Below are 115343 nucleotides of genomic sequence, written 5' to 3'. Positions count from 1 at the left end.
AACCAGTACCTGTCGGACGCGATCGTCAACCCGCTGACCGGCAAGATCGAGCTCTCCTCCAGCTTCACGGTGGTGGCCTCCTACCTCCACTACTGGGCCCCGGAGTGGCGTTCGGCCTTCTACGGCAGCTACGGCGAGATCTGGTTCCCGCAGGGCGCCCGTCAGGCTGTGAGCCTGGCCTCGAGCCTGATCGGTGCCAGCAGCGCCAATGCTCCGCCCTCCTTCGCCACCAACGCCACCGGCTACGCGCTCAGCCCCTCGCTGCGTGACACCAACCAGATCGTGACGGGCGCGAGCCTGATCTGGTCGCCGGTGAAGGACCTCGATATCGGCGTCGAGGGCCAGTACATCCGTACGGCCGTCAATGCCGGTCGCACCACCAACGCGGACAAGAGCCTCACCGTCGGCGGCCTCCCGGTCTACCCGAAGAGCAGCGAGGACGTGTACCAGGCCCGCTTCCGCGTTCAGCGCGACTTCTAAGAAGAGGATCCTCCCAGCGTGCTGGGAGGGCCCGGAACGGTTCGGGCCGCGTGTTCTGCACGCGGCCCCTCGAAAACCTCCAAGCCCGGCCATCGGCCGGGTTTTTTTGTTCGTGAAATCCCTCCGGCGTCCCGAGCCTTCAAGATGCCGGAATGGGCGTGTTTCCTTCGCCTCCCCGCGTGCGCCCGTCGCGCCGGAGTTCCGAGGTCCCGCCGGTGCCCGCAGACTCCGCCCTCACCGAGAAACTCCGCCGGGCCGGCTGGCTCGTCGGGCTGCCCGGTCTCGCCCTGATCGCCGCGGCGAGCGTGGGATTCGGACAGGCGCGCGTGGCCGCCGAACTGCGCGAGGCCGCCGCCGGACTCGTGCGCGAGACGGGGGAGGGGGCGCCGGAGCCCTGGCTCCGGGTGGAGCCGCAGGGGCGGGATCTCGTCGCCCTCGGAGAAGCCCCCGACGCGGCCCTGCGCGCCTCGGTCCTCGCGCGGCTCGCCGTCCTTCCGGGATTGCGGCGCCTGATCGACAGGACCGGGCTGATCGAGGAAGCCTCGCCCTTCGTCTGGTCGCTCACCCGCGAGGCCGACGGGCGCATCGCGGCGAGCGGCAGCCGGCCGGCCGAGATCGGCGGGCATCTGCTGGCCGACCGGGTGATCGCCGAACTGCCCAGGGGCACCGTGCTGCAGGATGCGGCCCATGCCGCCCGCGGCGCCCCGCCCGATTTCGTCGAGGCGGCCCTGTTCGCCGCCCGGCAGATCGTCAAGCTGGAGCCCGGCGGTCGCGTCCGCCTGGGCGACACGACCCTGTCCATCGAGGGCGCCGCCGTCGACGGCGCGGCCTACGAGGCCCTGCGCGCGACCGCGCTCACGCCGCCGAACGGCTTCGGCCTGGGCCCGCTCGCGATCCAGCCGCCGCGCACCGACGATTTCCGGCTCGCGGTCTCCCGCGGGGCCGAGGGAAGCCTGCGCCTCTCCGGCAATGTCGTCTCGGAGGCGGCGCGCACAGAGCTCCTAGCAACCGCCGCCCAGGTCGCGGAGGGCGCTCCGGTCACGGACGAGACCCGCGCCGCCCGCGGATTGCCGGAGGGCGTCGATTTCACGGCGCTGGCCCGGACCCTGTTCGACCTCGCCGCCCTCCTGCGACAGGGCGAAGCCAGCTTCGTCCAGGGACGCCTCTCGGTCGAAGGTGTCGCGATCGACGGTCAGGCCATCGGCGATGTGCAAAAGCGGCTGGGCGAGGGGCTCCCCGCCGGCCTGCAGGCGGGGAGCGTGCGGCTCTCGGCCCAGCCGGTCTCGCCCTACCGGATCCGGATCCGCCGGGAGGCCGAGCGCGTCCTCGTCAGCGGACATTTCCCGGACGGACAGACCCGGACCGCGCTGCTCGATGGGCTCGGCGCCCGTTTCTTCCGGGAAGCGATCGTGGATCGCAGCCGCATCGCCGAAGGGGCGCCGCCGAATCTGCTGCGCGCCCTGAAGAGCGCCATCGACCCCCTCTCGACCCTGGCCGAGGGCGAGCTCGCCCTCTCCGACACCGCCCTGCGCCTGTCCGGCCGCAGCCTCTACGCGCAGAGCGCCCGACGCATCGCCGAGACGCTGCCGCAGGCCCTGCCCGCCGGCTGGACGGCGAGCGTCGCCGTGGACGTCGCCGATGCGCCTCGGCGCTACGATGCCGCCACCTGCGCGCGCCTGTTCACGGAGCGCGTCTCCGGCCATGCCCTGCGCTTTGCCGCCGGCAGCGTCGCGCTGGAGCGGGATTTCTATCCGGTCCTTGATGCCCTGGCGGAGCTCGCCAAGGCCTGCCCGGAGGAGCGCGTCGAGGTCGCAGGTCACCCCGACGCCCCCGGCACGCCGCCGCCCAGCCCGCAGCCGCTTCCGGAAGCCAAGGCGGCGGAGACGAAGCCCGATCCCAAGAAGGCGGAAGCCGGCAAGACGACGCCGGGGAGCAAGGCCGCCAAGGGCGTCAAGGACAACAAGAAGGCGGCGGAGAAGAAGCCCGAGCCGGCCGAACCGCCGGTGGATCTGCCGCGCCAACGCGCCCTCGCCATCCTCGATTATCTGCAGAAAGCCGGGGTCCCGGCCGACCGGCTCGTCGCGGCCTCCGGCGCCGCACCGGACGGGCGCCAGAGCGTCAGCCTCGGCCTGCGCTCGTAACGAACACCGACATGGCCCTGACTGTTCTCGCGTCCGCGCTCTGGCCCGGACTTCTCGCGGCGCTGGCGCTCGGCGCCGTGGTCGGCGCCTGGACCGGCTGGCCGAGAACCCGGCTCGCCCGGATCGCCGGCGTGGCCCTGGCCGCCGGCGGAGCCGTGCTCGCCCTCGCCGCACTTTCGAGCCGGCTGCCCGGCCACGAGCAATTCGTGGTCGAGAGCTGCGCCCTGCTGCTCGGCCTCTATCTCGCAGGCTGCCTCGTCGGCGCCCTGGCCGGCACGTTGGCCCGGCGCGGCTAAGAGTCCAATCAGGGCTTCGTCGGCGCGGCCTCGGCGCTCACCGCGCTGCGCGCGCCGCGGTTCATGTCGCGCTCGATCAACAGGGCGCTGCGTCCGTCGAGGCGGTTGCGATAGACCTGCAGGTTCTCCATCACCCGCTGCACGTAGTTGCGCGTCTCGGTGAAGGGGATTCGCTCGACCCAGTCGACCGGATCGACATCGGGCTTGCGCGGATCGCCATAGGCGTCGATCCACTTCTTCACGTTGCCGCCGCCGGCATTGTAGGAGGCGAAGGCGAGGATGTAGGAGCCGCGCCAATCCTCCATCAGCTCGCCGAGATGGGCCTGGCCGAGCCGGGCATTGTAGGCCGGGTCGCTGGTCAGGCGGTCCGTGTCGTAGGCGGCGCTGACCCGCCGGGCCGTGCGCTGGGCGGTGGCCGGCATCATCTGCATCAGCCCCCGCGCCCCGACGCCGGACTGCGCCTTCGGGTCGAACTGGCTCTCCTGGCGGGCGATGGCAAAGACCATGGCCCGCTCCACCGGGGTCACCGCACCGAAGGCCTCGTAATCGGGAATGCCGATCGTCGGATAGGCATGGGTGTCGAGGGGGAGGCCCTTCTGGGTGGCGAGCTTGCCGACCGCCACCAGGGCCCGGGCATCGCGCACCTGCACGGCGACGTCGCCCAGCGCGTTCAGGGTCGCCTCGTCGGAGATCCTGGTCGCGGCGTCGATGTAGAGGGGAAGCGCCAATTCGCGCATGGAGGCGGCGGCGAGCAGCTTCAGGGCGCGCACGAACGGCCGATCCTCGAAGGCGGTCCGGGCCGCGCCTTCGAGCTGGGCGGCCTGCCGCAGGGGCAGGCTGTTCTGGCCGAGCCGGGCCCGGGCGAGCTGACCGTAATAGGCGATCGGCAGCAGGGCGGCCTTCTCGTAGAAGCCCTTGGCCGTCTCGCTCTGGCCGAGGGCCTCCGCGGCCCGTCCCTGCCAGTAGGTGGTGCGCGCCACCGAGATCGGCGTCTCCGCCACGGCGGCGGCCTTGGCGAAGTGGCGCTGTGCCGTCTCGGCATCGCCCGCGAAGCGCAGGGCGATCCAGCCGGCGGTGAACTCGGCCTCGATCGTCTTCTCCACCGAGCGGGCGCTGTGACCGGCGGCAACGGCGAGCGCCGTCTTCGGATCGCCCTCGTCGACGAGCTTGCGGGCCACGATGCGGCGCTCGACCCACCATTCGTCCCCGTCGACCAGGACCTCGCCGTTGGAGGGCGCGGAGATCAGGATCTTGGCGGCTTCCGCCGCCTTGTCGGCGCGGCGGTAATATTGCGCCCGCGACAGCAGGAACGAGGAATCGCCGCGCAGGGAAGGGGGCACGGCGTTGAGTGCGGCCGGGGCGGCGGAGCTCTTGGCCTCGACGGCGCGGCGTGCCCGCACGAGGCTCACATAGGAGCCGCCGGCATAATCCGCGGCGCGGCCGGCGGTGGCGAAATCCTCCTTCAGGAGGGCGCGCTCCATCCGGTAGCGATGGTCGACCTTGCCGAGCACGTTCGGGAAGGCGTCCAACACCTTCCCCTCGAGGACGCGGCCGAAGGTGTCCTCGCGCCAGAGGGCGCGCACGAGTTCGGCGGCATCCGCCTCAAGCCCGTCCGCCTTGAAGGCGAGGGCAAGGGCGAACTTGCCGGGCGCGCTCACGGGCCGGGCGCTGGCGAAATAGGCCCGCACCACGGCCGGGCTCTTCTTCTCGCTGAGCAGGGTCTCCTCGGCCCGGCGCCGCAGCAGGGGGCCGGCCGGCCAGTCCGGATGCGCCTTCAGGAAGCCGGTCACGCGCTCGAAGCCGATGCCGGCGCCCGCGCGGATCGCGACCCATTCGAGCAGGGTGCGCGCCGCCTCGTCCTTGAAGCCGTCCCGCATGCGGTCGCCCTCGGCGACCTTGCCCTTGCGGTAGAGATCGATCGCCTGGCGCAGCTGGGCGAGATCGGTGTCGCCGGCCATTACGGCGCGGGTCGGATCCGGCAGCTCGGGAACGGGTGCGGCAGGAGAGACCGCGGCATCGGGCAGGGGGAAGGCGACCGGCGCGTCGCCGTCGGTCGACGCGTAGGACGAGGCCGCGGCGGGAAGCGGGGCGTCGGAGGCTGCCTCGCCCTTGGTCGTCTCCACCTTCAGCGCATCGGCCGCGACGGGATCGGCGGGAGGCTGGCCATCCTTGACCAGCGCCGAGGGAGCGGCAGCATCCGAGGCCGGGACGGCGGGGGCGCCGGCGGGCTGAACCCCGCGCAGGCCCTCGGCCGGATCGGCCGCAGCGGCGCTCGCACCGAGCGCGACGGTGAGCAGCAGAGCAAGCGAGCGGGCGGGCAGCGCCATGGTCCGGTACACCCCGTGGAGGGCAGCCAAGCCTTAACTTGGCCGCGGCTGCGTTAAGAAGGCATTAACCGCCCGCGCGAAGCGTTTGCGCCGGGCCGGGCGAGGCCGTATGGATGCGCGGCCGAACGGCCGGCGGCGAAGCCCGGCTCCCGGCACATGAGAACAAGGAAGGCCGGGAACGCCGACATGACCGACATCCACGCGCGCCTCAGGGGCTCGATGACGGCGCTCGCGACGCCGTTTCGCGACGGCGAATTCGACGAGGAGGCCTTCCGCGCCTTCGTGGATTGGCAGATCGCGGAGGGCACCCACGCCCTCGTGCCGACCGGCACCACCGGCGAGAGCCCGACCCTCAGCCATGCGGAGCACGACCGGGTGGTCGAGACCTGCGTGAAGCAGGCCGCGGGCCGCGTGCCCGTGATCGCCGGCGCCGGCTCGAACTCGACCGCCGAGGCGGTGCAGCGGGCGCGTCATGCGGAGGCTGTCGGCGCGGATGCCGTGCTCATCGTGACGCCCTACTACAACAAGCCGACCCAGGAGGGGCTGTATGCCCACTTCAAGGCGGTGAACGACGCCGTCGGCATCCCGATCATCATCTACAACATTCCCGGACGTTCCATCGTCGACATGAGCGTCGAGACGATGGCGCGCCTGTTCGAACTCAAGAACATCGCCGGGGTGAAGGACGCCACGGCCAAGATCGACCGGGTCAGCCTCCAGCGGCAGGCCATGGGAGAAGATTTTATCCAGCTTTCGGGCGAAGATGCGACGGCGCTCGGCTTCAACGCCCAGGGCGGCGTCGGCTGCATCTCCGTGGTCTCGAACGTGGCGCCCCGGCTCTGCGCCGATCTGCAGGAAGCCACCCTGCGCGGCGACTTCGCCACGGCCCTGAAGGTGCAGGACCGGCTGATGCCGCTGCACACGGCGATGTTCTACGAGTCCAACCCGGTGCCGGTGAAGTATGCCCTGTCGCGCATCGGCCGGATGTCGGCCGAGGTGCGCCTGCCGCTGGTGCCGCCGACCGAAGGCTGCAAGGCCGCCGTCGACGCCGCACTCCGGCGCGCCGGGCTGATCGAGGGCTGACCGAAACAAGCGGCGCGGCTCGCCCCGGGGCCTCCCAGCCCCCATATCAGGCGATCCGCGCCGAACGCCCTACGCGAAAACTGAAAGCATGGCCCCGAAGAACGAACCCGGTCGGCGCGTCGTCGCCGACAATCGCTCCGCACGCTTCCACTACGCCATCGAGGACACCTTCGAGGCAGGCATCGCCCTGACCGGGACCGAGGTGAAGTCCTTGCGCGGCGGCAAGGCGACGATCGGCGAATCCTATGCCGGACCCTCGGGCAACGACCTGATGCTGTTCAACGCCTTCATCCCGGAATACCTGGAGGCGAACCGCTTCAACCACGACACCAAGCGGCCGCGCCGGCTGCTGCTGCACCGCCGCCAGATCAACAAGCTGATCGGCGCCACGCAGCGCCAGGGCTACACGGTCATCCCGCTGAAGATCTACTTCAACGACAAGGGCCGGGCGAAGGTCGAGCTGGGCCTCGGCAAGGGCAAGCAGCTCCACGACAAGCGCGAGAGCGTGAAGCAGCGCGACTGGCAGCGCGACAAGGCGCGGCTCATGCGCGACAAGGGCTGAGCCGGCGTCGCTCCCCTTCGAGCACCCATAAAAAATCCCGGCGGCGCGGCCTTCCGAAGGCTCGCGGCACCGGGATTGTCCGAGTGTCGCCTCGCGCCGGCGAGGCGGGATCGCCGTCAGCCTTCGCTGTCGCCGTCGCTGGCGGGACGGATGCCGTAGCGGCTCTCCAGGCCCGGATTGCTGCGGGGCGGCTGGTCGCGACGGGGAGTGTCGGAGGCGGCGCGCACCGGGCGCTCGCCGGGGTCACGGCCGATGCGGCCGATCAGCTGGGACAGGTCCAGGAACTCGTCCGCCTGCCGCCGCAGGTCGTCGGCGATCATCGCGGGCTGCGTCTGGATGGTCGAGACGACGGTGACGCGCACGCCCTTGCGCTGGACCGCCTCCACCAGGGAGCGGAAATCGCCGTCGCCGGAGAACAGGTAGATCTCGTCGAGATGCGGCGCCAGCTCCAGGGCGTCGATCGCGAGCTCGATCTCCATATTGCCCTTCTTGCGCCGGCCGGTGGAGTCGCTGAATTCCTTCACCGGCTTGGTGACCACGCGGTAGCCGTTGTAGTCGAGCCAGTCGATCAGCGGGCGGATCGAGGAATATTCCTGGTCCTCGATCATGGCGGTATAATAGAAGGCCCGGATCAGATTGTACCGGCTCTGAAAATCCTTGAGTAATCGCTTGTAATCGATGTCGAAGCCGAGCGCCTTGGTGGTGGCATAGAGATTGGCGCCGTCGATAAAGATCGCAGTACGCTGCTTGTCGCTCATCAAATAGTCCATTCTGGAATGAAGGAACCGCGCCTGTCTGGCGCCGAGTCGGCGCCGGTGGGTAGGGCTCGCGGGCGTTGCTGGGAAAGTTTTTGCTTCGTTGAAAATCGCAGTTACATTGACCGAAATCTTTTCCGAATGCCTTTGATGGTGTTCTCCAAGGCGATCGAGGGCGCGAGGACGTGCGAACGCGCCCGATCAATTTAAATTTGCATGATGAGAGATACCTCCCCTGTCAAGGGCGGCCCTCCCGCATTTCGAAGTCGTGATCGGGGAGAAGCAGCCCGGCCCCTTACTTGGTGGGGATCGCCCGGCTTCCCGGCTTCACGGGCGGGATCGCGGCGAGTTCGGGCGGGATCGCGTCGGGAGCGTAGTCCGGGATGTCGAGGGTGACGAGGGAGAGGAGCGGCAGGCCGATCTCCCCGCGCCCGCCGGAGCGGTCGATCAGGCAGGCGGCCCCCACGATCTCACCGCCCTGTCCCTTGAGGGAGGCCAAGCATTCCCGCGCGGAGAGGCCGGTGGTGACGATGTCCTCGACAATCACCGCCCGGGTGCCCTGCGGGATCGAGAAGCCCCGGCGCAACTCGAACGGGCCGCCGGGATCGCGCTCGACGAAGATCGCCTTCGCCCCGAGATGGCGCGCGGTCTCGTAACCCGGGACGATGCCGCCGATGGCCGGGGAGACCACGATGTCGATCTTGCCGAACCGCGCCGTGATCGTAGCGGCGAGAGCCTTGCACAGGCGCTCCGTGCGGGCGGGATCAGAGAAGATCGTCATCTTCTGCAGGAAGGTCGGCGAGCGCCGGCCCGAGCTGAGGATGAAGTGGCCCTGCAGCAGCGCGCCGGCGGAGCGGAATTCTTCGAGGACGGCTTCGGGGTTCATGCGCGGCTCCGGGCAGGAAAGGTCGCCCCGCTTCTGGCAAGCCGGATGCCCCGGGGCAAGGGCGCGCCATTTACAGCCCGGCCCCCGCCCGGTATCACCCCCGCCCACACCGACAGATCGAGTTTCACACCAGATGCGCGCCGAGATCGAGCAGAGCTCGGATGCCGCCAAGCAGTCTATAGGGCTGCTGAGGAGGCATCTTTGACTGGGATACCGTCGATAAACGCCTCGCGGAGCTGAACGCCCGCTCCGAGGACCCCGACCTCTGGAACGATCCGGAGGCCGCGCAGAAGGTGATGCGCGAGCGCCAGCAGCTCGACGAATCCGTCTCCGCGATCCGGAAACTGGAGCGGGACCTCGAGGATGCCGCCACCCTGATCGAGCTCGGCGAGATGGAGGGCGACGCAGCCTCCATCGCGGAGGGCGAGGCCGCCATCCGGGCCGTCGAGAAGGAGGCCGCGAGTCGCCAGGTCGAGACCCTGCTCTCGGGCGAGGCCGACGGCTTCGACACCTATCTCGAAGTCCATGCCGGCGCCGGCGGCACGGAGAGCCAGGACTGGGCCAACATGCTCCAGCGCATGTATGCGCGCTGGGCCGAGCGGCGGAAGTTCAAGGTCGAGATCGTCGAGATGACCGACGGCGAAGAGGCCGGGATCAAGGGCGCCACGCTCCTGATCAAGGGCCACAACGCCTATGGCTGGCTCAAGACCGAATCGGGCGTGCACCGCCTCGTGCGCATCTCGCCCTACGATTCCAACGCGCGCCGCCACACCAGCTTCGCCAGCGTCTGGGTCTATCCCGTCATCGACGACCGGATCGAGATCGAGATCAAGGAATCCGACTGCCGCATCGACACCTACCGGTCGTCGGGCGCGGGCGGCCAGCACGTCAACACGACCGACTCGGCGGTGCGCATCACGCACAACCCGACCGGCATCGTGGTGGCCTGTCAGCAGGAGCGCTCGCAGCACAAGAACCGGGCCACCGCCTGGAACATGCTGCGCGCCCGCCTCTACGAGCTGGAGCTGAAGAAGCGCGAGGAGAAGGCCAATGCCGAGGCCGCCGCCAAGACGGATATCGGCTGGGGTCACCAGATCCGAAGCTACGTGCTGCAGCCCTATCAGCTCGTGAAGGACCTGCGCACCGGCACGCAATCGACCGACCCGGACGAGGTGCTCGACGGCGACCTCGATCCCTTCATGGAAGCCTCCCTGGCGCAACGCGTCTATGGCGGCGGCGAGGCGGTCGAGGACATCGACTGATCGTCATGGAAACGCCCGCTGGGGTTGTCGCCCGCGGGCGTTTCCTTGTCACGGTCCCGACGTGCGGGGCCGTCTTCGCGCTCAATCCTCGGCCAGGAACCGGCGGATCCAGCCGCCGACGCGCTGCGAATCGTGCGGTGCCTCGAGGGAGATGAGGGCAAGGCGGACGAAATCCGGGTCCTGTTCGGCAGCCGGGTGGCCGTCCGTCAGCGCCCGGGCGTAGTCCGGCGCGAATTCCGGATGACACTGGAAGGAGAGGGCGGCGCGGTCGGAATAGGCGAGGGCGCCGTAGGGGGTGAAGGCCGAGCCGGCGATCACCCGGGCGGCCGGCGGCAGGCTCACCACCTGATCCTGATGGCTCACCGGCACGGCGATCCGCTCGGCCTCGTCCATGAAGGGCAGGCGCTCGGCGACCGTGTAGCTGTGCAGCCCGAGGCCCCAGCCCCGGTCGCTCTTCTCGACATGGCCGCCGAAGGCCTGGGCCAGCGCCTGATGCCCGAAGCAGATGCCGACGAGCTTCTGGCGCGGATCGAGACCGCGCAGGAAGCCGAGCAGGTCGGCGATCCAGGGATCGGGATCGTAGACCCCCGCCGGCGAGCCGGTGATCATGTAGCCGTCGAAGGCGGCGGGATCCTCCGGCAGCCCTTCCGCCTGCACATCGATCAGGCGGTAATCGTGCCCGCCGCCCACGAGATCCGCGGTCATGCGGCCGTAGCTCGGGAAACGGCCGGCAAGGCGCTTGGGCGGATGGCCCGTCTCCAGGATGGCGATCTTCATGGGTGGATCTCGGCGCGACGGGAGCAGGAGGCTCCGCGCCGGGATCTAGAGAGCGGGGTCGAACTGTGAAAGCGCCCCCGGGGTGGCCGGCCGTGCGAGCAGGCGATGGCCGATCAGCGCCAAGATCATGACGCCCGCGAAGAGCGCGAAGATGAGCAGGTTGTAGATCACGAGCGCCACGAAGCAGAGGCAGGCGAGCCCCAGCGCGAGGCCCGGCGCCAGGGGAAAGAGCGGCGCGCGGTAGGGCCGCGGCAGATCGGGCGCGCTCCTGCGCAGCTTGAACAGGGACGCCATGCTGACGATGTACATCGTCAGTGCCCCGAACACCGACATCGTGACGATGCTGGCGGTGAGCGACTGCCCGGCGATGCTGACGAGGTTGTCGCTGTAGATCGCAGCGATGCCCACGACCCCGCCCGCGAGCGTCGCCCAATGCGGCGTCTGAAAGCGCGGATGCAGCCGGGCGAAGAGGGCGGGCAGGAAACCGGCCCGGGCCAGGGCGAAGATCTGGCGCCCGTAGCCCATGATGATGCCGTGGAAGGAGGCGACGAGGCCGAACAGGCCGAGCCAGACCAGCATGTGCAGCCAGCCGCTCGATTCGCCTACCACCCGCTTCATGGCCTGGGGCAGCGGGTCGTTCAGGTCGGACAGGCTCTTCCAGTCGCCGGCGCTGCCCGCGAACAGCATCACCCCGAAGGCGAGCGCCGTCAGCGTGAGCACGCCGGAGATATAGGCGATGGGGATCGTGCGCTTGGGATCCTTGGCCTCCTCCGCCGCCATCGCCACCCCCTCGATGGCGAGGAAGAACCAGATGGCGAAGGGGATCGCCGCGAAGATGCCGCCCACCGCCGGCCAGCCGAAGGTGTCGGACCCAGCCCAGCCCCCGGCGGCGAAGTTCTGCAGGCTGAAGGCGGGGGCGACGACCCCCATGAAGACCAGCAATTCACCGACCGCCAGGAGGGTGACGAACAACTCGAAGGTCGCCGCGATCTGCACGCCGACGATGTTGAGCCCCATGAAGACGAGATAGGCGCCGAGCGCCGCATGCTTCGGGTCCAGAGCCGGGAACTGCACGTTCAGATAGGCGCCGATGGCGAGTGCAATGGCGGGCGGCGCGAACACGAACTCGATCAGCGTCGCGAAACCCGCGATGCAGCCGCCGACCGGGCCGAAGGCCTTCAGGGCGTAGGCGAAGGGGCCGCCCGCCTGCGGGATCGCAGTGGTGAGCTCGGTGAAGCTGAAGATGAAGGCCACGTACATCGCCGCGACGACGGCGGTGGTGATGAGGAAGCCGAGGGTGCCGGCCTGCGCCCAGCCGTAGCTCCAGCCGAAATACTCGCCGGAAATGACGAGGCCGACGGCGATGCCCCAGAGGTGGAAGGCGTTGAGGCTCTTGTCGAGCTTCGTTTCCGGACTGCCCATGCCAGATGCTCCGCGGCCCGCGTGCAGGAAGGCACGCGCGCTCCCCTCAGGCAAGAGCTTTGCCGATTTGGGACAGCCGGACACGCGCTGCCCCGAAAAATCATCCTCAGCCCGTCGGGCGCAGGCGGGGCGCGGCGTCCTTCGGGCGGATCTCCATGGCATTGCCGCGCCAGACCACGGCGCTCTGGAGCCAGGCGCTCGCCCAGATGCCCGGCAGCATCAGGTCGCGCACGAGGAAGGCGGCGATCAGGCGGGGCGAGCGGTGCCAGCCAGCGCGGCGGGCGAGCGCGTATTCCGCCCCGTACCAGAGGGCGCCGAGGGCGAAGCAGCCCGCGGCCGCCTCGAACGTGCCGGCCAGGGCCGCCCCGAGGGTGAGCGGCAGGGCCGCGCCGATGCCGATCTCGGGGGCAAAGAAGAGGGGGAAGGTGACCCGGCGCAGGCGCGCCCAGCGCACCTGCCGGCCCCAGACCTCGGCGAGGCTGCGCCGGCCGAGCGGCTGCTCAAAGGGCGCGGCGACGAGGTGGACCCGCTTGCCCGCGGCCCGCACCAGCTTGGTCGCGGCCGCATCCTCCGCGATCTCGGCGTTGAGCGCCCGGATGCCGCCGCGGGCCTCCAGGAACGGCTTGTGCCAGAGCATGCTCTTGCCCTGGGCGAAGCCGAGGCCCAGCGCCTCCCCGGCATATTGCCAGCGGGCCTGGAGCGTATTGAGAAAGGCGCACTCGATCTCGGCGGGAAAGCCGTCCGGCCGCGAGCCGACCGGCGTCGAGCAGACGAGGCCCGTATCCGGCCGCCAGGCCGCCTGGAGGCGCTGCAGGTAGTCGGGCGGCATCATCACGTTGGAGTCGGCCAGCACCACCCAGTCGTGCCGGGCCGCATCCCAGCCCCGCACGCAATTGTTGAGCTTCGGATTGTCGCCGAGGCATTCGTCGCCGACGATCAAGCGGGACGCGACATGCGGATGCGCCTGCATGAGGCGGTGCAGCAGCGGAACGATTGGGTCGCTCCCATCGGCCACGCAGAAGATGATCTCGTAATCGGGATAGTCGAGGGTGAAGCCGCGGCTCAGCATCTCCTCGCTGAAGGCTTCGATCCCCCGCACCGGCCTGACGAGGCTGACCGGGGCGCCCGCCGGAAAGGCGGAGACGCGGCGCTGCCGCCCGATGCGGCACGCCGCCACCGCGACGCTCGCGAGGTTGACGAGGACGAGGAGCGCGCACAGCGTGAGGGCGATGACGGTGCCGTCCCCGAACGTCTCCGCCATATCCCGTGCGCCTCCGTGCCGATGTCCGGCACCGCCTAGCCGACGCAGCATTTCAGGCGTGTGACACGCTGTCCGGCAGCCGTTTCTGCCCTTCGAGCCGAGCCTTGCCCCCGCCGATCGTCTTCCACGAGGCCTACGAGGCCACCCTGCCCGAGGGCCATCGCTTTCCCATGCGCAAATACGGGCGCCTGGCGCAGGTTCTCCGGGAGCGCGGGCTCGCGCCGAACGGCTTCGCGCGGCCGGAACCGGCGGACCGCGCGCTTCTCTGCGGCGCCCATGACGCGGCCTATGTCGATGCCGTTCTGGCTTTGGCCGTGCCGCGGGCGATCGAGAAGGAGATCGGCCTGCCGGTGACGGAGAGCGTCGCCGGCCGCTCCCGGGCCTCGTCCGGCGGCACCCTGCTCGCGGCCCGCCTCGCCCTGGGAGAAGGGCTCGCCGGGAGCACGGCGGGGGGCAGCCATCACGCGCGGCGAGAGAGCGGGGCGGGCTTCTGCATTTTCAACGACGTGGCCGTGGCCGCACGGGCGCTGCGCCGGGCCGGCACGATCCGACGCGCCCTGGTGATCGATCTCGACGTGCATCAGGGCGACGGCACCGCCGATTGCCTGCACGACGATCCCGACCTGTTCACCTTCTCCGTGCATTGCGAACGCAATTATCCGTCGCGCAAGATACCGGGCGATCTCGATGTCGGGCTGGCGGACGGGCTCGGGGACGACGCCTATCTCGCGGCGCTGTCCGCGCATCTGCCGCGTCTCGTCGATGCGCTCTCCCCCGACCTCGTCTTCTACAATGCCGGGGTCGACCCGCACGCGGCGGACCGCCTGGGGCGGCTGACGCTGACCGACGACGGCCTGCGCGCCCGCGACACGCTGGTCCTGCAGGCCGTTCGCAGCCGGGGCGTGCCCCTCGTCGCCGTCATCGGCGGGGGCTACGACAATGACGTGGACGCGCTCGCCGCCCGCCACGCCATCGTGTTCGAGACGATGGCCGGCTTCGCCTGATCCTCAGGACTTTCGCCGGGTCACTCGCCCTCGATCGGCCGAGCGCCCTTCGACCGCCGCTTGCTCTCCCGCGGCGGCATCTCCTTCGCCGGGTGGCCGGCCTCGCGAGGGCGGGATCGGCACCGGCTTGGAGAACGCGTCCACATTGCGCGCGAGCCGCCCGAGCAGCCCCACGAGCTGGGTGATCTCATGGGCGCTGAGCACTTCGAGGAAGTTGCGCTCGCGGGCCCGGGCGACGCGCGTCATCCGCGCGTGCAGCTCGGAACCCTCCCGCGACAGGGCCAGCAGCCGGACCCGGGCATCCCGCTCATCGCCGCGAACCAGGATCAGTCCGCTCTCCTCGAGCCAAGCGACGCTGCGGCTGACCACGCCCTTGTCGAGGCCCGTGGCCATGCAGACGCGCTGGGCACTGATCCAGGGCTCGGAGGCGAGGGTCCGCAATAGACGCCAGTCGGTGATGCCGATGCCGAAATTGCGACGATAGAAGCTCGATCCATCCGCCGTGAGCGTGTTGGACAGGCTCGTCAGCAAAGCAGGGATGTACGCGCCGTTGTCGAGGAGGTCCTCATTGTCGAGGAAACCCCCGATTCTCAAATCCTCGTCGCGATTCTTGCGGGTCATCTGCCTCATTAACTTGCCCCGTCAAGCTCCAGAACGGCGAATCACTTCCTCAACAAAAAGACTCAAGGTTAAGACCCTTCGAAAATGGCATCCGAGGACAAAGACGTCGCAGCCCCGAGGTTTCGCCTGACGATACCGAAGGTACTTCCTGTTATTCTGCATTAACGCACGTTAGTGCTTGGACCATTCTCCCCCGCGCCACATAGAAGGGGGGCGAGCGCGGCCTGCACAGGCCTAAAACGTGCAAGATGCAGTCCGTCGCGCAATGCACCTTTTAGTGCAAAGCCGCTGTCCCCATCCCGCAAGGCCGCGAACGGATCGGCGTAAAGGCAGCCGAGGCGCTCGCAGGCCTCGCGGATGACGCGCGAGTAAGGACCGACGGCGGAGGGATCGAGCCGATCGCCGACGGACCGGCCGATGGGCGGCACCGCCGTGACCACGACGCGGGGGGTCGCCTGCTGGAGCAGGAGCACGATCCTGGAGACCGCCTCCCCGAACGCCCGCGCACTCGCCTCCGAATTCGGCTTGTGCTTGCGGTTGAGATCGTTGCTGCCGATCGTGAGGATCGCCGCGCCGGGCTTGGGGTCGAGCTTCAGCTGCGGCAGCAGCCGGGCATAGGCCTCCGCGGTCGCGCCGCCGGTTCCCGCATTGACGATCTCCGCCCCGCAGAGCGGACCGGAGGGGTTGTGCATCTCGGCCTGGGAATCCCCGGCGATCAGGATGTAGCCGGGCTTGGCCTCGTCCAGCTGCGCCTGCACCGAGACGAGGCGCAATTGCCCGTAGAGCTGCGCGTTGAACTCCGGCTTGCGCAGCCACCAGCCGAGCGCCGCGCCGCCCGCGGCGAGACAGAGCGCGATCCCCGCGAGAACGAGGCGCCTCATGCCCGGGACGCCTTGCCCGAACGGTCGACCTGCGCCTGCGGGCGGCAATCGGTCGAGACGTAATAGGGCTTGATATCGAGGAGCGGGGTGCCGTCGAGGCAGTCGAGCCCGCGCACCCGCACCTCGCCCCCCTCGATGGAGAGGCGCTCGACCACGGCCATGGCGATGGGGTTGGGCCGGGTCGGCGAGCGCAGGGAGAAGGTGCCGCGGCCCGCCTCCGCGTGGCGCGGCTGCTGGATCACGAGGTCGCGCACCGCGCGATCCATCCAGTAGAGCACCACCAGATGGCTCGCGCCCTCGACGTTCTGGAGCGCGGGCACGAAAAGCGGATCGACCACCAGGGTGCAGACCGCGTCCGACTGGGTGCCGTTCTTCGGGCATTCCGCCCGCTGTGCCCAGGGCGTGCGGATGCGGCCGACGAAATAGACTCCCGCGTCGAAGCGATCGGGCAGCACGACGCTGACCTCGCCGGCACGCCTGCCGAAATCCTCGCTCATCGCTCGCTTCTCCCGGCCTCGCCCTTGCGTGTCGTGCCAACGCGGTCGGCCGGATGTCGTCGATCCGTGGCGGCGTCACAAGGGACGGTCTCTCGAAAGGATCGCCCGCCGGGATCGGTCGCCAGGCCCGCTGCGCCGGTGTAGAGCGCGGGAAACGAGGGCAGGGGTTTCGCGATGGGCATCGACGAGTTGCGGCCGATGGAGGCGATCGCCGACGCGGAGACGGCGGTGGATCGGCTCGAAACCCTGTTCGACGGCGCGACCCGCTCCCTCTGCGCGGCCTTGGAGCGCTATCTCCAGGGGGGGCCGCCGCCCGATGCCGCCGAGCGCCTGCGCTTCCGCTATCCCGAGTTGCGCCTGACCTATCATCCCGACAAGCCGATGCCCCGGCTGAACCGGGCCACGGCGAAGCTCCAGGCACCGGGCATCTATGCCACGACGGTGACGCAGCCCGCCCATTTCCGCGGCTATCTTCTGGAGCAGCTCAAGCCTCTGCTGCACGATTACGAAGCAAGCCTGGAGGTGGGGCTGAGCGCTCAGGAGATCCCGTATCCCTACGTGATCGAGCCGGGCGCCGACCTGACCCGGGGTGGCACCACGACGGCGGACCTCGCCGCCTTCTTCCCGACGCCGCGCCTCTCCGTGGTGGGCGACGAGATCGCCGACGGGCTTTGGCTGGAGCACCCGGACGAGCCGCGCCCGCTCGCCCTGTTCGACGGCGTGCGCACCGACTACTCCCTGCGCCGCCTCGTGCATTACACGGGCTCGGATTGGCGCGAGATCCAGCCCTGGATCCTGCTCACCAACTATCACCGCTACGTGGACGGCTTCGTGCGCCACGGCCTGGAACGGCTGGCCTCGGGCGAGGAAGGCTTCGAGCGGCTAGTCCTGCCCGGCGGGATCAGCGTGACCCGGGCGGAGGCCGCCTCCGCCGATCCGGCCGCGCTGATCGCGGCTTCGCCCTGGCACCGGTTCCAGATGCCGGCCTACCACCTCGTGGCGAAGGGACCGGACGGGGCGGCGCGGGGCACGACGCTGGTCAATATCGGCGTCGGCCCTTCCAACGCGAAGACCATCACCGACCATCTCGCGGTTCTGCGGCCGCATTGCTGGCTGATGGTCGGCCATTGCGGCGGCCTGCGCCAGTCGCAGACCATCGGCGACTACGTGCTCGCCCACGGCTATCTGCGCCGCGACCGCATCCTCGACGACCTCGTGCCCCCGGAAATCCCGGTGCCGGCCCTGGCCGAGGTGCAGATCGCCCTGCAGAACGCCGCCGCCTCCGTGACCGGCGAGCGGGCCGAGACCCTGAAGCGCCGCCTGCGCACGGGCACGGTCGTGACCTACGACGACCGCAATTGGGAGCTGCGCTTCAGCCAGGAGCGGCGGCGGATCAACCTGTCCCGCGCCATCGCCGTCGACATGGAGAGCGGCACCATCGCCGCGCAGGGCTACCGTCTGCGGGTCCCCTACGGCACGCTGCTCTGCGTCTCCGACAAGCCGCTGCACGGCGAGATCAAGCTGCCGGGGGCGGCCAACGCCTTCTACGAGCGGGCGGTGGCCGAGCACCTGCTGATCGGCCTCGCCGCCCTGGACAATCTGCGCGCCGACCGGGCCGGGCTGCATTCGAGGAAATTGCGGAGCTTCGACGAACCGCCGTTCCGGTAGGGCGCGTCATCGTGAGCCGGATCGGGCCAGCCCAGGCCGTACCCGGCTCATCAGAGTCAGCTTCACTCGCCCAGGAGGACGAAGCGACGGTTCGCGCTCTGAACCGGCCGCGCATTCATCGGGTAGAGAGATTTGAACCTGTCGATATCCGCCTGGGCGACCTGGATCGGATTGACGCAGACCATCCAGTCGACCACCTCGTTGCAGGGCGGCGTCGTCAACGATCCCTCATAAATCCAATGTGCGAGGGAATCGGGAAGGAAGGACTTCGGGTCGATCCCGTCTCCGGAAGCCTCGCCTGCGATCTGCCTGGGCATGGCTGCCGCGAGCTTCGCGAAGGCAGGATGGACCTTCCCGGCCTCCATGAAGACCCCCAGTGCGCCGAAACCACCGCTGGTCTTGTTCTTGTGCACGAAGTGCACCTCCATCGCGTAGCTCTTGTGCCCAACAAGATGCTCGCTTGGCGTATGGAAGTGATACTGGATCAATTCGTAGGTCTCGCCGCCAGCCATAAGCGTGCTGCCCGCGGGTAGGTTGACCTGGATCGTGTGGCCGTTGTTGACGATCGTCCCACCGGCGTTCTTCCAATCGACCGCGACCGGAGGCAGATCGGCTTTGGTCGCCGTCGTGATGTCGATCGGCGATTGCTGTGTTCCAACCGCGCAGACCTTGTTGTCGGGACTGAGAGATGCCCAATGATCTGCGGCCGCCTCGCCGTCATAGCCCCAATGCAGCGCTTCGGCCGTGAAGCCCGCCGTCGGGCAGAGCGGACAGGCCCCCAGCGCGGACAGGGCCTTGAGAAACGTACGCCGCTCCATCGCCGACAACTCCGCAAGTCTCTAGAAGCGGCTCCATCTCACCACGCTGATCTGATGACAAGAAAAATCCTTTAACAAAGCTCGATATACAACTAGATGAAATTATTGAGATATTTTATGCAACTCAACATCATCAATAAAAGCTCGAACCTTTCTTGGAAACAACGCCAAGGCTTGCCTCACGCCAAGCGTTGCGGCCAGACGCGCCCAAACCGGCGTGACGATGCGGTTGTGGGCGCCTTCCATCGCAGCTGAGGCTGCTTCGCCCTCGCGCGTGTGTCAGCGCTGAGGTCGAGTCTCGCTCGGCCAGCCGCTCCACCGGATTGCTGACGCCTCATCCCGCGATGAGGGTGGGGCATCATCCAGACTGGCCGGAACGTCCCTACCGCTCCCGGCTCCACAGTCCCGCCCGCTCCGCCCGGGCTTGGTCTTCCGCCTCGATCAAGTCCGGCGGCGCGTCGTCGCTCGCGCGGGCGCCGCCGGCGCCGATGATGAGGGCGGAGAGATCCTCGCCGTCGATCTGGCAGCGCTGCCCGACGCTCGCCGGGTCGCCGCCGCAGGCGACCTCGCGGCGGCGCAGGTAGCGGGCGAGCTGGCGGGCGAGCGCGCCGCCCTCGCCCGAGACGCCGAGGAGCCGCACCCGCTGCCCGCGGATCGCGAGCGTCCCGGTGTCGATCACCTCCGGCAGGCCGCGCAGATCGCCGCCCGCCGGCGCGGCGGCCATCGGCGTCGTCGAGATCTCGCCGGGCGGGAGGGGAACCGCCGCCGGCTGGGCTGCCGGCGCGCGGGCGAGGGCGGGAGCCGGCCGCTTGCGGCCGCGCAGAGCCTTCTGGCTGCGTTCGACGAAGTCGTGGAAGATCCGGGCCGGGATATCGCCGCCCGTGACCTTGTTCATCGGGGCATTGTCGTCGTTGCCGACCCAGATCCCGACGATCATGTCCGGCGTCAGCCCGACGAACCAGGCATCGCGGTAATCCTGACTGGTGCCGGTCTTGCCGCCGATGGGCGGGCCGGAGACGCGGGCCGCCTTGCCCGTCCCGAAATCCACCACCGCCTGGAGCGAGTCGAGCAGCATCGTCTGCTCCTCGCGGCCCAGCGCCCCGGTCGAAGGCGGCTCGCCGTGGAGATAGAGCGGTTTCGGGGCGTTCCCCCGGATCACGTGGATCGAATAGGGCTCGACCGGCAGTGCGCCGTTGAGCACGCCGGCATAGGCGCGGGTCATTTCCAGCAGCGTCACGTCGGCGGAGCCGAGCGCCAGGCTCGGTACGTTCGGCAGGTCCGACTGCACGCCGAGCCGGCGCGCGGCCGCGATCACCGCCGGGATGCCGACCTCCTCGCCGAGCTGGGCAGCGATCGTGTTGACGGAGAGCGCGAAGGCGTTGCGCAGGGGCAAGGCCCCGCGGAAGCGGTTGTTGGCGTTCTGCGGCTCCCATTCGCCGATCTGGGTCGGCCGGTCGACCAGCACGCTCTCGGGCGAATACCCCTTCTCGTAGGCGGCGAGATAGACGAACAGCTTGAACAGGGAGCCGGCCTGCCGCTTGGCCTGCACCGCGCGGTTGAACTGGCTGTCCTCGTAGTCGCGGCCTCCGACCATGGCGAGGATCGCCCCATCCTTGGAGAGGGCCACGAGCGCCCCCTGGCCGACCTTCTTCTTCGCGCCCTCCGCGTCGAGGCGGCGGGCGAGCACCCCCTCGGCGAGGCTCTGCAAGTCGAGGTTGAGGGTGGTGCGCACGGTGACGTCGCCGGCGTCGCCCGCGAGCCGCTTCACGTCGCCGGCCACCAGGTCGAGAAAGTAATTGGTGCCCGGCGGCGTCTCCGGCGGCGTGCGCAGCACGAGCTTTTCCGCCCGCGCCTTGTCGGCCTGCGGCTGGGTGATGGCCCCGGTCTCGACCATGGCCTGGAGCACGAGGTCGGCCCGCTCCTTGGCGCCGCCGAAATTGCGCGTCGGTGCGAGCTGGGAGGGCGCGCGCACGAGGCCGGCGAGCATCGCCGCCTCCGGCAGGGTGAGCGCCTTGGCGCCATGCCCGAAATAGCGCCGCGCCGCCGCGTCGATGCCGTAGGCGCCGGCCCCGAAATAGGCGGTGTTGAGGTAGCCGAGCAGGATATCCTCCTTCGACATCGTGCTCTCGAGCCGTAGGGCGAGGAGCGCCTCCTGGAGCTTGCGGCGGAGCGTCTTCTCCTGGCTGAGCGAGGTCAGCCGGGCATATTGCTGCGTGATGGTGGAGCCGCCTTCGCGCACGCCACCGCCGGTCGCGTTGCGCCAGGCCGCGCGGGCGAGCCCGCGCAGGTCGATGCCCCAGTGGCTATAGAAGCGCCGGTCCTCGATGGCGGTGATGGCCTGGGCGAGATGGGGCGGCATCTCGGCCGCCGTCAGCTTCTCACCGCGGAAGGCGCCGCGGGTGGCGAAAGGCCGGCCGTCATCGGCCTCCACGGTCATCGCCCGTTGACCCGCCTCCGGCACCACGCCGCCGAGCGGCGGCAGGGTGGCAAAGGCCTGGAGGATCACGAAAGAGAGGATCAGGACCGGCAGCGCGACGAGGGCGAGCAGCGCCGCGAACCAGGGATATCGGCGGATCCGCGCCCAGGACAGGCCCTGCGGCGTCGCTCCGGATGGGCTGGCCCGGATCGCGGAGACGTTCTGCGCTCCCGCCCCCCTCGGCCTTCCTCCGGCCAGAGGCGCCCGGCGCGCGGCCGCCCGTCCCCGCTGCCACAGGGTCCGTCCGGCGCTGTCCGCGAGCCGGCCGAGCTGCTTTGCCAGCAGGCCCGCAGCCCGGGCCGCTTCGCGGGCGGCCGCACGCGTATCGCCTTCGTCCCGCAGGCCCCCACCGGGTCGCCCGTCCGAACCACGCGGAGCCAATCGAACCTCGCCCTCACGCCCGGAAATCGGGCATCCAGGGTTGCAAGATTAGCCCGGACCGCGTGGGCCGCGCTATGCGCCGTGGCGATGGAGGGCGCCGGCCACCGCGGCGGTGGCCTCGGGGACACAGGCGGGCGAGGGCTATCGAGTCACTCCCGACGCGGCCGCCACATACCGCCCCCGCAGCGAGATCCCGAGGATCAGCAGCAGGATCCCGAAGGCGATGGCGTAGCCGCCCAGCCACCAGGTCAGCACCAGCGCGGACATGCCCGGGTTGATCATCAGGGCGAGGCCGAACAGCACCGAGATCGCGCCACCCAGCACCAGCCACCAGCGGCCGTAATGCGTGTGCAGGCTGAAGGCGGCGGCGATCATCAGACCGCCGGTCACCAGAGCCCAGGCGGCGACGAGCAGGACGAAGGCCCAGACCGCCGCGGCCGGAACCAGGAAGGCGGCGATGCCGACGGCGATGTCGAGGAGCCCTTCGACGAGCAGGAAGCCCCAGCGCTGGCTCTTCTCGGCCGCGCGGATCGCCGAGCCGATGGCGAAGACGCCGTCCACCAGCATGTAGGCCGCGAAGAACAGCACCAGCGACAGCACGAAGGCGCCGGGCGCGACGAAGGCGATGACGCCGAACAGGATGGCGAGCAGCCCACGCAGGGCCACCAGCCACCAGTTGCGCGCGAGCACGGCGCTCATGGCGTCGAGGCGCGCCGCCCCGACGAGGGGGACGCCACTGGCCGAGCCCGGCGGGAGATTACTGGGATGGGTGCCTGTGCTCATGGCGAACCTGCCTCGCTCCTGCGGAGCCGGCGGCCAGGCTTCCGCAAGAGCCAAACGTGCCGCGCTGCGGGCCGTTCCGCCCGATCCCCAGGCTTCGATGCGCGCGACGGAACCACGGCCCGCGAAACCTTTTAATCCCGCGAGGTGGGCGCCGCGCGCGGGCGGCCCTCTGTCGAACCTGCGCTCCTATCGGATCGGACGAACGATGCTGGACGATCAGCAGCGTGCGGGGGAGCGCGCGCCCACCGGAGACGAGCACTCCGCTGGACATTCCCGAAAGCAGGCCCATGCCCTGCGCGAGGATCGCGCGGACAGGCCCTCTCCCGCCGAGAATGACGAGGATCAGGCGGAATCCGCCTCGCCCAGGGAGGACGAAAAGCGGCCGGGCTTGCTCCGGCGGCATCCGTTCTGGTTCGCCTTCGGGGCCCTCGCCCTCGTCGCCCTCGGGGTCGCCGGTTTCTTCTACTGGAGCCTCTACGTCCATCCCTACGAGACGACGGACGACGCCTTCGTCGATTCGCGCCAATTCGCACTAGCGCCGAAGGTCGGCGGCTACGTCGTCGACGTGCCGGTCACCGACAACCAGCATGTCGAGGCGGGCACGGTCCTCTTTCAGATCGACCAGCGAGACTACCAGATCGCCCTCGATCAGGCGCAGGCCCAGGTCCAGGCGGCCGAGGCCTCGATCAGCAACATCGACGCGCAGATCGAGGCGCAGAAGGCGCAGGTCGTGGTGGCCGAGGCCCAGGTCGAACAGGCCAAGGCCGCCCTCAAATTCGCCGAGGAGGACGCCGACCGGTACCGGACGCTCGCCCAGAAGGGCGCGGGCACCATCCAGCAATCGCAATCCTCGACCTCGAACCTGCAGCAGCAGCAGGCGAACCTCACCCGCGCCCAGGCCGGCGTGGTGGCGGCCGAGAAGCAGATCGGCTCGCTGAAGGCGCAGCGGGCAAGCGCCGAGGCGCAACTCGGCCAAGCGAAGGCCCAGCGCGACCAGGCCCGGCTCAATCTCGGCTACACGACGGTCACCGCCGCCCAGGCCGGTCGCGTCGTGCGCCTCACCGGCGCCCGGGGCGAATACGCCCAGGCCGGCCAGAGCCTGTCGATGTTCGTGCCCGACGACATCTGGGTGACCGCCAACTACAAGGAAACACAGATCACCGACATGCGGCCGGGCCAGAGCGTCGATGTCGAGATCGACGCCTATCCGGATCGCAAGATCCACGGCCGCGTCGACAGCGTGCAACCGGGATCGGGCACCGCCTTCAGCCTGCTGCCGGCCCAGAACGCCACCGGCAACTACGTGAAGGTGACGCAGCGCATCCCCGTGAAGATCGTGGTCGACGATTGGCCGAAGGACGTCTCGATCGGCCCGGGCATGTCGATCGTCCCGACGGTGCGGGTCCGGTGAGCACCGGGGCGGCGACGGCCGGGGAGGGGAGCAGGTCCACCGGAAAGGCTTCCGGCGGCAAGACCGCCACGGCAGCGGGCGAGCGCAATCCCTGGGTGATCGCCCTCGTGGTGGCGCTCGCCACCTTCATGGAGGTGCTCGACACCACCATTGCCAACGTGGCCCTGCGCTACATCTCCGGCGGCCTCGCGGTCGGACCCGACGAAGCGGCCTGGGTGGTGACGAGCTACCTCGTGGCCAATGCCGTCACCCTCGTCGCCTCGAGCTTCCTCGCCAAGCGCTATGGCCGAAAAGCCTTCTTCATGTGGAGCGTGGCCCTGTTCACGCTCTCCTCGATCCTGTGCGGCTTCGCCTGGAGCCTCGAATCCCTGCTGTTCTTCCGGGTACTGCAGGGGCTCGGCGGCGGGGGCATGGCGCCGCTCGCCCAGTCGATCCTCGCGGATTCCTTTCCCCCGGAGAAGCGCGGCCAAGCCTTCGCCCTCTACGGCGTCGCCATCGTCGTGGCGCCGGCGATCGGCCCGACGCTCGGTGGCTGGCTCTCCGACAACGCCTCCTGGCACTGGTGCTTCCTGATCAACGGGCCGGTCGGCCTGTTCGCCCTGACGCTGATGTACATCCTGATCGAGGACCCGCCCCAGGCGGTGGCCGAGCGCAAGCGCCTGCGGAAGTCGGGCGTGCGTTTCGACATCGTCGGCTTCCTGCTGGTGGCCACCTTCCTCGGCTCGCTCGAGGTCGTCCTCGACGAGGGTCAGCGCAAGGATTGGCTCGGCTCGAACCTGATCGTCACCTTCGCCTGCCTGATGGTCCTCGCCTTCGTGGCGATGATCCCCTGGCTGCTCCGGCACCGCAATCCGGTCGTGGACCTGAGCCTGCTCGGCAGGCGCCAGTTCGGCTCCTGCTTCGTGGTGATGCTGTTCACGGGCGCGATCCTGATCGCGACCACGCAGTTCCTGCCCCAGCTCACGCAGGACTATTACGGCTACACCGCCACGCTCTCCGGCGAGGTCCTCGGCCCCGGCGGCGTGGTCACCGTGGTGATGATGTTCCTGGTCGGGCGTCTCTCGGGTCACGTGCAGCCGAAATGGCTGATCGCCCTCGGCGCGGCCATCGTCGGCGCCGGCATGCTCGACCTGACGCGGCTCAACCCGGATTCGAGCTTTTCCTATTTCGTCTGGTCGCGGGTCTATATCGGCATGGGCCTGCCGATAATCTTCCTCTCGATCACCTCGGCCTCCTACGAAGGCATCGACAAGTCGCAGACGGATCAGGCCTCGGCGCTCATCAACGTGGCGCGCAACGTCGGCGGATCGATGGGCGTGTCGCTCGCCCAGAACATGCTGGCCTACCGGCAGCAATTCCACCAGACCCGGCTCGTCGAGCACATCTCGCCGGTGGAGCCCGCCTATCGGGAGACCCTGGCCCAGGCGACACGCTACTTCTCGCAGCAGGGCTATGCCGGGCCGGATGCGCAGAACCAGGCCGTCGCCTGGATCGGCCAGCAGCTCCAGACCCAGGTGGCCTACTGGGCCTATATCGACGTGTTCAAGGTGCTCGCCCTCGTCGCCTTCTCGGCGGTGCCGCTGGCGCTGATCCTCAAGAGCGTGAAGCGGGGCGGGGGCGCGGCCCCCGCCGGTCACTGAACCGTCGGGATCGCGGTGGGGACCTCGCCGCTGCGCAGGCGGGCGTCGAGCACCGGGGCGTCGGCGGCGCGCCCGTCCTGGGTCTGGCTGGCGAGGGCCGTGATGCCCTCGTACTGGCTCATGCGCCGGTCGATCATCGCATCCAGCCGCTCATGCACCTCGGCCACGGTGAGGGCCCGACGCTTCTTGCCGTCCTTCTCCGTGAAGATGCTGCGGTTCGCCCGCGCCGCCCGGCCGAAGACCTGCTTGGCGACCTTCTCCGGATCCTCCGCCGACAGCGACAGGAACTTGCCCGCGCTGGCCGTGCCGAGGAAATGCGCGAGGTAGAGCTCCGTGGTCTTGAGTTCGCGGCCGATCCGGGCCTCGATCCGCGCGCGGTCGCGCTTGATCAGCTCGCCCGCCATCAGGCCGGAGACGTAGGGATCGTTGCGCAGGTCGAGCACGTGCTTGCGCAGGGCCGGGTCGGCGATGGTGATGCCGCCGCCCTGGCCCTTCACCGCCGCGGCCTCGGCGGCCAGGCCGTACTTGGCGCCGTAGCTGCGGACCAGCTCAAGCCAGGTCCCCGTCACGAACTGGAACAGCCCCTGGGCCGAGGAGGCGGAGGACTTCACATCCGTGTCGAAACTCGATTCCTTGTCGGCGAGCGCCATCATGTAGACCGGGTCAACCCCGGTATCGGCGGCGGCCCGCAGAATCGTCTCCACGAGACCGCGCGACACGCTCATGTCGCCGAAGCGCAGCGCGTCCTCGTCGACGTTCTTCTGGGTGAGCCCGGCGAGGTCGCTCTCGATGATCGACAGGGTCGCAGGCTCCTGGTCGAGCAGCGGCACGCCGCCCCAATCCGCGGGGGCACCCTCCGGCCGCAGCACCGCATGCGTCTCGGCGGCGGCCCGGACGATCGCGTCGCCACCGTCATGGGCGGACGCGGCCGGGGCGAGGGCGCCCTGCGGCAGGGCGCCACCGATGGAGAGCCCGAGGGCCAGGGAGGCGAGGATCCGGCGCGTCCGGCGCACCGAGGACGGAGAGCGCTTCGCGGCGGAAGCGTCGTGCCGCGGCGTCGCGCCCGCGGTGTTGTTTCGAACCAGCGACCCGCCGGACACGAGTCGGCTCACGTCGTCGGCGCGGCGCGCCGGCTCCGGATGAACCCCCATCAGTCTTCCTTTTGTCGCGCGCCGCCCGTTTGTTGTGGTGCAGCGTGTTTTTGAGCGGGCGGAGGTCTCGCCGCCCGGTGTGACCACAATGGGACCACCCCGTGATCCAATCGCGGCGCGGTTAAGCCCTGGTTAACCCATTGTTTTAACGATATTTTAAGGTTTTTTGCGGCGCGGCGCGCGGTTTTGTCCAACCAAAAGTGGCAGGGGCCGCCTTGGAACGCTCCATCTCGGCCACAGTTGTCTAGGGCCGCGGAGGACGGGCGCCGCGGCGGGCGCAGCACCGGCACGGTTCCGCAACGGGAACCGGTCTTCGACGCTTGGGCAGGCTCCGAAACGACCCGTACCGCGCGTCCCAGCCACAGCAGAAAGTCCAGTTCCGATGAGCAAGCAGACCGGTCGCCGCGTCGGCGTCGCCTTCGTCGGCATGGGGGGGGCTGTCGCCACCACCGCCATCGCCGGCATCGAGATGATCAAGTCCGGCTCCAACCGGCTCGACGGCCTGCCGCTCGCCGCGCTCTCAGTCCAGGGACTCGCGGATTACAAGGACCTCAGCTTCGGCGGCTGGGACCTCAACGGGGACGATCTCGCCGCCGCCGCGGCCGGCCACGGTGTTCTGACGAAGCAGGACATCGAGAACGGCGCCCAGGTGCTCAAGGGCATCACCCCCTGGCCTGCCGTCGGCAGCGCCCAGTTCTGCAAGAACATCGACGGCGCCAACCGCATCGTCGCCAAGGACCATCGCGAGACGGTCTCGATCATCGCCAACGACCTGCGCCGCTTCCAGGCGGAGAGCAATCTCGACGAGGTGGTGATGGTCAACCTCGCCTCGACCGAGCGCTGGCCCGACCTCTCGGCCCCCGTGCTGAACTCGGTCGATGCCTTCGAGAAGGGGCTCGACACGAGCGACGAGTCGATCAGCCCGGCGATGCTCTACGCCTATGCCGCCATCAAGAGCGGCGTGCCCTACGCGAATTTCACCCCAAGCGTCGCCGCCGACGTGCCCGCCCTGCTCGATCTCGCCCGGCAGATGAACGTCCCCGTCGCCGGCAAGGACGGCAAGACCGGCCAGACCATGATGAAGACCGTGCTCGCCCCGGCCCTGAAGGCCCGGGCGCTGCATGTCGACGGCTGGTTCTCGACCAACATCCTCGGCAACCGCGACGGGCTCGCCCTCAACGACCCGTCCTCGCTGCAATCGAAGATCAACACCAAGGGCAGCGTGCTCGATTCGATCCTCGGCTACCCGGTCGAGGACCACCTCGTGCACATCCACTATTACCGCCCCCGCGGCGACGACAAGGAAGCCTGGGACAACATCGACGTCACCGGCTTCCTGGGCCAGCGCATGCAGATCAAGGTGAACTTCCTCTGCAAGGACTCCATTCTGGCCGCGCCCCTCGTCATCGAGATCGCCCGCGTCCTCGATCTCGCCAAGGCCCGGGGCGAGGGCGGCGTGCAGGAGCAGCTCTCGAGCTTCTTCAAGGCGCCCATGGTCCGGAACGGGCACGGGCCGGAGCATGATTTCGGCAAGCAGCAGGCGATGCTGCTCGACTGGCTCGGCGGCGTGCATTGATGGACTTCGAGGCCTCGCCCGCGGCGCCCCTGGCGCTGCGGGAGCTCCTGGTGGAACTCGGCGACCTGAAACGGGTCCGCTCCGCCGGGCGCGACGGCTCCATCGCCGAACGGCTCTTCGCCCAGGGCTGGGTCGCCCTCACCGGCGGCGCGGAGCCCGAGACGGTGGCCCTCCGGATCACGGCGAACGCATTGGCCGCGACGCGCCTCTGCGACATCGACGAACCTTTCCTCGCCTCTGCCGGCCTCGACGAGGCCCAGGCGGCGGAGATCCTCGTGGCCGGCTTCGACGCCGTGACGGGGGCCGTGGAAGAACCGCTGCGCTCCCGTCTGCGGGCGCATCTGCGACACGCCGCGCCGCTGCCCGCCGGCGCGCTGCCGCGCTTCGTGCCGGCACTCGCCCGCCAACCCCGGGCCGGCGTCACCTGCCCCGGCAAGCCGCGCATCCTGCTGGAGCCGCCGGAGAACCATGCCGAGCATTGCCTGGTCGTCGCGGTCTACGGTGTCTGCCTCAGCCCGTTCTACCGGGCCGACCCCACCACCGTCTTCCTCGCCGCCCTGGCGCATCACGTCCACAATGCGGAGATGCCGGATGCCGGCTTCACCGGGGAGATGCTGCTCGGCGACCATCTCTGGCCCATCGTCGGCCGCCTCTCCGAGTGCGCGCTGAACGAACTCGACGCGCCGCTGCGCGAGACGGTCGCCCGCGCCCGCGCCGTCCTGCCGGACGATTCCACCGCCGAGGGCCGCGCCTTCCACGCGGCGGATTCGATCGACCGCGTGCTGCAGATCGCCCAGCACCTGCGGGCGGCCTCCCTCACCATGGAGACGGTGCTCGGGGAGATGGAGCTGGTCCATGCCGGCCCCGTGAAGGAGTTTCAGGATCGCGTCCTGCGCGACATGCATATCCCATGATCGCGCTCGGGCCTTATCTGTCCTGCCCATGATCCCGTTCGATCCCCTCTCGCCGACGACCGGCAACCGGCTGAAGGCCGACGGCCCCCACATCCTGAAGGATGGGGGGACCGGCGAGCGCTGGCCCGTGATCGACGGCATTCCCTATCTGCGGGTGGGGCGCGACGAGCTCGTCGCCCGCACCCTCGCCGCCATCGACAAGGGCGCGACCGAGGAGGCCCTGATCGGCCTGCTCGCCGATCAGGACGATTGGTGGAACGGGCCGGCCGCCGACCCGGATTCCCTGCACCGCCTCGTCGCCGACCGGACCCGGGCGACGCTGCGCGAGGCGGTGGACCTGCTCGGCTGGGGCCGGGTGGGCGACTACTTCGTCAACCGCTGGACCGACCCGACCTATCTCGCCGGGCTCAGCCTGCTCGAGGCCCATTGGAACGAGCCGGCCTGCGTGTTCGAGCTCGCCTGCGGCATCGGGCATTACCTGCGCGAGATGCTCCGGCGCGGCTGCAAGGTGGCGGGCGGCGACGTGGTCTTCGGCAAGCTCTGGGTCGCCCGCAACTGGGTGGTCGGGCCGGATGCGCAGTTGCTCTGCTTCGATGCCGCCTCGCCGCACTGGCCGGTGCCGGCGGCCTCCGTCGACCTCGCGCTCTGCAACGACGCCTTCTACTTCCTCGACGACAAGGCCCGGGTGCTCGAATGCCTGCGCCACACCGCGGGGGAGGAGGGCTGGCTGGCCCTCAGCCACATCCACAACAGCGGCTGCCCGGGCTTCTCGGCGGGCAAGGCGGTCTCGGCCTCGGAGATCGAGGAGCTGTTCCCGGACGGCCTCGTCTACGACGACGCGGAGCTGACCCAAGCCCTGGTCGAGGCGCGGGCCCCGCATCCGCGCGAGCCCAACGCGCTCAAGACCTGCGAAGCCTTCTCCCTCGTCGCCGGCCCCGGCATGCGCCCGGCGCCCCGCGCCGTGCTCGACGGCATCACCCTGCCGCCGGCGGACGCGCATCTGCGCCTCAACCCGCTCTACGTGCCGGACTCCGGCGGCGGCTTCGCGATCCGCTGGCCCTCCGAGCGCTACGAGGCCGAATACGCCGACCGCGTGACCTATCCACTCCGCTCCCACGGTCCGGATGCGATCACCTGGGACGGCGACCTCCAGGCGGCCGAGGCCGAGCGGATCCGCCGGCGCGAATTCGTCGATCTGCCGGAGCGTTGGTGATGGGCGACCGCGTCGGCTGGGGCATCGTCGGCTACGGATGGGTCGCGCGCGACTACATGATGCCGGCGATCGCCGCGGCGGGGCACCGCCTCGTCGCCGTCGCCGATCCCGATCCGCGGGCACGGGCGAAGGCGGAGGCGGACGGCGCGCGCGCCCATGCCGATCTCGCAGACCTGATCGCGGAGGACGAGATCGAGGCGGTCTATGTCGCGACCCCGAACCACCTGCATCGCGAGGCCGTGGAGGCGCTTGCCGCCAGCGGCAAGGCCGTGCTCTGCGAGAAGCCGATGGCGGCCTCCCTGGCCGATGCCGAGGCGATCGCAGCAGCGGTCTGGCGGGCCGGCGCCTTCTACGGCACCGCCTTCGACCAGCGGCACCACCCGGCCCATATCGCCATGCGCGACGCGATCCGGGCGGGGCGGCTCGGCACGGTGACGAGCGTGCGCATCGTCTATGCCTGCTGGCTCGGGCGGGACTGGGCCGCTTTCCAGGGCCAGGACAATTGGCGCATCGACGCCGGCCGGGCCGGCGGCGGCGCTCTGATCGACCTCGCCCCCCACGGGATCGACTTGGTCGACTTCCTACTCGACGAGCCGCTCCGCGACATCGCCGCCCTGACCCAGTCCCGCGCCCAGGATTACGCGGTCGACGACGGCGCCGTGCTCGTCGGGCGGACGGGATCGGGCGCGCTCGCCCAGCTCCATGTCGCCTATAACTGCCCCGACCCGCTGCCCCGGCGGCGCCTGGAAGTCGTCGGCACCGCAGGCCTCCTCACCGCCGAGGACACGATGGGCCAGACGGCGGGAGGCCGCCTCAGCTTCACCGGGGGCGAGACCGGCCTGTCCGAGCCGATCGCCTTCGACGAGACCCTTTCGCCCTTCGTGCAGCAGGTGCGCAGCTTCAGCGCCGCCCTGCGGGACCCGGAGGGCCGCGCCGCCTACTCGGCCGAGCGCGACCTGCACACCATGCGCCTCGTCGCCCGCGCCTATGCGGGAGCGGCCTGAACGACGACACGGGGAGGAGACCGGACCGCGAGGCCGCACCGTCCCGAGCCGGGGAGGGGCGACCCAGCGGGACGGGAACCGTTCGAGCAAGGACCGGAACGCCATGACCACGACCGCGCTCGACCAGGACGACCGGGCTCGCCACGCCAGCCTGAAGGCCCCGCGGCGGTACCGCTACGGCGCCCCCCGCCGGATCGAGGGCCTGCCCGAGCGGCTGCCGGATGCGGTGCGCGCCTATCTCGACGTGCTGCCCGAGGGCCGCATCGTCGGCTTCAACATCGCGCCCCTCGACCGCACCGGCATCCCGGTCTGGTTCGTGGCCTTGTTCCTCGACGACCCCTTCTTCGTGGGCGCCATGCCTTCGGGGATCGGCTACGGCGCCACCGACGACGAAGCCCTGATCGGTGCCGTCGCCGAGATCGCCGAGAACCTGATGTCCTCCGTCAGCTTCCCGGAGCGGGCGAAACGCTACGAGACCGGGATCGCCTATCACGACCTGGTGCGGGTGCACGGCGCCTCATCGGTGGCCGACCCGCTGACCCTCTGCCTGCCGGCGGGCTCGCCGGTCGGACGCGACACGCCCCTCGATTGGGCGCCGGCGATCCGCGCCCGCACCGGAGAGACCGTTCTGGTGCCCCTGGACATCGCCGCGACCGACTATTTCGAGCTGCGCCCGGGCTACACCCCCTTCACCAACCTCATCACCAACGGCCTCGGCGCCGGGCCGGACACCGCCTTCGCCCTCGGCCACGGCCTGCTCGAACTGCTGCAGCGCGACGGCAACGGCCTGCTCTTCCGCGCCCTCGACCAGGGGGTGATGCTCGACCTCGACGGCATCGGCCCCGAGACCCGGGGCATGCTCGACCGCCTCGCCGCCCTCGGCATCCGGGCGCTGCCGAAATTCGCCACCGACCAGTTCGGCCTGACCAATCTCTACGTCGTGGGCTACGACGAGAACCCGGACGACGCCCCCGCCCCGATCGCCCTCTCGGCCTGCGGCGAGGCCTGCGACCCGGACCGGGAGCGGGCCCTGCGCAAGGCGCTCCTCGAATTCCAGGCCGCGCGGGTGCGCAAGACCTTCGGCCACGGCCCGCTCGCGCTGGCCGACACGGTGGCGCCGCCGGGCTACGTCCAGGCCTTCATCGACAAGGCCCTGCCGAGCCTCGACCTGGAGGAGAGCCGGGCCCTCCAGGCCATGCTTGCCTGGATCGAGCTATCCAAGACCGAGCTGCGGGACGTGCTGGCGGACACGGTCTACGCCCAGCGCTCGACCAAAGCCTTCTCGACGCTGCCCACCACCGAGGCGCCGGACGGGCAGGCCCGCGGCCGCATCGCCCGGGAGCGCCTGGAGGCGGAGGGCTTCGACGTGCTCTACGTCGATTGCGCCCCGACCGGCTCCGGCATCGGCACGGTGAAGGCGATCGTGCCCGGTCTCGAGGTCGAGACCATGAGCTACTACCGCATCGGCGAGCGCAACGCCCGCAAGCTGATCGAGCGCGACCATCCCCTGATCCGCTTCGGAGCGCCGACGGAGACCCTGAAGCCGGTTCGCCTGACACCGGAAGCCCTGGAGCGCTTCGGCGGCCAGCCGCTCTTCGACGTGGCGCTGGCCGAGGAGATCATGGGCTCGCATTACCCCCTCTATCGCGAGCCGGAATCCCACCACGCGCCCTTCCGCTACGAGCGGCAGGGGCGCCGGGCCGAACGGAGGCGCGCATGACCCTGCGCTTCGCCTACAACACCAACGGCACCGCCCACCATCGCATCGAGGATGCGATCCGCCTCATCAAGGATGCGGGCTATGACGGCGTCGCCCTGACCCTCGACATCCACCACCTCGATCCCTTCGCCGAGAACTGGGTGGTCGAGGCGGACCGCATCGCCAGCATCCTGAAGCGGCTGGAACTCGGCTGCGTCATCGAGACGGGCGCCCGCTTCCTCCTCGACCCCACCGCCAAGCACGAGCCGACGCTCGTCACCGCGGACGCCGCCGGCCGCGCCCGGCGGGTCGGCTTCCTCAAGCGGGCCATCGAGATCGGCGGGATCTTGGAGGCGGAGGCGGTCTCCTTCTGGGCCGGCGTGCTCAAGCCCGGCATCGACCGGTCCGAGGCGCGGCGCTGGCTGATCGAGGGGCTGACGGAGGTCGCCGGCTTTGCCGCCGAGAAGGGCGTGGTCGCGGCCCTGGAGCCGGAGCCCGGCATGCTGATCGAGACGCTCGACGATTTCGCCGCCCTCGACCTGCCCGGCCTGACGCTCGCCCTCGATACCGGCCATTGCCTCGTCACCGGCGAGCGCGATCCGGCCGCGGCCGTATACGAATTCGCCCCCCGGCTCGGCACGGTGGCGATCGAGGACATGAAGCGGGGCGTGCACGTGCACCTCCCCTTCGGCGAGGGCGACATGGACGTTCCTGCCGTGCTCGACGCCCTGGAGGCGGTGGATTTCCGGAAGCTCGTCTGCGTCGAGCTGTCCCGCGAGAGCCACCGGGCCGACGTGATGGTGGCCCAGGCCCTGGACCACCTGCGCAGCTGCCGCCGGCCGGGTCCCGGCCTGCCACCGCCGGACGCGACGCCCCGCGAAACCCCGATCCCGGGACTGCCGACCGCATGAGGATCTGCTTCGTCAGCCGCCGCTACTTCCCGGCGATATCCGGTATGAGCGTCTACGCGCAGAACCTGCTGCGCGAGCTCGTCGCCGCGGGTCACGACGTCACGATGATCTCGCAATATCGCGGCGACGCCTTCGGCACGCGGGTCTATGGCGGCGGCCCGCCCCCGCCGGTGCCCGGCGTGCGGGTGATCGGCCTGGAGCAGCGCGGCGAGCAGGGCGGCGGCGATTTCGAGCGCGACATCGATACCATGGTCGCCACGATCCGCGCCGAGCACGCGCGGAGGCCCTTCGACATCCTGCACGCGCAATACGGCTACCCGACCGGCTGGGCGGTGCTGCTCGCGGCCAAGCGGATCGGCGTGCCGAGCGTGGTCTCGATCCAGGGCGGGGACGGCCACTGGGTCGGCTCCTGCTGCGAGACGCACCGCGTCGCGATGTGCACGGTTCTGGCCGAGGCCAACGCCCTGCTGATCGGCGGCCGATCCTTCGTGAAGGAGGTCTGCGATCGCCTCGGCTCGGACCCGGCCCGCTTCACCATCGTGCCCGGCGCCGTCGACACCGCCCGGTTCACGCCGGGGGAGGGGGATCGTGCCGGCCCGGTGCGCCTGCTCTATCACGGCCGCGTCGACCGCCGGAAAGGCGTGCTCGACTTCCTCGACGCCCTGGCCCTTCTGAAGCAGCGGGGCACGCCCTTCGCCGTCACGATCTCCGGCATCGGCCCGGACGTCGCGCCGTCGCAGGAGAAGGCGCAGGCCCTCGGCTTCTCCACGGACGAGGTGCGCTTCACCGGCTATGCCGCGTACGACACCGTGCCCGAGCTCTACCGGGCGGCGGATGTCTTCGTCTCGCCGACCTATGCCGAGGGCTTCTCCAACACGATCCTCGAAGCCATGGCCGCCGGTCTCGCCGTGGTCTCGACCCATTCCGTCGGCGTGTCGGATTGCCTGCGCGACGGCGAGAACGGCCTCCTCGTCGAGCCGGGCGACGTGACGGCCCTGGCCGGGGCGCTCGTTCGGGTGATCGCGGACGAACCCCTGCGCCGCCGCCTCGCCCGCGACGGCCTCGACGAGTGCCGCCGGGTCTATTCCTGGAGGGCGGTGGGCCGGCAGATCATGGAGGTCTACGCCGCCATCCGGAACGAAGCGCCCCGGACGGGCTTTTCAGACCTCCTGCCGCACGATCCCGCCTGCCGATTCCGCAAGGAGCCGCATCTGCTCTGATGCCGACCGCGCTCGCCATCTCGCCCCATCTCGACGACGCCGCCTTCTCCGCCGGGGGCCTGCTCGCGCATCTGGCCGCCGCGGGTTGGGAGGTGGTGGTCGCCACCGTCTTCACGGCCTCGGTGCCCCACCCCCAGGGCTTCGCCCTGGCCTGCCAGCTCGACAAGGGGCTGTCCGCGGAGACCGACTACATGGCCCTGCGCCGGCAGGAGGATGCGGCGGCCATGCGGGCGCTCGGCGTCGCCGAGCCGGTGCACCTGCCCTTCCGCGAGGCGCCCCACCGCGGCTACGAGTCGGCCCCGGCGCTGTTCGATGGCATCCGGCCCGACGACCGGATCGAACTCGGCCTCGCCGATGCCTTCGAGCGGCTGATTCCCGACATGGAGCCGGATCTGGTTCTGGCGCCCCAGGCCATCGGCGGCCATGTCGACCATGTCCATGTCGTGCGCGCCCTCCAGGCGGTCTGCCGCCGGAGCACGGCGCTGTGGTGGCGCGACTTCCCCTACACCGTGCGCGTCCCCGCGCCGAAGGAGCCGTGCCGCACGCGCTTCGCCCGCCTGCCGGTGGCGACCCTGCGCTTCGGCGCGGGGACGGAGGCGCGCAAGGAAGCCGCCTGCGCGGCCTATGCCAGCCAGATCGGCTTCCAGTTCGGCGGCCCCGACGGCCTGGCCCGGCGGCTCGCCGCCGAGGAACGCACCGAGCGCTTCCGCCTGTCCGGCCGCGCCCCGGCCGTCGCCGGCCTCGATGTCGCGGCCGCCTGAGCCGGCCGCGCCCAAGAGCTTCCGCGATCCCGCTGTGCTCGCGGCGCGCCTGACCTTGCGCGACGCCCCCCACGTCGCCCCGCTCGGGGCCTTCGCCCGACGCATCGCCGCGGAGCGGCGGGCCCCGGTGCCGGACCCGGATCCCCTCGACGGCGGGACCGGCGCGCGGCTGCTCCTGCTCCTCGAGACGCCAGGCCCCGCGATCTTCGGCACCGGCCTCGTCTCCCGCGACAACGCCACCGGCACGGCCGCGAACCTGTTCCGCTTCCTCGCCGAGGCCGGCATCGCCCGGGCCGACACCCTGATCTGGAATGCCGTGCCCTGGGTGATCCACGCGCAGGGCGCGCGCAACCGGGCGCCCACCCGGGCCGAGGCCCTGGCCGGGGCGGCCTATCTCGCGCCTCTCCTCGATCTCCTGCCCCGTCTCGCAGTGGTGGTGACGGCGGGTCGCTTCGCCGCCCGGGCGGCAGCGCCCCTCGGCGCCCTGCGCCCGACGCTCCCGGTGATCGCCGTGCCGCATCCGAGCCCGACCTATGTCTGCACCTCGCCGAGCGTGGCAGAGCGGATCCGGGCCGGCCTGCGCGAGGCCGCGGCCCGCCTGACGCACGATCCCGTGTAGAATCCGGTCGGAGACGGGCGAAGTCGTCGCCCTCGCTGGCGTTTGCCCGGGTAACGGCCTACATGCGGCGGGTGGGCCGGCACCGGTATCGCCCGGGCCGGTCTCGTCGCGGCCGGCCCTCGGCACATGTTCGAGCGAGGTGTCTCCCGGCCCGCGTGAAGGACATGCGCAAGACCGGACGCTCGGGGCGTGTTCCGCGGATCCCCGGATCGCGGAGCGGGCGCCGATTAACGCGATCAGCGGGAGCAGACGCCGTTTCAGATGAACTTCGCGGGTAAGCGGAAGGACCTTTCGCAGGCCGAGCCGGTGAAGCCGGACCAGGCCGGCGACGGAGCGGCGGCGCGCCAGGGCAGCTTCCGGGGACGCTATGCCTGGATCGGCACGGTGGCGAGCCTCGTGCTCATCGCGATCTCGCTGTTCGTGCTCTGGAAGCTCTCGGAAGAGATCACCTGGGCCGAGTTGCAGAGCGCCTTCACGAGCGTGACCGGCGGCCAGCTCTGGCTCGCCTTCCTCTTCGTCGGCGTGAGCTACCTGTTCCTCACCTGCTACGACGCCCTGGCGCTCAAGCAGTTGCGGCTGAAGATGCCCTACCGCATCACCGCGCTCGCCTCCTTCACCAGCTACGCGGTGAGCTTCACCCTGGGCTTCCCGCTCTTCACGGCGGGCACCGTCCGCTACTGGATCTATTCGAGCCGCGGTCTCTCCGCGGCCAAGATCGCCGCCCTCACGGTGATCGCCGGCTTCACCTTCTGGCTCGGCATGGGCGTGGTGCTCGGGCTCAGCCTGATCGTGGAGGCCGGCCAGCTCGCGAGCCTCACCTTCACCAGCATCGAGCTGAACCAGGGCCTCGGCTTCGGGGCGCTGCTGCTGGTGCTCGGCTACCTCGTCTGGGTCTCGGTGAAGCGCCGCTACATCAAGGTGCGGCACTGGCAGCTCGAACTGCCCGGGGCCACCGTCTCCTTCAGCCAGATGCTCGTCGGCATCGGCGACGTCTGCTCGGCGGCAGCGGTGCTCTACGTCCTGCTGCCGCATGAGCTGAACCTCGGCTTCACCACCTTCGTCGCGATCTACGTGCTCGCGGCGATGCTCGGCATCGCCTCCAACGCCCCCGGCGGCCTCGGCGTGTTCGAGGCGACCATCCTGCTCGCCCTGTCGAGCCTGCCGCGGGACGAGGTGCTCGGCTCGCTGCTCCTCTTCCGGGTCTGCTACTATCTGGTGCCTTTCGCCCTGGCGCTCGCCCTGCTGGGGCTGCATCAGGGCGCCCGGCGCCTGCACCGGCGCCGCGCCGCCAACGATCCCTGACGGACGCGATGCTCGGCACCGCCGGCTCTCCCCCCGCGTGGTTCGGCGCGGCCGTCGCCGCGAGCGTCCTCGCCCTCGTCGCGGCCCTGCGTGGGCGCCTGGATCTCGAATTCCTGCTCGCCTGCCTCGTCGCGGTGGCGATCGGGGCCTTCGCGGCCCGGGCGGCTCGCCAGCCTATGCTGCGGAAGGCCGAGGAGCGGCCCATGGCCGAGCGCCACGCCATCGCGGAGGCGCTGCTCGCCAACATCCCCGATCCGGTCATCCTGGTCGATCGCCGAGCGGTGGTGATCGAAGCCAATCCGGCAGCCCGGGCGCTCCTGCCCGCCCTCAAGCTGCGCCACCCACTCTCCTTCGCCCTGCGGTCGCCGGACGTGCTGGACGCCATCGATGCCGTCCTACGCAACGGCCAGCCGCTCAAGACCGGCTACGCCACCCGCGTGCCGCACGAGCGCGCCTTCGAGGTCCAGATCGGCGCCCTGCCCATGCCGGACGCGAATGGCGGCGGCGCGCCCAATGTCGTGCTGTTCCTGCGCGACCTCACCTCCGCCCGGCGCCTTGAGGCCATGCGGGTGGATTTCGTGGCCAATGCCAGCCACGAGCTGCGCACGCCGCTCGCCTCGCTCCTCGGCTTCATCGAGACCCTTCAGGGGCCGGCCCGGGACGACGCGAAGGCGCGGGAGACCTTCCTCGGGATCATGCGCACCCAGGCCCAGCGCATGACGCGGCTGATCGACGACCTGCTCTCCCTCTCGCGGATCGAGCTGCGCGAGCACATGGCCCCGACCCAGGCAGTCGATTTCTGCGCGCTCACCCGGCAGATGGTGGAGATCCAGGCCCCCCTCGCCCGCGAGCGCGGCGTCGCCATCACCTTCGAGGGGCCGGAGCATGCCTGCCTCGTGCTGGGCGAGCGCGACGAGCTGCAGCGCGTGGTCGAGAACCTGGTCGAGAACGCCCTCAAATACGGCAGCGAGGGCGGCCTCGTCGCGGTGACCCTGGAGCGGGGCGAGGCGGAGGGCGGGAAGCCGGCGCCCATACGGCTGAAGGTGCGCGACGAGGGCCCGGGGATCGCGCCGGAGCACATCCCGCGGCTCACCGAGCGCTTCTACCGGGTCGACGTAGCCTCGAGCCGCCAGCAGGGCGGCACAGGGCTCGGCCTCGCCATCGTCAAGCACGTCCTCAACCGCCACCGCGGCCGGCTCGTCATCGAGAGCGAGGTCGGCCAAGGCACCACGGTCAGCGCGATCCTGCTGGAACACCGGGAGCGCCCGCCCGAGCCGCCCCCGGTCTGAGCGCGAGGCCGGTCCCGACCGAGCCGGGACCGGCTCCGTGCGGTCCTACATGCCCGGTTCGCCGGCACGGGGCGCGCGGCCGCGCTTGTGGAGCACGGGGGGAGTGAGCGGGGTGAGCCGCGCAAAGACCGGGTTCGGGGAGTGGTCCAGGGCCGCGCCGGTATAGGCATCGACGCCCATGCCGATCAGGCCGCCGGCCAGCACGTTTCCGGCAAAGCCCGCGGCGCCGCCCGCGACGACCTTGGTCCGCACGGGGATCGTCTCCGGCCGATGGCCCGGCAGCGTGAAGGTCGCGTCGAACTCGTCGGAGCGCTCGACCTGCAGGGTGCAAGGGGTGGCCGGGCAGGCATATTTCGAATTCGTGGTCATCGCCGCCCCGGACGGCTCGGAGACGAAGGCGATGCTCTCGCTGGTCCCGCGCACCACGCTTCCGCAAGCGCAGAGCGACACGGCCAGCAGAGCGGCCGAGGACAGTTTCACAATGGACATGTCGTTCCCCCAAGGCCGCATACGTTGGCGGCCCTGGCCTCATGCGGGGAGAACCCGCATCAAGCAAGACGAGACCCGAAGCCATCTACGGAAATGCAATCATAGAATGCAGTTTTTCGACGCATTCCATGAAATCCGATTTCCAAATGACTAATTTACGCGAGCGCCAACACGCACGCCCGCACAGTAATTTCAGAATTTATCGCATCGAATAACAATTACAGGTTGTTTTATGCAAGCACGACAATCGTGATAGGGGGCGACCAGATAAAATCCTCATCACAGCGTCCTGCCATCGATCAGCCCCTCTCCCTCGTCCTCAGAGGCGGAGCCGGGGCAATCCAAAGCGCTCCCTCCCCGGACGCGACACCGCCCCCAACCCATCGCTCACGGCGATTTCGAGAGGCACGGTGCCGAGGGCCGCAGGCGCGACGCCCCGCCAGCCCTTGACCTTCCCATGATGGGAAGCCCTATCTGAACGGGCATGGACCCTCGAAGCGATCTTTCCCCCATGCCGGCCGAAGCCGCCGAGGCCTCCCCTGCGACGGGGCCGCTGCGGCACCTCGTCCTGCCCGTCGAGGGCATGAGCTGCGCCTCCTGCGTCGGCCGCGTCGAACGGGCGCTCGCGGCTCTGCCGGGGGCACGCGACGTCGCGGTCAATCTCGCCACGGGCACGGCCTCCCTCCGGCTGCCCGAAACGGCGGACCCGGCCGCGGTGCCGGAGACGATCCGCGCGGCGGGGTACGACGTCCCGGAAACCGTCACCCGGATCGGCATCGAGGGCATGAGCTGCGCTTCCTGCTCCGCGCGCGTGGAGCGGGTGCTGAACGGGCTGCCCGGCGTGACGCAGGCCGCCGTCAACCTGACGACCGGCCGGGCCGAGATCCGCCACGCCGGCGGCTTTCCCAGCCGAGAGGCCATCGAGGCCGCCATCCGCACGGCCGGCTACGAGCCACGGGCGGTCGAGGAGGGCGCCTCCGACGACCGGGCCGCGCGTCAGGCCCGCGAGGCCCAGCGCCTGCGCCGGGACACCGTGGTCGCGGCGCTCCTCACCCTGCCCATCGTCGTGCTCGACATGGGCGGCCACCTCGTCCCCGGCTTCCATGACCTCGTGGGCCAGGGGCTGGGGGAGGGGGGCACCGTGCTCCAGGCGCTGCTGGCGACGCTGGTGCTCGCCATCCCCGGCCGGCGCTTCTTCGCCGCCGGCCTGCCCGGGCTGCTGCGCGAGCATCCGGACATGAACGCCCTCGTCGCCCTCGGCTCCGGCGCCGCCTATCTCTATTCCCTGGTCTCGACTATCGCGCCCGATTGGCTGCCTCCGGGGACGGCGCATCTCTACTTCGAAGCTAGCGCGGTCATCGTCACGCTGATCCTGCTCGGACGCCTGCTGGAGGCCCGCACGAAGGGCCGAACCGGGGCCGCCATCACCCGCCTGATCGACCTCACCCCCAAGACCGCCCGCGTCCTGCGCGGCGCAACCGAGCAGGACGTGCCGATCGCTGCGCTCAGGCTCGGCGACATCGTCCGGGTTCGTCCCGGCGAACGCGTCGCCGCGGACGGCATCGTCGTGGCGGGGGCAAGCTATGTCGACGAGAGCATGGTCAGCGGCGAGCCGGTGCCGGTCGGCAAGAAACCCGGCGACCGCACCATCGGCGGCACGCTCAACACGAGCGGCAGCCTCGATCTGCGCGTCGACAGGACCGGCGCCGACACCATGCTCGCCCAGATCGTGCGCCTGGTCGAGGCGGCACAGGGCGGCAAGCTACCGATCCAGGCCCTGGTCGATCGGGTCACGCTCTGGTTCGTGCCGGCCGTGATGGCGGTTTCGGGGCTCACCTTCCTGGCCTGGCTCGCCTTCGGCCCGAGCCCGGCGCTCGGCCAGGCCCTGGTCGCGGCCGTGGCCGTGCTGATCGTCGCCTGTCCCTGCGCCATGGGGCTCGCCACGCCGACCTCCATCCTGGTCGGCACCGGCCGGGCGGCGGAACGGGGCGTCCTGTTTCGCGAGGGGGCGGCGCTCCAGGCGCTGCAAGACGTGAAGGTCGTCGCCTTCGACAAGACCGGAACCCTGACCGAGGGACATCCGCGCCTTACGGATCTGATCCTCGCCGAGGGCGTCACGCGGGCACAGGCCCTCGCCCTCGCCGGCGCGATCGAGAGCCGCTCCGAGCATCCGATCGCGCGGGCCGTCGTCGCGGCCGCACGGGACCAGGCGATCGCGCTGCCGCCGGTCGAGGCATTTGCGGCGGAGGCTGGCTTCGGCGTCTCCGGGCAGATGGACGGGCGCAGCGTCGCCATCGGCGCCCGGCGCTTCATGGAACGGCTCGGCATTGCCACCGAAGGCTTCGCCGCGGCGTCGGACGACCTGGCCCGGCAGGGCCGCAGCCCGCTCTATCTGGCCTCGGACGGCAAGATCGCCGCACTGTTCGCCGTCGCCGATCCGATCAAGGCGGAGGCACGGGGAGCCGTCGCCGCGATCCGGGCCGGCGGGCGGCGTGTCGCTCTGATCACGGGCGACGGCCGCGCCACCGCGGAAGCCGTGGCGCGCGAACTCGGCATCGAGGACATCGTCGCCGAGGTCCTGCCCGGCGGCAAGGTCGAGGCGCTGAAGTCCCTGCGCAGCGCCCATGGGCCGGTCGCCTTCGTCGGCGACGGCATCAACGATGCGCCCGCTTTGGCGGAAGCGGATGTCGGCATCGCCATGGGGACGGGCACGGACATCGCGGTCGAGAGCGCCGACGTGGTTCTGATGACCGGCCGCACCACCGGCGTGGCCGAGGCGCTGACCCTCTCCCGGGCGGTGATGGCCAATATCCGCCAGAACCTGTTCTGGGCCTTTGCCTACAACGTCGCCCTGATCCCGGTCGCGGCCGGGCTGCCCGCGGCACTCGGCGGCCCGCTCTTCTCGCCGGCGCTCGCCGCGGGGGCCATGGCGCTTTCCAGCCTGTTCGTCCTCGGCAACGCCCTGCGCCTGCGCCGGGCGGGAGCCGCAGCGTGAGGGGCCATGTCACCATCGGCGAGGCCGCCCGCGCCACCGGCGTCTCGGCCAAGATGATCCGCTACTACGAGGAGACCGGGCTCATCGCCCCGGCCGAGCGGACCGAGGCCGGTTACCGGCTCTACGCGCCGGCGGATCTCCATGCCCTGCGCTTCGTGCGCCGGGCGCGCGACCTCGGCTTCTCCATGACGGAGATCACCGAGTTGCTCGCCCTCTGGCACGATCGCTCCCGCGCGAGCGCCGGGGTGAAGGCGGTGGCCCTCGCCCATGTCGGGGACTTGCGCCGGCGCATCGCCGAGCTCGAGGGCATGGCCCGCACCCTGGAGGATCTCGCCCGGCGCTGTTGCGGCGACGACCGGCCCGATTGCCCGATCCTCGACGACCTCGCGGGCGGGCCGGACAGAGCCGCATAGAAGATCGGCCAAGCTCGGCCGTTGACCCGCCCTTTGGCCTTCTGTTTGCTGGTATCGTTCCAACGAGACAGCCCGAGCCGCGAAGAGTTCCCCATGCCCGTGATCGACCGCATCCGCGGTTTCGCCGACGAGATCGCCGCCTGGCGGCACGATCTCCAGGCGCATCCGGAGCTGCAATACGACGTGCACCGCACGGCGGGCTTCGTGGCCGACAAGCTGCGCGCCTTCGGCTGCGACGAGGTGGCGGAGGGGATCGGCCGCACGGGTGTGGTCGGCGTGATCCGCGGGCGCTCGCACGGCTCCAACCGGGCGATCGGCCTGCGGGCCGACATGGATGCCCTGCCGATCCAGGAGGTGCGCGACCTTCCCTACCGCTCGACCGTGCCGGGGAAGATGCATGCCTGCGGCCATGACGGGCACACCGCCATGCTGCTCGGCGCCGCCAAGTACCTCGCCGAGACCCGCGATTTCGACGGAAGCGCCGTCCTGATCTTCCAGCCCGCCGAGGAGGGCGGGGGAGGGGGCGAGGCCATGGTGAAGGACGGGATGATGGAGCGCTTCGGGGTCGAGGCGGTCTACGGCCTGCACAACATCCCGAACCAGGCGGTCGGCACCTTCGCGATCCGCCCCGGCCCGATCATGGCCTCGACCGACCGTTTCACCATCACCGTACAGGGCCGGGGCGGGCACGCCGCCCTGCCGCAGGCGGCCATCGACACCGTGCTGGTGGCGAGCCACATCGTCGTCGCCCTGCAATCGATCGTGTCCCGTTCCGTCGATCCGCTGGAATCCGCCGTGGTCTCGGTCTGCGCGGTCGATGCGGGGGAGGCCTTCAACGTGCTGCCGCAGAGCGCGGAGCTGCGCGGCACCATGCGGGCGCTGACGCCCCAGGTCCGTGCGCTCCTGCGAGAACGCCTCGAAGCCATCGCCCGCAACGTCGCAGCCGGCTTCGGAGCGCGCGCGGAGATCGATTTCGCAAGCGGTTATCCCGCCACGGAAAACCATCCCGCCGAGACCCATTTCATCGCGGACGTAGCAACGGCGATCGTGGGCGAGGACAAGGTCGACCGGGCCGTGGCGCCGATGATGGCGGCAGAGGATTTCTCCTACATGCTCGCGCATCGTCCGGGCGCTTACATCTTCATGGGCAACGGCCCCTCGGCGGGCCTCCACCACCCGGAATACGACTTCAACGACGAGGCCGCGCCCTACGGCGCCTCGCTTTGGGCACGCATCATCGAGACGGGCCTACCGGCCCATCGATGACGGGTTGACGCGGGCGCGCGCGCCGGGCTCCGGCCGTCGGGCCTTTTTTGCCGCGTTGCGGCCGACCGAAGACAACGGCGTCGGTCTGTCGTGATGCGAGGTGGTCTGCCACTTCGGCCTTTGATAAACGAATCGTTAACGGCCTCGTCATGTCCGAGACCGTGCGAGAGGTCCATGGCGCAGGATCACGACCCACTCTGGTACGACAGAGTCGAACCCGGCGAAGAGCCGAGTTTCGCGTTGAGGTCCGTAGCTTTCGTTTTCGTCGGCCTAGCAGGCTTGCGCGCTCTCCCGAGCGCCATCCGGAAGAAAACGAGGGATCCACTCTTTCGCTACTTGAAGTGGCCCGGAATCAAGCAAGGATAGGCAAGCCGCCCCCGGGGAGGGAACCGACGTAATCGTGGAACGTATGTCTCACATCATGGATCGCCCGCGAAAGCGACATCCTCGGCGCCTTCTCTCGGGAGCGATCGCCATCGACGGGACGCGACGTTGCGCCATTTCAGGCGACGATAGCCCCTCACAGGACGGTTACCTGACTGTGGGGCTTGTCGCGTGTACCGAGACCGGGAGACTCGATCGCAACGGTTCGAGAAAGATTCGTTCACGCTTGGCCCACATAATGGGCAGCAAGAAAGTCAGTCCCACCGGAACATCGAAGCTCGAAAGCCGGATTAACGGTGTCGATACGTTTCCGGAGCACGGAGAGATTTGATGGGTACCATCGGACTTTGGGGACTTTTTGCCGTCTTCGGAGCGATCTGCGGCTGGTACGTTTCGGTTGTCGGTTTCATCCTGACCGGACTTCTGGTGATACTCGCGATCGGTGCCGTCAATTTCCTGCTGAGCGGTCCGCTGACTGCGTTGATGCTGGTCGGTGCGTTTGTCGCGCTTCAGGTCGGCTACTTCGTGTCCGTCATTCTCACCGCCCTCGTCGGTCATTTCACCCGGCTGTCGACCAAAGATCCCCGGCAGGTCGAGGGCGACCTGCATATGAAGCACGATTAGCCGCCGGCCCTTCCGGGGCGCGCAGGCAATTCAGCAACCCCCGATTGTTCTGATCATGAGGTGGGGGCCCGTGAGAGAGGAGCATGTTGGGATGCTCCTCCGTTTGTACGTCTCAGGCATCGGCCGCTTTGCGGGCGAAGGCCCAGACCATCACCGGAAAATCCGGCTCGTTGGTGAGTGACCCGAAGAAGCCGCGCTTGCGCCACTTGCGGAAATTGCCGACCACGCAAGCGCGGTTGCCCCAGGCCTTCGTGGTGATGTCCTCGGCGGCGAAGCCGCATTCCTGCAGCAGATAGCTCAGCCCGTCCGGCGTCCAGCGGGAGCAGTCGATCGGCACGCGGTGGATGCGGACCAGGAAGGGCGTGGCGATCACGAGATGGCCACCGGGCTTCAGCATCGACCAGACGTTGCGGCCGGCGCGGTAAGGCCAAGGCAGGTGCTCGAACACCTGATCGGCGATGATGAGATCGTATTGCCGCGGCAGGGTCTCGGCGCAGATGTCGAACCCGGGATATTCGGTATTCTCGTAGCTTTTGAACGCGAAATCGCGCGTCCACTGGTTTCCGCCCGAGATCTCCAGCACGTCGAGGTTTTCGGGACCCAAGGACCGAATGAACGCGAAGCAGTCCTTGTACATCGCCGAGCGAAGCCAATCGGTCGTGTCGTACCCCGTGCGGCGCACGAGGACGCGCAACTTCTCCCACAGGGCGGGCCTCTGCCAGATCGCATCGAGGATGGCGGCGGTGATCATCGCACAATTATCCCTTGAAGCTGGACGCCCTCGGCCAAAAACATGGCCCCTTCGGCACGGGAGAGCGCGACGAGACGAAGACTCGAAGTTGTGCCCGACAGCCACGTCATCGGGGGCGATCCGCCTGATGGGGAGCCGTCATGGGCGCACGAGCCGCCGCATCGCCATCACATCCTGGCGGAGCCGGCGACCTTCGAGCAGGAGAAGCGCCACGAGGTAGCAGCCGACGCCGGCCGCCAGACCGATCAGGATGCGCAGGATATCGGCGGGTGCGGCTTGTACGATGAGGTAGCAGGCGAGGCCTGCGCAGATGCCGGCGAGCGTCGGGGCGAGGAGGCCGCGCAGCAGCGGTCCGACCGGCGACAGGCCGATCCGGCTCGGGGCGCACAGCATCAGACCGATGAAGAGCACCTGCGCGAGGCCGATGCCCCAGGCCACGCCGGTCGGTCCGATCCAGGGGCCGGCCGCCACCGCCGCCACGCGCGTGACGACGAGCAGCGCGGACAGCCGGAACACGGTCCAGCCGGCCCCCTTCGCGAGGAGGATGGCACCGCTCTGATGCGCGATGGCGTTGAGCACGTAGAACGGGATGAGGATGCTCATCAGCGTGGCCGCCTGAGACCAGGCCGGCCCGAGGATCAGATGGATCAGGCCCGGCACGGTGGCTGCCGTCAGGAAGGCAACGGGCGACAGAAGCAGCGCGAGGATGTGCACGAGCTTGGTATGAAGCTGCGCGATATGCGCATCGTCCTCGCGCAGGCTGTGGGCGTAGAGCGCAGCCCAGAGCGGACCGGATGCCGCCTCGCACAGGAAGCGCGGCACCTGGTTGGCGAAGGTGAAGGTGCCGAGGGCAGCCGCGCCGAAACTGCGCCCGAAGACGAGGTTCTCCATGAGCCGGCCCGAGAAATCCGCCAGCCGGCTGCAGACGAGGGAGCTGCCGGTGGAGACATGCGACTTCAGCGCTGACGGGCGGAAAACGAAGCTCGGCCGCACAAAGGCGGCGGCGTTGAGCACGATCGCTCGCACGAGGTAGGCGGTGACGTACTGCGCCGCCAGGCTCATGGCCCCCGCGCCTCTCATGGCGAGCGCCACCGCGACCGCAGCCCCGACGAGGTTGCCGCCGACATCCGCTCCGGAAATGACCACGAGGCGGCGCGCGCGGGTCAACCGCGCATAGGGCAGAACCGCCGCGGTCAGCAGGATGAAGCTGATCGAGAGGAGCGCCATCACGCTGGCGACTTCCGGCTCGTGCGAGAGTTGGGCCAGCACCAAGCCCCAGCAGGCGACAAGGGCCGCGAGCCCGACGCCCACCATCAGGATCAGCCAGAACGCCGTGGACCAGACCTCGCGCGACTGAGTCTGCTCCCGGGCCAGGGAGGCGCCGAGGCCGCCATCCGCGAGCGTCATGAAGAAGGCGACGGTGGGCAGGGCAAGTCCGTAGACGCCGAACTCGGCCGGGCCCAGGAGATGCGCCATCAGCGGCAGCATCAAGAGCTGCACGCCGATCTTGATCAGGTTCGCGCCTCCCCCCGCCAGGACGTTCACCGCGAGACGGCGCGTCTCACCCCGCGCGGGCACCTGGGCCACGGCGGCGAGTTCCGCCGTCGTCGTCCCATCCACCCCAGGCTGGGCTCCGGTCCCGAGCGGAAGCTTGGCGCCCGCATCCGATGGCACGTCGCCCTGCGATTCGGGTCCATCACCGCGACCGGAACGCTCGCTGTCTTCCCTCATATCGCGGCAGCCTCCATCGCGGGTCGCTTCTTGTTGGGCATCGCATCACGAATGTCTGCGCGACGGAGCCGACCATCAGAGTGCGTCGAATCGATCAGAAATTTTGCCATGCCTGGACAGCCGCCTCTAGGCGGAACACGGTATTTTTGGCACCGCAACAAAATGGATACACGTGTGGAAATACCGAGCGCCGCTGAAACACACAGGGAGGTGATCCGAACTGGCTTGCATGTCGAGTTCTATCGGCCAGCCATGTCTTGCATCATGCAGTAGTCTTACGGATAGTGCATCGCAAAATTCATGCACGGTCGCATCGATAAGCGGCCTTCTGTCCATCGGGCTCTGCGCGCAGGGCGAGACCGCCGCTACGGACGAGCCTCAAGGAGGCATCTTTGCAGGTAAGCGCGCCCGTAGCTCCCGCTTCGCTTCCGGCTGGCCGCGACCGAGGCGTCGCCCGGCCTCTGCGCGTCTTCGTGCATCTGGCGCGGGACAAGGACGCCGAGGCTTGGCGGCAAGCCTGGCAGGCGGGCACGCTCGTCGGCGTCAACGACGAGACACCCTACGGTTACGGGCGCGCCGAGCGGATGGGTTGTGCTCTTTCGTTCTCGCATGCGCATCCCGAAAACCCGGCCGAGAAATTTCTGCGGCTCGGCCTGCGGATCCTCACCGGCTTCGATCTGCTGCACGCGCTCCGCCAGGGCGAATCCCTGCGCGAGGCGGATGTCGTGTGGACGCACACGGAATCGCAGTATCTCGCGGTGGCGGCGGCTCTCGCTTTCCGCAAGAGACGGCCGAAGCTGCTCGGGCAGAGTGTCTGGCTGTTCGACCGCTGGAGCCGGATCTCGCCGCTCCACCGGCTGCTCTACCGTCGGCTGATCCGGCGGGTGGACGTGCTGACGGTGCTTTCCGCGGAAAATCGGGCCGTCGCCGCCGCCCTGTTCCCCGAGAAACCGGTCCGGTTCGTGCCCTTCGGCATCCCGGCCGAACGGGTCACGCCGCCGGTCCTGCGCACGGCGCGACCGCTGCGCATCCTGGCGCCCGGCAGCGACCGGCATCGCGACTGGGCGACCCTCGCCGCCGCGCTCGACGGCCTGCCGGAGGCCACGGCCACGATCCTGTCCGGGACGGCGCCGCGCGCGCTCGCCCGGGGCCGGCCGAACCTGCGCATCACGCGGGCCCGCTCCAATCCGGAACTCTCGGAGCATCTCTCTACGGCGAGCGTCGTCTGCGTGCCGCTCAAGCCGAACCTCCATGCCAGCGGCATCACGGTGGTCCAGGAGGCCGTGCTCGCCGGCGTGCCCGTCGTTGCGACGGCGACCGGCGGACTTGACGGCTATTTCGGGCCGGATGCGATCCGCTACGTGCCGCCGGGCGATCCCGAAGCCCTTCGCGCAGCCCTGCTCGACATCGCCGAGAATCCGGAAGCCGCCCGCACCCGGGCGCTCCGTGCCCAGGCCCACATGGCGGAGTCCGGGCTGGGAGCGGAGACTTTCATCCAACGCCACGTCGATATCAGCCGGGAGATGCTATCTTCATGATCACCCTGCCCAAGCCGCAAGCCGTCCTTCTCACGGCCCTCCTGGGCTCGTCGGTCCTACCCGCCTGCGCTGCGGAACCGACCCTCGACCTGTGCGGCTACAAGCCGGTCTTCACGGAGGATTTCGACAGCCTCAGCGTCGCCTCGCGGGTGCTCGGATCCGCGCGCTGGATCGCGCATACGCCCTGGAACGGGGATTTCGGCGATGCCCGTTTCGCCGACGACGCGCCGGCCGGCCCGTTCTCGATCGAGAACGGCGTTCTGCGCATCACCGCGCGCAGGGACGAGGCGGGGAAGTGGCGTTCGGGCCTGCTTGCGGCTTCGGACGGCACCGGCGCCGGCTTCGGCGTGCGCTACGGCTACTTCGAAGCCCGCATGCGCCTGCCGCCGGGTGCCGGCACGTGGCCCGCGTTCTGGCTCGGCACCAAGCGCCCGAACACCGACAAGACGCCCAGCATCGAGATCGACGTGATCGAGTATTACGGCCACGCGGATGCCGCCTACTCGGCGGCCCTGCATGTCTGGTACAAGGGCGCGGACGAGAAGCGCAGCACCCATACGGTGCACAAGGTCCCCGTGCCGTCAGGCTCGCTGCTCGACAGCTTCCACACCTACGGCGTGCGGGTCACGCCCGAGACGATCACCTACTACCTCGACCGCAAGCCGGTCTGGGAAAAGCCGACGCCGGCCGAACTCGACAAGCCGCTCTTTCCGCTCGTCAATCTCGCCCTGGGCTCGGGCTTCCCGATCGACCGGACGCCCAATCCCTCCGTGCTGTACGTGGATTACGTGCATGTCTACGCGCCCGATCCGGACGGGCAGGCCGCACGATGCCCCGCCGCGTCCCGTTGAGGCGGGCGCTTCGCCGCGCCATGATCCTTTCCCGATGAAGCGCGTTCCAGGATCCGGTCGGCACGACCGGATCCAGCCTCACACCGGAGCCGCGACCCGGCTCGTGGTCAGCGCCGGAAGCGCGCCGGCATAGGCGTCGAGCAGCGCATCGATCCAGCCCTCGGCGCTGTGGCCGAGATCGGCCGTCCGAGTGAAGGCGTTGCGGCTCATCCGCTCGGTCAGGGCATCGTCGGACGCGAGTCGTCCCATCGCCGCGGACAGTGCGTCCACCTCGCGCGGATCGCAGGCGAGCCCGGCCTCGCGGGCGACGATGTCGGCCGCGAGCAGCGCCTGATCGGTGAGGATCACCGGAAGCCCACTCCACAGCGCCTCCCCGGCGACGAGACCGTAGGGCTCCGGATAGCGCGAGGGCATCACCAGGGCACGTGCCCCGCGCACGAGTTGCGCGACGGTCTCGGCCGGCTGGCGGCCCGAGAAGCGCATCTCAGGATAGGCCTGCCGCAGCGTCTCGAGCAGCGGTCCATCACCGATCACGTGGAGCGGCACGCCGGCCTGCCGCGCCGCCGCGAGCGCGAGGTCCGGCCCCTTCTCCTCGTTAAGGCGGCCGACGAAGACGAATTCGCGGTTCTGCTCCGCCGCGATCCGATCGGCACTCCAGGGGCGGATCGGGTTCGGCAAGGTCCGGATCGCCCTGTCGGGCACCCCGCCGCGGACCAGCAGCGGCCGCATGGCCGCGTGGATCGCGAGGATTCCCGGGCCAACCGCGCCATAGCGCAGGATCCCCGCCTGCACGGTCTGCCGGGCGACGCGCCAGAGCTTGTGAGCATAGCTGCGTCGGTCGCATTGCGTGGTGAGGCACGCGAGCCCGAGCGGCACATGCGGGCAGGTCTCCCCCTGGCGGAAGAGAGCGTAGGCCCCGTTCGGGCAGGTGAGGAAGAAATCGTGCGCGCTCACGAACAGACGCTCACGCACCGGAGCCAGTGCCCGGAACACCGAAGGCGAGAGGATCTGGCTCCAGGTGTGGAGGTGATAGACCGTCTCGGGATCGTCGTGCTCGCGGATCACCGCGCCGAGCAGATCGAGGGTGCGCGGCTCGTAGAGGCCCCGCAGACCCGCCATGGCGCCCCCGTCGAGCAGCCGGGCGCCTCCGAGCGCATGCACGGGGATGCCCTCATCCGCCAGGGCCGGGTTCTCGCCGGAATCGCCCACCACCAGGCGGACCGGAAGACCTCGCCGACGCAGCAGCGACGCGCTGAGCAGGGCCAGCCCGGTGGCGCCCCCGAAGGCGAGGGACCGGTCGTTGATGACCACGACGCGGCTCGGCATCCGCCTGGACGCCGGTCGGGGGAGAACGGCCGCGCTCACGCCTGCGCCTCGCGGGAGGGTGACGCGCTCAACCCGGCTCCGACCTTCAGGGCTTCGGCGAGGACCGCGACATCGGCGGAAGCCGCCTCGACGATCTGCTGATGCCGGGGGCGATCGATCCCCTCCCGCATCGCAAGATCCGCGAGCGCCAGCACATCGTCCGTCGCATCGGAACCAGCCCGGCAGATGTAATCGCTCCGCCCGATCTGGGTCAGGAAGCTCGCCAGTTTCACATCCCACGAGAAGCCGATCTGCGGCACGGCATAGGAATAGGCGGCGATGTTGGCGTGCAGCCGGTGCGCCATCAGCAGGTCGAGGCCGGAGACGAAGGTCGCGAGTTCGGTCGGGTTGGCGAAGCGGGGAGCAAACTGGAGGCCCGCCGCGGAGTCGCCTTCCGCCAGGAGCGGATAGACGCGGCGCAGATAGGCTTCGTCCTCCGGGCTGCCGTTGGTGAAGACGTGGACGTGCCAGCCACGGGCGCGGCACCCGCGCACCAGCTCGACATACCATTGGGTTAGGCTGCGCTCGCTCGGCGATTCCTCGTCCGAATGGTAGCGAAGCGCCGTCGGATGGGTGAGGCCCAAGCCGATCAGGGGCCGGCCAGCCCCCGTGCGCTCCTGCGGGACGTGCCTGGCCACGAGCAGCCCCGGATCGTGCACCACCCGGGCGCGCGGCACGCCATGGGGTCCGAGCCGCCGATTCCAGATCTCGGCCGAGCGCGTATCGCGCACCGACGCGTAGGGCACCTGCGTGCCGGCAAACGCCCGCCGGAAGAGCGCGGCGCCGGTCTCGGACCAGTTGTCCGAAACGCCCACGGCGAAAACGGCGCTCGGGATACCGGCCGCCCGCAACTCCCCCCAGGCGGCATCGATCTTGAGCGGAAAGTTGAGATCCGCGTCGCTGAACAGGTTGCCGCCGCCGGTCACGGCCACGTCGATTCTCCCGAGCCGGGCCCGCCACGACGGCCGGATCCGCTGCAAGGACCGGCCGAGCAGAACGCGGGCGAGCCTGTGCCGCACGGGAGTCGGGCTACTCTGGAGAACGCCCAGGGCAACGCCGCGCAGACGACCGCCCGCCTCGTAGCGGTCGCGCCCGGCGAGATCGAAGGACTCGACCGTGAGGCCGGGGACAATGCGGACGAGCTCCGCCTCCAGGCACTCCGAGAGAAGGCCATCCCCCAGGTTGGGGCTGTACTTGACGTTGAACAAGCCGACGCGAAGTCCCTCCGGCCGCGAAGGCCGGACCGGGCTACTGTCGCACCGCGGCAAGGGCTGATGCAAAGACGGATCTCCTCGATTTACGAAGGGCGTCGGGCTCGTTGAGCACGACGCCGAGCACGCGGATATTGGCGGCGTGCAGCGAACGCCTGGCCTCCGTCAGCTGGTCGAGCGTGGTTCGATTCAGGGCGGCGACGAGGACGACGCCCGAGAGCAGGTCGCCGATCGCCTGGACGTCGGACGAGCGGCTGAGAGCCGGCAGGTCGAGGATCAGATCTCGGCGCCCGTCGAAGCGTGTCAGGGCCTCGCGCATGGGGCTGGCGCCGAGGAAGGTGTTGGGATGGGCGGTGCGCCCTTCGGCGGCAGCCGGCACGAAGCTGAGCGTCCCCGCCAGGGGCAGCTCCGGCAGATCCGCGCCCGACCGGTGCGCCCTCAGGAATTCGTCGAGCCCTGCCTCGGCCCTGGGCGCGAGACGCCGGCTGAGATCGGGGTTCTGGAGATCGGCATCGATGAGCACCACCCGGTCGCTCGAGGCCGCCAGCAGGCAGGCCAAGTTGACCGAGAGCGCGCTGCGGCCCTCGTCCGGCAGGCACGAGACGAAACCGACCGAGACCGGCTGGCCATCATTTCCCGCGGTGAACAGAACGGCCCGCAGGAGCCGGAGCGCCTGGGCGAAGTCGGAAGTCGGATGATCCAAGGCCGCGGTGTCCGGCAGCCTCGCCGCGCCGTGGCGCAGACGGGGCACGACGGCGAGGCAATCGACGCCGAGGGTCTGCCGGATCTGTCCGGGCGTGCGGACGACCCGGTCGAAGCTGTGCAGGACCGCGATGGCGCCGATCCCGCTGGCGATGCCGAAGAGCCCGGCCAGCAGCAGGATGAGCTTCGTCCGCGGATAGGCGGTGGTGAGCGGCTCCAGGGCCGCGCCGACGATGCGCGCGTCCGAGTCCGGGAACTGGACGTCCGGCTGAATCACACCACTGGCGACGGCCTCGTCCGCAGCCTTCTTCTCCGCCTGGATCGTGGCGATGCGCCCCTGCAGGAACTCGCTCCCGCGCTGATCGGAGGCGGCGCGGACCAGCACCTGATCGCGGATGTAGGAGGCCGCGATCCCGTTGGTGATCCGGGCGGCGTCGCGCGCCGTGAGGCCCCGGAAGGACACCTCCAGCACGTAGGACTGCCCGAGGCGGCGGACCTGTACCCGGTCCGAGAAGTTCTGGAAGGCGATCTCACGGGCGCGGGCCGCGGCCTCCTCGGGCGAGAGCGACGAGCCGCCTCCGAACGGCAGGAGCCTCCCCACCGCCCCGAGGATCCGTCCGATCATGCCCGGGCCCGCATCCGCATAGGCCGGATCCGCGTCGAGCTTCAGGGTGTCGAACACGTAGCGCAGGTTGCGCACGGAGCGGATGACCTGGAGCTGGCTCTCGGCCTGGGCGCTGTCGAGGGTGGGCGCGGTGGCCGCGGCCGCAGCCGCGGCGTCGGCCCCGGGCGGCAGGCGAAGGCGCGGCTCCAGCGCGATCTGGGCCGACGCGAGAAACTCCGGCTGAGCCGTGACCACATAGCCGACCGCCCCGGCGACGCAGACGAGGATCCAGACAAGCAGGCCGACGACGTTGCGTCGTACCGCCGCGATCAGATCGCCGATCAACGAACCCGCCGGCTCGTCGAACTCGGGAAGACGCGAATTCGCCAAGTCAAACTCCGGCACAGGACTCGTGCTGCCGGAACCGTCCGTGCGGAAGAGAGGCGCCGAGTAGTTCATAGGGACGCCGCCCGTTCAGGGGTCAGGCGCAGGCGGAGGAGGTCGAGCGCGGCGATCAGGTTGCCGAGAAGTCGGCCGCGACGATCCACATACGGCTCTGGCCGGATGGATTTGGTGAGGTTGGCCGCGATGTTGCGCGCGATCTGCCGAAGCACCTGAGCCGTCGTCATCGTGCTCTTGCGGTGCATGTAGACCGGGTTCATCACCTGCGAATAGCCGAGCTTGCGTCCGGAGACACGGCCGCCCTTTACGCCGAGATGGACGCCGACGGCGGTTCCGAGCTTGATCAGTCGACCGCCGCGCTGCGCCACCGCCGCACCGAAGTCGCGATCCTCGAGCCAGCCGTAGAGCACCAGCCGCTCGTCGAAGGTCAGTCCGGCGATGGTCGCGCAACGGAAGGCCATGTTGCAGCCGTAGGGGCTATACCCCTCGACCACCCAGTCGCTCGCGGCCGGATCATGGGCGGCGATGGCGGCCAGCGCCTCCTCCCGGGTCAGGCCGGGGCCGAGGATCCCGTCCGCCACCACGTGGCCGGTCACGCAGGCCAGCACCGGGTCCTTCTGGAAGGCGTCCACGACGGTCTCGATCCAACGCGGATGCGGGTAGAAATCGTCATCGAAGAACACGAGGAAATCGGTGCCCTCCGGGAGGGCCCGCAGGACGCCGTTGCGCTGCCGGGCCAGGCCCGGCTGCTCGTAGATCACGCGCACCCCCGGGCGGGCGGTCGCCGCCCCCACATCCTGCGGCCCCGTGCAGCAGACGATGATCGATTCCGGCGCCAGGGTCTGGAAGCGGAGATTGTCGATCATCGCGGCAAGCTGCTCCGGGCGGCCGCGGGTCGCGATGCCGACGCAGACGCGCGGGGTTGCCCCGCCGGTGCGAGGGGAAGGCGTGAGGGTCATCGTGAAGTCTCCGGCATTGCGCCAACGAAACGGCGCCACGTCACAGGCGCGCGATGAGGTCGAGATAGGCCTGGGCCGAGGCCCGCCAGGAAAAGGTCGCCGCGCGTTCCCGGCCGCGCCCGCGCAGGTCGGCCCGAAGCGTCGACGAGGCCAGAAGGGCCTGGAAATGCCCTTGCCAGGCCGCGGCGTCGTCCGGTCCCGCCAACAGGGCCGCACCGCCGCAGATCTCCGGAAGGCAGGTGCGATCGGAGGACACCACCGGGCAGCCCAGCGCCATCGCTTCGACCACCGGCAATCCGAACCCCTCCGCCCGGGACGGAAAGGCGAGGCAGAGCGCGTTCGCGTAGAGCCACGCCAGATCGTGGTCCGTGACGAAGCCGAGCCGGCGGATGTTGCGCGCCTCGACCATCTCCGTACGTGCGAAGATCGGTGCCGAGCCGCCCGCCACCACGAGGTCGAGTCCCAATCCGTCGAGCACTTCCGCCTGGCGAAGAATGAATGCCGCGTTCTTGTGGCGCGCGCGGCTGCCCAGCAGCAACACGAACGGCCGGTCCAGCGGCATCCGTTCCGGCAGGAACGAGGCTCCCGCATCCCAGCGCAGCGCGTGCTCGTGACCGTTGTGGATCACCGTGATGTCGCCCGGCTCGATCGCGAGATGCCTGGCCAGTTGCCGGGCGGAGTAATGCGAGACCGTGGTGACGATCGCACCCCGACGCGCCAGCCCCGGCAGAAGCAGACGATAGAGGGCGCGGAAGACAAAACTGTAACTGTCCGCCTCCACGAACACGTTCTCGTCGTGCATGCACACGATCTGACGCCGGGCCAGCAGCGGGCCCGTGTTGCACAGGTTGAGAATCGGCGCCTCTGCCCGGGCCGGGAGCACAGCCTGCTCCCAGGTATGGCCCGAGGCTCCTCCGGCGACCTGAGACTCGATCGCGCCGAAGGGCGGGAGGCCGGAGGTGACCGGCGGCAAAATCACGCTCGCGTGTTTTTCCTGCTGCACGAGCAGCCCGTCGATCTCGCGGACGATCTCCCGGGCGTAACGCTGCACCCCCGTCACGGGCTGCGTATAGAAACGACCATTGATGGAGAAGGCTGGTGCCGGAAGCTGCGTGGTCGAAGGTCTCACGAGTGTGCTGGCGGCGAACGGAGGCCCGGCGGCCTGGGCCATCGGCCCCTCCCTGAAGAAACGCGGACCGCGTCGTTTCGCCACAAACGAGGATTGCGGTGCGCCCATGACGGCAAGTTTCAATCCTCTTGGAAGAGTCCGCAACAGGGTCGGGCCGATCTAAGTAGATAGACTTGTACAGACTGCACACAAGAATGGCCTTGGATCGGGCCGACGGCGCTTGACCAGTCATCGGCGCGCCTCGGACAGGGGAGCCGACAGCCCGAGCGGCGCGTGCAAGCCGCGCTCCGGCCTGAGCCGCCGATCCCTGCGGAGGCTTGGCATATGCGTCGCCGCGATCAGGCCCAGTGCGGCGGAAGCAGCGATCCCGATATCGGGAATGGTGCCCGAGAGCTGGTACATGACGAGCACGGGCAGAAGACTGAGCTTGGTCACGGTCGCGAAGACAATGGCTTCAGGCGACGCCTCGCGGGGCGCCGCAACGATCATCTGGGTCACGAAGCCGAACATCAGCAGCGCACCGACGACACCGGTGCTGCCCAGAATGGACACCGCCCAGTTCGACACGCGGATCGAGCCGAGACCCGCACCAAGCCCCCCGGAATCGAGGAAGGCGTGCCAGCCGACCCGGGTCCACAGGCTGCGCTCGACATAGGAGGCCGAGGCCGTCTTCTGAAAGACCATCTTGTCGACCATCTGCACGATGGGATCGAAAAGGTCCGGCTTGATGACGAAGGCCGCGAAAACCCCGAGCGCCGCGAACGCGATCAACGTGAGTTCGAGCGTGACGTAGTCGCGGCGCAGGCTCTGCCGATTGAGCATCCGCACCATGAGGTCCATCCCGTAGACCGCTCCGAACACGGCGAAGCCGACATAGGCGGTGGAGGAGGTGGAGAGCAGGATCATCACGGTCAGCAGACCGATGGCCAGGGCCACCACCAACTGCTGCGTCCCTTTTCCGTAGATGTGCCGCATGAAGGTGAGCGCGGCGACCATGCCGACGCAGGCGGATCCGTAACTGGAGGCCTCGGGCATCAATCCGACGACCCGCTTGGCGCCCTCCGCCTCGACATCGGTCAGCATCGCGTAGGTCGCGGTGCGGAAGGGGTCGAGCACGGCCCCGATGCCGAGCGTGTAGGTGACGAGGTCGATCACGCCGGTCGCGATCAGCACGTAGGCGGCCACCAGCACGGCCTGCGCGTAGTGGTGGCGCGTTGCCTGCGTCGCACCGATCACCGCGAAGACGAGGGTCGTCGCGTATGACAGGGCCATGTAGCAGGTCTGCGTCATGTTGCCCGAGCTCGGTTTCAGGACGTCCGTACCGAAGCGGAAAGCCGAGACCGGGACGACTTCCATCATCCCCGAGAAGAGGCGCGGCAGCACCAGGGCACCGAAGGCGGCGTAGACGAGGAACGCCGAGAACAGGACGAGTCGCTGCGGATCGAGCGCGGCCTCAAGCCCCCGCAGGACGTTGCCGCGCTGGAGCAGAACCTTGCAGACCAACAGGGCGGCGCAGGCCGATTGGGGCAGCAGGTTCGCGCCGCCTCCGTCGCCCGGCAGCATCTGCAGCGAGCCGAGCGCGCCGCAGGCCATCAGCAGGTAGAGGAGCCCCGGGCCGCTCGAAAAGGTAGCCGCGAAGAGGAGCAGCCACAGGACGACAGCCGGCCAGCTCACGGGCGTGTCTCCCCTGGCATCGTGCCTGTGCCCGCCCCTCGCATCGGGCCACCCTCAGAAGTCGGTCGCCTGCGCGGCGGCGCGGGCATTGCCGTTGCTTGCAACCGGCGCGCCAGACGGTGCGGCCAGACGAGGACGCACGCGCACCACGTCGCCCGGCTGCAGCAGATCGTCCTCGCTCGCGGGCAGCGTCTCGGCCTTCCCGTCGCGACGGCGGAAGATGACGTATTCGGGCTTGGCGTAAGCCTCGCTGTTGGCAAGCACCGTCATCGGCGACCGCATCTCGGCCTGATAGAGCAGGTTGTTGGCGGCCTCGAGCTTCGCCTCCGTCTCGTTCAGCTTGATCCGGGTCTCGGCAGCCTCCTGCAACGCCGTGTTCCGGCGCTGGTCCCGCAGGTCGAGGATGTCACGATCGGCCTTCGAGATGTCCTGGCGCGCCCGGATCATCGCGATCTGCGCATCCAGCCGGTTCGATTCGAGCTGCGCGGTCGTCGCGGAGGCTTCCAGCTGACGCGGGATCGCCGACAATCCCCTCGTCACCAGGCTGGTGATGCGCTCAAGCTCCTTCTTCATGAGGTCGAGCTGCGTGGCCGTATTGGCGTCCTTGGCCGTCAGGGAGTTGATCTGCTCCCCAAGGAATTCCTTGTACTGCGTCAGGTTCGTGATCTGCGAGTTCACCGCGTTCTGCCGGGTGACCAGGGCCAAGCGCTCCTCCCTCAGGATCCGGGCGATCTCGGGCTCCTGGGCACGGACCTCCAGCTCGGCCGGGAAGGTCAGGGGGATGTCCTTGATCTCCGCGTCCAGCCGCGTCTGGCGGGCGATCAGGGCGAGGCGGGTCGCGCTCAGCTCCTTGATCTCGCCGCGTGACTGCACCGCATCCCGGACGAAGTTCAGGAGCACGTCGGTCGGGACCCGCTGAAGCCCCCCGGCGATGCTCACCGCCTGCAGGACGTTGAGATTGGGCCGGAACTCGTACTCGCCGGGCTTCTCGACGCTGCCCATGACGTAGAAGGGCCGGAACTTGACGATCTGCACCGAAGCGTCCGGCTTGGCGGCGAGGCCCGCCTTGGCCTGAAGCCGCGCCGCGAGGTCGGCGGCGATGTCGGTGGTGGTGCGCCCGCTCGCATCGATCTCGCCCACGACCGGAAGCGCCACCTTCCCGGAGGGGGCCACGGTGAACTCGCCGGTGAAGGCCTGCCACTGATAGGCCTCGCCGGTGCCGGCGCGCAGATCCGACACCTTGACCTGGAGCTGGTCCTGAGGGCCGAGCCGATAGCCATCCTCGGCCCTGAGGGGAGCGGCGGCGACGAGGAGGGAGAGAAAGGCCAGAGGCAGACGGAAGGGATAACGCATCACGCGAGCCTCATGCGTTGAAGGAAGTTCGGAAGAGGGCCCCGCCGAGCGGCGGGCCGGACCGGCGCAGGCCCGGGCAGAAGGATGATCAGCAGGCCGCTCAAGGTGCCGAGCCCCGCCATCATGAGAAGGAACGGGCCGCTCTTCGGGTAGGAGCTGCGCAGGGGCACGTTGGCGGGGCCGAGCAGGCGCACATCGGCATCGGGCATGCGTGCGTCGGGGATCGTCCCGAAGCGCACGCCCGCATCGGCGGCCAGGATCTGGCTGTAGAGGCCCTTCAGCCGGCTCTCCAGATAAACGCCGCGCCGCTGTTCGCGGGCAAGCACGCCCCGCAGGCGATGCGCGGCATAGGCGACCGCGATCGCATTGGCGACGCGGGCGGCCTGCGCCGCGCTCTGCGCCCGGTAGGAGATCTCGATCACGTAGGAGAGGCCGAGCCGGCGCGCTCTCACCCGATCGGCGAAGGCATAGAACGCCTCGATGTCGGCATCGGAAGGCTGGCTGTTTCTTTCGAGACGGTGGGCCTGCGCCGCGAGGAACGCCCACAGACCGTTGGGCCCGCTGCGGCTCTCCGGCGAATCCGCAAGATCGAGCATCTTGAACACGCGGTAGAGCAGCTGTTCCGAGCGCAGCACCCGCAGCTCCGTCTCGCATTGATCGCCGTCGACCGTGAACTGATGGAAGTGGCGCACGTCCTCGGGACCGTCGTTGACGATCAGGCGCGGCTGCAGCAGCACCTGGGTGCTGGCCACGAATTCGGGCGCGAGACGCTTCACGTAGAGGAGCCCGCCGGCGAGCCAGACCGATACCCAGACGGCCAGGAACGGCAGGTTCCGGCGCAGCAGGCGGAGCGTCTCCTTGAGCCCCCGCGTCGCGTCCGCGACCGGGCGATCCCCACCCCAGATCGGGCGGGAGGACGGCCGCTCAAACTGGCGGGTGATCCTCATCGCAGGTGCCCCTCCCTCCGCCGACGGCATCAGGCATAGGCCACTCGGCGGCTTCCGAACCGGAGCGGTTGCGCCAAATCCTCGAGCGCCTCCGTGGGCGGGCGCCGACCGTGAACCTGCGCCCAGGCCCCCGCGACGGCCTCGCGCATGCGCTGCTCGAAGCGCTCGGGATTGAACTGCCGCGCGTGCCGGACGATCTCGGCCGAATCGAGCGGCATACCCTCCAGGCGCTCGACCGCGTCGACGAGCGAGTCCATGCTCTGCTCCTCGAAGAAGGTGCCGGTGCGCCCGTCCACCACCGTCTCGGTCGCGCCGCCGCGATTGTAGGCGATGACCGGACGGCCGCTCGCCATGGCCTCGACGGGCACGATCCCGAAATCCTCCTCGCCCGGAAAGATCAGCCCGCGTGCCCGCGCGTAGTGATGGCGCAGTTGTTCGAAGGGCTGAGCGCCCAGCACCTGCACGGTCGGGCCGGCGAGCGCGCGCAGTTCCGCCAGCATCTCCCCGCCTCCGATCACCACCAGGCGGCGGCCGAGGGAGTTGAAGGTCTGTACGGCGATGTCCGGTCTCTTGTAGCGGACGAGTTCGCCGACCATCAGGTAGTAGTCGCCGACCTCCTCCGGACCGACGGGCGCGAAGGCGCCGACATCCACGGGCGGGTGCACGACGTCGGACTCGCGCCGGTAATAGCGGCGGATCCGAGAGGCCACGGTGCGGGAATTGGCGACGAAGTGGTCGACCCGCGCCGCCGAGCTCTCGTCCCAGGTGCGCAGGTAATGCGTCATGAGCGGCATCGCCGCCTTGGCCACGCGCCCGGCCGTGCGCCGGTAATCGTGGTACATGTTCCAGATGTAGCGCATCGGCGAGTGGCAGTAGCAGACATGCACCGCCCCTTCGGGCGGGATGATGCCCTTTGCGGGCCCGGACTCGCTGCTGATGATCAGATCGTATCCGCTGAGATCGAGCTGCTCCAAGGCGAGGGGCATCAGCGGCAGGTAGGATTTGTAGTTCCGCGCCGCGCGGGGCAGCTTCGCGATGAAAGAGGTCCGGATCCGGTGCCGGCGCAGATCCTCGGACAGGGCCTCGGGCACCACCACATGCGTGAAGATGTCGGCCTCCGGATACATCCGGCCGAGGGCTTCGAGGACCTTCTCGCCGCCCCGCATGCCGACGAGCCAGTAATGGATGATCGCAACGCGCATGATACTCCTCCGGCCTCGGCAATCGGGACGGTCCGACGCCTCGCGGCCCTCGCCCGCGAGGCGCGCGGCCATCCTACGGACCGCGACGCTCAGGGAGGGGACATCGAGCATCGGCCGGGCGCAGAACCCTGCCCCTGCCCGAAGGGCGCCTCAGCAAAAAACCGACGACGCCACTCCAGAGAGCCGCATCGCGCGCATCCCGATCGCGGTCAGTAGGCGCCCTTGACGAAGAACACGACCGGGATGGTCCGGAGGATGATCTTCAGATCGCTCAGGAAGCTCCAGGTCTCGACATACTGACGGTCGAGCCGGACACGCTCCGCGTAGGTCGTGTCGGAGCGGCCGCTCACCTGCCAGGCACCGGTCAGACCCGGGCGGACCGCGAAATAGGCCTGCGCCGCATCACCATACCGCTCGACCTCCTCCTCCACGATCGGACGCGGACCGACGACGCTCATCTCGCCGCGGAGGATGTTGATGAGCTGCGGCAGTTCGTCGAGGCTCGTCTTGCGCAGCACGCGGCCGATCGGCGTGACGCGCGGGTCATCCTTCAGCTTGCGCGTCCGGTTCCACTCGACCAGCGCATCCGGATTCTCGGCAAGATGGCGGGCGAGCACCTCCTGGCCATCGATGCGCATGGTGCGGAACTTGAGGCAGCCGAAGCTCGAACGCCCCCGACCGAGGCGGGCATGGCGGAAGAAGGGAGAGCCGCCATCGACGATCCAGATGGACAGCGCAACAAGGGCGAAGAGCGGCAGCAGGATCGCGAGGACCGAGAACGCGAGGCTGAAATCGAAGCTCCGCTTGAAAGCCCGGTCGACCGTTCGCCGCGCCGCGAAAGCGGTCCGGCTCGGAACGTTGGGGGCACCCCCCTTGAGACGCATGCCGAAGGCAAAGAGATTTGGATTCGACACTCAGTCCCCCTTTCGCCACAACCTTTAGTGGAGACATTTACCACACATTAACTCAGTGTTCCAGTTTGCAGCGCACAAGAAAAGCCAAAAAAATAGGCAAGCTGGCTTATTATTTCCCCCTTCGAGGCCAGCCACGAGAGCAATAGTGAACTTCCTGACGTAATTTCGTATTACGTAGGTAGAATCGAGCAGCACGGAACGTTCAGAAAATATGCACAATTTTGCTGCTCGTGGCGTGCTTGAGCTATTTTGCAACCAGTCGTAGAGATATTGTTCTCGGTCTCCGAGAAAACGCGCCTTCTCAGGTATTCATTCGAATCGGATCAAGATCTTTCGATGCAAGAATGCGAAACCGCTCATGGTGCGGCGCACCAAAACCAGCAGCCTCTCGTTGATGCGATCATCCGTTGAGCAAAGATCGGGAGACTACGCAGTTCAGTTTGACACTCCGCCGCCCACAACGGATTCGGGAACATCCGAAGACGCGCAAAAACCATTTTCATTCCGTTTTTGATCCTTGAAGAATCAAGTCACCCATTGCGGTAATTATGATCCGAGTACAAATTTTCCTTGCGCAAAAACTCGCTGATATCTGTCGATCCGGACATTGCGACCGGCATAGTTTGATTTCGCCTCCCGCGTTGGCAGTTCCCTCCCGTTGGACGCCTCGCGCGCAAGGATGGACTGTGTGGGACGCTTCCCGTGAACCCGCCGGCGAGCCTCCGGACCGCGGCCGAACCGGTTCGCGTCCCTCGCGCGGTCGGGTCGCGGAAACCGAGAGGCCAGGAAACTTTTCGGAGAGGAGCCAGAAGGCGCAGCTCGTTGCCGTGACGGCTGCGGGCGCGGGCGGACGGGGCCCTCTCGCGCAGCCAAACGGCGCCCACCTCAGCGAGCCGAGAAATCGCCACGAAGGCCGAGGTCTCGGCGCCTATCGGGCGGCCAACCCGGCCGACCGCCGGGGTGACGGCCCCTCCGATCGGATCCTCAGCGCCCCTCCCTCAAGCCTTTGCTGCGTCACGGTCTTTCGCGCCACCTCGGCATCCTCTCCAGGGCAAAGGGCACGCTCAAGGCATGATGAATGTTCAGTTATAAAATCGGACAATATTTGTCGTTAGTGATTCGAAATTCGTAATCCTCCTTCGCCTATTTATCGCGAGAAAATTCCCGAATAGATCGAAATTCACGTTTTATTATTTTGGATACATCCTGCTGTTCGCACGATCTTCTGATGATTGGGCAACGGCATGACGGCCCCGGCAGGATACAATCTGGTTTTTGCGGACGAGTTCAGCACCCTGAGCGTCTCGGCGAGCCGGACGGCGGATGCGAACTGGTACAGTGGTCAACCCTGGGGCGGCAGCTTCGGCGAGGCCCGCTTCGTGTCGGCCAGCGCGAGCAATTCGCCCTTCTCCATCGTCAAGCAGGGCGGGGAATCCGCTTTGCGCATCAACATGACCCGCGATGCCAGCGGCCAATTGCAGAGCGGTCTGATCTCCAACACCTTCCCGGACGGCACCAGCAAGACGCCGCAGGACGGAAACCCCTACGGCTATTACGAAGCCCGGATGTGGCTGCCCCAGGGAACCGGCATCTGGCCGGCCTTCTGGGGGATCGAGTCGGAGCGGCTCTCCGCGGACCGCGACCATGTCGTCGAAGTCGACGTGATGGAGAATTACGGAACCGCGATTCCGACGCAGTTCTCCAGCGTGGTGCATGACTGGAACTGGGCCGGGAAGACGCTCGAGGGCGAAACCAAGCAATATGCCCGCGCGACACCGGGGGCCGGGGTCGTCTCCTCGGGCTGGCACACCTACGGCGTCGAGATCACGCCCGAGCGGATGACGTTCTATTTCGACGACCGGGCCTATTGGTCGATCGCGACGCCCGCGACCCTCGACAGCAATCTGATGTTCATGATCAACCTCGCCGCAGGCGGCGGCTGGCCGATCGATCCCAACCTCAAGGACGTCTCGCTTTACGTCGACTATTTCCGGGCCTACGAGGCGCGCTCGGCCAGCGCACCCGTTCTTCCGGTCGTGACCGTGACGACCTCCGGCGGCACGACGAACAAGGCCACCCAGACCCTCACCGGCACCGTCGGCACCGCCTATGCCGGGACCACCGTCTCGATCCTCGACGGCGGAAAGGTGATCGGCACCACGACGGTCAAGTCCGATGGCAGCTGGAGCGCCAAGGTCACCCTCACCGGCGAGGGCACGCATACGCTGACGGCGAAGGACACGGACAGCAACGGCAAGACCGGCACCAGCAAGGCGGTGACGATCGTCCTCGACACCGTGGCTCCGGCCGCGCCGTTCCTCGAATTGGCGGGCTCGATCGGCAAGGCCGTGCCGAACCCGCTGGCCGCCGGCACGGCGGAGCCCGGCGCCACGGTGACGCTCTACGACGGCACGAAGGCGCTTGCGACGACCACGGCGAACGCGGTGACGGGGGTCTACAGCTTCGGAAACCTTCCCGCGCTCGCGGCGGGCACGCATGTTCTGACCGCCCGGGCGCAGGATGCCGCGGGCAACCTGGGCAAGGCCTCCCTCGCGCAGACGGTCGTGATCGCGGCCGACGGAACCCTGTCGTCGATGACGCGGGTTCACGCCGACGGCTCCAAGGACATCGACAAGACCGGCATCACCGGCCAGAACTACACGGACGAGCATCTCGTCTACGACACCAAGGGCAACCTGACCGCGATCAGCCGCGCCCATGCCGATGGCAGCCCCGCCTACGGCTACAGCTACGATCCGGCGACGGGCACGAAGATCACCGATCTCTACGACGCCGCGGGCACGCTCACGTCCCACGCGGTGGTCCAGGCCGATGGCAGCTCGGAGACGTTCAGCTATGCCCGCAGCGGCACCGGCGGCGCCTCGCTGCTTCGGGCGGAAACCGCACCGGACCTCTCTCTGGTGTCGCACGCCGTGGTGAAGGCCGATGGAAGCTCGAACACCGTCGCCTATGGCAGCAACGGCCTCGTCACGCAGACGCAGATCCATGCCGACAAGTCCAAAATCGTCGACAAGACCGGCATCACCGGCCAGAACTACACGGACGAGCATCTCGTCTACGACGCCAAGGGCAACCTGACCGCGATCAGCCGCGCCCATGCCGATGGCAGCCCCGCCTACGGCTACAGCTACGATCCGGCGACGGGCACGAAGATCACCGATCTCTACGACGCCGCGGGCACGCTCACGTCGCATGGGGTGGTCAAGGCCGATGGCAGCTCGGACACCGTGGCCTACGGAAGCAACGGCCTCGTCACGCAGACGCAGATCCATGCCGACAAGTCCAAGGACATCTATAAGAGCGGCATCACCGGCCAGAGTTACACGGCCGAGCACAGCGTCCTCGACGGCAGCGGCAAGGTCGTCCTCCTCGATCGGACGAATCTCGATCAGTCCCACTCACAGACGGCCTACAAAGCCGGCGTCACGCTCACGTCGACGGCGGGCGTGACGGATCTGTTCAAGAGTGCGGGCGGCGACACCTTCGTCTTCGCCGCCGGCTTCGGGAAGGACACGGTGACCGGATTCCAGAGCGGCGCCGAGACCGGACACGACCTGCTCGTGCTCGACGCGTCCCAGGCCGCCAGCTTCGCCGACCTGCAGGCGCGCCACCTGATCACCGCCTCGGGGAGCGACACGCTGATCAAGCTGAGCGCAACGGACACGATCCTGCTGAAGAACGTGAAGGCCGCCTCCCTGACGGCCGACGACTTCCACTTCCAGGATCACGGGCTGTTCCATGCCTGAGAGCCCCCGAGACCGGCGCCCTTTCCGGGGCTGAAGGGCGCGCGATCGCGAAAACGGCACGAGACATGCTCCCGCGGCGATGACCAGCAACGATGCGAGGGCGCCAGCCTCATGAAGCGCGTAGGATGGGGGAGCCTGGGTCTCGTCGCCCTGGCCTTGTCCGGTGCGGCCCAGGCCGGCGAGACCGTCACCGGCAAGGCGACGGTCCTCGAAGGGGATACGCTTCTCGTCGGCGGCCGCGTGATCGGCCTCTACGGGCTCGCCGCGCCAGGCCTCCAGGAAATCTGCCTGAACGGGAAGAGCCTTCCTTACCGGTGCGGTCTCCAATCGGCCCAGGCGCTCGAACACCACGTGCGCGGCGCGACCCTCCACTGTCAGATCGTGCAGGGGATCGATGCCGCGGGCCGCGCGCTCTCCATCTGCCACAAGGACGAGGAAGACCTGAACGCCTGGATGGTCTCGCATGGCCACGCCATGGCCGAGCGGACCGGAGACCGTCCCTACGCAACAGCCGAACTCCCGGCCTGGGCCAGGCGCGAAGGCCTCTGGAGCGGCTCCTTCGCCGACCCGGCCGAGCGCCAGCGGGACAGCTACACCTCCCTCGGCGCGGTCGCAGGCATCGTGACGGAAGGCATGCGCCCGTAGAGCGAAACCAGCCGCGGCCCATCCCGGAGGTTTTTTCGCGCCAGCCTTGCCCGAGACCGCCGCCCAGCGCGAGCACCGCCAGCGGGAGGTGTCCAACGGCCTGCGTTACGTGGTGCGTTACGGCGTGGCTTGGGGTGCGATGCCCCAGGATCTGCCGCCCTAGCCGCGTATACGATTAGGCGCAACGCTGGCTGCGGGCCGGCTGCTTCGAGAGCTTGGTCCACGACCTGCGCGCCGTGTTGCGCCTAGCTGCAGCCGAGCCGAGGAGCCCTCCGCCGTCATGCTCGAGAGCCGCACCTTGCATTCGACGCCCGAGAGTGGCGCCCGCGCGGCCTGGGACGGACACAAGCGCACCCGAGGCTCGAAGCTTCATGCGGCCGTCGATACGCTCGGCCAAGTACTGGCGCTGCACGTCACACCGGCCAATACCGATGACCGCGCCGCGGTGGCCGTGCCGGCTGACACTGTGCAGGAGGCGACGGCTGATCGCTTCCGCCGGCCTGTTCGCGCAAGGGACGCTCCTCCATGAGGGCGAGGAAGCCGAAGGCCAGGATCAGGCCGAGGCAGGCGGCGGCGAAGACGGAGCGGAAGGTGAGGGCGAGCTGCCCCGCCTCGGCGCCGCGGATCAGGCTCTCCATGTCCCGGACGCCCGCGCCGTCGCCGGCCATCGCCCCGCCCAGCACGATCGTCCCGAACACGGCCACGATCAGGGCGCCGCCCAGGGAGCGGAAGAAGTTCATCGAGGCCGTCGCGATGCCGAGCTGATGCCGGGGGACCGCGTTCTGGATCGCGATCGTCGAGAGGGGCAGCACCGTGCCGATCCCCATGGAGAGCAGCACGAACAGGATCTCCAGGAGCCAGAGCGGCAGGCTCCGGCTCCCGGCGGCGAGCGCCGCGCAGCAGGCGATACTGATCAGCAGCATCGCCAGGGGCACGCGCTTGTAGTGCCGCAGAGAGACCATCGCCCGGCCCGAGGCGGTCGCGCCGAGCACGGTGCCGACCATCAGGGGCACCATCGCCGCGCCGGACTGGCTGGCGCTGAGGCCGATGACGCCTTCGAGGAAGATCGGCACGTAGATCGAGAGCCCGATCAGGGTGCCCATGGCGAAGCAGGCGGCGAGCGTCGCGCTGTACACCACCCGATCCTTCAGGACGCTGGTCGGGATCAGGGGCTCCGGCGCCGTCGCGAGCCGTGCCGCGAAGAGCGCGCCGACGACCAGGCCGAGGGCCAGGAGCCCGAGCACGGGCGCCGAGCCCCAGGGATAGCGCAGGCCGCCCCAGCTCAGCGCCAGCATCAGGCTCGTGGAGCTCAGCACCAGCAGCAGGGCGCCGGGATAGTCGACGCGGTGGCGCCGCTCGTTGCGGGGCAGGCGCTTCAGCTGCCCGTTGGTGAGGGCGAAGGCGAGGAGCCCGATCGGCAGGTTGATCCAGAAGATCGCCGACCAGTGCAGATGCTCGGCGAGGAAGCCGCCCAGCAGCGGCCCCGCCACCGAGGCGAGGGCGAACACGCCGGCGATGTAGATCTGATAGCGCGCCCGCTCCTTGGGCGACATGATGTCGGCGAGGATGGTCTGGGCGAGGGCGATGAGGCCGCCGCCGCCGATGCCCTGCAGCCCCCGCGCCAGGGCGAGCGCCGCCATGCTCGGGGCCAGGGCGCAGAGCAGGGAGCCGAGGCTGAAGGTGCCGATCGCGATCAGCAGCATGATGCGGCGGCCGTGGATGTCGGAGAGCTTGCCGTAGAGCGGCGTGACCGCCGTGGAGGCGAGCAGATAGGCGGTGACGATCCAGGGCAGGTCGCCGGCATCCCCGAGATCGCGCCCGATCGTCGGCAGGGCGGTCGCCACGATGGTCTGGTCGAGGGCCGCGAGCAGCATCGCCGCGACGAGGCCGATCACGATGGCGCGGATCTCGGCTTGGCTCAGGGGCGCCCGCGCGGCGGGAAGCGGCGCGTTCATGCGCGGAACGCTGCGGACAGGCGGGAAGTCTCGGGACGCGTCACGAATCGGGCCTTGTGCGGAGGGAGGCTCTCCACACGCCCACAGCAAGGCCGGAATGGGGCGAGGCCGCCGATGACGCTGCACGCGGACGACGGCGCCGGGGGCAGCCTGGGCGGCGGTCCCGGCGGCGAGCGAGAGGGCAAGCCGGGCCACGGGACCGGGGCCGCGAGCCGGGTGCGCACCGCGGCGCTGGACGCGTCAGCTCCGATCCTGTCAGATCGCCCGGACAGAGGGGGGAAGGCGCGCCATGTCCAGCAACGGGGACGATCAGGGCCGGCTCACGCGCGCGGCGAGCTTCATCTTCCTCCACACCGAGCATGCCATCTACGCGGCGCTCGGCGCGCTGCTCGCCCTCACCGCCCTCGTCGCGCTGATCGATGCCGCCGGGCTGACCTGGGCGGCGCTCACCACCCTGGGCGGCGCCGACCAGATCCTCGAGGTGGTGGACCGGTTGCTGTTCCTGCTGATGCTCATTGAGATCCTGCACACGGTGCGGGTATCGATGCGCTCGGGCAAGCTGACCTGCGAGCCGTTCCTGATCGTCGGGCTCATCGCCTCGATCCGACGGGTGCTGGTGATCACCCTGCAATCCTCGGAGATCACCCACGCCAAGGACTGGTCGCCGGAAAAGCAGGCGCTGTTCCAGGCCTCGATGATCGAGCTCGGCGTTCTGGCCGGCCTGATCCTGACGATGGTGATCGCGATCTTCGTGCTCCACCGCGCCCGCGACGACGGCCGGACCGCGGGCGAGGAGACGCAGGATCAGGCCGGCCCGTGACGGCCCTCTCGCCTCCGCACGGATCCGATCCGGTCGGCTCATCTCGGGCCGCATGACGAAACGATGCGCCTGCTCGCGGCGAGGGGCCCTGTTTACTTTCTTGTCTCGAATGGAATTCTTCTTCCCGATCACGTGTTCATGGTCGGCCGGCGGCCGTGTCCTGCGCAGATCGGGACCTCTATAAGCAGCCCGGGGCGTGCGGCTTGCAGATCGGACGGTGCAGGCGGCACGGAGACCTGTTTTGAACCAACAGTGGCCGAGCGTGGCACGGATCGATCGCAATCTCCCCCAGACGCAGTGGCTCATGTCCCCGGGCATGGACCGCGGCGCGAGCGAGACGCCGGACACCACCGCCGAGGTGGGCGATCTCTGGCGCATCCTGGCGCGGCGCTACCGCACGATCCTGCTCGTCACCGCGCTCGTCACGGCCGGGTCCCTGCTCTACGCCTTCCTCGCGCCCTCGCTCTACACGGCGACCTCGCAGATCCTGATCGACCCGCGGGACCGGCAGGTCGTGTCCAACGACCTCAATTCCTCCGCGCTCTCGCCGGATGGCGGCATCGCCCAGGTCGAGAGCCAGGTGCGCGTCATTGAATCCGACAGCGTGCTGCTGCGGGCGATCGCCGAGGTCGGCCTCGAGACCGATCCGGAATTCGGGGGGCCGAGCACGGGCCTGCTGAGCCGCCTTGTTCAGAGCTTCACCGGCAGCGCCGACGAGAGCCCGGAGGCAGCCAAGGCCAAGGCCCTGCGCAGCCTGCGCCGCAAGCTCGCGGTCAAGCGCGCCGACAAGGTCTTCGTCATCGACGTGATCGTGACCGCCTCCGACCCGGACAAGACCGCGCGGATCGTCAACGCCATCGCCAAGGGCTACCTCGCCGATCAGGCCGATGCCCGCGCCGACGCGGCCCGGCGCGCCGCCGGCGAGCTGAGCGCGCGCCTCGACGCCCTGCGCGCGGACGTGAACAAGGCCGAGACGCGGCTCGAGGCCTTCAAGGCCAAGAACGGGCTGATCGCCTCCTCGGGCCGCATCGTCAACGAGCAGCAGATCACCGACAGCAACGCCCGGCTCGTGGCCGCCCGCAACCGCACCACCGATGCCAAGAGCCGGCTCCAGGCGGTGCGCGACGCCCGCGGCCGGGCCTTCGATCCCGGCGCCGCCCCGGAGGCGATCTCCTCCGCGGTGATCGAGCGGCTGCGCTCGCAATATGCCGATCTGACCAGCCGGGAGGCGGATCTGCGCACCCAGCTCGGGGCGCGCCATCCCTTCATCCAGGCGGTGCGCACGCAGAAGGCCGACGTGAAGCGGCTGATCGATGCCGAGCTCGACCGCATCGTCCAGGCCGCGGAGATCGAATATCAGCGCGCCCTGACCAACGAGCGCATGCTCACCGGCAATCTCGACGCCCTGCGGGCCGAGTCCGTCCAGACCGGCAAGGCCAGCGTGCAGTTGCGCGAGCTGGAGCGGGAGGTCGAGGCCGCGCGCTCGGTCTACAACGCCTTCCTGGTGCGCTCCCGCGAGGTCGGCGAGCAGGCCGGCGTCGATCCCACCAATGCCCGCGTCATCACCTGGGCGCGCCCGCCGGAGGAGCGGAGCTGGCCCCTGCGCCTGCTCGTCATCGGCGCGGGCCTCGCCGGCGGCCTCGGCTGCGGCGCGGGTCTCGCCCTGGTGCGGGAATACGTGAATCCGACGCTGCTCTCCCGCCGCCAGCTCGAACGGCTCCTCGGCGCCCCGGTCCTGGCGGTGCTGCCCGGGGCCAGGCACCTCGCCAAGGGGAGTGGGGCCGCCCCGGCCGCCTTCGCCCTGGACGGGCTCTACGGCCTGAACAGCTCCCCGGGCGGCCAGCGGGCGCTCACCGTGATGGTGACGGCCGCCGCCTCCGACGCGGGCGAGCGCAAGGCGGCCATCGACCTCCTCGCCGCCGTGGCGACGGCGAGAGGCGACCGGGTCCTGGTGATCGAGGCCGATCTCAGCGCCGGCCAGGTCGGGGAGGGCGGCCTCTTGGAGGTGCTGCGGGGCGAGCAGAGCCTCAATGCCGTCTCGGCGGAAGACACCGCCACGGGGGCCCGCCGGCTCGGTGTCGGCAACGGCCAGAAGCCGGTGCGCGACGCCTTCGAGCGGGAGAATGTCAGCCGCTTCCTCGCCGGTATCGGCAGCCGCTACGATCTGGTGCTGTTCGACGGCGGCACCCTCTCGGAGAATCTCCGCATCGGCGCCCTGGCGGCCTCGGTCGACCGGCTGCTCGTGGTCGCCCGTGGCGGCCTGACCCGGCAGAAGGACCTGATCGACCTCGGCAAGGTCGCCGCCACGCTGCAGCGCCCGATCGCGGGCACCCTCATGATCGAGGGCGGAAAGGCGGGTCGATGATCCCGTCCGGCCAGGCCGCCTGGGCGCCCCCGCGGCGGCGCGGCCTGCGGCTGAGCATGGAGCCGGTGCTGCTCCTCACGGCGGCGATCATCATGGGCGTGTCCGGCGGCATGCTCTGGCTCGTCGGCATCAATTACGACGGGCTCACCGGCTCGGCGATCCACAAGCTGCACCCCGCGACCTACCTGTCCGGCCTCCTCTTCGCCGTGACTATGCTGCGGGCCGGCAACCCGGTCGCCTATCTCGCCAGCGCCGCCGCGCGCCGGCCGGCGAGCGCGCTGATGACGATCATCGGCCTCGTCTATTTCCTGCACATCGTCCTGCGCGGCGCCCCCGGCATGGCCGGCGCCCTCGACACCTTCATGCTGCCGGGCCTCATCGGCATCCTGCTTGCCGACGCGGAGGCGCGCACCCTGCGCCGGCTGGAATGGGTGGTGCACGCGGTGATGCTCGCCAATGCCGGGCTCGGCCTCGTCGAGTTCGCCACCAACCAGCGCTTCTTCCCCTATCGCCTCGACGGCGAATTGTTCGGGAACGACACGCGCTCGACCTCCCTGCAGGGGCACCCGCTCGGCAACGCCACGCTCACCTCGGTCTATGTCCTCGCCCTCATCGCGGGGGGCGGATCGATGCCGCCGCTCCTGCGCCTCGGCATGATCGGGCTGCAATCGGCCGCCCTCGTCACCTTCGGCGGCCGCTCCGGCATGGTCGTCACCCTGGTGCTCGGCGGCGGCTACGGCCTGCTGCTGCTCCACCGGACCCTGATGGCCGGGCGGATCCCGCTGCTCGCCGCCGCGGCGGCCGTGTTCGCCCTGCCGCTCGTGCCCCTCGGCATCGGCGCGCTCGCCTATTTCGGCTTCTTCGACGCGCTGCTCCAGCGCTTCTCCTCGGATGGCGGCAGCGCCAATGCCCGCGTCGAGATGTTCGCGCTGTTCGGCAAGCTGCCCCTGCGTCAGCTCGTCTTCGGCCCCGACACCGCCCTGGTCGAGAGCCTGCGCCGCATCAACGGCCTCGAATGGGGCATCGAGAACCCGGTGATCCGCACGCTGCTCTACCAGGGCGCGCTGATGACCGGCCTGCTCATGATCGGCGTGACGCTCTTCCTGGTCGAGGTCGCCCGGCATTGCCGCCGGGGCATCGCCCTGCCGATGATCGCCTTCCTCATGCTGATCATGACCTTCGAGAGTCTGGGTGGAAAGACGACGCTGCTGTCGAAATTCGCGATCCTGCTCCTCGCCCTCTATCGGCCCCTGCCCGAACGCCCCGATGCCCGCCGCTGAACCGTGGCAGGCTCAGCGCGGGGAGGGCACGCGCAGGCCGAGCGCCGTGAAGATCGCCGCATCGGGCGCGCGGGTCGTGTCGTCGATCAGGCCCATGCCGTCGAACAGGTTCCAGAAGGCCCAGGCGAAGCCGAAGGATTCGGCGCTCTCGCGCACGTCGCGCACGTAGCGGGCACGGTCGGCGGCCTTCGCCGCGACGTAGCGGGCATCGCTGCGCAGCGCCCCGAACTCCCCCATCAGGATCCGCCCGGGCGGCAGGCCATGCGTGTCCGCCCAGCCCCGCACCGCGGAGAGATAGCGGTCGAGGAAGCGCCGGTCCGGATTCGCGGCGAAATACTCCGCCATCTTCGCTTCGGTGATCCGGTAGGCCGCCGCCTTCTCCGCCCGGCTCCGCCCGGTATCCGCCGCCATCCGCGCCCGCACCGCGGCAAGGGTCTCGTCGAGGCGGCCGGCCGAGCCCGGCCAGGGCACGGCGTTGAGGGCGCGGTAGACCGGCTCGCGCATCCAGGAGGCACCCTGGTGGCTGAACAGGTAGGGCTCGTAGAAATGCACGTCGTAGAGGAGCGGCGCGAAGGCGGCGAGCCGCTTCGGATCGAGGGCGAGCAGGCCCGGGACCATGCTGCCGCAGGCCCCGGTGGCGACGAGGGTGAGGCCGGACGAGGCCGCCCGCGCCGCCGCGAGCAGGTCTCGCTGCAGGGCGTCCCAAGCGGCCGCCCCGCACCCTTGGGGCGGCTCGTTCACCGGTTCGAGGGCGACACGTCCCCGACGGCCGAAGCGCGCGGCGAGGGCGGCCACGAAGGCGCGGTAGTCCGGCCAGAGCGGCGCCTGGGCGCTGCCGTAGAGCGCGGCGGGGTTGTAGTGATGCGTGGCCCCATTGGCATGGACGTTGAGGACCAGGGACAGGCCGGCCCCGAGGATCGCGTCGACCGCGCCGTCCAGTTCGGCGAAGAGCGCGTCGCGCTGCCGGTCCGTGAAGGCGAGGAAGGGGCCGGGATCGACCGGCAGCCGTACGAAGTCGAGCCCCGACGCGGCGAGGCGCGCCAGATCCTGCCGCGTCGGCACCGGCCGCTCCGGCTGGAAAGCGGGCCAGCCGTAATCCGTGCGCGGCGGCGGGTATTCCCGGGTCAGGGCGAACCAGGGCCAGAGGTTGACGCCCCGGCGCAGGGCGATCGGCTCGGGCGCGGCGCAGGCGCCCGGCGAGGAGCCCGGCAGGGCGGCGCAGGCGAGGGCCCCGGCGATCGCCCCCCGGCGGGTCGGGCGGTCGTCCTCCGAGGGAGGGCTCATCGCGAGCGCTGCGCCATCCCGAGGGCGGCCGGCGCGCCGCCGCCGGTCGGTGCCGCCGCGTAGCCGCCGAGCGCCCGGATCTCGTCCTCGTAGGTTTCGAGGATTTCGGTCCAGTCGAACCGCTTCGCCTGACGCCGCGCCGCGCGGCGCGCGGCCCCGGCCCGCTCGTCGTTCTCGAGCATGTCGACGATCAGCCGCTCGCAGGATTCGGCATCCGTGAAATAGGCCTGTCCCTCGCCGGCGGTGCCGCGGTTATAGGCGTTGTCGTGGGCGATGATCGGGCTGCCGGCCCAGAGCGCCTCGACCAGGGACGGATTCGTGCCGCCGACCGAATGGCCGTGCAGATAGGCCCGGGCGTGGAAGCGCAACGCCTTCACGGTGCCGGCATCGTAGATGGCGCCCGGGAACAGCACCTCGTCCCCCGCGGCCGCCTTCACGCGCGCATGGTAGGGATTGGCGGGATCGAGCTTGCCCAGCACCACCAGGGTCGCGTTCCGCCGCCGCCGCGCGAAGGCCTCGACGAAGGTGAGGATGTTGTTGTCGGGCTCGATGCGGGCGATCGACACCAGATAGCGTCCGGGCTCCAGCCCGAGCGCCCGCACCGGCGCGTCCGGGGCCTCGGTGACCGGGTCGCCGCCATAGGGAATCGTGGCGATGGCGCTGCGGGGGCGCCGCGTCGCGAGGTGGTCGGCGATGACCGGATGGTCCGCTACCAGCCGGTGCGAGGACCAGGCGGCGATCCACTCGTTGACCCAGAACCAGCTGCGCACGGCCCACATCCATTTCGGCCGGCGCCACTCGATGCCGTCCATGTTGGTGAGGACCGGACGGCCGCGCAGCCGCAGGAGCGGCAGGAACACCGCGCCGTTATAGCCGAGCACGAGGCAGACGCCGTCCCGCCGCGCCGCATCGACGACGCAATGATAGTCGAATTCGAGGGTGGCCCAGGGCCCCTTGGAGGCCACCTCGACATGGATCAGCTCGACGCCCCGCCACGTCTCGGTGGCGAAGCGCTGCGCGACCCTCTCCACCTCACGCTGGCAATAGACGCGCACCTGCCAGCCGCGGCCGGCCAGGAACAGCGCGAGCCGCTCCGCGAAGGTCTCGAAGCCGCCATGGGCCGCCGGGATGCCGCGCGTCCCGAGGATCAGGACGGAAGGTCGGGGCAGGGTCATACCTGGTCTCACAATGAAACGTCGTGCGTCTCGCAACGGGATGACGAAAGGATGTCGCAATCATCCCCGAAGGATTTTTGCACAGCTCCGGCAGCACTGCGCCACCTCGACGGAAGGTTGCGCAAACTTCGCGCCCGGCTCGCCTTTTGCCATTCTCGGGTTGCAACGTCGTCAATCGTGCCGATTGGGAGCACAGGGAACTCTGGATGACCCGCATTACCTGCGTGCATCAGGGCTACGAGCTTTACGGCTCGGACCGGAGCTTCGTGGAAAGCGTGCGCGTGATCCGCGCCTCCTATCCACAGGCCTTCATCGAAGTCCTCCTGCCCAGCGACGGACCGATCGTCGTCCCGCTGCGGGACTTTGCCTCGAAGGTCACCATCGTTCCGCTCTGGGTGCTGCGCCGCCGCGATCTGCCGCGCCTCGCCACCCTCGGCCTGCTCCGCCTGCCCCTCGCCGTCGGCCGCGCCCTCTGGCGGCTGCGCCGGAGCGACCTCGTCTACGTGAACACCTGCGTCGTGGCGGATTACCTCCTCGCCGCCGGGCTGAGCCCGGGCCGCACCATCGTCCATGTCCACGAGATCCCGGAGGGCATGGTGCGCCAGGGCCTGCGGGCCCTGCTGCGCGGGAGCCGGGCCGAGATCGTGTTCAATTCCCGGGCGACGCAGGCCGCCTTCGCCCTGCCGGCGCGGATCGGCCAGCGCGTCGTCTATAACGGCATCGCCGATCCCGGCGCCCCGAAGGGCATGGGCTATGACGGCACGCGCCCCCTGCGCCTGCTGATGCTCGGGCGGATCAGCCGCATCAAGGGTCAGGACGTGCTGCTGGAGGCCCTGGCGCAGCTGCCGGAGGCCCTCAAGCACCGGATCGCGGTGCGCATCGTCGGCAGCGCCTTCGAGGACGAGGCCCGGGAGCGGGCCCTCGCCGAGACCATCCTCGCCTCCGGCCTTGCCGGAACCGTGACCTGCCTGCCCTTCGTGCCGGATCCGGGGGCGCATTTCCGCTGGGCGGATGTCGTCGCCGTGCCCTCCCGCCTGCCCGAATCCCTCGGCCGCGTGGCGATCGAGGCGATGGCCCACGGCGTGCCCCCGATCGTCTCGCGGATCGGCGGCCTGCCGGAGGTGGTCGAGCATGGCCGCACCGGCTGGATCGTGCCCCCCGGCCGGGCGGACGCGCTCGCCCAGGCGCTTGCCGCCATCATCGCCGAGCCGGATTCCTGGTCCGGTTACCCGGCCGCCGCACGGGCTCGCTACGAGCGGATCTTCGCCCAGGGCGCCTGCGCGGAGGCGCTGAGCGCCGCCCTCGAGGGCGTGCTCGGCGCGCGGACGAGCCGCGCCCCGGCGCCGGCCGGCAGCGCGGTGTACCGATGACCCGGGACAAGGGGCTGCTGGCGCGCTTCGTCCTCATCCTCGGCGGCGAGTTCGTCCAGAGCGCGTTCCATTTCGCGCTCAACATCGCGCTGGTGCGCACGCTCACCCAGTACGATTACGGCGTCTTCTCCATCGTCTTCCTGGTGGGCGGCATCGGCCTCACCTATGTCCGGGCGCTCGCCGGCGTGCCCGCCATCACCTTCGTGCCGCCGCGCCTCGGCCGCGCCGGGGCGAAGGCGATCGAGGTGACCTTCGGCTCCGGGGCGCTCCTCATCTCGGTGCTGATCGGGGCCGGCGTCTGCGTGGCGCTCCTGTTCACGCCGCAGGTGCATCCCCTGCCGGGCGGCCTCTTCGTCGCGCTCTGGTGCCTGCGCAGCTACCTGCGGCTGGCCTTCTTCGCCAAGCGCCGGCCCCTGGAATCGGGCCTCGGCGACCTCACCTTCGCCCTGCTCGGCACGGGGCTGGCGCTCCTGCTGGTGCATGGCGACGATGCCCGGCGCATCGAGGGCGTGTTCGTGGCCCTGGCCTGCGCCCATGCCGCGGGAATCCTGGTCTCCCTCGCCGCCCTGCGCGAGCGGGTGCGGGTCAGCTTCGGCGCGCCGTTCCGCCGGCGCTACGGGGCTTTGCGCGGGAAACTCGGCTGGTCGCTCCTCGGCGTCACCACCACGACGCTGCAGGGCCAGGGTCAGGTTCTGGTGGTCGCCCTGATCGCGGGGCCCGACGCCTATGCCCCCATCGCCGCCTGCCTGGTGCTGTTCGCGCCCCTGCGCCTCGGCGCCTCGGCGCTCGGCAACATGGTCCAGCCCGAGATCGCCGCGCATCTCGCTTCGGGGGATCTCACGGGCGCCCGGCGCCTCGCCCGCCGCGCCACGCTCCTGCTCGTCGCCGGCTGCCTCGCCTATGGCGGCCTGCTTCTCCTCGGCATGCCGGTGATCGACGCGCATCTCTTCGCGGGGCGCTACGCCCACGAGCCCCTCGCCCTGATCACGGGCCTGCTCTGGGCGGTGGTGACCGTCTCCCTGGCCTACGGGGCGCCGCGCCTGCTGCTGGAGACGGCCCAGGATTTCCGCTTCCTGGCCGGCCTCTCGGCCGCGAGCGCGGCGGCCGGCATGGCGGCGGTGACGCTGCTCCTCGTCGTCTCGACGCCGGCCTGGTCGATCCTCGGCCTGCTCCTGTCCGAGACGATCGTCCTCGTCGCCTGCAGCGCCGTCTTCGCGCCGGCCGGGTCCGCCCGGTCGGTCCGCACGGAGCGACGGCTCGCCGGGAGCACCGGGAACGCCTGAGGCCCGCGACCGGGCCGCGAACGGTCGCCCCCCATGGGATGAGCCCGCCACATCCGGCCGCCGCAGCGCGGCGGCACGGGTCGCGCGGTCAGGCGGCGCGCTTCACGCGGATGGCGTCGCCGCCCTTGCCACCGCCCCAGGCGGCGAGAAGGCTGCGGCTCACCTCGGCCGGCGTGTGACGGGCGCCGAGGCTGTCGACGATCACGACGCCCTGCATGCCCGCCGCGCTCATGGTCAGCGCCTGTTCCAGGGCGGAGAGCATCGAATCCCGCTCGAAGCTGACCTGGCCCGCGCCCGTCCGTGCATTGACGATGAAGCTCACTGGGACACCATTTTTGCCAGGCAGGTCGTCGGGACCGGCCGATTTTCTGAAAAGCCCGAAGTTCGGGCGCCGAGCCTCCCCGGATCGGCCATCCCATCAACTTCGATGTGACGGCATCAGGTTGACGAATCCTGAGCGGAACTGCGTTCTCTCAAGGCAAGATTGGGGCGCGGCAAACATTGGCCGCCCCGCGCCGGTCCCCGGCGACCCGGAACGAGGCCGGAGCGGCAGCGCCGCGGGACCGGGACGGCATCGGGATCGCGGACACATCAATCCGCGAAACACCGCCTGCGAAATGGCCAGCCTTCGCCCAGCCGCCGCAGGATGACGCGATCCGCCACGGCGACGGCCGAGCTGGAAGCGTTCTTGCGTGGGGTGCAGAGAGGCGAGGGGCGCCGGACCGGAAGACGATGGATCTCAACACGATCGAGACGGTGGTGAAGCCACGGGACAAGGCGGATCTGCCGGGCTGGCAGCCGGGCGACGCCTGGCTCGCGGGCGGAACCTGGCTCTTCTCCGAGCCGCAGCCTTCCCTGCGCCGCCTGATCGACCTGACCGGGCTCGGCTGGGAGACGCATCGCATCGACGCGGCGGGGCTCACCCTCGCGGCGACCTGCACCATCGCCGCCCTGGAGCGGCTGGACCTGCCGCCCGCCTGGACGGCGGCCCCCCTCGTCGGCCAGTGCTGCCGGGCGCTGCTCGGCTCCTTCAAGGTCTGGAACCTCGCGACCGTCGGCGGCAATCTCTGCATGGCGCTGCCCGCCGGGCCGATGATCGCGCTGACGGCGGCCCTCGACGGAATCTGCACCCTGTGGACGCCGCAGGGCGGCGAGCGCCAGCTGCCCGTCGAAGCCTTCGTATTGGGGCCGCAGAGCACGGCCCTCGCCCCCGGCGAGATCCTGCGCAGCATCGCGCTGCCGGTGGCGGCCCTGCGCCGCCGCACGGCCTTCCGCCGCATCTCCCTGAGCCCGAACGGCCGCTCCGGCGCCCTCCTGATCGGGACCCTGGACGCTGCAGGGGCCTTCGCCCTCACCGTCACCGCCTCGACCCGCCGTCCGGTGAAGATCGCTTTCGCGACGGTCCCGGATGCCGACGCGTTGACCGCGGCCCTCGCCGCCGCGATCCCCGCCTCCCTCTGGTACGACGACGTGCACGGCGCGCCGGACTGGCGGGAACGCGTGACCCATCACCTCGCACACGACATCCGGGCCGAGCTTTCCGGGGAGATCGCCTGATGCAGCTCAGCGTGAACGGGGGCGCCTTCGAGGCGGAGCCGCGCCCCGGCCAGTGCCTGCGCACCTTCCTGCGCGATCTCGGCTGGTTCGGCGTCAAGAAGGGCTGCGATGCCGGCGATTGCGGCGCCTGCACCGTCCATCTCGATGGGGAGCCGGTCCATTCCTGCCTGCTTCCGGCCTTCCGCGCCGAGGGCCGGGCGGTGACGACGATCGAGGGGCTGGCCGGACCCTGCCGCCTCTCGGAGGGGGTGCCGGAGGCGATGCATCCGATGCAGGAGGCCTTCCTCGCCGCCCAGGGCTTCCAGTGCGGCTTCTGCACGCCGGGCATGGTGATGACCGCCGCCGCCCTGGACCAGGGCCGCCGCCAGGATCTCGACGCCGCGCTGAAGGGCAATCTCTGCCGCTGCACCGGCTACCGCGCCATCCGCGACGCCATCGCCGGCATCGGCCATGTCGAGGCGGAGGCGGGCGATCCGGTCGGGCGCAGCCTGCCCGCACCGGCGGGACCCGGGGTGGTGAGCGGGCGCACGCCCTATACCTTCGACCTCGCGATTCCCGGACTGCTGCATCTCAAGGTGCTGCGCGCCCCCCACGCCCATGCCCGCATCCTGCAGATCGACCGCGCCGCCGCCCTCGCCGTGCCCGGCGTCGTCGCGGTGCTCACCCACGAGGATGTTCCCGCCCGCCGCTTCTCCACCGGCCGTCACGAGAATCCCCACGACGATCCCGCGGACACGCTGATCCTCGACGCGGTCGTGCGCTTCAAGGGCCAGCGGGTCGCGGCGGTCGTCGCCGAGAGCGAGGCGGCGGCCGAGGCCGGCTGCCGCGCCCTCGTGGTCGAATACGAGACCCGGCCGGCCGTGTTCGACCCGGACGCCGCCATGCGGCCGGAGGCGCCGCGGGTCCATGACGGCTCCGACCGCCCCGGCGAGGACGCGCCGCCGCTCCTGTCCCATCCCAATCTCGCCGGGGAGGCCCATGGCCGGATCGGCGATGTGGAGGCGGGCTTCGCCGAGGCCGACGCGATCCACGAGGGCACCTACGTCTCGCAGCGGGTGCAGCACGCCCATCTGGAGACCCATGGGGCCGTGGGCTGGCTCGATGCGGAGGGGCGCCTCGTGATCCGCTCCTCGACGCAGGTGCCCTTCCTGACCCGCGATGCCCTCTGCGCCCTGTTCGACCTCGACCGCGACCGGGTTCGGGTGCTCTGCGAACGGGTCGGCGGCGGCTTCGGCGGCAAGCAGGAGACGCTGACCGAGGACCTCGTGGCCCTCGCGATCCTCAAGACCGGCCGGCCGGTCAAATGGGAGATGACGCGCGCCGAGCAATTCGCCGCCTCGACCACCCGCCATCCCATGCGGGTGCGGGTGAAGCTCGGGGCGAAGCGCGACGGCACCCTCACCGCCATCCAGCTCCACGTCGTCTCCAACACCGGCGCCTACGGCAACCATGGCGGCGGCGTGCTCCACCACGGCTGCAACGAGTCGATCGCCGCCTATCGCTGCCCGAACAAGCGGGTCGACGGCTATGCGGTCTACACGCACACGGTCCCGTCCGGCGCCTTCCGGGGCTACGGCCTGAGCCAGACCATCTTCGCCATGGAATCCGCCCTCGACGAGCTCGCCCGCAGCCTGGCGATCGATCCCTTCGCCATGCGCCGGATCAACGCCGTGCGCCCCGGCGATCCCATGGTCTCGACCAGCCTGGAGCCGCACGACGTCGCGTATGGCAGCTACGGGCTCGACCAGTGCCTGGACGCGGTCCAGGCCGCGCTGACGGAGGATCCCGGCCTGCCGTCCCCCGGCCCGGACTGGCAGGTCGGCACCGGCATGGCCATGGGCATGATCGACACGATCCCGCCCCGCGGGCACCGGGCGGATGCCCGCATCCGGCTCGAACCGGACGGGACCTACGCCCTGTTCGTCGGCACCGCCGAGTTCGGCAACGGCACCAGCACCGTGCACCGACAGATCGCGGCCTCGGTCCTCGGCACCAGCGTCGCGCGCATCGTCCTGCGGCAATCGGATACCGATATGGTCGGCCACGATACCGGCGCCTATGGCAGCACCGGCACGGTGGTGGCCGGGCAGGCGACGATGCGGGCGGCGCAGGCGCTGGCCGAGGCGATCCGGGCCGCCGCCGCGCTTCGGGCGGGCACGGTCCCCGAATCCTGCCGGATCGCGGCCGATCACGTCGCCGTGCCGGGGGGCATTCTTCCCCTGGCCGCCCTGGCGGCGGGGGAGGGGATCGAGGCGGCCGGCTTCTCGGACGGCACGCCGCGCTCGGTGGCCTTCAACGTCCAGGCCTTCCGGGTCGCCGTGCACCCGGTCACCGGCGAGGTGCGCATCCTGCGCAGCGTCCACGCCGCCGATGCGGGCCGGGTGATGAACCCGATGCAGTGCCGCGGCCAGATCGAGGGGGGCGTGGCCCAGGCGCTGGGTGCCGCGCTCTACGAGGAGGTGCAGCTCGACGCGGAGGGCGGCGTCCTCACCCAGACCTTCCGCAATTACCACATCCCGGCCATCGCCGACGTGCCGCTGACGCAGGTGATCTTCGCCGACACCTACGACACGGTCGGGCCGCTCGGCGCGAAATCGATGAGCGAGGCGCCCTACAACCCGATCGCCGCCGCCCTCGCCAACGCGATCCGCGACGCGACCGGGGTGCGCCTCAGCGCGACGCCCTTCGCACCCGACCGGATCTTCTCGGCCTTGGGAGGCGCTTCGGAGCGGGCGGGGTGAGGCTCCGAAGCCGGGGGCCCGCCGCTTCGAAGCCGCGGGCGCCCCTTCAGGCCGCCCGGCGCGGCACGAGCCGCTCGCTCGCGAGGGCCTCCTGCGCGCCCGACACGCCGGCCTCGGCGTATTCGGCGTCCTCGTTCACGCACCAGGTGTCGTAGAGCCGCTCGCCCGCGAGGATGTTCTTGACCGTGAGCATCGCAGTCATCATCGCGTGGTCCTGATTGTTGTACTTGTGCATGCCGTTGCGCCCGACGAGGTGCAGGCTCGGGAAGGCGCTCTCCAGGTCGCGCCGGATCGTGGCGACATGCGCCTTGTAGTCCTCGTCGTAGACCGGATAGGCCTTCGGCTGGCGCACCACGCAGGCATCGACCACGTCCTCGGGGGCGATCAGACCGATCTGGCCGATCTCGCGCTTGGCGAGCGCGACCAGCTCCGCGTCCGAGGCGTTCCACAGCCCGTCGCCCTCGAAGCAGAAATATTCGAGGCCGAGGCAAGTAAAGCGCTCGTCCGGCACCATCTCCGGCGACCAGGAGCGGAAGTTCTGCACGCGGCCAACCTGCACCGCGGGGTCGTGGATATAGATCCAGTTGTCGGGGAAATCCTCCCGCGCCTTGGCGATCAGCGCCACGGTCAGGAAGTCGCGATAGGCCAGCGCCCGGGCGTTGAAGGTCGAGAGGGGCGTCGGGCGCAGGGCATCGACCAGCTCGCGCAGCGGTGCGGAGGAGATCACGTGGCGGGCGGTGAAGGTCTCCCGCGCGCCGTCGCCGCGCAGCGCGGTCACGGTCCAGAGCCCGGTACGCGCGTCGTAGCGCAGGCCGTCGACGCCACGGTCGAGCAGCACCTTGCCCCCCTGCGCCGCGATCCTCTCGGCGGCGGCCTCCCACATCATGCCGGGGCCACGCCGGGGATAGCGGAAGGATTCGATCAGCGTCTTGATCACCGGCTCGCCCGCCGCCGGCTTCTTCTTGCGCAGGCCCAGCGAACGCACCACCGCGTCGCGGATCGCGGCGCCGAGATCGAGCCCCTTGATGCGCTGCGCCGCCCAATCGGCGGAAATCGCGTCGCAAGACATCCCCCAGACCTTCTCGGTGTAGGTCTTGAAGAAGATCGCGAACAGCCGCTCGCCGAACTGGTTGCGCACCCATTCGTGGAAGGTCTTCGGCTCGCGCACCGGCCGGGCCCGCGCCAGCAGATAGGAGCCGACGCAGGCCGCGCTCTGCAGCAGGCCCAGGTTGCGCAGGGCCTCGAAAGCCTTCAGCGGATAGGCGTAGTACTTGCCCTTGTAATAGATCCGCGACAGCCGCGGCCGGTCGATGAAATCGTTGGGCAGGATCTCGTCCCAGAGATCCACCACCGCCTTGGACTTCGAGAAGAAGCGGTGCCCGCCGATGTCGAACAGATAGCCGTGATGGGAAACCGTGCGGCTGATGCCTCCGACCTGAGACGGATCGCGCTCCAGAACGGTGACGTCGCGCCCCTCCTTGGAGAGAAGATACCCCGCCGTCAGCCCCGCCGGCCCGGCACCGATCACCAGGGTCTCGGTGTGGTGGCTCATCACGCAAGCTCCGCCACCGCCCCGGAGCGGACGGCCTCGCTCGGTTCTAGCGTTGCAGTGGTAAACGCAGCCTCACTTGGGGCGCTGGGCGCACGCCACCCCCGCTCGCTTTCCGTTAACCGTGCGTCGCTAGGCTCCGCGCCGGCCCGATCACGGACAGGCGGAACGGGCGGCGGAGTCAGCCGATGCAGCGACCGGAACGCATCCGCGAGGAACTGCAGGATCTGCTGCCGCAGGGCAGCTTCGTCCGCAACCGCTCGATCGCCGTACTGCTGCCCTGCTTCAACGAAGAGGCCACGGTCGGCACCGTGATCGCCACGTTCCGCAGGGTGCTGCCGGGCGCCACGATCTACGTCTACGACAACAACTCGACCGACCGGACCGCGGAAATCGCGACCGCGGCCGGCGCGATCGTCCGGCACGAGCGGCGCCAGGGCAAGGGCAACGTCGTGCGGCGCATGTTTGCCGACATCGATGCCGACATCTACGTGCTGGCCGATGCCGACGAGACCTACGACGCAACCGCAGCAGGCCGCCTGATCGATGCCCTGATCGCCCAGCAGATCGACATGGTGGTGGGCATCCGCATGGGCGAGGAGGGCGCCTTTCCCCGCGGCCACCGCTTCGGCAACGTGATGTTCAACCGCATCGTCGAGGGACTGTTCGGACGGGGTTTCACCGATATTCTGTCGGGCTATCGCGTCCTGTCGCGGCGCTTCGCCAAGTCCTTCCCCGCGACCTCCTCGGGCTTCGAGATCGAGACCGAGCTGACCGTGCACGCCCTCGACCTGCGGCTCGCCTCGGCCGAGATCGCGCTTCCCTACGGCGAGCGGCCAGCCGATTCGCGCAGCAAGCTGAAGACCTTCCGCGACGGCACGCGCATCCTCCTCAAGATCGTCCGCATGTACAAGGCCCTGAAGCCACTCAGGTTCTTCGGCCTCGCGGCCGCCGGCTTCGGCCTCGCCTCGCTGGCCCTCGGGCTGCCCGTGGTCGCGACCTACCTCGAAACGGGGCTGGTGCCACGCCTTCCCACCGCGATCCTCGCGGCCGCCCTGATGCAGCTCGCAGTGATGAGCCTGACCTGCGGCATCATCGTCGACGCGGTCTGCGCCAGCGCCCGCGAGTTCAAGCGCATGCGCTACCTCGACCTGCCCGCTCCCGGCACCGCCTGAGCCCGACCATGTCCGCCTCCACCCTGCCGAACGAGAGGCCGGTCGACGGCCGCTACTACGAGGTCGCGCCGCCGCGCTCCTTCGCCGAGACGCTCGTGGCCGCCGCCCGCGACCGCATCCATGCCGACTTCCGGCGGCTATGCCGGCCGACGCCCGACAGCACCATCCTCGATGTCGGTATCTCCGACGTGCTGAACGACGCCGCCAACGTGCTGGAGCGAACCTACCCGCACCGTGCGCACATCACGGCGGTCGGGCTCGGCACCGCGGAGGCCTTCCAGGCCGCCTTTCCCGAGATCGCCTACCGCCAGGTCGCGACCGACTGCCTGCTGCCCTTCGCCGATGGCCAGTTCGACATCGCCGTCTGCAATGCGGTTCTGGAGCATGTGGGCAGCCCGGCCAATCAGCGCACTATGCTGCGGGAGATGACCCGCGTCGCCCGCACGGTCTTCGTGACGGTGCCGCACCGCTTCTTTCCGATCGAGCATCACACCGCGATCCCGTTCCTGCATTTCTCGGATGCGGGCTTCCGCCTCGCATGCCGGGCGCTCGGCAAGGAGAGCTGGTGCGAGCCGGAAAACCTGATCCTGATGACGCGCGCGCGGCTCGCCGCCGCATTGCCGCCAGGTCTGACGGGACGCATCGGCCGAACCGGAATTCCCCTGGGGCCGTTCAGCTCGAACCTCTATCTCCACGTCGACGGGGCCGCACGCTGATGCCAGGGCAGGCCAGAACGGAGCAGCCGGCGGGAATCCGGGCGCCCGTCTTCGTGGCGCTCGGATTGCTGGTGACGCTGCCGCTGGCGTGGCGCTACTACTGGCCGGCGGGCGGCGGGCTCGACGTCACCGGTCACCCGATCGGCCGCGACTTCATCAACAACTGGGTCGGCCCGCAACTCGCCTTCTCGGGGCGCCTCGCGACGCTGTTCGACCTGGAGGCTTACGCGCGTGCCATCGGCGAGGTGTTCGGCGCGACGCTGCCCTTCCACAACTGGGGCTATCCGCCCTTCGCGCTGCTGATGCTCTGGCCGCTCGGCCAGATGCCCTACTTCGCTGCGCTGTCGCTGTGGACGTTCGGCCTGTTCGCCGCCTTCGCCGGGACCGCAGCGAGCGCGCTGCCCCCTGGCGAGCGTGCGAGGGCATTCGTTCTCCTCGCCCTCGCGCCGGCTTGCCTCATCAACACGCTCGGCGGGCAGAACGGTTTCCTGACGGGCTTCCTGCTGCTCGGCGGCATGCTCTGGCTCGATCGGCGACCCTGGCTCGCGGGCGTGCTGTTCGGGCTTCTGACCTACAAGCCGCATCTCGGCCTGGCACTGCCCTTCGTCCTGATCGCGCTCGGCGCCTGGCGGACGATCGCCGCGGCCTGCGCTACGGCGCTCGTGCTGGTCGCGGCCTCCGTCCTGGTGTTCGGGATCGAGCCCTGGCGGGCCTATCTCACCACGACGAGCGCCTTCCAGTGGCTGCTGCTCGAGCGCTTCCAGGGCTTCTATCCCTACATGATGGCCTCGATCTATGCGGGCGGACGCACCTTCGGGCTGCCGATGCAGGCCGCCCTGGCGCTGCAGGCCTGCATCTCCCTGCCGGTGCTGGCGGCGACGGTGTGGGCGGTCCGGCGCACGGCCGATCCGCGTGCCCGCGCCGCGCTGGTGGTCTGCGCGGCGCCCCTGCTGACGCCCTACGCCTTCAACTACGACCTCACCGGCGTGGCGGCGGTCGCGGTCTGGCGGCTCTGCGATCGCACCTCCGAGCCGGTCTCGCCCTGGCTGCTCGCGGCTTGGCTCGCCCCGACGCTGATGATGCCGCTCAACATGGCCGGCCTCGGCATCGCGCCCGCGCTGGTCCTCGCCATCTATCTCGGCGAATTGCGCGCCATCCTCGCTCGCCCCGCCGCGCAACCCGCGCCGGCCGGCGCGGCCGGCTGACCCGCGCGTCATGAGCGCCACGGCTGCGCCTCCCGCCGCCATTCCCCAATCCGGCTCCGGCCTCCTCGAACGCCCGGCGCTGCTCTGGCTGCTCGCGGGAATCGGCCTTGCCTGCGCCTTCTCGCCGGAGGGCTTCGTCGCGGCCCTCGGCCTGCATTTCCCCGACACCGACGACGCCATGCGGCTCGCCGAGGTGCGCGACCTCGTGAACGGCCAGCCCTGGTTCGATCTCGTCCAGCACCGGTTCCTGCCGCCCGTGGGGGTGCAGAGCCACTGGTCGCGCCTGCTCGATGCGCCCCTCGCCGCCGCGATCGCCGGGCTCACCCCGTGGGTCGGCCCCCGCTTGGCGGAGGGGCTGACCGTGGCCCTGTGGCCGCCCCTGCTCTTCGCGCTCTACCTGGCCATCCTCTACCGGGGAACGGCACGCCTGCTCTCACGCCGGGCGGCCATTCTCGCCGTCTTCGCCGCGAGCCTCACCCTCGGCCTCGTGCTCCAGTTCCGCCCGGGCCGGATCGATCACCACAACGTCCAGATCCTCTGCCTGATCGGCGTCGGCCTCTGCCTGATGGACCCGGCGCGCCGGGCCGCGCCCGCGGCCCTGGCCGGCTTCCTCTGCGCCCTGTCCCTGGCGATCGGGCTCGAAGCGGTTCCGCTCATCGCCGTCGCCGGCCTGTTCGTCCTCGGAGCCTGGGGGCTGACGGGCCGGGTCGCGCTCCCGCGCTTCCTCGGCTTCGGCCTCGCCCTCGGCCTGGGGGCGGGGGGCCTGTTCGCCCTGCAGACCGATCCCGCCCTCTGGGCCGTCGGCGCCTGCGATGCCCTCTCGCCGCCCTGGCTCTGGCTCGCCGGCAGCGCGGGCCTCCTCGCCCTCGCTGCCGCGCTCCTGCCGGAGCAGGCGCCGCCTGTCGCACGTCTCGGCCTCCTGGCGGCCGGCGGCGCGGTATCCCTTGCCGGCTTCGCCTGGCTCTTCCCGCACTGCCTCGGCGGCCCCTTTCCGGGGATGCCGGAGGTCGTGCGCGCGCATTGGCTGCACAAGATCTTCGAGATGCGGCCGCTTCCCGCCATCCTGCACGACGCGCCGGCCGAAGGCTTCGGCTACGCGTTCGTGCTGCTGCCGGCGGCCCTCGTTTCGGCCCTCTTCGCCCTGCGCGGCCCGGGCCCCCGCCGGGTCTTCCTGCTCTGCGCCCTCTTTCTCGCCATGGGCGCGGCGCAGAGCGGCTTCCAGTTCCGCGGCTTCTTCGTCGCCATCGCCTTCGTGCCCCTCGTCGCGGGGGCGGCCCTCGACCGGGCCTTCGCCCTGATCGGCGACACGACGCAGCCGCCCGCGCACCGCCTCGGCCCGGTTGCGGCGGCGCTCTGCCTGCTGAGCCCGGTCTGGCTCCTGCCGGTCAGCCTGGCGAAAGCCCTCGCCCCATCGGTCCCCACCGAGGCACCGGCGCAGACCGGCTCATGCACCGCGCCGGAAGCCTTCCGGACTTTGGCCGGCCTGCCGCCGGGCCTCGTCCTCGCCCCGATCGATCTCGGCCCGGCGATCCTCCTCAACACGCCGCATTCCATCGTCGCGGCTCCCTATCACCGCGCCAGCGCCGGTCTGCAGGCATCGCTGGAGGCCTTCGGGGCGGACGAGGACGCGATGCGCCGCCAGGTCGAAGCCCTGGGCATCCGCTACGTCGCGCTCTGCGCCGCCACGCCCCCCGCCTCCCTCGACGACAGAACGCCCTTCGCGACCCGTCTCGCGCGGGGGCAAACCGCCGTCGCCTGGCTCGAACCCGTGGGGGCGTCCGGCGGCCCCCTGCGCCTCTGGCGCGTCCCCTGACGTCGACCACGCGATTTTTGCCACAAAATTGGATAGGCTCTCGGCGCCCGGCCCATGCGGTGCGCGCCGCCGACCGACGCCGCCTCGGCTCTCGACAGGATCCCGATGCTCTTCCGCAGACGCACCACGCCGCCGCCGACGCCGACCGCCTCGGACGAGCCTGCGCTGCCCGGCCGCCTCTCCCCGCGCTCACCGAGCGAGGCGATCAAGCCCACCGCGGCCCCGCCGCCCCCGGAGAAACCGGAGCGCAGCCGCGGCGGGCTGCTCGCGCGGCTCAGCGGCTTCTTCACGCTGTTCGTCGTGGCCGCCATCGGCGCCATGATCGCGCTGACGCTGTTCAACCGGCAGACGCATGAGCCCGGGCCCCTGGCGAACGACAAGGTCGTCGTCATCCCCAACCGCAGCGGCACCAGCGAGATCGCGGAGATCCTGCAGCGGGAGGGCGTGATCGACCACGTCGCCCTGTTCGAATTCGCGGCCCGCTTCGGCGGCAAGGGCCCGCTCAAGCATGGCGAGTACAATTTCAAGGCCCATGCCAGCATCACCGACGCCATCGACACGCTGGTGAACGGGCGGCAGGTCCAGCACTCGATCACCTTCCCCGAGGGGCTCACTTCCGAGCAGATCGTGGTGCGGCTCAACGACAACGACGTGCTCTCCGGCGAGATCGCGGAGATCCCGCCGGAGGGTTCGCTGCTGCCCGACACCTACAAGTTCGAGCGCGGCGCCACCCGCCAGCAGATCCTCAACCTGATGCGCACCAAGCAGCGCGAGGTGCTCAACCAGATCTGGATGCGCCGGAACAACGAGATCCCGATCCGCACCCCGGCGGAGATGGTCACCCTGGCCTCGATCGTCGAGAAGGAGACCGGCCGGGCGGACGAGCGGCCCCGGGTCGCCGGCGTGTTCATCAACCGCCTGAACAAGCGGATGCGCCTGCAATCCGACCCGACCATCGTCTATGGCCTCGTCGGCGGCCGCGGCACCCTCGGGCGCGGCATCCAGCGCTCCGAGATCGAGCGGGCGACCCCCTACAACACCTATGTGATCGAGGGGCTGCCCCCGGGGCCCATCGCCAATCCGGGCCGCGCGGCCCTCGAGGCGGTGGCCAATCCCTCGCGGACCAAGGACCTCTACTTCGTCGCGGACGGCACCGGCGGCCACGCCTTCGCCGACACGCTCGAATCCCACCAGCGCAACGTGACCCGCTGGCGCCAGGTCGAGAAGGCCCGTCAGCAGGCGCAGCAGCCGGACGCCAACCCGGTCGACAAGGTCGATCCCAACACCGCCGATCCGACCGCGGCCCAGCCGGGGACGCCGGGCCGCGCCCCGGCCTACGCGCCGGGCGGCAACTCGGCCATGGCCTATGACGGCGCGCCGACCGATCCGAACGCCCCGCGTCCGAAGGCCTTCGACGCCTCCGAGGGCACCAAGCTCGATCCCCTGCGCAACAAGACCTACGACCTGGGCTCGCCCAAGACCGTGCCGGTGCTCAAGAATCCCTGATCCGGCAGACCGTTGCGATAGGATCGGGCGCGGCTCCGGTTTCGGAGGCGGCTCTCGGCGGTGACGGCAGGCCGCGTTCTCGGGCAGGGGGAAAGCTCATCCCCGCCCGATCGGGCGCCGTCACCGAGATTCTCTAACGCCCCCTTCCGCGACCGCCTCCTCGCGGCTCCCGCCGGCCCGCGTCGCCACCAGCGCACCGGCCACGATGAGCCCGCAGGCCAGCGCCAGCGGCCAAGTCGCCGGGGCGTAGCCGGCGGCGACGAGGATCAGCGTCGAGAGCACCGGGGCGGCGTAGGAGCCGACGCCGAGGAGGCGGATGTCGCCGCGCTTCACGCCGATGTCCCAGAGGTAGAACGCCGCCCCGACCGGGCCAAGGCCCAGAGCCGCGACCGCGGCCCATTGGCTCGAACCCTCCGGCCAGACCGTGCGCTCGAAGGCGAGGTGGCAGACGAGGCTCAACGCCGCCGTGGCGAGGCAGAAGCCGGCCACCGCGTCCGTCGGCACCGCCCCGACCCGGCGCGACAGCACCGAATAGCCCGACCAGACGAAGGCGCAGGCGAAGGCCGCGAGATAGCCCGGCACGGCGCTCGCCTCGAAGCTCAGCGTCCCACGGCCGAGAAACAGCGCGACGACACCGGCGAGGCCGAGGAGGGCACCGCCGACATGGGCGGCGCGCAGGCCTCTCTCGCCCGGCAGCAGCGCGGAGAACATCACGATCAGGAGCGGCCAGAGATAGTTGATGAGCCCGGCCTCCGCCGGCGGCGCGAGGCGCAGGGCCGCGAAGTAGAGCGCGTGGTAGCCGAACAGCCCGCCGATCCCCAGCGCCCAGACCGCCAGAGGCTGGCGCAGGGCCGAGAGCCCCGAGGGCCGGGCGATCCAGCTGGCGCAGCCGAGAAGACCGCCGATCAGAAAGGTCATGGCGGCGAGCTGGAACGGCGGCACCGCACCGGAGGCGGCCGTGAACAGGGCGAGCAGCGACCAGAGCAGGATGGCTCCGGAGCCGATCACGGTGGCGGTGCGGGTGGTCATGGGTCGGCCCTAGCATAGCGGGCCTGCCGGCTCACCCGGGAAGCGGGCGCGGCACGGACCTTCCGCGACAGGAGCGCCATCCGATCGAACGCAGCCCCGGCCGATCCCTCATCCGGGTGTACGCATCTCCCCCCCGCAGGGCACGGCGAGAGCCCCTAGGGACAGCGACGGAGAAAACGTGATACCGCGCGCCAGGTCGCCTCAGAGGGTACGGATCGACGCATGATCGCGAGCATGACGGGCTTCGCCCGCGCCGCCGGCAGCACCGGCCCGGTGCAATGGCTCTGGGAGATCCGCTCCGTGAACGGGCGCGGGCTCGACATCCGCCTGCGCGTGCCGAGCGGCCTCGACGGCGCCGGGGAGGCGGCCCGGGCCGCCCTGCAGAGGGCGCTCGCCCGCGGCCAGTGCCAGCTCTCCCTGACCCTGTCCAAGCCCGAATCCACCCCTCGGGTGCGGGTCAACGAGGCCTTGCTCGCGGACCTCGCCGCCGCCGCCGCGCGGGTGCCGCTCCCGCCGGGCATCGGCCCCGTCACCCTCGACGGCCTGCTCGCCGTGCGCGGCGTCATCGAGACCGAGGAGGAAGCCGGCGCCGATCCCGACATCCTGGCCCGTGACCTCGCCGCCGGCGCCGAGCGCCTGGTGGCCGATCTGGTGGCCGCTCGCCAGGCCGAGGGGCGGGCCCTGCGCGAGGTGATCGAAGGCCAGATCGCGCAGATGGAGCGCCTGACCCGGGCCGCCGAGGAGAACCCCGCCCGCAAACCGGAGGCGGTGCGCGCCCGGCTGGCGGCCGCGGTTGCGGCCCTTTCGGAGAGCGGCAGCCTCGACCCCGACCGGCTGCACCAGGAGGCAGTGCTGATCGCCGCCAAGGCCGATGTCCGCGAGGAGCTCGACCGGCTGCGCGCCCATCTCGACGCCGCCCGCGAGTTGCTGGCCAAGGGGGGCGCCATCGGCCGCCGGCTCGATTTCCTGGCCCAGGAGCTCGGCCGCGAATCGAACACCCTCTGCGCCAAGGCCGGCGACATCAGCCTTTCGCGGATCGGACTCGACTTGAAGGCCGTGGTGGAGCAATTCCGCGAGCAGGTTCAAAACGTCGAGTGACGATGTTTCCGATGATGCATGCAACGAACACGGGTGGGGTGAAGCGGTGAGCGGGTCTGCGGGCGCGCCCCTGCGCGGCGACAAGGTGAAGGGCCGCGGCCTGGTCCTGATCCTGTCCTCCCCCTCCGGCGCCGGCAAGACGACGCTGACGCGGGCCATCGCCAATGACGGCGGCTGGGGGCTCGAACTGTCGATCTCCGTGACGACGCGCCAGCGCCGCCCCTCGGAGATCGACGGCAAGCATTACAACTTCATCGACCAGGAAGCCTTCCAGGACCTGCGGGCCCGCGACGACCTGCTCGAATGGGCCGAGGTGCACGGCAATTTCTACGGCACGCCCCGTCGTCCCGTGGAGAAGGCCCTCGCCGCCGGCCGGGACATGATCTTCGACATCGACTACCAGGGCACGCGGCAGGTCCGCTCCAAGCTCAAGGACGACGTCGTCACGGTCTTCATCCTGCCGCCGAGCTTCGCCGAGCTGCGTCACCGGCTGGAGCGCCGGGCCGAGGATTCGCCCGAGACCATCGAGAAGCGCCTCGCCAATGCCCGGGTCGAGATCCAGCGCTGGACCGAGTACGACTACGTCCTCGTCAACGACGACCTGCAGGACGCCTTCAAGGCGCTTCAGGCCATTCTGTCCGCCGAGCGCCTGAAGCGCACCCGCCGGGTCGGCCTCTCCGACTTCGTGGACGGGCTGCTGGCGGAGGCCGACGCCCAGGGCTGAGGGCTCCCCTCGCGGAACCGGCGAGGGATCACCATATCGGGGCTTCGCCGAATTTGCCCCCACATGCCCCCCTCCGCTATCCCGCTTCAAGCGGGGCGGGGGCGGTCGGCGTGGCGGCCCCGTTTCAAGCCCCGGACGAACCTGTTCGCGCCGGACACGGAGTTTCCATGGCTTCCGGACACGAGACCCGCCCCAGCGAACCCGTCGCCCCCTTCGAGGGCGGCGACGATGCCGTACTGCCCTTCGCCGTCGAGGCGCTCGACGTGCGCGGGCGCGCCGTGCGGCTCGGCCCCTCCGTCGACACCATCCTGCGGCGCCACGGCTATCCCGATTCCGTGGCGCGCCTGCTCGGCGAGGCGGCGGCCCTGACGGCGTTGCTCGGCGCCTCGCTGAAGTTCCAGGGCCGCTTCCAGCTCCAGACCAAGACGGACGGCCCGGTCGAGATGATCGTCGTCGATTTCGAGGCCCCCGATCGCCTGCGCGCCACCGCGCGCTTCGACGCGGCGGCCGTGGCGACGCTCGGCGAGCGGGCCCGGGCGCCGGACCTGATGGGCAAGGGCCATCTCGCCATGACCATCGACCAGGGCAGCGCCCAGAGCCGCTACCAGGGCGTCGTCGCCCTGGAGGGCCAGGACCTGGAGGAGGCGGCCCACCAGTATTTCCGCCAGTCGGAACAGATCCCGACGCAGGTCCGCCTCGCCGTGGCCGAAGCCCTGGAGGGGGGGGCGGCGCGCTGGCGCGCGGGGGGGCTGCTCGTACAGTTCCTGCCGACCTCGCCCGAACGCATGCGCCAAGCCGATCTGCCGCCGGGCGATGCGCCGGAGGGCTACGCGCGCCTCGACGAGGCGGGCCTTGCCGAGGACGATGCCTGGGTCGAGGCCCGTTCCCTGGTGGGCACCGTGGCCGATCACGAACTCGTCGATCCGGCGGTGTCGAGCGAGCGGCTTCTCTACCGGCTCTTCCACGAGCGCGGAGTGCGCGTGTTCGAAGCGCAGCCGATCATCGAGGCCTGTCGCTGCTCGCGGGAGCGGGTGATGGGCATGATCCGCTCCTTCTCCCCGCAGGAGCGGCGCGACCTCGTGGCCGATGACGGCCACATCGGCATCACCTGCGAGTTCTGCTCGCGGCGCTATGTTCTCGACCCGGCCGAGGTCGAGGCGGAGATCTCGGCCCGCTCGGAGTGAGGCGAGGACGCTCCGCGATGCGTGCGGAGATTTGCAAGCGGGCCGCACTGTACTAGATTGGCGGTGAGGGCCGGCGGGTGGCACCCCGTCGGCCCTCTACTCAAGAGCCTATTACCAGAGCGCTACCGTGATGGTCAGAGACCACGCGGTAGCGTTTTTGGTTACGGTGATGGTCAGGATCGGTATTCCGATCACATGGACTCACCTCCTCCCCAGCCTGCCTGCTCAGCCTTTCGGCGGCGGCGGTTGGCTATTCCGCCGCAAGCCCGGTGCCCGGGCCTTCACGACTGGAGTGGCGACGCTTCAGCGAGGCCAAGTCATACCCATCCATCGAAGACGCACAATCTCGATCGCGCATACACTTTTTATTGCGCGATGATTCTACTGAAAATACATTCAGAGATGCGTCGAATCTGCAATCTGTGTTTGCAGAAAGCTCGCGAGACGTCCACATGGCGAGCGGACGAGCGCTTGTCGAGGTCGCGCCATATCATGCGCCCGATGGTCCCGCACGGGCGGACGGGATCCCCTTTTGGAACCGCTCCATGTTAAGAGGCTGCATGGCGGGCCCCGTTCTTGCGGGGCGCCAGCGCCGTCCGAATCCGAACGAGGCCGTCACGCATGCCGGAGCTTCATCCCGAGATCGCCGCCGTGACCGAGCGCGTGATCGCGCGCTCGAAGCCGACCCGCCAAGCCTATCTCGACCTGATCGCCCGTGAGCGCGACGAGGGCGTGCACCGGCCGATGCTCGCCTGCGGCAACCTCGCCCACGGCTTCGCCGCCTCCGGGGACGACAAGCCCGCGATCATCGCCGGCAAGGGCATGAATATCGGCATCGTCACCGCCTACAACGACATGCTCTCGGCCCATCAGCCCTACGGGCGCTATCCGGAGCAGATCAAGCTCTTCGCCCGCGAGGTCGGCGCCACCGCTCAGGTCGCCGGCGGCACGCCCGCCATGTGCGACGGCGTCACGCAAGGCCAGCGCGGCATGGAGCTGTCGCTGTTCTCCCGCGACACCATCGCCCTCTCCACCGCAGTAGCCCTGAGCCACGGCATGTTCGAGAGCGCAGTGCTGCTCGGCATCTGCGACAAGATCGTGCCCGGCCTGCTGATAGGAGCCCTGCGTTTCGGCCACCTGCCGATGATCCTGATCCCGAGCGGGCCGATGCCCTCGGGGCTCGCCAACAAGGAGAAGCAGCGCATCCGCCAGCTCTATGCCGAGGGCAAGGTCGGCCGCGCCGAGCTTCTGGAGAGCGAGTCCGCCTCCTATCACGGGGCCGGCACCTGCACCTTCTACGGCACGGCCAATTCCAACCAGATGATGATGGATGTGATGGGCCTGCACATGCCCGGCGCCTCCTTCATCAACCCGGGCACGAAGCTGCGCCAGGCGGTGACCCGCGCCGCGATCCACCGCGTCACCGAGATCGGGTGGAACGGCAACGACTACCGCCCGCTCGGCCGCTGCATCGACGAGAAGGCGATCGTCAATGCCATCGTCGGTCTCCTGGCCACCGGCGGCTCGACCAACCACGCCATCCACCTGCCGGCCATCGCCCGGGCCGCGGGCATCGTGATCGACTGGGAGGATTTCGACCGGCTCTCGGCGGTGGTGCCCCTGGTCGCCCGCGTCTATCCAAACGGGGCGGGGGACGTGAACCACTTCCACGCCGCCGGCGGCATGTCCTACGTCATCGCCTCCCTGATCGATGCGGGCCTGCTGCACGACGACATCCTGACCGTCGCCGGCACCCGCCTGCGCGACCATGCGAAGGATCCGAAGCTGTCGGGCGACGACCTCGTCTTCGAAGATGCTCCGGCGGAGAGCTTCGACGAGGCGATGCTGCGCAGCCCGGCCAATCCCTTCCAGAAGGACGGCGGCATGCGCCTCGTCCGGGGCAATCTCGGCCGCGCCACCTTCAAGACCAGCGCGGTCGATCCCGAGCGGCGCACCATCGAGGCGCCGGCCCGCGTCTTCTCCGACCAGGAGGAGGTCATGGCCGCCTTCAAGGCCGGGGAGCTGGAGCGCGACGTGGTGGTCGTGGTCCGCTTCCAGGGGCCGAAGGCCAACGGCATGCCGGAGCTGCACAAGCTCACCCCGCCGCTCGGCGTGCTGCAGGACCGCGGCCACAAGGTCGCCCTGGTGACGGACGGGCGCATGTCGGGGGCCTCGGGCAAGGTGCCGGCGGCGATCCACCTGAGCCCGGAGGGCGTCGGCGGCGGTCCGATCGCCCGCCTCCGCGACGGCGACATCGTGCGGCTCTCGGCGGAGGAGGGTCTGCTCGAGGTCAAGGTCGATCCGGCCGAGTGGGAGGCGCGCCCTCTGGCCGCCCCGCCGCCGGACGGGATCGGCACCGGCCGCGAGCTCTTCGCCTTCATGCGCCGCGGCGCGGACGGCGCCGAGCAGGGCGGCTCGGCCATGCTGGCCGCGGCCGGGCTCTGAAGCGCCCACGACACATCCCGGTCACGCTCCTCCCCGAAGGGGGGAGAGAGCCCGCCTCTGAGGACATTGCCATGAGCACCATCGACGCGCTGATGCGCTCCGTTCCCGTGATCCCGGTCCTGGTGATCGACGACGTGGCCCATGCCGCCCCCATCGCCGAGGCGCTGGTCGGCGGCGGCCTCACCGCCCTGGAGGTGACCCTGCGCACGCCGGCCGCCCTCGACGTCATCCGCGAGATGTCCAAGGTTGAGGGCGCGGTGGTCGGCGCCGGCACCGTGCTCAATCCGAAGGATCTCGACGCGGCCCTCTCGGCCGGCGCCCAGTACATCGTCAGCCCCGGCCTGACCGATCCGCTGACCGATGCCGCCAAGCGCAGCGGCGTGCCCTACCTGCCGGGCGTGGCCAACGCCGCCGACATCATGCGCGGCCTCGACCACGGGCTCGACCGCTTCAAGTTCTTCCCGGCGGAAGCCTCCGGGGGCCTCAAGGCGCTCAAGGCGCTCGCCGCCGTGTTCGGCGCCGTCCGCTTCTGCCCGACCGGCGGCATCACCGAGGCCACCGCGCCGGACTGGCTCGCGCATCCCTCCGTGCTCTGCGTCGGCGGCAGCTGGGTGGTGCCGGCCGGCACGCCCGACGCCCAGGCGATCCGCCGGGCCGCCGCGGCCGCCGCAGCCCTGCGCTGAGGGCGCCCCGGGCCCGCGGCGGCGGGTAAGCGCCAAGGTTGACAGGGGCGGGCGGCGCGTGAGCCTCTGCCGCCGAAGGGCCCTGCGCCCGAGGGAGGCGTGACGGCATCGATGCTCGACATCGCGACGCGGGTCTACAACCACAATTTCCGCATCGACCCGATCGTGCGGTCGCTCCTCGACACCGATTTCTACAAGCTCCTGATGGCGCAGACGATCCTGCGCCGGCATGCCGAGGTCGCGGTCACCTTCGGCATCCAGAACCGCACCAGCCGGATCCGGATCGCCGACGAGATCGAGGAGGGCCAGCTGCGCGAGCAGCTCGACCACGCCCGCACCCTCCGGCTCAGCCGCGGCGAGGCGACCTGGCTGCGCGGCAACAGCTTCTACGGCAAGCGCCAGATGTTCTCGGCGGAGTTCGTCGCCTGGTTCGAGACCTTCCAGCTGCCGGATTACGAGCTGACGCGGCGGAACGGGCAATACGTCCTCACCTTCCACGGCCGCTGGCTCGAGACCACGATGTGGGAGGTGCCGGCCCTCGCCATCCTCAACGAGCTGCGCTCCCGTGCCACCCTGCGCGACATGGGCCGCTTCGAGCTGCAGGTGCTCTATGCGAGGGCCATGACCCGGGTCTGGGAGAAGATCGAGCGCCTGCGCCGGCTGCCGGACCTGTCCATCGCGGATTTCGGCACGCGGCGGCGCCACGGCTTCCTGTGGCAGGACTGGTGCGTGCAGGCCATGAACGAGGGCCTCGGCGCGAAATTCCTCGGCACCTCCAACTGCCTCATCGCCCAGCGCCGCGAGGTCGAGGCGGTGGGCACCAACGCCCACGAGCTGCCGATGGTCTATGCGGCGCTCGCAGGCGATGACGACGCGGCGCTCGCCCGCGCACCCTACGCCGTGCTGGCCGACTGGCAGCAGGACTACGCAGGCAACCTCCTGGTGGCGCTGCCGGACACCTACGGCACCAGCGGCTTCCTCGCCAACGCCCCCGACTGGCTTACCGCCTGGACCGGCATCCGCATCGATTCGAAGGAGCCGATCGCCGGGGGCGAGGAGGCCATGGCCTTCTGGCGCGCCCGCGGCTGCGACCCGGCGGGCAAGCTCGCGATCTTCTCGGACGGCCTCGACATCGAGGGCATCGAGCGGATCCACGCCCATTTCCACGGGCGCATGCGCCTCGGCTACGGCTGGGGCACCCTGCTCACCAACGACTTCCGCGGCCTGGTGCCGGACGGACGGCTGGACCCGATCTCCATCGTCTGCAAGGTGATCGAGGCCGACGGCCGCCCCACGGTCAAGATCTCCGACAACCCCACCAAGGCCCAGGGCCCGGCCGCCGAGATCGAGCGCTACCGGCGCGTCTTCGGGATGGAGGACCAGGAGGCCCTGCCGATTCTGGTCTAGAAGCCCCGGCGCGTCCGGAGCGGCGAGATGCCTCTCGTACGGACGCATGAAAACGGCGCCGGGGTTCTCACCCGGCGCCGTCCGTTCTCGTCATTCAACCGCGGATGAAATCCGCGATCAGCGCCGGCGCCGCCGTGTCGAAGCCGACCACGTCGAGCATGCCGGGATCCTCCGGATCGGCGATGCTGAAGCCATTGGAGACGAGCCCCACGACCACGAGCTTCGCGGCGATGCGGTCTTCTCCCGGTACGTCCGCAGCGCCTGCACCGGATGCACGGGGCCCGCCCAGGTCTCCGAGTCCGTGTAGACCACGAACGCATCGGCCTTGACGCCGTGCTCCAGCGCCCACCCATCGGCAGCGAGCAATCCGTCCTGCCGAAGGGCAGGTTCGCGGTCGCCTCCACCGCCTGGTCGAGCCGCATCGACGGTCCGATCGGCAGCGGGGTGAGCGCCGCGCCCTGGCTCCAGGAGCGGCGGCCCACGGCGGTGAAGCCGACGACCTGCCAGTGCTCCTCGGTGGCCGCGGTGACGAGCGCCATGGCAGCGGCCGCCTCCCGCGGGGTCAGCCCGCTCTCGGCAATCGAGCCGGTCGCCACCGAGCCCGGCACGTCGAGCGCGAGGACGATCCGCCGGCCCGTGGGCTCTTACGACCGCGCGGACATGGGACGACGAACGGAGCGGCTCTCGCGAGCCGTGGGGGATCGAACCCCGGAGCCCGAGGGCTCCTCTACCCAAAGAGAACCGTTCGTCAGCGGCCCGCGCGACGCATGCCGCGAACTCGACCCTCTGGCCAAAGCCAATCCGCTTCCGGACGGGCGAATGCCGCGACGCTGAGGTCGTGCTGATTCATGCCATGCTCCGTCCGAACGGGGCCGAGGGGAGACGCGGGCGTGTCATAAATTTGCGCTCGGGGCTTCGCTGGCCGTTGATAACCGAGTGCCAACCGGCCCGCGCCGGTGGAGCGACGCCGTCCGCTTCCAGGAGGTGCGGCGTCGCGATGAGGGGGTGGATAAGGCCGAGCCTGGCGCCACCTCAACCCGAAACTTGAAAATTCTTTCAGTTTCGACCATGTCCCGCCCATGACCACACCGACCATTACCTCCGCGCAGATCCGCGCCGGCCGCGGCCTCCTGAAATGGACGCAGGGCGTGTTGGCGAGTCGCGCCGCGGTCTCCGTCGTCACCCTCAACATGATCGAGAGCGATCAGGTGATGCCCCGCCAGAGGACGCTGGCCTCGATTCGGAAGGTGCTCGAAGGGGAGGGGATCCGCTTCATCGGCGACGCGGACGAGGGCTACGGTGTCCTGATGCGCGGCAAGCCCCGAGACGAGACGGAGGCGACGGACGATTCGGAGGCGGAGGAGGAGGCGTCGAGATCCATGCGGGCGAAGCGATGAGCACGGCCCGCATCGACCTCAACGCCGACCTCGGCGAGGGCTACGGCCCCTGGCGCCTCGGCGAGGACGAGGCGCTCCTCGATGTCGTCACCTCCGCCAGCATCGCCTGCGGCTTCCATGCCGGCGATCCCACCATCATGGTCGAGACCGCCGCCGCCGCGAAGGCGCGGGGCGTGGCCATCGGCGCGCATCCCGGCTTCCACGATCTGCGCGGCTTCGGGCGCCGGGTCATCCGCCAGCCGGTGCGGGAGATCGAGCGGGACGTCGCCTATCAGATCGGGGCGATGCAGGCCTGCGCCGCGCTGGCCGGCCACCGGGTCAGCTACGTGAAGGCGCATGGCGCCCTGGCCAATCTCGCCAACGCGGAGCCGGAGATCGCCGAGGCCGTCGCCCGGGCCGTGGCCGGCGTCGATCGCGGCCTCGCCCTCATGGTGATGCCGGGCCTGGCCGCCGAGCGCGCGGCCGAGTCGGCCGGCCTGCGCAGCCTGCGCGAGATCTACGCCGACCGCGCCTATGCCGAGGACGGCCAGCTCGCTCCCCGCGGGACGCCCGGCGCCGTCATCCATGACGCCGAAGCGATCGCCGCCCGCGTCCTGCGCATGGTGGAGGAGGGCGGCGTCCTCACCGCCTCGGGCCAGCTGCTCCCGGTCGGAATCGACACGGTCTGCGTGCATGGCGACACGCCCGGCGCCCTCGCTGCGGCGAGGGCGGTGCGCGCGGGCCTGGAACGGGCCGGAATCGCGGTCGAAGCCTGCTGCGGCGCCTGAGCCGGACGCTTTCGCATCACGAATACAGGCTGGGATCGTTTTGGCGCGGTTGGGGGTTTCCCGACCGAACGGCGCCCAAGCGGAGCCGTTCCGGACGACGTGTCGAGAGTAGCCGCCCCCATGAAGCCCAATCCCCGCGCAGAAGGTCTCGTCGTTCCGCCCCGTGCCACCCGCATTCCGGCCGCCGAGACGCCGAAGGGGCCGCTCGCCTCCTCGCTGATCGTGGGAGCCCTGATCGTCGCCGGGCTCTATCTCGGCCGGGAAGTCCTGATCCCCATCGCCATCGCGGTGCTCCTGTCCTTCGTGCTCGGGCCGCTGGTGAACCTGCTGCGCAAGGCGAAGCTCGGCCGGCTGCTCTCGGTGATCGCCTCGGTGATCCTGGCCACCGGCATCATCGCCGCCCTCACCACCGTGATCGGGGTGCAGGTGGCCGATCTCGTGCGGGACGTGCCGCGCTACCAGCACACGATCGAGCGGAAGATCGAGAATCTGCGCCAGGGCAGTCTCGGCCACGCCATGGACTACATCGCCAACATCAACCGGGCGATCCACCAGGGCCCCGAGGAGAACAAGGAGCAGAAGCCCGCCCCGAAGCCCAGCGATGCCGCGAATCCGCCGCCCAAGCCCGTCCTCGTCGAGATGAAGGACCGGCCGCCGAGCGCCTTCGAGCTCGCCAACACCGTGCTCGCGCCGGTGGTGCAGCCGGTGGCGACCTCGGGCATCGTGATCGTGGTGCTGCTCTTCATCCTGATGCAGCGGGAAGACCTGCGCGACCGGCTGATCCGGCTGGCCGGGTCGAGCGACCTGCACCGCACCACCGTGGCCATGGACGACGCGGCCCGGCGCCTGTCCCGCTACTTCCTCGGCCAGCTCGCCCTCAACACGGCCTTCGGCGTGGTGATCTGCGTCGGGCTCTGGTTCATCGGTGTGCCGAACCCGGTGCTCTGGGGCATCTTCTCCGCGGTCATGCGTTTCGTGCCGTATATCGGCGCCTTCCTCTCCGCGATCCTGCCGCTCGCGCTCGCCGCCGCCGTCGATCCCGGCTGGAGCATGGTCATCGCCACGCTCATCCTGTTCGCGGTGATCGAGCCCGTGGTCGGGCAGATCATCGAGCCCCTGGTCTACGGGCACTCGACCGGGCTCTCGCCCTTCGCGGTGCTGATCTCGGCCCTGTTCTGGACCTGGCTCTGGGGACCGGTCGGCCTCCTGCTCTCGACGCCGCTCACCGTCTGCCTCGTCGTGCTCGGCCGCCATGTCGACCGGCTCGAATTCCTCGACGTGCTGTTCAGCGACCGGCCGGCCCTGACCCCGGTGGAGAACTTCTACCAGCGCATGCTCGCCGACGACCCGGAGGAGGCGCAGGAACATGCCGAGCTGATCCTGCGGGAATGCTCGCTCTCGGCCTATTACGACGAGGTCGTGCTGAAGGGGCTCGAACTCGCCGCACGGGACGCCGCCCGCGGCGTGCTGACCCCCGACCAGAAAGCCGACATCCGCGCCTCCATCACCGCCCTGATCGAGGATCTGGAGGACCGGCCGGACGGGGCGCCCAACACCCCCGCCGGCGTCGCGCGCCGGCTCGTCATCGGCAGCGTCGGCGAAACCTCCTGTGACGGCGAGCCGGTGGTCGAGAACGATCCGGAGGCGCTGCCGGAGGAATGGCGCCGGGACGGGGCGGTGGTCTGCGTCGCCGGCCGCGGCTTCCTCGACGAGCCGGGCACGGCGATCGTCGCGCAGCTCCTCCGCAAGCACGGCTTCGGCACCCGCATCGTGCCCTTCGCCGAGGTGGCGCGGGCCAACATCGCCCATTGGGAGCCGGGCCCGGTGAAGATGATCTGCGTGGTCTCGCTCGCGATCAGCGGCGAGCCGACCCATATCCGCCGCCTCGTCGCCCGGCTGAAGCAGAGGGTCCCCGGCGTGCCGGTCGCGGTCGGCCTGTGGCGGCTCGACGATCCGATCCTGTCCGACTCGGTCCGGCGCCGGGAGATCGGCGCGGACGAGCACACGGTCTCCCTGCGCGACACGATCGAGGTCGTGCTGGCGGCGACCCGCTCGGCGGTCGGACCGGACACGGAAGCCGGCCCGCTCTCGGTCGAGGCGACACCGCCGCGCCAAGCGCTTCCCGAGCCGGCCTGATCCGGTCGCGGCGGGCCGAATGTCACCCCCGCCGGGTTGACGGGAGCGCTTCCGCGGAGCCTTCGTTCCTGCCGCCGTCAAGCGACAGGGACCATCCGATGAGCGTCGTCGATCTCGCCCGGTTCGTTGAGGATCTCGCGACCCAGTCCGGGGCAGCGATCCTGCCCTTCTTCCGCGGCCATTTCGGCATGGACGACAAGGCGCGGGGCTCGGCCGGCGCGTTCGATCCGGTCACGGAGGCCGACCGCGCCGCCGAGACGGTGATGCGCAACATGATCCGCGCGCATTTCCCGACCCACGGCATCCTCGGCGAGGAGTTCGGCGCCCAGAACACCGATGCGGAATGCGTCTGGGTGCTCGACCCGATCGACGGCACCCGTGCCTTCATCGCGGGGCTGCCGACCTGGGGCACCCTGATCGGGCTCACCCATCACGGCGCCGCCGTGCGTGGCATGATGCACCAGCCCTATCTCCAGGAGCGCTTCACCGGCGACGGCCGGACCGCCAGCGTGCGCACGCCCAAGGGGGAGCGCCGTTTGCAGGCCCGGATCACCGAGCGCCTCGCGGACGCGATCCTGGCGACGACCGATCCCCGGCTCTTCGCGGAGGGCGAGGAGCGGGAGGGCTTCCGCGCGGTCGAGGACGCAGTGCGGCTGTCGCGCTACGGCGCCGATTGCTACGCCTATTGCATGCTCGCCGCCGGCCAGATCGACCTCGTGGTCGAGGCCGGGCTGAAGCCCTACGACATCGTCGCCCTGATCCCGATCGTGGAAGGCGCCGGCGGCGTCGTCACCGCCTGGGACGGCAGCCCGGCGACGGGAGGCGGCCGCATCGTCGCCGCCGGCAACCGCCGCCTGCACGAGGCGGCCCTGGCGCGGCTCAACGGCAGGGCGTGAGGCCTTAGGCCTCCACCCGCTCCATCCGCCGTTCCACCGCGGCCTCGCTGCCGGGGATGAAGGCGTCGAAGGCGGCCCAGAAATCGGTGCGGATCGCGTCGCATTCCGTCAGGATCTCGTGGCGGGCGCCCGGCAGCACGATCAGATGTCCGGCCTTGAGACGGCTCGCGAAGCGCTCCGTCACCGGCGTGCCGCAGACCGGGTCGGCGCCGGCCGCCACCACCAGCACCGGCAGGGTGATACGCGGCGGCACCCGGGGATCGCGCAGCACCCGCATGGCCCGGAAGGCCGAGGCCAGCCAGGCGATGGTCGGGTCGCCCACCGCGCCCGCGCCGACGCTCGCCGCCGCCGCGGCGTTGCGGGCATAGCGCTTCGGATCGCTCGAGAGGCGGTTGCCGGCAAAGGGTTTCGTCGCGATCGAGGTGGGGCCGCCGAGCGGGATGTAGCAGCGGCCGAAGCCGAGGCGATGCAGCCCGCGGGAGAGCACGGCGGCGACCGTCGGCCAGCGCACCATCCGGATCGACAGCATCGGCGCCACGGTGACGAGCCGCTTGAACGGGAGCCAGCCCTCCAGGGCGCCGGTCAGGGCCACGGCGCCCCCCATGGAATGGGCCAGGCAGAAATACGGCTCGGGCATGAGCGGCACCAGAACCGCCTCCTCGATCGCCGTCAGGTCGCGCCGGAAATCGGAGAAGCGGCGGACATGCCCCTTGTGGGGGTCGCGCACCTGCCGGCCCGATTCCCCCTGGCCGCGCCAGTCGAAGGCCACCACGCAGAAACCGCGGCGGCGCAGATCGGCGATCGTCTCGTAGTATTTCTCGATGAACTCGGCTCGGCCCTGCAGCAGGCAGACGGTTCCCCTGATGGTGCGGGTGGTCGGCCGCCAGGTCGCGGCCCGCAACGACACGCCATCCGCCGTCCGCACCGGCACCAGCGTGCCGCCCGGCGGTACGGGATTGTCGGGCGTCGATCTCAAGGTCAGCATCGGCGGCGGATCCAGACGGGAAGGCAGGGATTGGGGAAGCGAAAAAACTTCGTCCGAAGACGCCACCAAGCTCTTGCGGAGGTCTTTCCCCGGACCGATATCAGCAACGCGCCGGCCGATACGGCGGCGCGACGGTCCGGCCCGAGGGCGGACCAGCTTCGATACATGTTGCTTCTTACGGAGGATATGTCATGCGTCAGTTCGACCTCGCTCCCCTCTATCGCTCCACCGTCGGCTTCGATCGGCTGTTCGCCGCCCTCGACGGCTTCGTGAGCGCGGAGCAGGCACCGACCTACCCGCCCTACAACATTGAGCGCACCGGCGAGACCACCTACCGCGTCACCGTCGCGGTTGCCGGCTTCACCGAGTCCGACCTCTCCATCGAGGTCAAGGAGAATGCGCTGACGATCAAGGGCGAGCGCAAGCCCGTGGAGAACAAGTCGGTGGAAGTCCTGCATCAGGGCATCGCCGCGCGCGCCTTCGAGCGCCGGTTCCAGCTTGCGGACCATGTCCAGGTCACCGGCGCCACGCTCGAGAATGGGCTTCTCCACGTCGATCTCGTCCGCGAGATCCCGGAGGCCAAGAAGCCGCGCCAGATCCAGATCGCCTCCGGCCGAGCCTCGAGCCAGCCGGCGATCGAGGGTTCGGTCCAGCAGGCGGCCTAATCGCCCGATCTTTTCAGGAGAGCGCCCCGGCCCGCCAGGCCGGGGCGTTTTTGCATCTACCGGCTTCGGTATCAGTAATCCCCGAAGCGGTCGTTCGCGCTCGGCTCGTAGCAGGTGTAACCGATGAAGCAGGCCCGCGTGTCGCGTGCCGGCACGAAGGCGCGTCGGCCCACCTCCGTCGGCTGACAGAAGCTCGCGTCACGCACGAAGCGGTCGTAGGTCTGACCGCCGGTCCCGAGCACCGCCGCGCCCTCCCGCATCAGCAGCCCGCGGGCCTGAGCGCAGGTCAGATCCAGGGTCGAGATCCGCGCGAGTGCCGGAGAGCTTGCGCAGCAGAGGGCGACGGCGAGAAGGCGGGCACGCGGCACGGCTCGGCTCCGGAAGGCAGGATCGGAGTGCCAACCCTCGTGACGGGACCGCGGATCCGTGCGGCCGATCAGCCGACGCTCCGTTCGATTTCCTCCTCGTCACAGATCACCCCGGCCACGCTCGCGAATTCCGCCGGCGCCGCGGGCGCGACCGGTGCCGGGGCGGCAGCCGCCTCGACATAGGCGGCGAGGAACACCCGCATCACATGGGCGATGCCGGCCGGCGTCACGGAGCGCAGGTCTTCCTCGAAGTAGCGCCCGGCATTCGGGCCGCCGGTGACGATCTCGTAGGCCGGGAAATAGGCGACGTTGGCGTGCTTCTGCGCGACCTCGCCGGCCGCGGCCCGGAGCACCGCCTTGGAATAGGTGCTGGAGAGCAGCACATGTCGGTCCTCGTAGGTCGCGATCAGCGGTACCGGCGAGACGGTCAGGATCACCCGGGCCCGGGCGTTCACCCCGCGCAGCCGTTCGAGGAAGCCGTCGAGATCGGACACCGTCTCCGAGACGGTGGCGTTCACGAAGGCATACCGCTCCGGGTCGAAGGCACCGCCCGCCACGCCGGGGGCGAGGGGATAGGCGGCGCCGTCCCTCCGCGCCCGCCAACCCTCCGTCAGCCCGAGGGTGAAGACGAACACATCGAGGGTCTCGAAGAGGGTCCGCACGGCCGCGAGATGCGCCCGCGCGGCCTCCGCCACCGCCCCCGCATCCGCGAAGCCTTCGGGCTCGATCGTGGGGCGGAAGGGATCGACGAAGCGGCCATCCGGCCTTGCCCAGGCGGCCTCTTCCGGCGCGAAGGCACCATAGGCGCGGTCGAAGAGCTGAACGAGTTGGCGGGTGTGATAGAGGTTGCCGTAGCGGGCCGAATAGGTACCGAACTGGCGCCGCGCCGCCTCCGCCTCGGTCAGGCCTTCCGGGGCCGTCTCGGTGACGTGGTAGTGGAAGCCTGTGTCCCGCAGGGCGCGAGCGACGTTCTGCGCGAAGCAACTGCCGCCGGTGGCGATGCGGTCCTCCCGGGTGATCGGGAAGGGTCCGATCCCGGCAGGGTTGAGAGCGAAGGGCGCCGGCCCGGCCACGGCCCGGCGCCAGAAGCGCGCATCCGGTAGGCCGGAATAGGGATTTGTCACGGTCACGCCTGTGCCAGAGCGGCCCCGGCGGCCGCCGGGAAGGCTTAGCGCATGGCCGGTGGCGAGGGGAGGGCGACCTGCCCTCCAGCGGCTCTTGCAAACCGGCACGATGGGCCGGGCTACCGGGCACGCCGCCCAGAGGCGCGAAAGTGAAAACAATACCGACGAACAGTTTCAAATGACTTCGTATCGACGCCGCACGGACCGAAGCAATTTTCAAAAATCAATCGCCAAGCTTGTGCATCAAATCTATTCAAATTAGGTTTCACGCGCCAAATCAAAATCAGTGAATCTATTACGGGAGGGTGGCATTGCCTACGGCGTCCTGCTCTACGACCGATTCGAACCGGATACTCTGGACGAGGCCTATGTGCAGCAGGTTCAGGGCTTGCTGGATCGGGTCCTGTCCATGCCGGGAGCCATCTCCTTCATGGGCTACCGTTCCCTGGCCGGCAGCCCCAACACGATCAGCTTCACGGAATTCGACACGGTCGAGGATGCCCAGCGCGCCGCGGCGTCCGAGGAGCTGCAGGCGGTCTTCAAGGCGATGGAAGCCACGGGGACGCGGCCGACCCTGCTGGTCATGGAGCGCTCGCCCCTGACGCCGAACCCCATCATGGCCTCGGGCCGGTAGAAGAGCCGGCCCGCACCGGGCCCCGATCAGGCCATGCCCCCGATTGCAGGATGCGAGGTGGTCGCATGGAATCGCTGGGTGGAATCGCTTGGCAAGGATCGGGCTGGGTCTCGCCCTCAGCCCGCCGCGCTGAGACGCACTGGCGGTTGGGCCTCCCCGGCCATCATCCGGGCGAGCTCGACGATCTCGCGGATCTGGAAAGGCTTGCGGACATAGATGCTGCCGGGCACCGGCCGCCGGTCCATCCGGGCGGCGGTGGAGGCGTAGATCACCGGACGGTCGGGATGGATCGCCCGATAGGCATCGGCCACCATCCAGCCGTCGATCAGGCCCGGCAGGTTGATGTCGGTGAACAGCCAGTCGATCTCGGCCCCGCGCTTGCGCAGCATGGTCAGGGCCGCCTCGCCGCTGGAGGCCGAGAGCACGGCGATGCCCTCCCGCTCGCACAGCATCGTCAGCATCTCCAGCAGGAGATAATTGTCTTCGACCACGAGGACGCTGGCAAGCGGGGACATGCGACGATCCGCAGGCAAGTGATTTTATCGATCACAACCTGGATTGGTTAAGCTTTTCTCAATGCCCCGCGCGCCTGAGTCCGACTTTCGGGAATCGGGAGCAGGCGATGCGTCGCGAGGGCGCGGTGTTCGACGGGGAGGTCGTGGCGGAGCTGGAAGAGCTGTTCGGCCGCACGAAGCTGATGGACCTGCTCGCCCGGCTCGATCACGAGATCGCCGGGCGCCTGCGGCCGGCCGCGCGGGACACGACGCAGCTCTCCTCCGATGCCCATGCCCTGGTCTCGGTCAGCGGCTCCCTCGGCTTCCTGCCGCTCTCGCAGGCCTGCGCCGATCTCGAACGCGCCTGCCTGCGCGGCGGCGACCTGTCCGCGCCGCTCGAGGCCGCCGTCGCGGCTGCGGAGGCGGCGACCTGGGCCATCGCGGATCTGCGCGCGGCCTGAGATCCGCGCTGTTGCCGCAGCGCAACGATGCCGCGCCTTCGTCCGGCCCGAACCGCTCCCGCCGCGGCCTCGCCCCAATTGCCGGGCGAACAGGAGCGACCGGCGGCACCGTGGTGTGCGGGAACACTTCGCGAAGCGCGCCGGTGGGCGATGGCACCGCACCGTCAAGGTTGACGGAACCTTCGCTTAACCGTGCAAGACTAGAAATCCGCGGACGAAGACACGTGACGGGGCGGCCCTCTCCGGCGCCCGCCGCCTCCAGGAGATTGAAGCCCATGTCGAGACCCGCGCATGCCCGTGCGATGGCCCTGGCGGCCGCGCTCTGCGCCGCGCTCAGCGTCGCCGCCTGCTCCAACGACAAGGACCTCGCCGACGCCTCCGCCTTCGGGGCCAACGGCGGTGCCGCCCGTCCGGGCAGCCCGCAGGACTTCGTGGTGAATGTCGGCGACCGCGTCTTCTTCGAGTCGGATTCCTCCGACCTGACGCCCACCGCCACCGCCACCCTCGACAAGCAGGCCTCCTGGCTGCAGCGCTACCCGCGCTACACCTTCCTGATCGAGGGCCATGCCGACGAGCGCGGCACGCGCGAGTACAACTTCTCCCTCGGCGCCCGGCGCGCGCAGGCGGTCAACGACTACCTCGCCTCCCGCGGCATCGCCGCGAGCCGGATCCGCACCGTCTCCTACGGCAAGGAGCGCCCGGTCGCGGTCTGCAACGACATCTCCTGCTGGTCGCAGAACCGCCGCGCGGTGAGCGTCCTCGACGGCGGCGCCGGCTCCTGAAGCCTCGGCGACCGAGGCCGAAACGACCCGCCCGCACCGGGTTTGCTGCGGTGCGGGCATTTGCTAGGGCAGGGGCGGCGGGTCGACGCCCCGCCTTCCCGGACGATCCACGGTGCCAATGCCCATGCTGCGCCGCCTGCTGCTGACCACCTGCCTCGGATGGGCGAGCCTGAGCCCCGCCTCGGCCCAGGATGCCGCTGATCTGATCGTGCGCCTGAACCGGCTGGAGAACGTCTCCCGCCAGCTCTCGGGCCAGATCGAGCAGCTGCAATACGAGAACCGCTCCCTCAAGGAACAGCTGCGCAAGTTCCAGGAGGATGTCGAGTTCCGCTTCCAGGAGAGCAAAGGCGGCGGCAGTGCGCGCAAGGGGCCGGCCCCGGCGGCCTCGCCTTCGGGGGGCGCTCCCTACGGCACCAATCCCGGCGAGGGCCGGCCCGGCAAGCGCGGCGACGCCTTCGACCCCGGCCAGAACCCCGGTGCCCCCGGCGCCCCGCGCCAGCTCGGCACCACCACGCCCTCCGCCCCGCTGGAGACCACGCCCGTGGCCCGGGCCGAGCCCCTGCCGCAGGGCGCCCTGCCCGATCCCGATGCGGAGCACGAAGAGGGCGATCTGCCCCCGCCCGGCCTCGGCGGCCCGGTCGATCTGTCGCCGCCCCCGGCGCGGGTGCCGACCACCGGCGCGATCAGCCCGCCGCCGCCCAAGGCCAGCATCGCCGCCACAGGCAGCGGCGACGCGGAAGCCGATTTCGAGGCGGCCTCGACCCTGGTGCGCGAGCGTCAATACGAGCAGGCGGAGATGAGCCTGCGCCAGTTCATCCAGTCGCATCCCCGCGACAAGCTCGTCGCCAGGGCGACCTACTGGCTCGGCGAGAGCTACCTGCAGCGCAACCGCAACCGCGAGGCGGCCGAGCAATTCCTGAAGGTCTCGACCGACTACGCCAATTCGCCAGTCGCGCCGGAGGCGATGATGAAGCTCGGCGCCTCGCTGGCCGCGCTCGGCGCCAAGGCCCAGGCCTGCGCCACCCTGGCCGAGGTCGAGCGCAAGTTCCCGAGCGCCGGCGCCGGCGTGCGCCAGGGCGTCGAGCGCGAGCAGAAGCGCGCGCGCTGCACGACGTGAACGGCGCGGCGCCGGATCTCGACGCCCGGCTCGCCCGCGCCCTCGCGCCCTTCCTGACCACCCGGACGATCCTGCTCGCCGTCTCCGGCGGCCCGGATTCGACCGCGCTCCTCCAGGCCGCCGCCCGCCATCGCGGCACGGCCGAGCTCCACGTCGCCACCGTCGATCACCGCCTGCGGCCCGAAGCGGCGGCCGAGGCCGCGGCGGTCGGGCGCCTCGCCGCGAGCCTCGGCCTGCCGCACCGGGTGCTGGTCTGGGAGGATCCCCCGGAGGGCGGCGGCCTCCAGGCGGCGGCCCGTGCCGCGCGCTACCGTCTGCTCTTCGCCCAGGCCGCCGCGATCGGGGCGGATCTCGTCCTCACGGCCCATACCCGCGACGACCAGGCCGAGACGGTGCTGATGCGCCTCCTCGCCGGAAGCGGCCCGGCTGGGCTCGCCGGCATGGCCCCGCTGCGGGCCGCGGGAGAGGGGATCGGCCTGGGCCGGCCCTTCCTCGGGATCGCGAAGGCCGATCTCGTGGCCTATTGCGAGGCCTGGGCGCTGCCCTTCCTGCGCGATCCCTCCAACAGCGATCCCCGCTTCGGCCGCGCCCGCCTCCGGGCCCTGATGCCGGCCCTCGCAGCCGAGGGCCTGAGCGCGAGTCGCCTCGCGCGCCTCGCCGAGCGCCTCGCCCGCGACGAGGCCGCCCTGGGCACGGCCGCCGCGGCCCTGCTCGCCCGGGCGGAGCGGCAGCCCGCCGGCCATCCCCTCGAAGGCCGCCTCGAACTCGACGGGGCTGTCCTGCGCGGCCAGCCCGCCGCGATCCTGCTCCGCCTGTTCGACCGGGCGCTCGAAGCCGTGGCGTCGGGGGAGCCGGATCCGGTGCCGCGCCGCCTGGAGCGCCTGGAGCAGCTCGTCCTCGCGGAGCTGCTTCCGGCCCTCGAAGACGGACGGGCCCTGCGCCGGACCCTGCGGGGCGTCCTGGTCAGCCTCGGCCCGAACGGACGGATCCGCCTCGCGCAGGCGCCGCCGCGCCGGGCACGTGCGCTGGCACATCGCAGCAACCAAGAGCGTTGACCAGATTGCCCCAGCAACGCCCGATTTACTTGGCAAGGGGTTGGGCGACGCCTACATTGGCGACGAGCGCGTGGAGCCGACCCGCAGCCGCGGGATGATGCTCGCACGCCTCCCAGGACCGATCGATGAACCCGAACTTCCGGAATTTTGCCCTCTGGGTCGTCATCTTCCTTCTGGTTCTCGCCCTGGTGACCCTGTTCCAGAATCCGGGTCACCGCGGCGGCGGAAGCGAGATCGCCTATAGCCAGCTCCTCAACGACGCGGATTCCGGCAAGATCCAGTCTGTCGTGATCTCCGGGCAGGACGTCAGCGGCACCTATGTCGGCGGCGGCAATTTCACGTCCTACATCCCGAACGATCCGAGCCTGGTCTCCAAGCTCCAGAGCAAGGGCGTGCAGATCACCGCGCGCCCGCCCTCCGACAACACGCCCTGGTTCATCCAGCTTCTCGTGAGCTGGCTGCCGATCCTCGTCTTCATCGGCGCCTGGATCTTCCTCTCGCGCCAGATGCAATCGGGCGCCGGCCGGGCCATGGGCTTCGGCAAGTCGAAGGCCAAGCTCCTGAACGAGGCGCATGGGCGCGTCTCCTTCGACGACGTCGCCGGCGTCGAGGAGGCCAAGGAGGACCTTCAGGAGATCGTCGAGTTCCTGCGCGATCCGCAGAAGTTCCAGCGCCTGGGCGGCCGCATCCCCCGCGGCGTGCTGCTGGTCGGCCCCCCCGGCACGGGTAAGACGCTGATCGCCCGCGCGGTCGCCGGCGAGGCCAACGTGCCCTTCTTCACGATCTCCGGATCGGACTTCGTCGAGATGTTCGTCGGCGTCGGCGCCAGCCGCGTGCGCGACATGTTCGAGCAGGCCAAGAAGAACGCGCCCTGCATCATCTTCATCGACGAGATCGACGCGGTCGGCCGTCATCGCGGCGCCGGCCTCGGCGGCGGCAACGACGAGCGCGAGCAGACCCTCAACCAGCTCCTCGTGGAGATGGACGGCTTCGAGGCCAACGAGGGCGTCATCATCATCGCGGCGACCAACCGCCCCGACGTGCTCGACCCGGCGCTGCTGCGTCCCGGCCGCTTCGACCGCCAGATCATGGTGCCGAACCCGGACGTGACCGGCCGCGAGCGCATCCTGCGCGTCCATGTCCGCAAGGTCCCGCTCGCCCCGGACGTCGACCTCAAGACCATCGCCCGCGGCACCCCCGGCTTCTCCGGCGCCGACCTGATGAACCTCGTCAACGAATCCGCCCTGCTCGCGGCGCGGCGCGGCAAGCGCATCGTCACGATGCACGAATTCGAGGATGCCAAGGACAAGGTCATGATGGGCGCCGAGCGGCGCACCCTGGTCATGACCGAGGACGAGAAGCGGCTCACCGCCTATCACGAGGGCGGCCACGCCATCGTCGCCCTCAACGTGCCGGCGACCGATCCGGTCCACAAGGCGACGATCATCCCCCGCGGCCGCGCCCTCGGCATGGTCATGCAGCTGCCCGAGCGCGACAAGCTCTCGATGTCCTTCGAGCAGATGACCTCGCGCCTCGCCATCATGATGGGCGGCCGCGTGGCCGAGGAGATGACCTTCGGCCCCGACAAGGTCACCTCCGGTGCCCAGTCGGACATCGAGCAGGCGACTCGTCTGGCCAAGATGATGGTCACCCGCTGGGGCTTCTCGCCCGAGCTCGGCACCGTGGCCTACGGCGACAACAACGACGAGGTCTTCCTCGGCATGTCGATGGGCCGCCAGCAGACGGTGTCCGAGTCGACGGCCCAGAAGATCGACGCCGAGGTCCGTCGCCTCGTCGAGACCGGCCTAGAGGATGCCCGCCGCATCCTGCGGGAGCATCAGGAGGATCTCGAGGCCCTGGCCCAGGGTCTGCTCGAATACGAGACCCTGACCGGCGACGAGATCCGCAAGCTGCTCCAGGGCGAGCCTCCGGTGCGCGATTCCGGCGACGTTCCGCCGACCCCGGCCCGCGGCTCGCCCGTCCCCTCCGCCGGTCGCGGCCGGCCCCGGGAGAGCGACGGCAGCCTGGAGCCGCAGCCTCAGGGCTGAGACGCCGTCGAGGTCGAACCAGAGGGGCGCCGCAGGGCGCCCCTTTTTCGTGCCCGATCCCCGAGTTTCACCTCATCGAGTCGGCCTGAGAGGCTGAATCTGAGCGGGACGGCACGCGAGCGGAAACAGGGCCCATGTCCCTCTCGGCCTATATGATCCTCGCCTTCGGGGCAGGGCTCGCCGGCTTCGTCCAGGGCCTCTCGGGTTTCGCCTTCGGCCTCGTCGCCATGTCGGTCTGGGCCTGGGTGATCGACCCGAAGCTCGCGGCACCGCTTGCCGTGTCGGGCGCCCTGACCGGACAGATCGTCGCCGCGCTCACCGTGCGGCGTGGGTACGACCTACGCCGCCTCGCCCCCTTCGTGCTCGGCGGACTGGCCGGGATTCCCCTGGGCGTCACCTTGCTGCCCTGGCTCGACATCGACCTGTTCAAGGTCATGCTCGGCACCCTGCTCGTCGTCTGGTGCCCGGCCATGCTCGTCGCGAAGGATGGTCCGCGACTGACCGTCGGCGGCCGGCTGGCGGATTCGCTGGTCGGGCTCGGCGGAGGCCTGCTCAGCGGCCTCGGCGGCTTCACCGGTACGCTGCCGACGCTCTGGTGCACCCTGCGCGGCTACGAGCGGGAGGTTCAGCGCGCGGTCATCCAGAACTTCAATCTCGCGATGCTCCTCGTGACGATGCTCACCTATCTGGGTACGGGCCTCGTCACCCCGACCATGCTGCCGGCCTTCGCGGTGGTGCTGCCCGCCATGCTGGTCCCGACTTTCCTCGGAACCCGCGCCTATGTCGGCCTCGGCGAGACCACCTTCCGCAAGCTCGTCCTGGGCCTCCTGACCGCTTCCGGCATCGCCCTGCTCGCATCGGCCCTGCCGAAGGTGCTGTAGCGCTTGAAAGCGCGGGCCCGTCCCGCGCAGTTCAGCGCTCCGCCGGACGCGCCGGAAAGCGCAGAGCGGGAGGGGTTTCTTCCGCGCTCAGGCGGCGCGCACGGTGTCCAGGAAGTGGGCGACCTCGGCCGAGAGGCGCTCGGACTGGCGCGAGAGCTCGGA

At 70.0% G+C, this 115343-nt stretch carries 96 protein-coding genes and 2 pseudogenes (1 of these 98 running past the window's edge); 60 read left to right on the top strand and 38 right to left on the bottom strand.

The window, feature by feature from the left end:
- The 3 genes from MFF21_RS16790 to MFF21_RS16780 form a co-directional block, all read left to right on the top strand.
- A protein-coding gene (locus tag MFF21_RS16790; RefSeq protein ID WP_238312440.1) for a porin crosses the window boundary here: on the top strand, window positions 1-480 show its 3' portion. 1200 nt of this gene lie to the left of the window's left edge; only the last 480 of its 1680 coding nucleotides appear in the window; its start codon lies beyond the left edge, outside the window; it ends in the stop codon at window positions 478-480.
- Window positions 481-695: 215 nt separating this feature from the next.
- On the top strand, window positions 696-2621 hold the full coding sequence (locus tag MFF21_RS16785; protein WP_238312439.1) for an OmpA family protein: 1926 nt from the start codon (window positions 696-698) through the stop codon (window positions 2619-2621).
- 11 nt (window positions 2622-2632) lie between these two features.
- The gene (locus MFF21_RS16780; protein ID WP_238312438.1) at window positions 2633-2917 is read left to right on the top strand and encodes a hypothetical protein; all 285 of its coding nucleotides are present in this window, start codon (window positions 2633-2635) and stop codon (window positions 2915-2917) included.
- Window positions 2918-2925: 8 nt separating this feature from the next.
- On the opposite strand, the gene MFF21_RS16775 is transcribed toward MFF21_RS16780, so the two are convergent.
- Window positions 2926-5244, bottom strand: coding sequence for a lytic transglycosylase domain-containing protein (locus MFF21_RS16775; RefSeq protein WP_238312542.1), 2319 nt, complete (start codon window positions 5242-5244; stop codon window positions 2926-2928).
- Between the two features lie 186 nt (window positions 5245-5430).
- On the opposite strand from MFF21_RS16775, the gene dapA reads away from it, so the two are divergent.
- Both dapA and smpB read left to right on the top strand, forming a co-directional pair.
- Window positions 5431-6327, top strand: coding sequence for a 4-hydroxy-tetrahydrodipicolinate synthase (gene dapA / locus MFF21_RS16770; protein ID WP_238312437.1), 897 nt, complete (start codon window positions 5431-5433; stop codon window positions 6325-6327).
- Between the two features lie 88 nt (window positions 6328-6415).
- Window positions 6416-6889, top strand: coding sequence for an SsrA-binding protein SmpB (smpB, locus tag MFF21_RS16765; RefSeq protein WP_238312436.1), 474 nt, complete (start codon window positions 6416-6418; stop codon window positions 6887-6889).
- Window positions 6890-7005: 116 nt separating this feature from the next.
- Here smpB and MFF21_RS16760 read toward each other — a convergent pair whose 3' ends face one another.
- Window positions 7006-7647 (bottom strand): LabA-like NYN domain-containing protein, encoded by a 642-nt coding sequence (locus tag MFF21_RS16760; protein ID WP_238312435.1) that lies wholly within the window; start codon window positions 7645-7647, stop codon window positions 7006-7008.
- 292 nt (window positions 7648-7939) lie between these two features.
- On the bottom strand, window positions 7940-8530 hold the full coding sequence (gene pyrE / locus MFF21_RS16755; protein WP_238312434.1) for an orotate phosphoribosyltransferase: 591 nt from the start codon (window positions 8528-8530) through the stop codon (window positions 7940-7942).
- A gap of 133 nt (window positions 8531-8663) precedes the next feature.
- Between pyrE and prfB the strand changes: the two genes are divergently transcribed.
- Window positions 8664-9792, top strand: a protein-coding gene (prfB, locus tag MFF21_RS16750; RefSeq protein WP_238312433.1) for a peptide chain release factor 2 whose coding sequence is annotated in 2 segments (ribosomal slippage) — window positions 8664-8732 and window positions 8734-9792 — 1128 coding nt in all. Because the reading frame shifts where the segments join, the coding sequence is not laid out codon by codon here.
- Window positions 9793-9873: 81 nt separating this feature from the next.
- On the opposite strand, the gene MFF21_RS16745 is transcribed toward prfB, so the two are convergent.
- From MFF21_RS16745 to MFF21_RS16735, 3 genes are all read right to left on the bottom strand, one after another.
- Window positions 9874-10569, bottom strand: a complete 696-nt coding sequence (locus tag MFF21_RS16745) for a glutamine amidotransferase-related protein (RefSeq protein ID WP_238312432.1) — start codon at window positions 10567-10569, stop codon at window positions 9874-9876.
- A gap of 45 nt (window positions 10570-10614) precedes the next feature.
- Window positions 10615-11991, bottom strand: coding sequence for an ethanolamine permease (gene eat, locus MFF21_RS16740; protein WP_238312431.1), 1377 nt, complete (start codon window positions 11989-11991; stop codon window positions 10615-10617).
- A 106-nt stretch (window positions 11992-12097) separates the two neighbouring features.
- The gene (locus MFF21_RS16735) at window positions 12098-13252 is read right to left on the bottom strand and encodes a ceramide glucosyltransferase (RefSeq protein ID WP_238312430.1); all 1155 of its coding nucleotides are present in this window, start codon (window positions 13250-13252) and stop codon (window positions 12098-12100) included.
- A 170-nt stretch (window positions 13253-13422) separates the two neighbouring features.
- On the opposite strand from MFF21_RS16735, the gene MFF21_RS16730 reads away from it, so the two are divergent.
- Entirely contained in the window at window positions 13423-14256 is an 834-nt protein-coding gene (locus MFF21_RS16730; protein ID WP_238312541.1) for a histone deacetylase family protein, read from the top strand.
- A gap of 3 nt (window positions 14257-14259) precedes the next feature.
- Here MFF21_RS16730 and MFF21_RS16725 read toward each other — a convergent pair whose 3' ends face one another.
- The 3 genes from MFF21_RS16725 to tsaA all read right to left on the bottom strand — a co-directional run bounded on the left by MFF21_RS16725 (window position 14260) and on the right by tsaA (window position 16255).
- Window positions 14260-14877 carry a MarR family winged helix-turn-helix transcriptional regulator gene (locus MFF21_RS16725; RefSeq protein WP_238312429.1) on the bottom strand — a complete coding sequence of 206 codons (618 nt, stop codon included), beginning with the start codon at window positions 14875-14877 and terminating at the stop codon, window positions 14260-14262.
- 161 nt (window positions 14878-15038) lie between these two features.
- A complete protein-coding gene (locus MFF21_RS16720; protein WP_238312428.1) occupies window positions 15039-15758 on the bottom strand; it encodes an SGNH/GDSL hydrolase family protein in 720 nt (239 codons plus the stop codon).
- Window positions 15755-16255 (bottom strand): tRNA (N6-threonylcarbamoyladenosine(37)-N6)-methyltransferase TrmO, encoded by a 501-nt coding sequence (gene tsaA, locus MFF21_RS16715; RefSeq protein WP_238312427.1) that lies wholly within the window; start codon window positions 16253-16255, stop codon window positions 15755-15757. Before tsaA ends, MFF21_RS16720 begins: the two co-directional genes overlap by 4 nt.
- A 174-nt stretch (window positions 16256-16429) precedes the next feature.
- Here tsaA and MFF21_RS16710 point away from each other — a divergent pair, with 174 nt between their 5' ends.
- Entirely contained in the window at window positions 16430-17923 is a 1494-nt protein-coding gene (locus tag MFF21_RS16710; RefSeq protein ID WP_238312426.1) for an AMP nucleosidase, read from the top strand.
- Window positions 17924-17985: 62 nt separating this feature from the next.
- Here the strand turns inward: MFF21_RS16710 and MFF21_RS16705 are convergent, their stop codons facing one another.
- The 3 genes from MFF21_RS16705 to MFF21_RS16695 form a co-directional block, all read right to left on the bottom strand.
- Window positions 17986-18741, bottom strand: a complete 756-nt coding sequence (locus MFF21_RS16705) for a carbonic anhydrase (protein ID WP_238312425.1) — start codon at window positions 18739-18741, stop codon at window positions 17986-17988.
- A gap of 382 nt (window positions 18742-19123) precedes the next feature.
- The gene (locus MFF21_RS16700) at window positions 19124-21598 is read right to left on the bottom strand and encodes a PBP1A family penicillin-binding protein (RefSeq protein WP_238312424.1); all 2475 of its coding nucleotides are present in this window, start codon (window positions 21596-21598) and stop codon (window positions 19124-19126) included.
- 141 nt (window positions 21599-21739) lie between these two features.
- Window positions 21740-22381 carry an HdeD family acid-resistance protein gene (locus MFF21_RS16695; protein ID WP_373325038.1) on the bottom strand — a complete coding sequence of 214 codons (642 nt, stop codon included), beginning with the start codon at window positions 22379-22381 and terminating at the stop codon, window positions 21740-21742.
- Window positions 22382-22586: 205 nt separating this feature from the next.
- On the opposite strand from MFF21_RS16695, the gene MFF21_RS16690 reads away from it, so the two are divergent.
- Together MFF21_RS16690 and MFF21_RS16685 are read left to right on the top strand one after the other, a co-directional pair.
- On the top strand, window positions 22587-23792 hold the full coding sequence (locus MFF21_RS16690) for an HlyD family secretion protein (protein ID WP_238312423.1): 1206 nt from the start codon (window positions 22587-22589) through the stop codon (window positions 23790-23792).
- The gene (locus MFF21_RS16685; protein WP_238312422.1) at window positions 23789-25432 is read left to right on the top strand and encodes a DHA2 family efflux MFS transporter permease subunit; all 1644 of its coding nucleotides are present in this window, start codon (window positions 23789-23791) and stop codon (window positions 25430-25432) included. Before MFF21_RS16690 ends, MFF21_RS16685 begins: the two co-directional genes overlap by 4 nt.
- Here MFF21_RS16685 and MFF21_RS16680 read toward each other — a convergent pair.
- Window positions 25426-26583, bottom strand: a complete 1158-nt coding sequence (locus MFF21_RS16680; RefSeq protein WP_238312421.1) for a transglycosylase SLT domain-containing protein — start codon at window positions 26581-26583, stop codon at window positions 25426-25428. The two genes, MFF21_RS16685 and MFF21_RS16680, sit on opposite strands and share 7 nt — an antisense overlap.
- A 382-nt stretch (window positions 26584-26965) precedes the next feature.
- On the opposite strand from MFF21_RS16680, the gene MFF21_RS16675 reads away from it, so the two are divergent.
- The 11 genes from MFF21_RS16675 (at window position 26966) to MFF21_RS16625 (ending at window position 39091) form a co-directional block, all read left to right on the top strand.
- Window positions 26966-28159: an inositol-3-phosphate synthase gene (locus MFF21_RS16675; protein WP_238312420.1), complete on the top strand. Its 1194-nt coding sequence runs from the start codon at window positions 26966-26968 to the stop codon at window positions 28157-28159.
- Entirely contained in the window at window positions 28159-29073 is a 915-nt protein-coding gene (locus tag MFF21_RS16670; RefSeq protein WP_238312419.1) for an HD domain-containing protein, read from the top strand. Before MFF21_RS16675 ends, MFF21_RS16670 begins: the two co-directional genes overlap by 1 nt.
- 28 nt (window positions 29074-29101) lie before the next feature.
- Window positions 29102-30286, top strand: a complete 1185-nt coding sequence (locus MFF21_RS16665; protein WP_238312418.1) for a class I SAM-dependent methyltransferase — start codon at window positions 29102-29104, stop codon at window positions 30284-30286.
- Window positions 30286-31290 carry a Gfo/Idh/MocA family protein gene (locus MFF21_RS16660; protein ID WP_238312417.1) on the top strand — a complete coding sequence of 335 codons (1005 nt, stop codon included), beginning with the start codon at window positions 30286-30288 and terminating at the stop codon, window positions 31288-31290. The genes MFF21_RS16665 and MFF21_RS16660 overlap by 1 nt, the downstream gene beginning before the upstream one ends.
- Window positions 31291-31393: 103 nt before the next feature.
- Window positions 31394-33010: a YcaO-like family protein gene (locus tag MFF21_RS16655; RefSeq protein WP_238312416.1), complete on the top strand. Its 1617-nt coding sequence runs from the start codon at window positions 31394-31396 to the stop codon at window positions 33008-33010.
- Entirely contained in the window at window positions 33007-33900 is an 894-nt protein-coding gene (locus MFF21_RS16650) for a sugar phosphate isomerase/epimerase family protein (RefSeq protein ID WP_238312415.1), read from the top strand. Before MFF21_RS16655 ends, MFF21_RS16650 begins: the two co-directional genes overlap by 4 nt.
- On the top strand, window positions 33897-35120 hold the full coding sequence (locus tag MFF21_RS16645; RefSeq protein ID WP_238312414.1) for a glycosyltransferase family 4 protein: 1224 nt from the start codon (window positions 33897-33899) through the stop codon (window positions 35118-35120). Before MFF21_RS16650 ends, MFF21_RS16645 begins: the two co-directional genes overlap by 4 nt.
- Window positions 35117-35881 carry a PIG-L deacetylase family protein gene (locus MFF21_RS16640; protein ID WP_238312539.1) on the top strand — a complete coding sequence of 255 codons (765 nt, stop codon included), beginning with the start codon at window positions 35117-35119 and terminating at the stop codon, window positions 35879-35881. The genes MFF21_RS16645 and MFF21_RS16640 overlap by 4 nt, the downstream gene beginning before the upstream one ends.
- Window positions 35865-36500 carry a uracil-DNA glycosylase gene (locus tag MFF21_RS16635; protein ID WP_238312413.1) on the top strand — a complete coding sequence of 212 codons (636 nt, stop codon included), beginning with the start codon at window positions 35865-35867 and terminating at the stop codon, window positions 36498-36500. Before MFF21_RS16640 ends, MFF21_RS16635 begins: the two co-directional genes overlap by 17 nt.
- 261 nt (window positions 36501-36761) lie before the next feature.
- Entirely contained in the window at window positions 36762-37802 is a 1041-nt protein-coding gene (locus MFF21_RS16630; protein WP_238312412.1) for a lysylphosphatidylglycerol synthase domain-containing protein, read from the top strand.
- Window positions 37803-37810: 8 nt separating this feature from the next.
- Entirely contained in the window at window positions 37811-39091 is a 1281-nt protein-coding gene (locus MFF21_RS16625; RefSeq protein ID WP_238312411.1) for an ATP-binding protein, read from the top strand.
- 45 nt (window positions 39092-39136) lie between these two features.
- Here MFF21_RS16625 and MFF21_RS16620 read toward each other — a convergent pair whose 3' ends face one another.
- Window positions 39137-39580: a translation initiation factor 2 gene (locus MFF21_RS16620; protein WP_238312410.1), complete on the bottom strand. Its 444-nt coding sequence runs from the start codon at window positions 39578-39580 to the stop codon at window positions 39137-39139.
- 511 nt (window positions 39581-40091) lie between these two features.
- Here MFF21_RS16620 and MFF21_RS16615 point away from each other — a divergent pair.
- The 4 genes from MFF21_RS16615 (at window position 40092) to MFF21_RS16600 (ending at window position 45262) form a co-directional block, all read left to right on the top strand.
- Window positions 40092-42575, top strand: a complete 2484-nt coding sequence (locus tag MFF21_RS16615) for a heavy metal translocating P-type ATPase (protein WP_238312409.1) — start codon at window positions 40092-40094, stop codon at window positions 42573-42575.
- Entirely contained in the window at window positions 42572-42988 is a 417-nt protein-coding gene (cueR, locus tag MFF21_RS16610) for a Cu(I)-responsive transcriptional regulator (protein WP_283206541.1), read from the top strand. Before MFF21_RS16615 ends, cueR begins: the two co-directional genes overlap by 4 nt.
- A gap of 93 nt (window positions 42989-43081) precedes the next feature.
- Entirely contained in the window at window positions 43082-44254 is a 1173-nt protein-coding gene (locus tag MFF21_RS16605) for a M20 aminoacylase family protein (protein ID WP_238312408.1), read from the top strand.
- Window positions 44255-44968: 714 nt separating this feature from the next.
- The gene (locus MFF21_RS16600) at window positions 44969-45262 is read left to right on the top strand and encodes a hypothetical protein (protein ID WP_238312407.1); all 294 of its coding nucleotides are present in this window, start codon (window positions 44969-44971) and stop codon (window positions 45260-45262) included.
- A 112-nt stretch (window positions 45263-45374) separates the two neighbouring features.
- Here the strand turns inward: MFF21_RS16600 and MFF21_RS16595 are convergent, their stop codons facing one another.
- On the bottom strand, window positions 45375-46013 hold the full coding sequence (locus MFF21_RS16595) for a class I SAM-dependent methyltransferase (protein WP_238312406.1): 639 nt from the start codon (window positions 46011-46013) through the stop codon (window positions 45375-45377).
- Between the two features lie 138 nt (window positions 46014-46151).
- Entirely contained in the window at window positions 46152-47633 is a 1482-nt protein-coding gene (locus tag MFF21_RS16590; protein WP_238312405.1) for an oligosaccharide flippase family protein, read from the bottom strand.
- 503 nt (window positions 47634-48136) lie between these two features.
- Here MFF21_RS16590 and MFF21_RS16585 point away from each other — a divergent pair.
- Window positions 48137-49282: a glycosyltransferase family 4 protein gene (locus MFF21_RS16585; RefSeq protein ID WP_238312404.1), complete on the top strand. Its 1146-nt coding sequence runs from the start codon at window positions 48137-48139 to the stop codon at window positions 49280-49282.
- Entirely contained in the window at window positions 49279-50133 is an 855-nt protein-coding gene (locus MFF21_RS16580; RefSeq protein WP_238312403.1) for a glycoside hydrolase family 16 protein, read from the top strand. The genes MFF21_RS16585 and MFF21_RS16580 overlap by 4 nt, the downstream gene beginning before the upstream one ends.
- Window positions 50134-50211: 78 nt before the next feature.
- Here the strand turns inward: MFF21_RS16580 and MFF21_RS16575 are convergent, their stop codons facing one another.
- From MFF21_RS16575 to MFF21_RS16530, 10 genes are all read right to left on the bottom strand, one after another.
- A complete protein-coding gene (locus MFF21_RS16575) occupies window positions 50212-51459 on the bottom strand; it encodes a glycosyltransferase family 4 protein (protein WP_238312402.1) in 1248 nt (415 codons plus the stop codon).
- 35 nt (window positions 51460-51494) lie between these two features.
- Window positions 51495-52706, bottom strand: coding sequence for a polysaccharide pyruvyl transferase family protein (locus MFF21_RS16570; protein WP_238312401.1), 1212 nt, complete (start codon window positions 52704-52706; stop codon window positions 51495-51497).
- A gap of 40 nt (window positions 52707-52746) precedes the next feature.
- Window positions 52747-54405, bottom strand: coding sequence for a nucleotide-binding protein (locus tag MFF21_RS16565; RefSeq protein WP_238312400.1), 1659 nt, complete (start codon window positions 54403-54405; stop codon window positions 52747-52749).
- A 65-nt stretch (window positions 54406-54470) separates the two neighbouring features.
- Window positions 54471-55376 carry a glycosyltransferase family 2 protein gene (locus MFF21_RS16560; RefSeq protein WP_238312399.1) on the bottom strand — a complete coding sequence of 302 codons (906 nt, stop codon included), beginning with the start codon at window positions 55374-55376 and terminating at the stop codon, window positions 54471-54473.
- Between the two features lie 40 nt (window positions 55377-55416).
- Complete coding sequence (locus MFF21_RS16555; protein WP_238312398.1) at window positions 55417-56547, bottom strand: glycosyltransferase family 4 protein; 1131 nt, start codon at window positions 56545-56547, stop codon at window positions 55417-55419.
- A 186-nt stretch (window positions 56548-56733) separates the two neighbouring features.
- Entirely contained in the window at window positions 56734-58179 is a 1446-nt protein-coding gene (locus tag MFF21_RS16550; protein WP_238312397.1) for a hypothetical protein, read from the bottom strand.
- A 54-nt stretch (window positions 58180-58233) separates the two neighbouring features.
- A complete protein-coding gene (locus tag MFF21_RS16545) occupies window positions 58234-59532 on the bottom strand; it encodes a polysaccharide biosynthesis/export family protein (RefSeq protein ID WP_238312396.1) in 1299 nt (432 codons plus the stop codon).
- The gene (locus MFF21_RS16540; RefSeq protein ID WP_238312395.1) at window positions 59532-60479 is read right to left on the bottom strand and encodes a GumC domain-containing protein; all 948 of its coding nucleotides are present in this window, start codon (window positions 60477-60479) and stop codon (window positions 59532-59534) included. The genes MFF21_RS16545 and MFF21_RS16540 overlap by 1 nt, the downstream gene beginning before the upstream one ends.
- A gap of 29 nt (window positions 60480-60508) precedes the next feature.
- A complete protein-coding gene (locus MFF21_RS16535) occupies window positions 60509-61681 on the bottom strand; it encodes a glycosyltransferase (protein ID WP_238312394.1) in 1173 nt (390 codons plus the stop codon).
- Window positions 61682-61890: 209 nt separating this feature from the next.
- A complete protein-coding gene (locus MFF21_RS16530) occupies window positions 61891-62595 on the bottom strand; it encodes a sugar transferase (RefSeq protein ID WP_238312393.1) in 705 nt (234 codons plus the stop codon).
- Between the two features lie 1244 nt (window positions 62596-63839).
- On the opposite strand from MFF21_RS16530, the gene MFF21_RS16525 reads away from it, so the two are divergent.
- The 3 genes from MFF21_RS16525 to MFF21_RS24125 all read left to right on the top strand — a co-directional run bounded on the left by MFF21_RS16525 (window position 63840) and on the right by MFF21_RS24125 (window position 67536).
- Entirely contained in the window at window positions 63840-66362 is a 2523-nt protein-coding gene (locus tag MFF21_RS16525; protein ID WP_238312392.1) for a glycoside hydrolase family 16 protein, read from the top strand.
- Between the two features lie 111 nt (window positions 66363-66473).
- Window positions 66474-67007: a thermonuclease family protein gene (locus MFF21_RS16520; RefSeq protein WP_238312391.1), complete on the top strand. Its 534-nt coding sequence runs from the start codon at window positions 66474-66476 to the stop codon at window positions 67005-67007.
- 280 nt (window positions 67008-67287) lie between these two features.
- On the top strand, window positions 67288-67536 hold the full coding sequence (locus tag MFF21_RS24125) for a transposase (protein WP_373325037.1): 249 nt from the start codon (window positions 67288-67290) through the stop codon (window positions 67534-67536).
- Here MFF21_RS24125 and MFF21_RS16510 read toward each other — a convergent pair.
- Window positions 67421-68962: an MDR family MFS transporter gene (locus MFF21_RS16510; protein WP_238312390.1), complete on the bottom strand. Its 1542-nt coding sequence runs from the start codon at window positions 68960-68962 to the stop codon at window positions 67421-67423. The two genes, MFF21_RS24125 and MFF21_RS16510, sit on opposite strands and share 116 nt — an antisense overlap.
- Before the next feature lie 289 nt (window positions 68963-69251).
- Between MFF21_RS16510 and MFF21_RS16505 the strand changes: the two genes are divergently transcribed.
- The 3 genes from MFF21_RS16505 to MFF21_RS16495 all read left to right on the top strand — a co-directional run bounded on the left by MFF21_RS16505 (window position 69252) and on the right by MFF21_RS16495 (window position 73427).
- Complete coding sequence (locus MFF21_RS16505; RefSeq protein WP_238312389.1) at window positions 69252-69782, top strand: phosphate-starvation-inducible PsiE family protein; 531 nt, start codon at window positions 69252-69254, stop codon at window positions 69780-69782.
- A gap of 262 nt (window positions 69783-70044) precedes the next feature.
- A complete protein-coding gene (locus MFF21_RS16500) occupies window positions 70045-72147 on the top strand; it encodes a GumC family protein (protein ID WP_238312388.1) in 2103 nt (700 codons plus the stop codon).
- Window positions 72144-73427, top strand: coding sequence for a VpsF family polysaccharide biosynthesis protein (locus MFF21_RS16495; RefSeq protein WP_238312387.1), 1284 nt, complete (start codon window positions 72144-72146; stop codon window positions 73425-73427). The genes MFF21_RS16500 and MFF21_RS16495 overlap by 4 nt, the downstream gene beginning before the upstream one ends.
- A gap of 12 nt (window positions 73428-73439) precedes the next feature.
- Here MFF21_RS16495 and MFF21_RS16490 read toward each other — a convergent pair whose 3' ends face one another.
- Window positions 73440-74711, bottom strand: a complete 1272-nt coding sequence (locus MFF21_RS16490; protein WP_238312386.1) for a glycoside hydrolase family 5 protein — start codon at window positions 74709-74711, stop codon at window positions 73440-73442.
- Window positions 74708-75886 carry a DUF1972 domain-containing protein gene (locus MFF21_RS16485; protein WP_238312385.1) on the bottom strand — a complete coding sequence of 393 codons (1179 nt, stop codon included), beginning with the start codon at window positions 75884-75886 and terminating at the stop codon, window positions 74708-74710. Before MFF21_RS16485 ends, MFF21_RS16490 begins: the two co-directional genes overlap by 4 nt.
- A gap of 206 nt (window positions 75887-76092) precedes the next feature.
- On the opposite strand from MFF21_RS16485, the gene MFF21_RS16480 reads away from it, so the two are divergent.
- Window positions 76093-77256: a glycosyltransferase family 4 protein gene (locus MFF21_RS16480; protein WP_238312384.1), complete on the top strand. Its 1164-nt coding sequence runs from the start codon at window positions 76093-76095 to the stop codon at window positions 77254-77256.
- The gene (locus MFF21_RS16475; RefSeq protein ID WP_238312383.1) at window positions 77253-78539 is read left to right on the top strand and encodes a polysaccharide biosynthesis protein; all 1287 of its coding nucleotides are present in this window, start codon (window positions 77253-77255) and stop codon (window positions 78537-78539) included. Before MFF21_RS16480 ends, MFF21_RS16475 begins: the two co-directional genes overlap by 4 nt.
- A gap of 88 nt (window positions 78540-78627) precedes the next feature.
- Here the strand turns inward: MFF21_RS16475 and MFF21_RS16470 are convergent, their stop codons facing one another.
- A complete protein-coding gene (locus MFF21_RS16470; protein ID WP_238312382.1) occupies window positions 78628-78861 on the bottom strand; it encodes a hypothetical protein in 234 nt (77 codons plus the stop codon).
- A 410-nt stretch (window positions 78862-79271) separates the two neighbouring features.
- On the opposite strand from MFF21_RS16470, the gene MFF21_RS16465 reads away from it, so the two are divergent.
- Together MFF21_RS16465 and MFF21_RS16460 are read left to right on the top strand one after the other, a co-directional pair.
- Window positions 79272-80096, top strand: a complete 825-nt coding sequence (locus MFF21_RS16465) for an FAD binding domain-containing protein (RefSeq protein WP_238312381.1) — start codon at window positions 79272-79274, stop codon at window positions 80094-80096.
- Window positions 80096-82837 (top strand): molybdopterin-dependent oxidoreductase, encoded by a 2742-nt coding sequence (locus tag MFF21_RS16460; protein WP_238312380.1) that lies wholly within the window; start codon window positions 80096-80098, stop codon window positions 82835-82837. The genes MFF21_RS16465 and MFF21_RS16460 overlap by 1 nt, the downstream gene beginning before the upstream one ends.
- A gap of 46 nt (window positions 82838-82883) precedes the next feature.
- On the opposite strand, the gene MFF21_RS16455 is transcribed toward MFF21_RS16460, so the two are convergent.
- Window positions 82884-84389: an NAD(P)/FAD-dependent oxidoreductase gene (locus MFF21_RS16455; RefSeq protein ID WP_238312379.1), complete on the bottom strand. Its 1506-nt coding sequence runs from the start codon at window positions 84387-84389 to the stop codon at window positions 82884-82886.
- Window positions 84390-84574: 185 nt separating this feature from the next.
- On the opposite strand from MFF21_RS16455, the gene MFF21_RS16450 reads away from it, so the two are divergent.
- The 5 genes from MFF21_RS16450 (at window position 84575) to mltG (ending at window position 90801) form a co-directional block, all read left to right on the top strand.
- A complete protein-coding gene (locus tag MFF21_RS16450) occupies window positions 84575-85561 on the top strand; it encodes a glycosyltransferase family 2 protein (RefSeq protein ID WP_238312378.1) in 987 nt (328 codons plus the stop codon).
- 8 nt (window positions 85562-85569) lie between these two features.
- Window positions 85570-86277: a class I SAM-dependent methyltransferase gene (locus tag MFF21_RS16445; RefSeq protein WP_238312377.1), complete on the top strand. Its 708-nt coding sequence runs from the start codon at window positions 85570-85572 to the stop codon at window positions 86275-86277.
- A gap of 53 nt (window positions 86278-86330) precedes the next feature.
- Window positions 86331-87482, top strand: coding sequence for a glycosyltransferase family 87 protein (locus MFF21_RS16440; RefSeq protein ID WP_238312376.1), 1152 nt, complete (start codon window positions 86331-86333; stop codon window positions 87480-87482).
- A gap of 10 nt (window positions 87483-87492) precedes the next feature.
- Window positions 87493-89295: a hypothetical protein gene (locus tag MFF21_RS16435; protein WP_238312375.1), complete on the top strand. Its 1803-nt coding sequence runs from the start codon at window positions 87493-87495 to the stop codon at window positions 89293-89295.
- A 105-nt stretch (window positions 89296-89400) separates the two neighbouring features.
- Window positions 89401-90801 carry an endolytic transglycosylase MltG gene (mltG, locus tag MFF21_RS16430; protein WP_238312374.1) on the top strand — a complete coding sequence of 467 codons (1401 nt, stop codon included), beginning with the start codon at window positions 89401-89403 and terminating at the stop codon, window positions 90799-90801.
- A gap of 120 nt (window positions 90802-90921) precedes the next feature.
- Here the strand turns inward: mltG and yddG are convergent, their stop codons facing one another.
- Window positions 90922-91830, bottom strand: a complete 909-nt coding sequence (gene yddG / locus MFF21_RS16425) for an aromatic amino acid exporter YddG (RefSeq protein WP_238312373.1) — start codon at window positions 91828-91830, stop codon at window positions 90922-90924.
- Window positions 91831-92052: 222 nt separating this feature from the next.
- Here yddG and MFF21_RS16420 point away from each other — a divergent pair, with 222 nt between their 5' ends.
- The 6 genes from MFF21_RS16420 to MFF21_RS16395 all read left to right on the top strand — a co-directional run bounded on the left by MFF21_RS16420 (window position 92053) and on the right by MFF21_RS16395 (window position 99371).
- Window positions 92053-92928, top strand: coding sequence for a YicC/YloC family endoribonuclease (locus MFF21_RS16420; protein ID WP_238312372.1), 876 nt, complete (start codon window positions 92053-92055; stop codon window positions 92926-92928).
- 46 nt (window positions 92929-92974) lie between these two features.
- The gene (gene gmk / locus MFF21_RS16415) at window positions 92975-93652 is read left to right on the top strand and encodes a guanylate kinase (RefSeq protein WP_238312371.1); all 678 of its coding nucleotides are present in this window, start codon (window positions 92975-92977) and stop codon (window positions 93650-93652) included.
- A gap of 167 nt (window positions 93653-93819) precedes the next feature.
- Window positions 93820-94836, top strand: coding sequence for an Hsp33 family molecular chaperone (locus tag MFF21_RS16410; protein WP_238312370.1), 1017 nt, complete (start codon window positions 93820-93822; stop codon window positions 94834-94836).
- Window positions 94837-95457: 621 nt separating this feature from the next.
- The gene (gene edd / locus MFF21_RS16405; protein WP_238312369.1) at window positions 95458-97281 is read left to right on the top strand and encodes a phosphogluconate dehydratase; all 1824 of its coding nucleotides are present in this window, start codon (window positions 95458-95460) and stop codon (window positions 97279-97281) included.
- A 71-nt stretch (window positions 97282-97352) separates the two neighbouring features.
- Window positions 97353-97964, top strand: a complete 612-nt coding sequence (gene eda, locus MFF21_RS16400) for a bifunctional 4-hydroxy-2-oxoglutarate aldolase/2-dehydro-3-deoxy-phosphogluconate aldolase (RefSeq protein WP_238312368.1) — start codon at window positions 97353-97355, stop codon at window positions 97962-97964.
- A gap of 111 nt (window positions 97965-98075) precedes the next feature.
- Complete coding sequence (locus tag MFF21_RS16395) at window positions 98076-99371, top strand: nicotinate phosphoribosyltransferase (protein ID WP_238312537.1); 1296 nt, start codon at window positions 98076-98078, stop codon at window positions 99369-99371.
- A gap of 94 nt (window positions 99372-99465) precedes the next feature.
- On the opposite strand, the pseudogene MFF21_RS24190 reads toward MFF21_RS16395, so the two are convergent.
- Window positions 99466-99683, bottom strand: a pseudogene (locus MFF21_RS24190) (hypothetical protein).
- A 98-nt stretch (window positions 99684-99781) separates the two neighbouring features.
- Window positions 99782-99967, bottom strand: a pseudogene (locus tag MFF21_RS24185) (TROVE domain-containing protein); the annotation flags it as partial.
- A gap of 483 nt (window positions 99968-100450) precedes the next feature.
- Between MFF21_RS24185 and MFF21_RS16385 the strand changes: the two are divergent.
- The 4 genes from MFF21_RS16385 to hisN all read left to right on the top strand — a co-directional run bounded on the left by MFF21_RS16385 (window position 100451) and on the right by hisN (window position 104567).
- Entirely contained in the window at window positions 100451-100768 is a 318-nt protein-coding gene (locus tag MFF21_RS16385) for a helix-turn-helix domain-containing protein (RefSeq protein WP_238312366.1), read from the top strand.
- Window positions 100765-101535 (top strand): LamB/YcsF family protein, encoded by a 771-nt coding sequence (locus tag MFF21_RS16380; protein ID WP_238312365.1) that lies wholly within the window; start codon window positions 100765-100767, stop codon window positions 101533-101535. The genes MFF21_RS16385 and MFF21_RS16380 overlap by 4 nt, the downstream gene beginning before the upstream one ends.
- Before the next feature lie 120 nt (window positions 101536-101655).
- Window positions 101656-103671, top strand: a complete 2016-nt coding sequence (locus MFF21_RS16375) for an AI-2E family transporter (protein WP_238312364.1) — start codon at window positions 101656-101658, stop codon at window positions 103669-103671.
- A gap of 98 nt (window positions 103672-103769) precedes the next feature.
- Window positions 103770-104567, top strand: coding sequence for a histidinol-phosphatase (gene hisN / locus MFF21_RS16370; RefSeq protein ID WP_238312363.1), 798 nt, complete (start codon window positions 103770-103772; stop codon window positions 104565-104567).
- 4 nt (window positions 104568-104571) lie between these two features.
- On the opposite strand, the gene MFF21_RS16365 is transcribed toward hisN, so the two are convergent.
- Window positions 104572-105552 (bottom strand): alpha/beta fold hydrolase, encoded by a 981-nt coding sequence (locus MFF21_RS16365; protein ID WP_238312362.1) that lies wholly within the window; start codon window positions 105550-105552, stop codon window positions 104572-104574.
- A 191-nt stretch (window positions 105553-105743) separates the two neighbouring features.
- On the opposite strand from MFF21_RS16365, the gene MFF21_RS16360 reads away from it, so the two are divergent.
- Window positions 105744-106217: an Hsp20 family protein gene (locus MFF21_RS16360; protein ID WP_238312361.1), complete on the top strand. Its 474-nt coding sequence runs from the start codon at window positions 105744-105746 to the stop codon at window positions 106215-106217.
- Window positions 106218-106288: 71 nt separating this feature from the next.
- On the opposite strand, the gene MFF21_RS16355 is transcribed toward MFF21_RS16360, so the two are convergent.
- Both MFF21_RS16355 and MFF21_RS16350 read right to left on the bottom strand, forming a co-directional pair.
- A complete protein-coding gene (locus tag MFF21_RS16355; RefSeq protein ID WP_238312360.1) occupies window positions 106289-106585 on the bottom strand; it encodes a hypothetical protein in 297 nt (98 codons plus the stop codon).
- 68 nt (window positions 106586-106653) lie between these two features.
- Complete coding sequence (locus MFF21_RS16350; protein WP_373325041.1) at window positions 106654-107709, bottom strand: GSCFA domain-containing protein; 1056 nt, start codon at window positions 107707-107709, stop codon at window positions 106654-106656.
- 409 nt (window positions 107710-108118) lie between these two features.
- Between MFF21_RS16350 and MFF21_RS16345 the strand changes: the two genes are divergently transcribed.
- The gene (locus MFF21_RS16345) at window positions 108119-108343 is read left to right on the top strand and encodes a hypothetical protein (RefSeq protein WP_238312358.1); all 225 of its coding nucleotides are present in this window, start codon (window positions 108119-108121) and stop codon (window positions 108341-108343) included.
- 116 nt (window positions 108344-108459) lie between these two features.
- Here MFF21_RS16345 and MFF21_RS16340 read toward each other — a convergent pair whose 3' ends face one another.
- On the bottom strand, window positions 108460-108858 hold the full coding sequence (locus MFF21_RS16340; RefSeq protein WP_238312357.1) for a response regulator: 399 nt from the start codon (window positions 108856-108858) through the stop codon (window positions 108460-108462).
- A gap of 107 nt (window positions 108859-108965) precedes the next feature.
- Between MFF21_RS16340 and MFF21_RS16335 the strand changes: the two genes are divergently transcribed.
- From MFF21_RS16335 to MFF21_RS16310, 6 genes are all read left to right on the top strand, one after another.
- Complete coding sequence (locus MFF21_RS16335) at window positions 108966-109298, top strand: Hpt domain-containing protein (RefSeq protein WP_238312356.1); 333 nt, start codon at window positions 108966-108968, stop codon at window positions 109296-109298.
- A 275-nt stretch (window positions 109299-109573) separates the two neighbouring features.
- Window positions 109574-110080: a peptidoglycan-associated lipoprotein Pal gene (pal, locus tag MFF21_RS16330; protein WP_238312355.1), complete on the top strand. Its 507-nt coding sequence runs from the start codon at window positions 109574-109576 to the stop codon at window positions 110078-110080.
- A gap of 124 nt (window positions 110081-110204) precedes the next feature.
- Entirely contained in the window at window positions 110205-111197 is a 993-nt protein-coding gene (gene ybgF, locus MFF21_RS16325) for a tol-pal system protein YbgF (RefSeq protein WP_238312354.1), read from the top strand.
- A complete protein-coding gene (tilS, locus tag MFF21_RS16320) occupies window positions 111194-112252 on the top strand; it encodes a tRNA lysidine(34) synthetase TilS (protein WP_238312353.1) in 1059 nt (352 codons plus the stop codon). Before ybgF ends, tilS begins: the two co-directional genes overlap by 4 nt.
- 125 nt (window positions 112253-112377) lie before the next feature.
- Complete coding sequence (gene ftsH, locus MFF21_RS16315) at window positions 112378-114300, top strand: ATP-dependent zinc metalloprotease FtsH (protein WP_238312352.1); 1923 nt, start codon at window positions 112378-112380, stop codon at window positions 114298-114300.
- Window positions 114301-114434: 134 nt separating this feature from the next.
- Window positions 114435-115181 carry a sulfite exporter TauE/SafE family protein gene (locus MFF21_RS16310; RefSeq protein ID WP_238312351.1) on the top strand — a complete coding sequence of 249 codons (747 nt, stop codon included), beginning with the start codon at window positions 114435-114437 and terminating at the stop codon, window positions 115179-115181.
- Window positions 115182-115343: the final 162 nt, after the last annotated feature.

The sequence above is a fragment of the Methylobacterium organophilum genome (assembly GCF_022179465.1).
Classification (GTDB): domain Bacteria; phylum Pseudomonadota; class Alphaproteobacteria; order Rhizobiales; family Beijerinckiaceae; genus Methylobacterium; species Methylobacterium organophilum.
This window is presented reverse-complemented; position numbering and strand designations above follow the sequence as displayed.

Bases quoted from the DNA above. Each gene is read 5' to 3' on its own strand.
- MFF21_RS16665 (WP_238312418.1), top strand. From the start codon at position 29,102: ATGATCCCGTTCGATCCCCTCTCGCCGACGACCGGCAACCGGCTGAAG.
- MFF21_RS16660 (WP_238312417.1), top strand. From the start codon at position 30,286: ATGGGCGACCGCGTCGGCTGGGGCATCGTCGGCTACGGATGGGTCGCG.
- pyrE (WP_238312434.1), bottom strand. From the start codon at position 8,530: ATGAACCCCGAAGCCGTCCTCGAAGAATTCCGCTCCGCCGGCGCGCTG.
- MFF21_RS16490 (WP_238312386.1), bottom strand. From the start codon at position 74,711: ATGAGCCCTCCCTCGGAGGACGACCGCCCGACCCGCCGGGGGGCGATC.
- MFF21_RS16745 (WP_238312432.1), bottom strand. From the start codon at position 10,569: ATGAAGATCGCCATCCTGGAGACGGGCCATCCGCCCAAGCGCCTTGCC.
- MFF21_RS16675 (WP_238312420.1), top strand. From the start codon at position 26,966: ATGAGCAAGCAGACCGGTCGCCGCGTCGGCGTCGCCTTCGTCGGCATG.
- pal (WP_238312355.1), top strand. From the start codon at position 109,574: ATGTCGAGACCCGCGCATGCCCGTGCGATGGCCCTGGCGGCCGCGCTC.
- MFF21_RS16645 (WP_238312414.1), top strand. From the start codon at position 33,897: ATGAGGATCTGCTTCGTCAGCCGCCGCTACTTCCCGGCGATATCCGGT.
- MFF21_RS16395 (WP_238312537.1), top strand. From the start codon at position 98,076: ATGCTCGACATCGCGACGCGGGTCTACAACCACAATTTCCGCATCGAC.
- MFF21_RS16635 (WP_238312413.1), top strand. From the start codon at position 35,865: ATGTCGCGGCCGCCTGAGCCGGCCGCGCCCAAGAGCTTCCGCGATCCC.
- ybgF (WP_238312354.1), top strand. From the start codon at position 110,205: ATGCTGCGCCGCCTGCTGCTGACCACCTGCCTCGGATGGGCGAGCCTG.
- MFF21_RS16690 (WP_238312423.1), top strand. From the start codon at position 22,587: ATGCTGGACGATCAGCAGCGTGCGGGGGAGCGCGCGCCCACCGGAGAC.
- MFF21_RS16705 (WP_238312425.1), bottom strand. From the start codon at position 18,741: ATGGAGCGGCGTACGTTTCTCAAGGCCCTGTCCGCGCTGGGGGCCTGT.
- MFF21_RS16435 (WP_238312375.1), top strand. From the start codon at position 87,493: ATGAGCGCCACGGCTGCGCCTCCCGCCGCCATTCCCCAATCCGGCTCC.
- MFF21_RS16520 (WP_238312391.1), top strand. From the start codon at position 66,474: ATGAAGCGCGTAGGATGGGGGAGCCTGGGTCTCGTCGCCCTGGCCTTG.
- MFF21_RS16510 (WP_238312390.1), bottom strand. From the start codon at position 68,962: ATGAACGCGCCGCTTCCCGCCGCGCGGGCGCCCCTGAGCCAAGCCGAG.
- MFF21_RS16680 (WP_238312421.1), bottom strand. From the start codon at position 26,583: ATGGGGGTTCATCCGGAGCCGGCGCGCCGCGCCGACGACGTGAGCCGA.
- MFF21_RS16775 (WP_238312542.1), bottom strand. From the start codon at position 5,244: ATGGCGCTGCCCGCCCGCTCGCTTGCTCTGCTGCTCACCGTCGCGCTC.
- MFF21_RS16630 (WP_238312412.1), top strand. From the start codon at position 36,762: ATGAACTTCGCGGGTAAGCGGAAGGACCTTTCGCAGGCCGAGCCGGTG.
- MFF21_RS16380 (WP_238312365.1), top strand. From the start codon at position 100,765: ATGAGCACGGCCCGCATCGACCTCAACGCCGACCTCGGCGAGGGCTAC.
- MFF21_RS16505 (WP_238312389.1), top strand. From the start codon at position 69,252: ATGTCCAGCAACGGGGACGATCAGGGCCGGCTCACGCGCGCGGCGAGC.
- MFF21_RS16780 (WP_238312438.1), top strand. From the start codon at position 2,633: ATGGCCCTGACTGTTCTCGCGTCCGCGCTCTGGCCCGGACTTCTCGCG.
- MFF21_RS16670 (WP_238312419.1), top strand. From the start codon at position 28,159: ATGGACTTCGAGGCCTCGCCCGCGGCGCCCCTGGCGCTGCGGGAGCTC.
- MFF21_RS24125 (WP_373325037.1), top strand. From the start codon at position 67,288: ATGCTCGAGAGCCGCACCTTGCATTCGACGCCCGAGAGTGGCGCCCGC.
- smpB (WP_238312436.1), top strand. From the start codon at position 6,416: ATGGCCCCGAAGAACGAACCCGGTCGGCGCGTCGTCGCCGACAATCGC.
- MFF21_RS16525 (WP_238312392.1), top strand. From the start codon at position 63,840: ATGACGGCCCCGGCAGGATACAATCTGGTTTTTGCGGACGAGTTCAGC.
- edd (WP_238312369.1), top strand. From the start codon at position 95,458: ATGCCGGAGCTTCATCCCGAGATCGCCGCCGTGACCGAGCGCGTGATC.
- MFF21_RS16735 (WP_238312430.1), bottom strand. From the start codon at position 13,252: ATGGCGGAGACGTTCGGGGACGGCACCGTCATCGCCCTCACGCTGTGC.
- MFF21_RS16460 (WP_238312380.1), top strand. From the start codon at position 80,096: ATGCAGCTCAGCGTGAACGGGGGCGCCTTCGAGGCGGAGCCGCGCCCC.
- eda (WP_238312368.1), top strand. From the start codon at position 97,353: ATGAGCACCATCGACGCGCTGATGCGCTCCGTTCCCGTGATCCCGGTC.
- MFF21_RS16615 (WP_238312409.1), top strand. From the start codon at position 40,092: ATGCCGGCCGAAGCCGCCGAGGCCTCCCCTGCGACGGGGCCGCTGCGG.
- MFF21_RS16600 (WP_238312407.1), top strand. From the start codon at position 44,969: ATGGGTACCATCGGACTTTGGGGACTTTTTGCCGTCTTCGGAGCGATC.
- MFF21_RS16385 (WP_238312366.1), top strand. From the start codon at position 100,451: ATGACCACACCGACCATTACCTCCGCGCAGATCCGCGCCGGCCGCGGC.
- MFF21_RS16605 (WP_238312408.1), top strand. From the start codon at position 43,082: ATGCCCGTGATCGACCGCATCCGCGGTTTCGCCGACGAGATCGCCGCC.
- MFF21_RS16335 (WP_238312356.1), top strand. From the start codon at position 108,966: ATGCGTCGCGAGGGCGCGGTGTTCGACGGGGAGGTCGTGGCGGAGCTG.
- dapA (WP_238312437.1), top strand. From the start codon at position 5,431: ATGACCGACATCCACGCGCGCCTCAGGGGCTCGATGACGGCGCTCGCG.
- MFF21_RS16655 (WP_238312416.1), top strand. From the start codon at position 31,394: ATGACCACGACCGCGCTCGACCAGGACGACCGGGCTCGCCACGCCAGC.
- MFF21_RS16360 (WP_238312361.1), top strand. From the start codon at position 105,744: ATGCGTCAGTTCGACCTCGCTCCCCTCTATCGCTCCACCGTCGGCTTC.
- MFF21_RS16410 (WP_238312370.1), top strand. From the start codon at position 93,820: ATGGCTTCCGGACACGAGACCCGCCCCAGCGAACCCGTCGCCCCCTTC.
- MFF21_RS16345 (WP_238312358.1), top strand. From the start codon at position 108,119: ATGCCGGGAGCCATCTCCTTCATGGGCTACCGTTCCCTGGCCGGCAGC.
- MFF21_RS16465 (WP_238312381.1), top strand. From the start codon at position 79,272: ATGGATCTCAACACGATCGAGACGGTGGTGAAGCCACGGGACAAGGCG.
- MFF21_RS16450 (WP_238312378.1), top strand. From the start codon at position 84,575: ATGCAGCGACCGGAACGCATCCGCGAGGAACTGCAGGATCTGCTGCCG.
- MFF21_RS16595 (WP_238312406.1), bottom strand. From the start codon at position 46,013: ATGATCACCGCCGCCATCCTCGATGCGATCTGGCAGAGGCCCGCCCTG.
- MFF21_RS16445 (WP_238312377.1), top strand. From the start codon at position 85,570: ATGTCCGCCTCCACCCTGCCGAACGAGAGGCCGGTCGACGGCCGCTAC.
- MFF21_RS16720 (WP_238312428.1), bottom strand. From the start codon at position 15,758: ATGAGGCGCCTCGTTCTCGCGGGGATCGCGCTCTGTCTCGCCGCGGGC.
- MFF21_RS16540 (WP_238312395.1), bottom strand. From the start codon at position 60,479: ATGAGGATCACCCGCCAGTTTGAGCGGCCGTCCTCCCGCCCGATCTGG.
- MFF21_RS16485 (WP_238312385.1), bottom strand. From the start codon at position 75,886: ATGACCCTGCCCCGACCTTCCGTCCTGATCCTCGGGACGCGCGGCATC.
- hisN (WP_238312363.1), top strand. From the start codon at position 103,770: ATGAGCGTCGTCGATCTCGCCCGGTTCGTTGAGGATCTCGCGACCCAG.
- MFF21_RS16580 (WP_238312403.1), top strand. From the start codon at position 49,279: ATGATCACCCTGCCCAAGCCGCAAGCCGTCCTTCTCACGGCCCTCCTG.
- MFF21_RS16310 (WP_238312351.1), top strand. From the start codon at position 114,435: ATGTCCCTCTCGGCCTATATGATCCTCGCCTTCGGGGCAGGGCTCGCC.
- MFF21_RS16760 (WP_238312435.1), bottom strand. From the start codon at position 7,647: ATGAGCGACAAGCAGCGTACTGCGATCTTTATCGACGGCGCCAATCTC.
- tsaA (WP_238312427.1), bottom strand. From the start codon at position 16,255: ATGAGCGAGGATTTCGGCAGGCGTGCCGGCGAGGTCAGCGTCGTGCTG.
- MFF21_RS16420 (WP_238312372.1), top strand. From the start codon at position 92,053: ATGATCGCGAGCATGACGGGCTTCGCCCGCGCCGCCGGCAGCACCGGC.
- MFF21_RS16555 (WP_238312398.1), bottom strand. From the start codon at position 56,547: ATGGCCCAGGCCGCCGGGCCTCCGTTCGCCGCCAGCACACTCGTGAGA.
- MFF21_RS16365 (WP_238312362.1), bottom strand. From the start codon at position 105,552: ATGCTGACCTTGAGATCGACGCCCGACAATCCCGTACCGCCGGGCGGC.
- eat (WP_238312431.1), bottom strand. From the start codon at position 11,991: ATGGGCAGTCCGGAAACGAAGCTCGACAAGAGCCTCAACGCCTTCCAC.
- MFF21_RS16480 (WP_238312384.1), top strand. From the start codon at position 76,093: ATGACCCGCATTACCTGCGTGCATCAGGGCTACGAGCTTTACGGCTCG.
- MFF21_RS16535 (WP_238312394.1), bottom strand. From the start codon at position 61,681: ATGCGCGTTGCGATCATCCATTACTGGCTCGTCGGCATGCGGGGCGGC.
- MFF21_RS16695 (WP_373325038.1), bottom strand. From the start codon at position 22,381: ATGAGCACAGGCACCCATCCCAGTAATCTCCCGCCGGGCTCGGCCAGT.
- MFF21_RS16560 (WP_238312399.1), bottom strand. From the start codon at position 55,376: ATGACCCTCACGCCTTCCCCTCGCACCGGCGGGGCAACCCCGCGCGTC.
- mltG (WP_238312374.1), top strand. From the start codon at position 89,401: ATGCTCTTCCGCAGACGCACCACGCCGCCGCCGACGCCGACCGCCTCG.
- MFF21_RS16455 (WP_238312379.1), bottom strand. From the start codon at position 84,389: ATGAGCCACCACACCGAGACCCTGGTGATCGGTGCCGGGCCGGCGGGG.
- MFF21_RS16725 (WP_238312429.1), bottom strand. From the start codon at position 14,877: ATGACCCGCAAGAATCGCGACGAGGATTTGAGAATCGGGGGTTTCCTC.
- MFF21_RS16620 (WP_238312410.1), bottom strand. From the start codon at position 39,580: ATGTCCATTGTGAAACTGTCCTCGGCCGCTCTGCTGGCCGTGTCGCTC.
- yddG (WP_238312373.1), bottom strand. From the start codon at position 91,830: ATGACCACCCGCACCGCCACCGTGATCGGCTCCGGAGCCATCCTGCTC.
- MFF21_RS16575 (WP_238312402.1), bottom strand. From the start codon at position 51,459: ATGCCGAGCCGCGTCGTGGTCATCAACGACCGGTCCCTCGCCTTCGGG.
- MFF21_RS16730 (WP_238312541.1), top strand. From the start codon at position 13,423: ATGCGCAAATACGGGCGCCTGGCGCAGGTTCTCCGGGAGCGCGGGCTC.
- MFF21_RS16495 (WP_238312387.1), top strand. From the start codon at position 72,144: ATGATCCCGTCCGGCCAGGCCGCCTGGGCGCCCCCGCGGCGGCGCGGC.
- MFF21_RS16340 (WP_238312357.1), bottom strand. From the start codon at position 108,858: ATGTCCCCGCTTGCCAGCGTCCTCGTGGTCGAAGACAATTATCTCCTG.
- MFF21_RS16475 (WP_238312383.1), top strand. From the start codon at position 77,253: ATGACCCGGGACAAGGGGCTGCTGGCGCGCTTCGTCCTCATCCTCGGC.
- MFF21_RS16710 (WP_238312426.1), top strand. From the start codon at position 16,430: ATGGGCATCGACGAGTTGCGGCCGATGGAGGCGATCGCCGACGCGGAG.
- MFF21_RS16545 (WP_238312396.1), bottom strand. From the start codon at position 59,532: ATGCGTTATCCCTTCCGTCTGCCTCTGGCCTTTCTCTCCCTCCTCGTC.
- ftsH (WP_238312352.1), top strand. From the start codon at position 112,378: ATGAACCCGAACTTCCGGAATTTTGCCCTCTGGGTCGTCATCTTCCTT.
- MFF21_RS16650 (WP_238312415.1), top strand. From the start codon at position 33,007: ATGACCCTGCGCTTCGCCTACAACACCAACGGCACCGCCCACCATCGC.
- MFF21_RS16625 (WP_238312411.1), top strand. From the start codon at position 37,811: ATGCTCGGCACCGCCGGCTCTCCCCCCGCGTGGTTCGGCGCGGCCGTC.
- MFF21_RS16375 (WP_238312364.1), top strand. From the start codon at position 101,656: ATGAAGCCCAATCCCCGCGCAGAAGGTCTCGTCGTTCCGCCCCGTGCC.